The organism is Niastella populi, from assembly GCF_002078015.1.
Classification (GTDB): domain Bacteria; phylum Bacteroidota; class Bacteroidia; order Chitinophagales; family Chitinophagaceae; genus Niastella; species Niastella populi.
Window position 1 is genome coordinate 57672 of record NZ_LWBP01000056.1, and the last position, 115343, is coordinate 173014.

Annotated in this window: 70 protein-coding genes and 1 pseudogene (2 of these 71 cut by a window edge); 30 read left to right on the top strand and 41 right to left on the bottom strand. The window is 46.8% G+C overall.

Annotated elements, in window-relative coordinates; translation table 11 throughout:
* The 5 genes from A4R26_RS06930 to A4R26_RS06950 all read left to right on the top strand — a co-directional run.
* On the top strand, positions 1 to 237 hold the end of the coding sequence (locus A4R26_RS06930; protein WP_081162678.1) for a SusC/RagA family TonB-linked outer membrane protein. The gene continues 2781 nt to the left of window position 1, outside the view; 237 of the gene's 3018 nt are visible here — the last part of the coding sequence; its start codon lies beyond the left edge, outside the window; the stop codon is at positions 235 to 237.
* A gap of 11 nt (positions 238 to 248) precedes the next feature.
* A complete protein-coding gene (locus A4R26_RS06935; RefSeq protein WP_081162681.1) occupies positions 249 to 1934 on the top strand; it encodes a RagB/SusD family nutrient uptake outer membrane protein in 1686 nt (561 codons plus the stop codon).
* 563 nt (positions 1935 to 2497) lie between these two features.
* Entirely contained in the window at positions 2498 to 3799 is a 1302-nt protein-coding gene (locus A4R26_RS06940) for an NCS2 family permease (protein ID WP_081162684.1), read from the top strand.
* A 576-nt stretch (positions 3800 to 4375) separates the two neighbouring features.
* A complete protein-coding gene (locus A4R26_RS06945) occupies positions 4376 to 4657 on the top strand; it encodes a hypothetical protein (protein WP_081162688.1) in 282 nt (93 codons plus the stop codon).
* A 351-nt stretch (positions 4658 to 5008) separates the two neighbouring features.
* Complete coding sequence (locus A4R26_RS06950; protein ID WP_081162691.1) at positions 5009 to 7219, top strand: alpha-N-acetylglucosaminidase; 2211 nt, start codon at positions 5009 to 5011, stop codon at positions 7217 to 7219.
* A gap of 106 nt (positions 7220 to 7325) precedes the next feature.
* On the opposite strand, the gene A4R26_RS06955 is transcribed toward A4R26_RS06950, so the two are convergent.
* The 3 genes from A4R26_RS06955 to A4R26_RS06965 all read right to left on the bottom strand — a co-directional run bounded on the left by A4R26_RS06955 (position 7326) and on the right by A4R26_RS06965 (position 11756).
* Positions 7326 to 8306, bottom strand: coding sequence for a phosphatase PAP2 family protein (locus tag A4R26_RS06955; protein WP_165760178.1), 981 nt, complete (start codon positions 8304 to 8306; stop codon positions 7326 to 7328).
* A gap of 261 nt (positions 8307 to 8567) precedes the next feature.
* Complete coding sequence (gene uxuA, locus A4R26_RS06960) at positions 8568 to 9725, bottom strand: mannonate dehydratase (RefSeq protein ID WP_081162696.1); 1158 nt, start codon at positions 9723 to 9725, stop codon at positions 8568 to 8570.
* A 96-nt stretch (positions 9726 to 9821) separates the two neighbouring features.
* Positions 9822 to 11756 carry a sialate O-acetylesterase gene (locus A4R26_RS06965; protein WP_081162699.1) on the bottom strand — a complete coding sequence of 645 codons (1935 nt, stop codon included), beginning with the start codon at positions 11754 to 11756 and terminating at the stop codon, positions 9822 to 9824.
* Between the two features lie 578 nt (positions 11757 to 12334).
* Between A4R26_RS06965 and A4R26_RS06970 the strand changes: the two genes are divergently transcribed.
* From A4R26_RS06970 to A4R26_RS06995, 7 genes and pseudogenes are all read left to right on the top strand, one after another.
* Positions 12335 to 13375, top strand: a complete 1041-nt coding sequence (locus A4R26_RS06970) for a LacI family DNA-binding transcriptional regulator (protein WP_081162702.1) — start codon at positions 12335 to 12337, stop codon at positions 13373 to 13375.
* The gene (locus A4R26_RS06975) at positions 13372 to 13563 is read left to right on the top strand and encodes a hypothetical protein (RefSeq protein ID WP_081162705.1); all 192 of its coding nucleotides are present in this window, start codon (positions 13372 to 13374) and stop codon (positions 13561 to 13563) included. Before A4R26_RS06970 ends, A4R26_RS06975 begins: the two co-directional genes overlap by 4 nt.
* Positions 13560 to 15704, top strand: a complete 2145-nt coding sequence (locus A4R26_RS06980; RefSeq protein ID WP_081162708.1) for an alpha-glucuronidase family glycosyl hydrolase — start codon at positions 13560 to 13562, stop codon at positions 15702 to 15704. The genes A4R26_RS06975 and A4R26_RS06980 overlap by 4 nt, the downstream gene beginning before the upstream one ends.
* Positions 15705 to 15942: 238 nt before the next feature.
* On the top strand, positions 15943 to 16692 hold the full coding sequence (locus A4R26_RS06985; protein WP_081162711.1) for an SDR family NAD(P)-dependent oxidoreductase: 750 nt from the start codon (positions 15943 to 15945) through the stop codon (positions 16690 to 16692).
* 130 nt (positions 16693 to 16822) lie between these two features.
* Positions 16823 to 18355 (top strand): annotated as a pseudogene (locus A4R26_RS36205) (glycosyl hydrolase 115 family protein); the annotation flags it as partial.
* 399 nt (positions 18356 to 18754) lie between these two features.
* Positions 18755 to 19648 carry a hypothetical protein gene (locus tag A4R26_RS36210; protein ID WP_439330553.1) on the top strand — a complete coding sequence of 298 codons (894 nt, stop codon included), beginning with the start codon at positions 18755 to 18757 and terminating at the stop codon, positions 19646 to 19648.
* 124 nt (positions 19649 to 19772) lie between these two features.
* Positions 19773 to 20846 (top strand): endo-1,4-beta-xylanase, encoded by a 1074-nt coding sequence (locus A4R26_RS06995; RefSeq protein WP_081162717.1) that lies wholly within the window; start codon positions 19773 to 19775, stop codon positions 20844 to 20846.
* Between the two features lie 28 nt (positions 20847 to 20874).
* Here the strand turns inward: A4R26_RS06995 and A4R26_RS07000 are convergent, their stop codons facing one another.
* A complete protein-coding gene (locus A4R26_RS07000) occupies positions 20875 to 22023 on the bottom strand; it encodes a hypothetical protein (protein ID WP_081162720.1) in 1149 nt (382 codons plus the stop codon).
* A gap of 443 nt (positions 22024 to 22466) precedes the next feature.
* On the opposite strand from A4R26_RS07000, the gene A4R26_RS07005 reads away from it, so the two are divergent.
* Positions 22467 to 23594, top strand: a complete 1128-nt coding sequence (locus A4R26_RS07005; protein WP_081162723.1) for a redoxin family protein — start codon at positions 22467 to 22469, stop codon at positions 23592 to 23594.
* A gap of 719 nt (positions 23595 to 24313) precedes the next feature.
* A complete protein-coding gene (locus A4R26_RS07010) occupies positions 24314 to 25384 on the top strand; it encodes a T9SS type A sorting domain-containing protein (RefSeq protein WP_081162727.1) in 1071 nt (356 codons plus the stop codon).
* Between the two features lie 5 nt (positions 25385 to 25389).
* Here the strand turns inward: A4R26_RS07010 and A4R26_RS07015 are convergent, their stop codons facing one another.
* The 7 genes from A4R26_RS07015 to A4R26_RS07045 all read right to left on the bottom strand — a co-directional run bounded on the left by A4R26_RS07015 (position 25390) and on the right by A4R26_RS07045 (position 41516).
* Positions 25390 to 28224, bottom strand: a complete 2835-nt coding sequence (locus A4R26_RS07015; RefSeq protein WP_081162730.1) for an outer membrane beta-barrel protein — start codon at positions 28222 to 28224, stop codon at positions 25390 to 25392.
* A gap of 186 nt (positions 28225 to 28410) precedes the next feature.
* Positions 28411 to 32052 (bottom strand): DUF4450 domain-containing protein, encoded by a 3642-nt coding sequence (locus A4R26_RS07020; RefSeq protein ID WP_242674846.1) that lies wholly within the window; start codon positions 32050 to 32052, stop codon positions 28411 to 28413.
* A gap of 452 nt (positions 32053 to 32504) precedes the next feature.
* Complete coding sequence (locus tag A4R26_RS07025) at positions 32505 to 34667, bottom strand: hypothetical protein (protein WP_242674847.1); 2163 nt, start codon at positions 34665 to 34667, stop codon at positions 32505 to 32507.
* A gap of 129 nt (positions 34668 to 34796) precedes the next feature.
* Positions 34797 to 35228: a nuclear transport factor 2 family protein gene (locus A4R26_RS07030; protein ID WP_081162741.1), complete on the bottom strand. Its 432-nt coding sequence runs from the start codon at positions 35226 to 35228 to the stop codon at positions 34797 to 34799.
* 224 nt (positions 35229 to 35452) lie between these two features.
* Positions 35453 to 36643, bottom strand: a complete 1191-nt coding sequence (locus tag A4R26_RS07035) for an oligogalacturonate lyase family protein (RefSeq protein WP_081162744.1) — start codon at positions 36641 to 36643, stop codon at positions 35453 to 35455.
* 129 nt (positions 36644 to 36772) lie between these two features.
* Positions 36773 to 38281 (bottom strand): RagB/SusD family nutrient uptake outer membrane protein, encoded by a 1509-nt coding sequence (locus tag A4R26_RS07040; RefSeq protein WP_081162748.1) that lies wholly within the window; start codon positions 38279 to 38281, stop codon positions 36773 to 36775.
* Between the two features lie 19 nt (positions 38282 to 38300).
* Entirely contained in the window at positions 38301 to 41516 is a 3216-nt protein-coding gene (locus A4R26_RS07045; protein WP_081162751.1) for a SusC/RagA family TonB-linked outer membrane protein, read from the bottom strand.
* 616 nt (positions 41517 to 42132) lie between these two features.
* On the opposite strand from A4R26_RS07045, the gene A4R26_RS07050 reads away from it, so the two are divergent.
* The 7 genes from A4R26_RS07050 to A4R26_RS07080 are packed head-to-tail and all read left to right on the top strand — an operon-like array spanning position 42133 to position 57483.
* Entirely contained in the window at positions 42133 to 44373 is a 2241-nt protein-coding gene (locus A4R26_RS07050; protein WP_081162754.1) for a fasciclin domain-containing protein, read from the top strand.
* 22 nt (positions 44374 to 44395) lie between these two features.
* On the top strand, positions 44396 to 47686 hold the full coding sequence (locus A4R26_RS07055; RefSeq protein WP_081162756.1) for a SusC/RagA family TonB-linked outer membrane protein: 3291 nt from the start codon (positions 44396 to 44398) through the stop codon (positions 47684 to 47686).
* 59 nt (positions 47687 to 47745) lie between these two features.
* Positions 47746 to 49239 carry a RagB/SusD family nutrient uptake outer membrane protein gene (locus A4R26_RS07060; protein WP_081162759.1) on the top strand — a complete coding sequence of 498 codons (1494 nt, stop codon included), beginning with the start codon at positions 47746 to 47748 and terminating at the stop codon, positions 49237 to 49239.
* Between the two features lie 14 nt (positions 49240 to 49253).
* On the top strand, positions 49254 to 50957 hold the full coding sequence (locus tag A4R26_RS07065; RefSeq protein ID WP_081162763.1) for a fasciclin domain-containing protein: 1704 nt from the start codon (positions 49254 to 49256) through the stop codon (positions 50955 to 50957).
* Between the two features lie 50 nt (positions 50958 to 51007).
* Complete coding sequence (locus tag A4R26_RS07070; protein WP_165760179.1) at positions 51008 to 52447, top strand: fasciclin domain-containing protein; 1440 nt, start codon at positions 51008 to 51010, stop codon at positions 52445 to 52447.
* A 6-nt stretch (positions 52448 to 52453) separates the two neighbouring features.
* Positions 52454 to 55669 carry a SusC/RagA family TonB-linked outer membrane protein gene (locus tag A4R26_RS07075; protein ID WP_242674848.1) on the top strand — a complete coding sequence of 1072 codons (3216 nt, stop codon included), beginning with the start codon at positions 52454 to 52456 and terminating at the stop codon, positions 55667 to 55669.
* 17 nt (positions 55670 to 55686) lie between these two features.
* On the top strand, positions 55687 to 57483 hold the full coding sequence (locus tag A4R26_RS07080; RefSeq protein WP_207625695.1) for a RagB/SusD family nutrient uptake outer membrane protein: 1797 nt from the start codon (positions 55687 to 55689) through the stop codon (positions 57481 to 57483).
* A gap of 288 nt (positions 57484 to 57771) precedes the next feature.
* On the opposite strand, the gene A4R26_RS07085 is transcribed toward A4R26_RS07080, so the two are convergent.
* The 18 genes from A4R26_RS07085 to A4R26_RS07170 form a co-directional block, all read right to left on the bottom strand.
* Positions 57772 to 58773, bottom strand: a complete 1002-nt coding sequence (locus A4R26_RS07085; RefSeq protein WP_081162775.1) for an arabinan endo-1,5-alpha-L-arabinosidase — start codon at positions 58771 to 58773, stop codon at positions 57772 to 57774.
* A gap of 181 nt (positions 58774 to 58954) precedes the next feature.
* The gene (locus tag A4R26_RS07090) at positions 58955 to 60634 is read right to left on the bottom strand and encodes a family 43 glycosylhydrolase (protein WP_107685805.1); all 1680 of its coding nucleotides are present in this window, start codon (positions 60632 to 60634) and stop codon (positions 58955 to 58957) included.
* A gap of 32 nt (positions 60635 to 60666) precedes the next feature.
* Positions 60667 to 62643 (bottom strand): alpha-L-arabinofuranosidase family protein, encoded by a 1977-nt coding sequence (locus A4R26_RS07095; protein ID WP_081162783.1) that lies wholly within the window; start codon positions 62641 to 62643, stop codon positions 60667 to 60669.
* A gap of 98 nt (positions 62644 to 62741) precedes the next feature.
* A complete protein-coding gene (locus tag A4R26_RS07100) occupies positions 62742 to 64229 on the bottom strand; it encodes an arabinan endo-1,5-alpha-L-arabinosidase (RefSeq protein WP_081162788.1) in 1488 nt (495 codons plus the stop codon).
* Between the two features lie 192 nt (positions 64230 to 64421).
* Entirely contained in the window at positions 64422 to 65954 is a 1533-nt protein-coding gene (locus A4R26_RS07105) for a RagB/SusD family nutrient uptake outer membrane protein (protein WP_081162795.1), read from the bottom strand.
* A 125-nt stretch (positions 65955 to 66079) separates the two neighbouring features.
* On the bottom strand, positions 66080 to 69517 hold the full coding sequence (locus tag A4R26_RS07110; RefSeq protein WP_081162798.1) for a SusC/RagA family TonB-linked outer membrane protein: 3438 nt from the start codon (positions 69515 to 69517) through the stop codon (positions 66080 to 66082).
* Positions 69518 to 69689: 172 nt separating this feature from the next.
* Positions 69690 to 70784: a FecR family protein gene (locus A4R26_RS07115; RefSeq protein ID WP_081162803.1), complete on the bottom strand. Its 1095-nt coding sequence runs from the start codon at positions 70782 to 70784 to the stop codon at positions 69690 to 69692.
* A gap of 194 nt (positions 70785 to 70978) precedes the next feature.
* Positions 70979 to 71602, bottom strand: a complete 624-nt coding sequence (locus tag A4R26_RS07120; protein ID WP_081162806.1) for an RNA polymerase sigma factor — start codon at positions 71600 to 71602, stop codon at positions 70979 to 70981.
* A 363-nt stretch (positions 71603 to 71965) separates the two neighbouring features.
* Complete coding sequence (gene kduI, locus A4R26_RS07125; RefSeq protein WP_081162811.1) at positions 71966 to 72796, bottom strand: 5-dehydro-4-deoxy-D-glucuronate isomerase; 831 nt, start codon at positions 72794 to 72796, stop codon at positions 71966 to 71968.
* Between the two features lie 225 nt (positions 72797 to 73021).
* Positions 73022 to 73792 (bottom strand): SDR family oxidoreductase, encoded by a 771-nt coding sequence (locus tag A4R26_RS07130; RefSeq protein ID WP_081162820.1) that lies wholly within the window; start codon positions 73790 to 73792, stop codon positions 73022 to 73024.
* Positions 73793 to 74042: 250 nt separating this feature from the next.
* Positions 74043 to 75578, bottom strand: coding sequence for a glycoside hydrolase family 28 protein (locus tag A4R26_RS07135; protein WP_081162823.1), 1536 nt, complete (start codon positions 75576 to 75578; stop codon positions 74043 to 74045).
* 51 nt (positions 75579 to 75629) lie between these two features.
* The gene (locus A4R26_RS07140) at positions 75630 to 77888 is read right to left on the bottom strand and encodes a GH92 family glycosyl hydrolase (RefSeq protein WP_081162827.1); all 2259 of its coding nucleotides are present in this window, start codon (positions 77886 to 77888) and stop codon (positions 75630 to 75632) included.
* Between the two features lie 215 nt (positions 77889 to 78103).
* A complete protein-coding gene (locus A4R26_RS07145; protein WP_081162832.1) occupies positions 78104 to 79012 on the bottom strand; it encodes a glycerophosphodiester phosphodiesterase family protein in 909 nt (302 codons plus the stop codon).
* A gap of 6 nt (positions 79013 to 79018) precedes the next feature.
* The gene (locus tag A4R26_RS07150; protein ID WP_081162836.1) at positions 79019 to 79756 is read right to left on the bottom strand and encodes an MIP/aquaporin family protein; all 738 of its coding nucleotides are present in this window, start codon (positions 79754 to 79756) and stop codon (positions 79019 to 79021) included.
* A gap of 205 nt (positions 79757 to 79961) precedes the next feature.
* On the bottom strand, positions 79962 to 81446 hold the full coding sequence (gene glpK, locus A4R26_RS07155) for a glycerol kinase GlpK (RefSeq protein ID WP_081162840.1): 1485 nt from the start codon (positions 81444 to 81446) through the stop codon (positions 79962 to 79964).
* A gap of 80 nt (positions 81447 to 81526) precedes the next feature.
* Positions 81527 to 82198 carry a GDSL-type esterase/lipase family protein gene (locus tag A4R26_RS07160; protein ID WP_081162843.1) on the bottom strand — a complete coding sequence of 224 codons (672 nt, stop codon included), beginning with the start codon at positions 82196 to 82198 and terminating at the stop codon, positions 81527 to 81529.
* A gap of 62 nt (positions 82199 to 82260) precedes the next feature.
* The gene (locus A4R26_RS07165; RefSeq protein WP_081162847.1) at positions 82261 to 83682 is read right to left on the bottom strand and encodes a calcineurin-like phosphoesterase C-terminal domain-containing protein; all 1422 of its coding nucleotides are present in this window, start codon (positions 83680 to 83682) and stop codon (positions 82261 to 82263) included.
* Between the two features lie 310 nt (positions 83683 to 83992).
* Positions 83993 to 85534 carry a glycerol-3-phosphate dehydrogenase/oxidase gene (locus A4R26_RS07170; protein WP_242674849.1) on the bottom strand — a complete coding sequence of 514 codons (1542 nt, stop codon included), beginning with the start codon at positions 85532 to 85534 and terminating at the stop codon, positions 83993 to 83995.
* Positions 85535 to 86573: 1039 nt separating this feature from the next.
* On the opposite strand from A4R26_RS07170, the gene A4R26_RS07175 reads away from it, so the two are divergent.
* Positions 86574 to 87341 carry a DeoR/GlpR family DNA-binding transcription regulator gene (locus A4R26_RS07175; RefSeq protein WP_081162853.1) on the top strand — a complete coding sequence of 256 codons (768 nt, stop codon included), beginning with the start codon at positions 86574 to 86576 and terminating at the stop codon, positions 87339 to 87341.
* A 108-nt stretch (positions 87342 to 87449) separates the two neighbouring features.
* Here the strand turns inward: A4R26_RS07175 and A4R26_RS07180 are convergent, their stop codons facing one another.
* On the bottom strand, positions 87450 to 88010 hold the full coding sequence (locus tag A4R26_RS07180; protein ID WP_081162857.1) for an RNA polymerase sigma-70 factor: 561 nt from the start codon (positions 88008 to 88010) through the stop codon (positions 87450 to 87452).
* 145 nt (positions 88011 to 88155) lie between these two features.
* On the opposite strand from A4R26_RS07180, the gene A4R26_RS07185 reads away from it, so the two are divergent.
* The 3 genes from A4R26_RS07185 (at position 88156) to A4R26_RS07195 (ending at position 92728) form a co-directional block, all read left to right on the top strand.
* Positions 88156 to 89031 (top strand): AraC family transcriptional regulator, encoded by an 876-nt coding sequence (locus tag A4R26_RS07185; RefSeq protein WP_081162862.1) that lies wholly within the window; start codon positions 88156 to 88158, stop codon positions 89029 to 89031.
* A gap of 424 nt (positions 89032 to 89455) precedes the next feature.
* Positions 89456 to 90523: a glycosyltransferase family 4 protein gene (locus tag A4R26_RS07190; RefSeq protein ID WP_242674850.1), complete on the top strand. Its 1068-nt coding sequence runs from the start codon at positions 89456 to 89458 to the stop codon at positions 90521 to 90523.
* A 24-nt stretch (positions 90524 to 90547) separates the two neighbouring features.
* Entirely contained in the window at positions 90548 to 92728 is a 2181-nt protein-coding gene (locus A4R26_RS07195; RefSeq protein ID WP_081162866.1) for an amylo-alpha-1,6-glucosidase, read from the top strand.
* A gap of 227 nt (positions 92729 to 92955) precedes the next feature.
* On the opposite strand, the gene A4R26_RS07200 is transcribed toward A4R26_RS07195, so the two are convergent.
* From A4R26_RS07200 to A4R26_RS07210, 3 genes are all read right to left on the bottom strand, one after another.
* Positions 92956 to 94389 carry an arabinose isomerase gene (locus tag A4R26_RS07200; protein WP_081162871.1) on the bottom strand — a complete coding sequence of 478 codons (1434 nt, stop codon included), beginning with the start codon at positions 94387 to 94389 and terminating at the stop codon, positions 92956 to 92958.
* Positions 94390 to 94495: 106 nt separating this feature from the next.
* Positions 94496 to 95650: an aldose epimerase family protein gene (locus tag A4R26_RS07205; protein ID WP_081162874.1), complete on the bottom strand. Its 1155-nt coding sequence runs from the start codon at positions 95648 to 95650 to the stop codon at positions 94496 to 94498.
* Between the two features lie 164 nt (positions 95651 to 95814).
* Complete coding sequence (locus A4R26_RS07210; RefSeq protein WP_081162878.1) at positions 95815 to 97356, bottom strand: alpha-N-arabinofuranosidase; 1542 nt, start codon at positions 97354 to 97356, stop codon at positions 95815 to 95817.
* A gap of 348 nt (positions 97357 to 97704) precedes the next feature.
* Between A4R26_RS07210 and fdhD the strand changes: the two genes are divergently transcribed.
* Positions 97705 to 98535: a formate dehydrogenase accessory sulfurtransferase FdhD gene (gene fdhD, locus A4R26_RS07220; protein ID WP_081162886.1), complete on the top strand. Its 831-nt coding sequence runs from the start codon at positions 97705 to 97707 to the stop codon at positions 98533 to 98535.
* A 191-nt stretch (positions 98536 to 98726) separates the two neighbouring features.
* Positions 98727 to 100994 carry an FdhF/YdeP family oxidoreductase gene (locus A4R26_RS07225; protein WP_081162890.1) on the top strand — a complete coding sequence of 756 codons (2268 nt, stop codon included), beginning with the start codon at positions 98727 to 98729 and terminating at the stop codon, positions 100992 to 100994.
* Between the two features lie 96 nt (positions 100995 to 101090).
* Here A4R26_RS07225 and A4R26_RS07230 read toward each other — a convergent pair whose 3' ends face one another.
* Positions 101091 to 101579: a YbhB/YbcL family Raf kinase inhibitor-like protein gene (locus A4R26_RS07230; protein ID WP_081162893.1), complete on the bottom strand. Its 489-nt coding sequence runs from the start codon at positions 101577 to 101579 to the stop codon at positions 101091 to 101093.
* Between the two features lie 406 nt (positions 101580 to 101985).
* Between A4R26_RS07230 and A4R26_RS07235 the strand changes: the two genes are divergently transcribed.
* On the top strand, positions 101986 to 102711 hold the full coding sequence (locus A4R26_RS07235; protein WP_081162897.1) for a Rossmann-fold NAD(P)-binding domain-containing protein: 726 nt from the start codon (positions 101986 to 101988) through the stop codon (positions 102709 to 102711).
* Between the two features lie 92 nt (positions 102712 to 102803).
* On the opposite strand, the gene A4R26_RS07240 is transcribed toward A4R26_RS07235, so the two are convergent.
* Positions 102804 to 103193, bottom strand: a complete 390-nt coding sequence (locus A4R26_RS07240) for a hypothetical protein (RefSeq protein WP_133054576.1) — start codon at positions 103191 to 103193, stop codon at positions 102804 to 102806.
* Positions 103194 to 103688: 495 nt separating this feature from the next.
* On the opposite strand from A4R26_RS07240, the gene treS reads away from it, so the two are divergent.
* Positions 103689 to 107015, top strand: coding sequence for a maltose alpha-D-glucosyltransferase (treS, locus tag A4R26_RS07245; protein WP_081162905.1), 3327 nt, complete (start codon positions 103689 to 103691; stop codon positions 107013 to 107015).
* 682 nt (positions 107016 to 107697) lie between these two features.
* Positions 107698 to 108321, top strand: a complete 624-nt coding sequence (locus A4R26_RS07250; RefSeq protein ID WP_081162909.1) for a hypothetical protein — start codon at positions 107698 to 107700, stop codon at positions 108319 to 108321.
* Positions 108322 to 108545: 224 nt separating this feature from the next.
* Here A4R26_RS07250 and A4R26_RS07255 read toward each other — a convergent pair whose 3' ends face one another.
* From A4R26_RS07255 to A4R26_RS07280, 6 genes are all read right to left on the bottom strand, one after another.
* The gene (locus A4R26_RS07255) at positions 108546 to 109184 is read right to left on the bottom strand and encodes a 3-keto-disaccharide hydrolase (protein ID WP_081162911.1); all 639 of its coding nucleotides are present in this window, start codon (positions 109182 to 109184) and stop codon (positions 108546 to 108548) included.
* Positions 109185 to 109295: 111 nt separating this feature from the next.
* Positions 109296 to 109823 carry a hypothetical protein gene (locus A4R26_RS35380; protein WP_207625697.1) on the bottom strand — a complete coding sequence of 176 codons (528 nt, stop codon included), beginning with the start codon at positions 109821 to 109823 and terminating at the stop codon, positions 109296 to 109298.
* Positions 109824 to 109988: 165 nt separating this feature from the next.
* Complete coding sequence (locus A4R26_RS07265; RefSeq protein ID WP_081162914.1) at positions 109989 to 111239, bottom strand: tetratricopeptide repeat protein; 1251 nt, start codon at positions 111237 to 111239, stop codon at positions 109989 to 109991.
* Between the two features lies 1 nt (position 111240).
* A complete protein-coding gene (locus tag A4R26_RS07270) occupies positions 111241 to 112554 on the bottom strand; it encodes an AAA family ATPase (RefSeq protein ID WP_081162918.1) in 1314 nt (437 codons plus the stop codon).
* 128 nt (positions 112555 to 112682) lie between these two features.
* Complete coding sequence (locus tag A4R26_RS07275) at positions 112683 to 114653, bottom strand: peptide-N-glycosidase F-related protein (protein WP_165760180.1); 1971 nt, start codon at positions 114651 to 114653, stop codon at positions 112683 to 112685.
* A gap of 108 nt (positions 114654 to 114761) precedes the next feature.
* Positions 114762 to 115343, bottom strand: partial view of a hypothetical protein gene (locus A4R26_RS07280; RefSeq protein ID WP_133054578.1) — the 3' end only. 882 nt of this gene lie beyond the right edge of the window; 582 of the gene's 1464 nt are visible here — the last part of the coding sequence; the start codon falls outside the window, past its right edge — the gene reads right to left on this strand; its stop codon occupies positions 114762 to 114764.

A 115343-nucleotide genomic window follows, 5' to 3' on the forward strand; every position in this document is an offset into this window, starting at 1 on the left:
AACAACCTGAGCATTGGTTACAATTTCAATCCACAGGCACTGGGCCTCGGCAAATGGGTAAAAGGGATGAGAGCATCGCTCACCGGGCAGAACCTGTTCGTGATCACCCCTTACGACGGCTATGACCCCGAAGTAAATACCGACAGGACCATCAACGGTATTTCATCTTATGGCATCGATTACCTCAGCTATCCTAAAGCAAGGTCATTTCTCCTTGGAATCAATGTAACCTTCTAAAGCTAATTACCATGACAAAGAAAATATTTATCCCAATTATATTCAGTGCGCTTGTAGCAGGTGCCGGCTGTACAAAACTCAACGAAAAAGTACTTGACGAATCATCAGCCACCGAACTTACGCCCAAACAGGCAGCCGAAGGAGCTATAGCTCCCGTATATGCGCAGCTGCCCACCATCTTCCTGCATACAAACTACCTTGCCATCCAGGAAATATCAACCGACGAAGCCATTCTCCCCTACCGCGGCGGTACCGATTGGGGCGATAACGGTATTTACCTCGCCATGCACAGGCATGCCTATACCTCAACCGACCCCAACCTCCGCAACACCTGGAACCTGCTGGTACAGGGCGTTTCAAGATCGATCTCGGCCCTGAACTCACTGCCAACACTGAACGACCCGTCGGTAAAAACGTTTGTTGCAGAAGCAAGGGCCATGCGCGCCTATTACAATATGCTGCTGCTCGACCTGTTCGGACTGGTTTTTGTAAAAGACGAGCCCAGCGCATTATCAGCTATTTTGCGTGGTAACGAAGCAGTGGAATACATTAAAAAAGAACTGCTCGATGCCGAACCCAACCTCGAGAGCAGTGTTACAACAGGAAGAATTTCGAAAGAAGCCTGCTGGGGATTACTGGCCCGCCTGTATCTCAACAGCGCGGCCTACAGGGATATCTATGGCGCCCAGTTTACCTTTACACCAGCCGATATGGACAAGGTGATTGAGTATTGCGACAAGATCATTTCTTCGAATAAATACCAGTTCTCGCCTGAGTACTTTGCTATTTTCGATGACAACAACGACACCAACAAAGAGATCATCTTTGCAGTAGACCAACGTGCTGATCTGAACGGACACAACCGGATGGCCTACTTCTCCCTTTCAGGCGACCAGTTCCCGCTGCCCGATTATGTAGGCGCCAACGGTACCGACGGCGCAGCCATAACTTCCGATTTCTACCAGTCATGGGCACAGGCTTATGCACCGGCAGACCCAGCAGCCGACCCACGTTTCTATAAAGAAAACCTGTCAATCTATTCAAACCCTGCCGACAGCTGCGTACCCGCTGCACAGTTCTTCATTAACCGTGGGATCCTGCGCGGACAGCAATATGGCCTCATCAGAAAGAACGGCGTATTTCAGAAATGTACCAGCGGCAGCATGAAAGTAGGTCCGTTGTTTCACGACACGCGTAACAAACCTACCCAACCGGTGATCTTTACTGAACAGGTAGACTTCACTACCGCCGGCAGCGATTATCCTTCGGGCTACCGCGTATCTAAATACATGTTCAGCCGCAAATCGGTAAGCGGCCGAAATTTCGGTGAAGCGGATATCGTTATCCTGCGCCTGGCAGATGTATACCTGATGCGCGCCGAAGCGAAACTCAGAAAAAACAATGATGCAACCGGTGCGCTTGCCGATGTAAATATCGTAAGAGCTTCGCGTACCGCCCGCCAGCAACCGCCAGCGCTTACCACCATGAACCTCGACCTGCTTTTCCGCGAGCGCGGTTTTGAATTGTATTGGGAATGCCTCCGCAGAACCGATATGATCCGTTTTGGTAAGTATGAAGGTACCTGGACGGAGAAGACCGACAACAATCCAAAGAAGCGGTTGTTCCCCATTCCGCAAACAGCGATCGATGGGGCAAGTAACCTGAAGGATTACCTGATACAGAACGACAGTTATTAATGAAGTTGAAAAGTTGACATGTTAACATGTTGATAAGGGATTCTATAAATCAAGTCACCTGATTAATTCATAACCAGGCAACAAAGAGGCTGTCAAAATAGAAGACAGCCTCTTTGGTTTTATAGAGCCGTTAGCTAAACAATAATGATTCCGGAATTAATAATTTGTTTTCCCTGTTTCGTAAGCTCATGTTGACATTTACGCCTAAGTTTGTACCTACGCACACATTACAAGACCAGCGGAACCCCGGGTAGATCCCGGGGATTCCGTCTGGCACAATTCTAAAGTTGAAAAGTTGACAGGTTAACAAGTTGATAAGGGTCCTGTATTTAAGCCAACTGACAACCACATAGTCTCCGACTTTATAAGATTTTAAGGGCACCAATGATAATCAGGTAAATAATAACATACATAACGAATCCCCCGCCGGCTGGCGGGGGATTTTTGCTTTAGGCTTTGGGCTGTATTCGCTTTCGGCTTTAGCCTGTATTTCGCTTGCAGCTTGAAGCTTGTAGCTTGCAGGGGTATTTGTATTCGCTTGCCGCTTTTTCTTATCTTACCTTATGTTTTCAGCCGAACTAACCAAACACAACAGCACCTATTCAACCGAGATCATTGCAGGCATTTCATCGTTCCTGGCAACCTCCTATATCATTGTTGTTAACCCGGCGGTACTTAGCCAGGCCGGCCTGCCCTTTAGCGGGGTGCTCACCGCCACAGTGCTGGTGTCGTTCTTCAGCAGCCTTATGATGGGTTGGTATGCGAAGAACCCGGTACTGGTAGCGCCGGGCATGGGGCTCAATGCCTTTTTTACTTTTTCAGCAGTGATCGGCATGAAAGTGCCCTGGCAGGTGGCGCTGGGCGCCGTGTTCTGGAGCGGCGTGCTCTTCCTCGTACTGTCGGCCTTTAACATTCGAACCTATATCGTACGCGCCATACCCAGGCCATTACGTTATGCCATTGCCGCCGGCATTGGTTTGTTCATTACGCTTATTGGTTTCGTGAATGCCGGTTTTATTGTACATAACCCGGCCACCATAGTAGGTATTGGAAAACTGCACCCGGCCCTGCTGACGTTTTTGGCGGGTTTGCTGTTTACCGCCGTACTGGTAACCCGGCAGGTAAAAGGCGCCATTCTCATTGGCATTGTGTTCACCACGCTGGCTGCTGTGCCATTGGGCCGCTGGTGGGCAACAGGCGCCCCGCCCCTTGTTGACTGGAAAGGTTTGATAGCCGCACCGGATTTTAGCCTGGTGCTGAAGCTCGACCTGGTGAACTCGCTGCAATGGTCGGTAATACCCGTGATCTTTGCCTTTGTATTTACCGATATGTTCGATAGCCTTTCCACCCTCGTTGGTTTATCTGAAGCCGCCAACCTGCTCGATGAAAAAGGCGAGCCGCGCAATATAAAACGGGCACTCGTAACCGATGCAGTAGCCACAACGCTTGCCGGACTGGCAGGATCGAGCCCCGGCACCGCCTATATAGAATCTGCTGTTGGCATTAAAGAAGGAGGCAGAACCGGGTTAACCGCCATAACCGGCGCATTGTTATTCCTGCCTTTTTTATTTTTAGCGCCCCTGTTATCGATGGTGCCTGCTATTGCCACCGCGCCGGCTTTGGTGCTGGTAGGCGTATTTATGGTGCAACCGGTAACAAAGATCAACTGGACTCAACTCGATGAGGCCATCCCCGCCTTTCTTGCCATGGTGATCATTCCCTTTTCTTACAGTATAACACAAGGTATCATTTGGGGTTTTCTCAGCTGGACGGCCATCAAACTCATAACCGGAAAAACAAAAGACATCAGTATTGCATTATGGATCATCGATGCATTTGCGATACTAGCTTTGATACTTGGATAAGTTATAAGTTGTAAGTGGTAAGTTATAAGTTTTAAGTTTTAAGATTTTCACTGTTCAACGGGTAAAAGGGAATGAAAAAGGCAGCGAAGAATATATTTCGTTTTTGTATATCTATTACGGCAGGCATTTATCGTTAGCCTACAATACGTAATTTATACACTAACATGTATTCCCCATACTGACCAGTCTGAGCAAAAGTTTCAACCTTTTACAATCACTTAACAAAAGAACCCAATAATACTTTGACCCGGTAACATAACCCACTAAACACATAGGGTATTAAAATCAAACACCGATGTCCTGCCTGCAAACTCAACGCTTTCCCCCATGCATGCCGCCGGCATATACAATTATAAACAGCCTGTCGTACGCTGTATAATTATTGTAAGCTCATTGTTATGATATCCACGTTTCAACAGATTGGCACGCTTTTTTAATAGTAGTGGCCGTTAAACAAAACGTAGATATGTAAATAATTTGAGTTAGCTTTTAATGCAGATTATTAATAATATCATAAACGTCAATTAACACTACAGTGATCAGCGATCATTTATTTCAAACCATTAATTTATTTATATGAACACATTTACTGCACGGGTTGAATTACACAGTGCGAACCCAAATGATTACAATAATCTATATACTGAAATGCAGAAGGAGTCACTGGTTGCAGCTGGTGAAAAAGTAGAATCAGGAAATGTTGAGTTCAAAAGCAAAGACAAAATATCGATAAGAGAAGTGATCGATGCGGTGGTAAGGGCAGCATCGAAAACGGGAAAAAAGTTTTCATTTACCGTAATGAAAGATAAGAACCTCGAGAAACTGGAAAGCAGAATGCGGTACCATTTGCAGCATTGATAATATGTTTCCTGCAGAATATTTTCAATTATAATACTTGTAAAGAAAGTAACAGGGCATCGTGGGCAGGTGCCCTGTTTTTGTGTCTGTTCACTTCCCCAATGATATCAATGAGGATCTATTTTCCGATCAAAAAACATAATCCGGAATAAGCACATAATAATGTGCCAGACTGCCAGTCACTAATTTAAATAATACAAACTTTTTTTGGTAGCGTATAAACACGGTTTTTAATAACGAAACCGGTTTCGTTAAATACCTCAAATGTTTAGCTAACCCTTTTTGCCGGGAGTGAAATTGGTTATACCTTAACGGTTTCACCAAATTTGGTATGATAACCGGAAACAAGTTATGCTAAAACGTATGAAAATTGCCGGGCGTCACAGCTTTATGCTGTTGATCATGGCTACAATGCTGCCATTTACGATTGCTGCCCAACTAAATACCCAGGCTTCCAAAGCACTTATTCAACGGGTTCTTCCCAAACACGCTACCCGGTTTATTGTTGAAGCCATTGCTGCCGAAAACGGTAAAGACATATTTGAGGTGGAAAGCCGCGCCGGCAAAATTGTATTGCGCGGCAACAATGGGTTATCGGTTGCTTCAGCTTTATACCACTATCTTACCGAATATGCGCATTGCCAGATAACCTGGAACGGCACCAACCTCAACCTGCCGGCCAGTCTGCCTGTGGTAAAGGAAAAAGTTCGCAGGGCCACGCCATATACATATCGTTATTATCTTAATTACTGTACGTTCAACTATAGTATGAGCTGGTGGGACTGGGACCGCTGGCAAAAGGAAATTGACTGGATGGCCCTGCACGGGATCAATATGCCCCTGGCCATTACGGGTGAAGAGTATACCTGGTACGTGGTGTATAAAGACATGGGTTTTAGTGATGCCGAGTTGAAAGACTTCTTCAGCGGCCCGGCCTATTTCGGCTGGTTCTGGATGGGAAACCTCGATGCCTGGGGTGGTCCACTCCCACTGAGTTGGATGAAAAGCCATAAAGTATTGCAGGAAAAGATCCTGAAGCGCGAGAGAGAACTGGGTATGAAGCCGGTATTGCCGGCTTTCACTGGTCACGTACCACCGGCATTTAAAAAGAAATATCCCAACGCCAGATTAAAGGCCACCAACTGGACGAACGGATTTGCCGATACATATATCCTCGATTCGGAAGATCCGTTGTTTGCGGAGATAGGTAAAAAGTTCCTGCAAAAACAAACGCAGTTGTTCGGAACCGATCATTTGTATTCAGCAGACACCTTTAATGAGAATGAACCGCCCTCCGATGATCCTGCTTTCCTGGGGGCCCTGAGCGCCCGTGTATATGAAGGCATGAAACAGGCCGATACCGCAGCCACCTGGGTAATGCAGGGCTGGTTATTTTATAGCGATAGAAAATTCTGGAAAGCGCCGCAGATAGAAGCATTGCTGAAAGCGGTGCCGGGCGATAAAATGCTGTTGCTCGATCTGGCTGCAGAAATTGAACCGGTATGGAAACGCACGAACGCGTTTTATGATAAACCCTGGATCTGGAATATGTTGCACAATTTCGGCGGCAATGTAAACATGTTTGGCCGGATGGATGGCGTGGCCGCCGGACCTGCAGCTGCATTGAACGATAAATCGTCGGGCAAAATGTGGGGCATTGGGTTAACCATGGAAGCCATTGAACAAAACCCGGTGCTGTATGAACTAATGATGGAACACGCGTGGCAAACAGAACCCATAATATTGGATACCTGGCTACCAAAATATGTATTGAACCGCTATGCTACCAATAGCAACGACCTGGTGAATGCCTGGCAAATATTACGGCAAACGGTGTATAATGGTAAAGATATCCGCGATGGCGCCGAATCGATCGTTACCGGCCGCCCCACCTTCGATTCCACCACCGTTTGGACGCGCACCAAACTGAACTATGACCGCAAAGACTTACTACCGGCCTGGGATCTGTTCATACAAGCCGCAGGCAAAGGCATTAATACCGATGGGTTCCGGTATGATGTGGTTGATATTACCCGCCAGGTGCTGGCTAACTATGCCGGACCGTTACAAAAGAAATGGGTGACCGCTTATAAAGAAAAAGACAGCGCGGCATTTAATAAATACAGCAAGGCATTTTTACAACTGATCAGCGATATGGATGTATTGCTGGCAACCCGGAAGGATTTTATGCTGGGCCCCTGGATCGCCAGCGCCCGCAGCCATGGCACCACGCCAGCAGAAAAAGCATTGTATGAGCAGAATGCCCGTGATCTCATTACCTTATGGGGCGATGCCAACAGCCCGCTTCATGAATACTCGAACCGCCAGTGGAGCGGTTTGCTGAATGATTTCTACAAACCACGCTGGCAACAGTTCTTTGCGCTGCTGCAGCAGTCGTTACGCACCGGCAAAGAACCCGACCTTCAACAATTCGGTGATGACATTAAACAGTGGGAATGGAAATGGGTAACAACGCAAAAGGGGTTTCCTGTTGTTCCTATTGGTGATGCAGTAAAGATCTCTGTTAAAATGTATAATAAATATAGAAAGGAGCTTGAATAGTTGTTCAGTTATTCAGTTGTTCAGTTTTAACTCACGAACTGAATAACTGAATAACTCAATAACTTACGAAGCCCGCATAGCACCAACAGTGCCTCAATCTAAGACGCTAGTTAAATTTATAAACAACTCCCGGCAACCATCGGCCAAATTGGAACTGCGGAGCGAAGGAAAGCGTATTCCTGTTTTTGTTTTTACCGCTTGCAGCAGCTTGTGATTTCAGTTTGGCGTACCGGTGATAATTATTTACAACCTGGCGGCCGATAAGGTGGCCGAGAATACCGCCTATCAACACGTCAGAGGCCCAGTGTTTATTTTCTGTAATGCGGCTTAAGCCAATGATCGATGCCGCAGTATAAGCGCCGATTTTTACCACCGGCCGGTCGCTATATTCCATAGCGTATACCGTTGCGGCCGCAAATGCCAGCGTAGTATGGCCTGAAGGGAAGGATGTATACGAGTAGCTGTCGGGCCTGTTACCGTTAGCGTCTCTTTTAAACTGGTAAAACGGTCCATGCCAGGCCGGACTATTCGTATTTGTTTCCGGATCGTAATAATATGGCCGTTGACGGCCCGATAAGAATTTGGCGGCTTCAAAGATCACTGCTGAAGTGATATATGCCTGCGTGGCCAGTAAGGTGGTGGTCTTTATCTTTTCATTTTTAAACAGCCAGCCATAGGTGCCAAGGGCTGCCAGTGTATACACTTCGTAAGCCCCGCCAAAACGCGTTATATACTTACTGGTACTCACCAGCGTAGTGCTTTTTTTACGCCAGTCTACAGCGTTTTTGCTGATGGGAACATCGAGCAACAGCACACCGCCCGTTACCGCTACCACGGCCGCGGTGCGGTACCAAAGGCGTGGTTTGGCGTAAAATGGGGAAGTTACCTGTTGTTTCAGGTCATTCGCCAGTAATTTCCAGTAAATGGGAAAGGTGATCTTTGTTTTTTGATTGTAGAATTCCCGCCTGATGCTATCCCGGCTGTCTCTCTTCAGTTCAGGCGGCCGTCTGCTCAGGCTATCCATTTTTCTAAACAGCTCCTTTTGCGCCTGGGCGGTAAAAGGCAATGGCAACAGCATCAACCACATGCAAGTATATCTGAATCGACGCCTCATAACATGCAACTGGTATAAACATAGGTATTCCGATGATGCATGTAAAAATTATGCCATAGGACACCTGACTTAAAACAGAAGAATAATTAATGTTGAATGTAAAAGTAAATACAGCAACCTCCCTGTTCTTCACTTCTATATTCAATATTGGACATGCTACATTCAATATTTGGTTCTTCTACCCCCTACTTCATTTACTTAAAGCCTCCTGGCTTCATTCAAACAAAACATTAACTATAAACTCCTGACGATCCCCATCTCCAGCCCCCGCAACTCCGCCAGTCCGCGCAAACGGCCTATGGCGCTGTAGCCGGGATAGGTTGATTTCTTCAGGTCATCGAGCATCTGGTGGCCATGATCGGGCCGCATGGGCAGCGTAACCTTGCGGCGTTGCATCATCAGCACCAGTTCTTTTATTACCGCATACATATCTACATCGCCGGTAAGATGATCGGCTTCATAGAAATTGCCGCCGCCCTCTCTCTTCGTGGCGCGCAGGTGTATAAAGTGAATATGATCGCCATAACGTTGTACCATACCTGGCAGGTCGTTATCAACCCGAACGCCAAACGAACCGGTACAAAAACACAATCCATTTGCCTTCGACGGTACCGCCTGCAACAGGTCTTTTACATCCTGCTCCGTGCTCATGATCCGCGGCAGCCCCAATACCGGGTAGGGCGGGTCGTCGGGATGAATGGCCATTTGTAACCCACATTCTTCTGCAACAGGCACTACCTGCTGCAGGAAATAAAATAAGTGCGCCTTCAGCTTTTCCCCATCGATATGAGCATATGTTTTCAATGCGGCCAGCACCTGTTCTTTGGTGAACGGTACATCACTGCCGGGCAAACCCAATAAAGCATTACGGTAAAGCGTTTCCTTTTTTTGTGGTGTTATGCTGTCAAGATATGACCTCGCCGCACTCAACTCTTCTGGTGTATATTCGTTTTCTGCGCCCGGTCTTTCGAGCATAAAAACATCAAATGCAACAAAGGCCAGCCGCTCAAAGAACAAGGCCTTACTGCCATCGGGCATTTCATAATCGATATCGGTGCGAACCCAATCGAGAATGGGCATGAAATTATAGGTGACCACTTTCAGTCCGCAGGCGGCCACATTGCGCAGGCTTTGCTGATAGTTTTGAATGTATTGCTGATAGTTACCCGACTGTTTTTTTATATCCTCATGTACCGGCAAACTTTCAATAACGGTCCAGCTCATGCCGGCCGCTTCTATCATCGCCTTTCGTTTGTTGATCTCGCCGGTGGTCCACACATCACCCACCGGAATATGGTGAAGCGCCGTAACGACGCCTGTGCATCCTGCCTGCCGTATATGTTGTAAAGGAACGGGATCATTGGGCCCGAACCATCGCATGGTGTACTCCATATGATAATATTGAATGCTGAATATTGAATTTTGAATGTAGAAGTAACTGCAAGTTTTCACTTCTACATTTTACATTGGACGTTCGATATTCGATATTTATTCCTCCCATTCATCTGTCCGGAACGAACTCGCCGGCAAGCCTTCCTTATTATACAAATTCGCCCCTTCGGGATTATCGGCCCAGGCATAGCGCACGGCAACGGGCTGCGGCACCTCATCGCTCCACACCACTACCCTGTTCCCCTCAATGGCAGCCTTTGCCCATACAAATTTTTTATCGGCGCCTGCAATAGCAAAATATTTCAGCTCACCGCCGCCCTTCGCCATCAACCCACTGCCGGTGCTGGTGAACTGTAACAATATCTTATTGCCCTGCACGGTCATCGATTGGTACAACGGCCCGCTATACACTACCTTTTTATCGCCATACGCCTGCTTCTGCGCCCACAACGCCAGCCGCTTTCCTACATCTTCTTTGTTCAATGGATGTATATCGTTCCATTCACCTATATCTGTAATTACAGCCATGCCGGTGTTGGGTAATGATAACGTTTTCATTTGCGCTTCGCGTGTCATGGCCCAACTGCTTTCGCCGGGTTTGTCTTTCGTTTGCATGTAGTTAGCCAGTTGTACAAACAGGAAGGGAAAATTTCCCTGTTTCCATTGCCGGCGCCAGGTATTTATAACTGCAGGAAACAAGGTACGGTACTCCACCGGCCTTCCTGCATTACTTTCGCCCTGGTACCAGATCACGCCTTTGATGCGATAGTTCAGCATGGGGGCAATCATCGCATTGTACAATCCCGTTGGCTGGTATTGAAAAAAAGTTTGCGCCGGTAATGGCGGTGCAGTAGTTCCCAACGCAAACCGCCATTCCCCCTTAAGATCAATTGTATGGTCGTCTGCGATCAACTCGTAAGGCTTATCAGTAATAAACCCACCGCGGCCGCCGCTATTGATAACCCGAACTACTATCGTATTTTTTCCGGGTTGCAGCATGCCTGCAGGCAACTCATATCTTCTTGGCGGATATTGATATCCAATTGTTCCGGCAAAACGGCCGTTTACAAAAACCGAATCCTGGTCAACAATTCTTCCCAATAATAATTTCACCGGCTTACCGGTCATGGAAGCAGGCACCTCAATATCTTTTCTAAACCATACTACCCCATTCACTCCTTTTAATCCATGTTCATCCCAAAAACCGGGCACCGGCATTTTCGACCAGCCGCTAACGTCAACGCCTGTATCGTACCAGGGTTTCGCATCATGTAAACCTTTATCCTGTTGCCAGATGGTCTTATACCAGTTGTCACGAAACCGGCGTTCGCCATTCCGTATGCTATCCATATAGCCTTCGCGTTTGTATTTCGCCAGTACTTCAAGGTGTTTTGGAAATGCCTGCAATGCTTCAGCGGTAAGCCACGCTTCTGCAGGTGAACCGCCCACACTGGCTTTTATAAGCCCAATGGGCACTTTGTATTTTTCATACAACTCCTTTGCAAAGAAATACCCGACCGCCGTGAACTGTAAAACGGTTTTCGGATCGGCCGCCACCCAACTGCCCGATTCAAGATCTGTTCGTGCTTTTTGAAACTCAAAAGTGGTAGCTACATTAAATTGCCTGATGGCCGGGTTGGCCGACTGTGCGATCGCTTCACCATACTTTTCCTTTACCCGTTCCATGGGCAATTCCATATTAGACTGGCCCGAACAAACCCATACGTCGCCTATTAAAATATTTTTTATAAGGATCTCATTACTGCCCCTGACTTCCATATCATACGGACCGCCCGCTTTTTGTGCAGGCAGCGTAACTTTCCAGGTGCTATCGGCCCCGGTGGCAGTTGAATATGTTTTATTATTGAATCGAACACGCACTTTCTCGCCCGGGGACGCCCAGCCCCAGATGGTTAATTTCGCATCACGCTGCAATACCATATTATCACTGATAAGGCGGGGAAGTTTTACCTGGGCAACAAGGGTGCTATAAAATAGGCTTGTAATGAATAAGAAATATAAACGCATCATAGATCTATGTTACAGGTTGATAGTTCATAGTTTACAGTTCACTGTTCACAGTTCACAGTTCATAGTTCATAGTTCATAGTTCACAGTTCATAGTTCATAGTTCATAGTTCGCAGTTTACGATTCACAGTGAAATATTTGTTGCCAGTTACCGGTTACCAGGTGCCGGGGGAAGTTCCTGTTTACCGTGCAAGTCTCTTATTTTATAAATCAACCATCATTCCGGCTGTCAATAAAAGCCTGCAGCATTCTCCGACATTCTGGCCCGGTAAGCGGAACCTGGCAACCGGTAACTGTTGAATTTAAGTCATAAACCCATCTGCCTGCACCGTTAACCCAAAAAAGTCCGGCAGAAAAACAACATGGGTTGTAACTTTCTGTCGGACTTTCCGTCTTTAAAAATGGGGATATTTTTGCAGCTCCCCGCCTTAATTTCAAAATTTCTGTTCATGATGGCAAACAATTGATTAACAATCGAAGACACTAATTTAAATAGAAAAATGCATCAATGTAACCGATTACATTGTTTTTTTAAAAATAATTTTATTCTACCTTTACTATCATATATGTAAGCGATTGTATGAGTAAACCAAAAGAAGTTACGATTTACGACCTTGCCCGTAAATTAAACGTCTCCATAGCTACGGTTAGCCGGGCCTTAAAAGACGACCCTGTTGTAAGCAAAAAGACCAAGAAGAAGATCTTCGATCTGGCTGAAGAAATGGGGTATCGTTATAATCATTTTGCCCGCAACCTTCGCGAACAGCGCACCTATACTATTGGTGTCATTGTTCCCCGCCTCAACAGTTACTTCATGAGCACCGTTATTGCCGGTATTGAAAGCGTTGCCAACAATGAAGGTTATACACTTATCATCAGCCAGTCGTCGGAAGACGCCGGTAAGGAGATTGCCAGCGCCAAAACCATGTTCAATAACCGGGTTGATGGTATGTTGGTGTCCCTTGCCTATGATACCGAAGAGATTAGCCACTTCGACCAGTTCATTAAAAAGAATATACCACTTATATTTTTCGACCGTGTTTCAGATCATCCTGAATGCACCAGCGTATTGATCGATAACCGCAAAGGCGCCTATGAAGCAACCAGTCATTTAATTGCGCAGGGCTGCCGCCGTATTGTACATCTTACCGCCACGCCAAAACGCAATGTATATATCGACAGGCTGGCTGGTTATAAACAGGCCCTGGCCGATCACCAGATCCCTTTCGATGAAAAATATGTGCTCATCAATAACCTGAGCCAGGAAGCAGGCACACAGGCCGCTGCCGCCATACTGCAAATGAATCCCCTGCCCGACGCCATTTTTGCTGCGAACGATAACTGCGCCGTTGGTTGTATGCTGACCCTGAAGAAAGCGGGCATCCGCATTCCGCAGGATATGGCTTTTGCCGGTTTTAACAACGACCCGGTTTCAACAGTGATAGAACCTAACTTAACCACCATAAATTATCCCGGTTATAAAATGGGTGAAATGTCGGCTGCCAGCCTTATCAATCATTTGAATGGCGTAAACAGTATCGACACTACCAATACAATATTATTAAGGTCTGAACTGATCATACGGGCGTCTTCGCTGAAAACAAAATCGGATAGCGAATGAAAAAACAGCTTCAAGCCGAAAGCTTTAAGCTGCAAGCGATACAGGCTGAAAGCCGCACAGTTTATCCCGATGAAGTCGGGACTACAAGCAAAAAGCCGAAAGCAAATACAAAAGCTGGTAATGGAACTGTATTTCCTTTATCAACCTTATCAACTTATCAACCTATCAACTCGTCAAACTCCATATGAAAAAATGGATCGTTGTAATAATCGGCATTATGCTATTCAATTCCGTATCAGCGGAAAATGGCTATGATCTTTGGCTTCGATATAAAGTAACTGACAACGCTGTTTTGCTGCAACAATACCGCCAGCAGATAACCGGTATCAACTGTACGTGCAGTGACGGTAAGCTCCTTGCAGCACAACAGGAACTGCAACAGGGCCTCACCGGATTGCTGGGCAAAAATGTGCCATTGCAAAAGCTGGTTACCAACGGTACCGTCATGTTGGGAACGCCTGCGCAACTGCCATTTATAAAAAAGTCAGTGGGCGAGAACACGTTGACGGGTTTGGGCGATGAAGGATATCTTATTCGCAGCATCCGCCACGAGGGCAAAAATATTATTCTGATCACGGGTAATAAAGAAGCCGGTATCCTGTACGGCGCTTTTCATTTTTTACGGTTGCTGCAAATGCAACAGCCCATTGCCCAACTGAATATTTCCAGCACACCTGCAATAAAACTGCGGTTACTGAATCATTGGGACAATCTCAACCGTACTGTTGAACGGGGTTATGCCGGCGGCTCTATCTGGGACTGGCAACGCTTACCCGGCTACCGCGATCAGCGGTATTATGATTATGCACGCGCCAACGCTTCCATAGGCATCAACGGCACCGTGCTTACGAATGTGAACGCCAATGCCATGATCTTAACCGAACCATGGTTGCAGAAAGTGGCCGCGCTGGCTGCCATATTCCGTCAGTACAATATAAAAGTGTATCTCACCGCCCGCTTTAGCGCACCGGTTGAAATAGGCAACCTGAAAACCGCCGATCCCTTAAATGAAGAAGTAAGGAAATGGTGGAAAGACAAAGCAGATGAGATCTATAGCATCATTCCCGACTTTGGGGGCTTTCTTGTAAAAGCAAATTCAGAAGGGCAGCCCGGTCCGCAAAATTACCAGCGCACGCATGCCGATGGCGCCAATATGCTGGCCGATGCGGTAGCGCCCCATAACGGTATCGTAATGTGGCGTGCTTTTGTATACAGCAATGAATCACCCGAAGACCGGTTCAAACAGGCTTACAATGAATTCAAACCGCTCGATGGTCAGTTCAGAAAAAATGTATTGGTTCAGGTAAAGAACGGACCAATAGATTTTCAGCCGCGCGAACCTTTTCATCCCCTGTTCGGCGCCATGCCGCAAACACCGCTGATGATGGAGTACCAGCTTACACAGGAATACATGGGTTTTGCCACTCACCTCGTATACGAAGCCCCATTGTTTACAGAGGTACTGAACGCAGATACCCATACGAAACCCAATGGCAGTACTGTAGCGCAGATCATTGATGGAACCGCAGACGGACATTCACTTTCCGGGATGGCCGGCGTATCCAATATAGGCAGCGATATCAACTGGACGGGCCATCCTTTTGGTCAGGCCAACTGGTACACCCTCGGCCGTCTTGCCTGGAACCCGGCCCTGACGCCGGCGCAGATCGCCAATGAATGGATAAGACAAACCTTTACCAATAAAAAAGCTTTTGTTGACACCGTGCAGCAGATGATGCTGGCATCACGCGAGATCATGGTGAATTACATGACGCCCCTGGGGTTGCACCATATCATGGGATATGGACATCATTACGGTCCGGCCCCCTGGTATAACAAAGCGCCGCGTGCCGACTGGAACCCCGTGTATTTTCACAGGGCCGATTCAACCGGTATAGGGTTCAACCGAACCGCCAGCGGCAGCAATGCACTGGCGCAATACCAGCCTGCGGTTCGCCGGCAATATGAAAATATAGCAACCTGTCCCGAAGAATTGCTGTTGTGGTTTCACCATGTGCCATGGGATCATAAAATGAAATCGGGCAAAACATTGTGGGAAGAGATGTGCGAAAAGTATTACAGGGGTGTCGATTCCGTACGGTGGATGCAGCGCAGTTGGAGCAGGTTAAAGAACTATATCGATGAAGAACGGTTCAAACAAATTGAACAGTTGCTGGGCATTCAGGAGCAGGAAGCCGTATGGTGGCGCAACGCGTGTTTACTGTATTTCCAAACCTTTTCCGGTAAACCGATACCGGCGAAATACGAAAAGCCCGATCGTACATTGGAATATTATATGGAGTTGAATTTTCCTTATGCGCCACATTGAAATAACGAATAACGAATGTCAAATATTGAATGGTGAAGTGAAGACAAGCGGGAAATGAAAAATGAGGAATGAAGAATCAAAATGAGAAAGTAAATACAGCTCCTGCGGCAGGGTTTATTTCCGATTTGGCTTTTGGCTGCAAGTGTATTCTGCATTCGCTTACAGCTTATAGCTTGCAGTTGTATTTGTTCCTTTGAAAACGAAAACAAAAAAGTTAAGACCAATAAACATAGCATTAATGAACACAGTTAATCAAAAAGTAGCGATCGTAACCGGAGGTGGCTCAGGCATTGGCCTGGCTATTTCAGAAAAATTTGTACAAAACAATATCACTACGGTCATTGTAGGCCGTGATGCTGAAAAACTGCATCAGGCAAAACAAAAACTGGGCGCACTATGCGTTCCCATCGTTGCCGACCTCAGCAACCTGGATGCTATACCCGGCCTGGTGAAAGAGGTAATGACGCAATTCGGACACATCGATATCCTGGTGAACAATGCCGGCATCAATATGAAAAAGGAGTTTACCGAGGTAACCAACGAAGATTTTCAAAAAGTGATCCAAACAAACCTCACGGGCGTATTTGCATTGAGCCGGGAAGTAGTAAAGACCATGTTGCCCAATAAAAAAGGAAGTATCGTAAATATCAGCTCTATGGCGGCGCAATACGGTATTCCCAAAGTGATTGCCTATTCGGCTTCGAAAACAGCGATTGAAGGTATGACGCGGGCCATGGCAACTGAATTGTCGCCCCAGGGCATCCGGATCAATTGCATTGCACCCGGTTTTATTGCCACCGATATGACCTCCAAAGCGTTCAATGCCGATGCAGAACGAAAGAACAAAGCGCTGGGCCGTACCCCCATGGGTGTTATGGGCGCCCCGTCCGATATCGGCGATGCCGCGCTGTTCCTCGCTACCGATGCGTCGAAATATATCACCGGTGTGGTATTACCGGTTGACGGAGGAAATTCGATCGGGTTTTAAAGAACATTTCATCTTGCGTTAAACAGCAACTACATATTATCTGTGCCAGGGTTACCCCCTTGCACAGATAACTCCCCTGAAAGCCCGCCTATTGCTTACCTGCTGAACACAACGATTCTTACTAAATCATATGAAACAAACAGCCCTCATACTACTGTGCTGCCTTTGCATTACTACCCTGTTTGCCCAACAAGCCATTCATACCAACCATAAACCCGGCGCCTTTCCTATTACCGATAAAAGAACTACGCCGATCTATGTCGACGGCGCCGATCACTGGCTGGTGCAAAAAGCAGCCGCTCTATTGCAAACCGATGTAGAGAAAGTAACCGGTAAAAAACCGGCGGTTGCCAATACGCTTCCACAAAAGGCTAAAAATATTATTATCATCGGTTCGCTCGACCGGTCATCGCTCATCAAACAACTGGTTCAAACCAATAAATTACTGGCAGACAGTATCAAAGGCAAATGGGAAGCGTTTCAGGTACAGGTGATTGCTAATCCCTTGCCTGGGGTTGACAATGCCCTGGTAATTGCAGGCAGCGATAAACGGGGAACCGCTTATGGCGTTTTTGAATTGTCGAAACAGCTGGGGGTATCGCCCTGGTACTGGTGGGCCGATGTGCCGGTAAAAAAAGCTAAAGCGTGCTGGTACAATAGCGCTATCAAACTAAACCAATCACCCGGTGTAACTTATCGAGGTATATTTCTCAATGATGAAGCGCCCGCTTTATCCCGATGGAGCAAGGCCACATTCGGCGGCTTCAATCACCTGTTTTATGAAAAGGTTTTTGAATTGATGCTGCGGCTCAAAGCCAATTACCTGTGGCCTGCCATGTGGGGCAATGCATTTTATGACGATGATTCGCTGAATGCGGTAGTAGCCGATCAGTACGGTATTGTAATAGGTACCAGTCACCACGAGCCCATGATGCGTGCGCATGATGAATGGCGGCGATATGGCAAAGGAAAATGGAACTACGACTCCAATGAAGTACAGTTGAAAAAATTTTGGGAGGAAGGCATTCGCCGCAAACGTTCATATGAAAGTATTGTCACCGTAGGTATGCGGGGCGATGGCGATGAACCTATGAGCGAACAAAGCAATATCGCCCTGCTGGAAAGGATCGTTGCAGACCAGCGCAGGATCATTGCCAATGTTTCGGGAAAAGATGCCACCGCCACACCACAACTATGGGCGTTGTATAAAGAAGTGCAGGACTATTACGACAAAGGCATGCGGGTACCGGATGATATCACGTTGCTTTTGTGCGATGATAACTGGGGCAATATCCGAAAACTGCCCAAACGCAATGCCCCGGCGCGCGCCGGCGGCTATGGCATTTATTATCACTTCGATTATGTTGGCGGCCCGCGCAACTACAAATGGATCAACACCAACAATATTCCGCGCATCTGGGAACAAATGCACCTCGCGCATGAATACGGGGTCGATCGCATCTGGATCGTGAACGTAGGGGATCTTAAACCCATGGAGCTGCCCATTTCTTTTTTTCTTGATTATGCCTGGAACCCTTCGCAATACACCACCGACCGCACGCAGGAATATACCAATGAATGGGCCGCGCAACAGTTTGGCGACACCTATGCCGGAGAAATTGGTTACCTGCTTTCGAAATATACGCAATACAACAGCCGCCGCAAACCTGAGCTATTGTCGCCCGGCACCTATAGCCTCATCAATTACCAGGAAGCGGAAAAAGTGGTGCATGATTACAATGCGCTGGTACTGCTCGCTGAAAAAATAAACAAACTCTTACCCGCAGCATATAAAGATGCCTTTTACCAACTGGTATTATTCCCCATAAAAGCCAGCGCCAATCTGAATGAAATGTATGTTGCCGCAGGGAAAAATCAGTTGTATGCAAAACAGGGCCGTGCATCAACCAATGAACTTGCAGCCCGGGTGAAAGCGTTGTTCATCGCCGACTCGCTGCTCACCAAACAATATAACCAGGAACTGGCAAAAGGAAAATGGAACCATATGATGGACCAAACCCATATTGGCTATACGTACTGGCAGCAGCCACCGGTGAACGTAATGCCTGCTGTAAAAACAATCGAACCTCCTGCGCAATCCCGCCCAGCCATTGCCATTGAAGGCTCGGAGGCGGTATGGCCGAGTGAAACGGGTAAAGCCATCCTGCCTGCATTTAATAATTACCGTTCAGAAAAACATTATATCGATCTGTTTAACCAGGGCGCCTTACCATTCAACTATACCATAAAGGCCGAAACCTCGTGGTTGCAGCTTTCTTCGCTCAACGGACGCATCGATAAAGAACAACGCATCTGGTTACAGGTGAAGTGGGCCGCCGTGCCCGAAGGAAAACACCAGGCTACTGTCACCATTACTTTACCCGGTTCAAAAGAAGTAACGGTGTATGTACCGTTGGAGAAACTAACGATACCGGGGTATACCAATGTCACCCATGTTGAAGGCGACGGATATATTTCTATTGACGCCAGCCGGTATGCCAAAGCAATAACAGAAAAAGACATTAACTGGGTTTCTATTGCATATATGGGCAGAACCGGAAATGCCATAACTTTTTTCCCGCCATTCGGCCGCACTTCGGAACTCAACGCCACATCGGCACATGTTGAATATAATATGTATACTACCGGTACCGGCGCCGCAAAGGTAATGGTGTATTGCGCTCCTACCCTGCCCTTCAATGAGTCGAACGGGTTACGCTATGGCATTTCTTTCGATGATGACACCCCGCAGCTCGTCAACTTACATGCAGATAATTCAGAACGCGCCTGGGCGCAATCGGTAAGCGATAATGTTCGCATCAGTACCTCTATACATACATTACCAACGGCCGGGCACCATGTGCTGAAGATCTGGGCGGTTGACCCGGGAATTGTTATAGAGAAGATAGTTGTTGATTTTGGCGGGGTAAGAAAAAGTTATCTGGGACCGAAATAGTTCATGGTTCATGGTTCATGGTTCATGGTCCTTAGTTGTTCAATTTTAAACGCTATTATTCACAAGCTGGTGAACTTAATAACTGAACAACTGAATAACTGAATAACTATAAAAAAACATTCATATGAAAAAAGCAACTTACTCATTTATCACATTGCTGCTTTTCACACAATATACTAAAGCCCAAAACAGCGTCACAAAAGGTTTGAAAGATCATTATAAAGCATACTTCCCCATAGGCGTGGCTGTGAGCCCGCGATCGTTAACCGGTGCAGATGCAGAATTGATCATTCAACAATTCAACAGCCTTACGCCGGAAAATGCAATGAAAATGGGCCCCATACACCCTGAGGAGAACCGCTATAACTGGACGCCGGCCGATTCCATAGTAAATTTTGCCCAACGGCATGGAATGAAAGTGCGCGGTCACGCCCTGTGCTGGCACGAGCAAACGCCTGCCTGGTTATTCAAAGATGCCGCCGGTAATACCGTTACTAAAGAAGTACTGCTCAGCCGCCTGAAAGATCATATTACCACCGTTGTTAACCGGTATAAAGGAAAGATATATGCCTGGGACGTAGTGAATGAAGCGGTGGATGACGACAGCACAAGGGTATTACGCAATTCGCTCTGGCACCAGATTTGCGGCGATGAGTATATTGTAAAAGCATTTGAATATGCACATGCCGCAGATCCCAATGCGGTACTGTTTTATAACGATTATAATACTGAACGGCCCGAAAAAAGAGAACGCGTATACAAACTGCTGAAAAAACTGGTTGAAGCAAAAGTGCCGGTTCATGGCGTTGGATTACAGGCGCACTGGTCAATTTATGAACCTTCAGAAAATGAATTGCGCACAGCTATTGAAAAGTTTGCTTCGCTGGGTTTGAAAATACAATTCACCGAACTGGACATTTCCGTTTACCCCTGGGAAAAGAACCGCCGCGCTAAAACTGCAAATGATGCCGATGCGTTCACACCCAAATTGGAACAGCAACAACTGGAACAATATAAAAAGGTATTCCGCATTTTCCGCGAATATAAAAATGTGGTAACCGGAGTTACCTGCTGGGGTATCTCTGACCGGTATACCTGGCTCGATGAATACCCGGTACCGGGTAGAAAGAACTATCCTACATTGTTTGATAAAGACAGGAAGCCGAAAAAGGCGTTTGAGGCGGTGGTTGGGTTTTAGCAAATAGGCAACACGCCGACACCGGATCTTACTTAGATCTTCGGTTCATCATTTCATTAGATAAAAAGTCCAGCATATCTTCATCGAAAAAATCATTACCAGGTTCGCTATAATAATCGCGGATGCACTGCAGAACGGCTGCTTTGGTTTTTGTTCCGTGTTCGAGTTGATTAAGATCCGTTTGTAATTTTTTATTCACCTCGTAATAATGTCTTCCTTGCCGCTTTATTTCGGTGGCTGCAACATGCACGTTTGCAAACCTGAAGTCTGCCACTGCCGAAAAAGCAGGATTGAGATATAACATGTCCAGTTCCGCTTCCAGTTCTTTCACCTGATCTTTCAATAAAAGAATATAAGCATTCAATGCAGCCCCTTCCATGCTATTGAGGCTTTCATCATGATTTTTTATCCATTGCATTTCCAGTTGCAATAGTTGTATCATATCTCTGTTTTCGTATGCCACTGTTACCTTCTTCATCATTTCCTCTTTTTCTATTTTCAGGGCTTCGTCCTGCTCCATATCAGGGTGCAAAATTTTGGCTAATGCAACATAAACGCTTCGAAGACTTTTATTTTTTAATGCTTCCTTTTGTTGCTCCAACTGCTCTTTTTCCTGTTGCTTTTTTGATTTACGTTTTTCCTTTTTCCCCTTTTCTTTTTGCTCCCATTGCTTATTTAGTTCCGCTTCAATTTTTTCCCTATCCATGTTTTCCGTAAGCAACGAAGGATCGAGCCTGATTCCAAACCGGCCGTATAACATATCTGTAAAATCCTCTTTCATTGCCGCTTCCTGGCTGGAAAGTTCCTCCTCATAGGTTGTATCGCTATACTGGGAATAAAGTTCTTTTGTTGCATCATCCGGCTCTATCACGCTAAACGCATCGTCTAAAAAATCAAGCAGTATGTCATCCAGTTTTTGACTTTGAGCAGCCGACAATTTTATTTCGCTTCTTTTTTTGTGTAGCAGGTGGCAAACCCGTATTTTCAATTTACCCAACTCCAGCACATTGGGGAAAATCTCTTTCATATATAACCTATTCAACTGTTCCAGCTTATTTGTTTCGTCCAGAATTTGCTGTTGCAATTTTTCAATACGCTTAACAAGCCGGTTAAACGACTGTTGTTCTTTTGATAAAGGGATACTGCCGCTTTTAATATGAACAGGTTTTGTATGCATATGGATGTTTTTTCTGTATTATCTAAAAAATTGTTGGCGCCTGCTAAAAGAAGGAAAAGTGCATGGTGCCTCAACAACTATTTTATAAAATATTGAGATCCGGAAATGGCACAATGATCGGAAAGTTTTATGAATTGAGCCATACCGTTGCCAGGTCTGTGGCAAACATCCGAAAAATTTCGCCAGTTAATTTAAATGAAGCTTTTTATTTTTGGCGTTTGTTAAGGGAAGTTGCTAAAAATAATAAGCTTTCTTTATGATTTTCTGTGCTATGCAAGAAGGTCTTTTGATGCATTTGTTTTAGGATAAATGGTTTGTAAACGGCTTTCACTCTCCAGTTTGTTACATATTTTGATGCAATAACAACTGAGATCGATCTATGGGATACCAGCTTCCGACGGTTAAACACCCGAAAAAATCGTACCTTTTAAAAAACATCCTGTATGAAAGGGTTTTTCTTTATCCTGCTATCGGCCGCAATAGCACCTGCTGCCGCCAAATCCCAAAGCACAAACGTCGAACACCAAACACTTGCCATCGGCTCACCGGCGCCCGATTTCAAACTGCCGGGTACGGATGGTAAAACCTATACGCTCGCGTCGTTCAAAAACGCCGGTTTGCTGGTTATCATCTTCACCTGCAATCACTGCCCCACCGCACAGGCGTATGAAGACCGCATCATTCAGCTGGCAAAAGATTATACTCCTGAAAATGTGGCGGTAGTAGCCATCAGTCCGAACGACCCTAAGTCGGTGCGGTTAGATGAACTGGGCTATTCCGATATGAGCGATTCATTTGAAGAAATGAAACTACGCGCCACACAAAAGGGATATAATTTTCCCTACTTATATGATGGCGATGCGCAGGCTACCGCCAAAGCGTATGGACCAATTGCCACTCCGCATGTATTTATATTTGATAAAGCCCGCACCCTTCGCTACCAGGGCCGTATCGACAATGTTGAAAAGCCAACCAAAACACCTACCGAATTAAATACCCGCGATGCCATAGAAGCCTTATTGCAAAACAAAGCCGTGCCGGTTACCACCACCAAGGTATTCGGCTGTTCGGTTAAATGGGCCGATAAAAATTCCCTGGTAAAAAAAGGATTTGAAGAATGGGCCAAAGAACCGGTTTCGGTAATTACCATCGACGAACCGGCTTTGAAAGAATTACTGAAGAACCCTACCGATAAACTGCGGCTTATCAATATCTGGGCTACCTGGTGCGGCCCCTGCGTTACGGAGTTCCCCGATTTTGTTGCTATCAATCGCATGTACCGGCGGCGCGATTTTGAATTTATCAGCATCAGCGCCGACGACCCAGCCAAAAAAGAAAAAGTACTGAAGTTCCTGCAACAGCAACAGGCATCCAATACCAATTACCTCTTTGCTTCCGACGATAAATACAAACTCATTGAAGCCATAGATCCCAAATGGCAGGGCGCATTGCCCTATACCATCCTGGTTGAACCGGGCGGTAAGATCATCTATGGCAAACAGGGACCGATAGATGTGGCGGAGATAAAAAGAATGATCGTTGACCACAAGTTGATCGGCAGGTTTTATTAGTTACCTGGTACCGGCGCCACACCCGGGCTGCAAACGGAGCATGCCGGTTATGAAGTTGCTGTTGCCGGGATAAACTACCTGCACCTACCCAGGGAATTTTGACGTATCTCAATGCGTGTAAAATACGACCTAAAGGCAAAAATGCAGCTATAAGCTGTACGCGCCATACAGCTGGATACTTGGAGCAGATGCCTGAAAACGGCCATCTGAAGACAAAGCCAAAAGCGTATAGCGACACCTGTAAACGGCTTTCTGCCTGCGATGGGTTGTATAAACTGCCGTAGTAACCCTGATCAACTCTTAAGCATCATCGTACCCACACCTTACCACCGCCGTACCATTGCCGTAATTACAAGCATTTTCTACCGTAGTTGAACGCTGAATGTCCTTATGTAACTCCTCCTATGCTTCATATTTAAAGCGCATTTCCTAAAAAAGGGCATGCACTACAGCGTTTACCCAACACAAACATTTTCATATTCACAGAAATTTACCAGTTAACTCGTCAACTCGTCAACCAGTCAACTCTTCAACTCATCCCATTATCTCTTTTACTAACCTGTAAAACTATCCCGTCCACCCCTCTTACAGTATAACGGTATTTCACAACTGTTATTCATATTACTATATTATCCAATTCGGACTTTTGCTATTTGCTAATCCGATTTAGAAAGTTATTTTGAGGTCCATCTCATACCCTCAAAACTATATCCGTTCCTATGAAATACATTCATAGCCTGTTCTTATTTATAGCTGCCTTAACCGGCAGCCAGGTATCGGCCCAATGTACGGGCGGTTGTCCGGCCGGGGCCATTGCCCTGCCAACCTCATCGGCAACATTGGCAACCGGTTCAACCTACTGTATTTCCACCACTACCAATTTAAGTGGTAATACCTATTCCATCAACGGCACACTGGTTGTTCAGGCCGGTACCGTTACCCTTGGCAGCGTTACGCTTAACAAAACCGGCGTTATCCTGGTGAAGTTTGGCGCCAAACTCGTCATAACAGGTATACTCACCGGCAATAATACCGCACCAGTTTCTGCCATCGACAATATTATCGTTTGCAATGGCGGTTTACTCGATATTACCGGTTCCTTTTCGCAGGGGCTGATAAATATTGCCATCAATGATTTTGGTATAATGAAGGTCACCGGGGCCTGGACCTCCAGTTCAACGGCAACGAATGTGAAGATCGGTACCGGTTCGCTCATCGAGCTGTGCTCTTCCTTCAATATGAATAAGAACGGATTCTTTACTGAAACCGGCACCGGTACTTCTTACCTCGTAACTCATGGCGGTATGCAGCAAAGCGTAACCAATGGCTTTTTGTCTTCATTACAAAACGCCTCCCAAATAAGATGGACCTCCACCGCACCGGCAGCATTCGTTTCACATCCTGCCGCTTTAACCTGTAATGCCTGCGGTTCCTATGCGCTGGCGCCAACCGGCACCAACGGCACCTGTGGCTCCGCAGCCAATGCGCTTAACAATACGGTATTGATCACCCGGCCGGGCGGTACGACACCCCCGCAGGAGATCATCAATAGAACCGCCATTTATCCCAACCCGGCCAAAAACCATTTTTACCTGCAATTACCCAGGGGGCATGTATATACGGCGATATCGATCTACAACGCGTTGGGACAACAGGTACACCGTACAACAGTACAGGCAGGCCCCCCTCCTGTGCGGTACAACCTGCCTGTACAATTGCCACCGGCACTATATTTTGTGCAACTTACCGGTAGCGAAAAATCGCTGACGTTACGTTTGGCTACAAATTAAACGTTCTAAGAAGAATATCTTCTTCCACCACGTTCCCTGTTCTCACGACCAGGGAACATTCCTTTGCCAAAATTTTTGAAGTTATACATAAAGCTAACGAGGAAGAACCGTTGCAGTACGCGCGTGTAGGTATCATCAACATACGACTCGGTAGCCGTACGTATTATGCTTCTGTTCTGATTCAGGAGGTCTACACCGCTGATCCGCAATTCACCATTCTGCTTTTTAAACAGCAAACAGGAAACATAGGCATTCCACAAAGGGATCGACTGGTTAAAGCCATCTGCCCGGCCGGTATTCACATAAAAATCAAAATCGTTGTTGATCATTATCCGCTTCCAGATAGTGTAGGTAACATCTATTGAATAGTGCTGATCGAAATATTTATAGTTCTGCGCTGCATTCATGGTATACCGGGCATCGTTATAATTAAAGGAGGCAATGGCATGCAGATCGAGCTTATCCTGTAGAAAATAATTAAAGGAAATACGTTCGCCCAGCCCTTTGGTATAGTTGTACCGAACCGTATCAAGCAGCTTACTCACATCGCGGTTAAACCGCCCCGTGGTAGTTAAGTTGAGGTTTACCGGGCTGCGACGGCCGGTGGTCACTTTTTTAAGCGGAATGCCAATGGTACCCGACATATTGTAACTCTGTGCCCCATCCAGGTTCACCGGTTTTGTAAGCAACACCCCTTCATCCAGTTTGCTGGTGCTGTTCACGATCTTGTTACTTATAAAATTGGCGCCGCCGCTGATATTCAGGTACAGGAAATTGGTGAGGTTGAACGTACTGTAATTGATACGGATATCATGCGTGAACTCCTGTTTAAGATCGGGGTTACCGGTTCGAATGTTCAGGCGGTTGCTGATATCCTGAAAATCCTGTAACTGGCTGATGCCCGGGGCGCGGGTGCTGCCACGATAATTGAACCGCAGGTTTTTTCTCGGTTTTGGATTGTAATTAAATGATGCATTCGGGAAAAGATTGGTATAGGTCTGCCGCATCGTAGTTCCCTTTGTATCGGTTCCGCGAACACTTAAATTTTCCAACGAGGCAAAGTTCACCGCACCGCCAAACTGGTAATCGTACTTTTGCTTTTTTACCCTGAAATTGGTTCCCAGCCTGTTGGCCGTAAACAAATTTTCAAAGTAATTGGTAAGCGGTTTATTGATACTGTCATATTCGTTGGTAACCGGGTTACGATCGTATGTATCGCGGTCGCTGTTGCTCTTATTGATAGTATAGGCATAGTTCACTTCCCATACCATGCTTGAATCGAGCATTTCCGTAACGGAAGTACTGACGGTATTGTTAAATGAACGGGTGATCTGGTCGTTGCGCTGATCGCGGTTATCGAAACGGTATTCCACATTATTTGAATCGTAGAAATGATAGGGCGAGTAGTTGAAGCCATGTCCATTACTGTTATTCAAAGCCGTTTTCCAGCCCAGCGTGAACGTACGGCCGGGTTTGCGAAATCGGTGCCGGAATAAAAGGTCATTGTTAAAGCTTTGCCCATCGCGTTTACTATTGGAATGGCTCTCCCCTTCTATGGCTTTATAATTGAGCCTTGGGTTGGTTGCCCGGGTAACCGATGAATTATCGCTCGACGAGGAACCCTGTTGCAAATTCAAATTAGGCGTCATCAGCAGCGAGTTCATGCTGTCGATCATGTATTCCAATCTAAAACCAAACCGGTGATTGACGTTGGTATTGCGGCTGCTGGAAACAGAATTGGCATAAGCTACCGAGTCATTGGAAAATAAATTCTGCCTTGCGCTTTCGCTGTAATTGCTATTATCGGTTTGATTGACAAAATAGCTGCCGCTGAAATCCAATTTATGGCCCCATTCATCACGGAAGTTAATACCTGCGCTCCACGATCTGGTATTGCCATTTCCTGCAGCGGGCGCATTACCGCCACCGCCGCGGCCACCGCGGCCGCCACGATTACCACCGCCGCCACCCATACCGCCCATAGCGCTGATAAGATCGTTGTTGGTAAAGCCCAACCGGTTGATGTTATTGGCGCCGCCCAGGATAGAAACCTGCTGGTCGTTATTGAATGCGTTGAAAGAACCACTGGCTTCATACCGGTCGCTGGAACCGATGGATGCGCTGGTTCTGCCAAATACGCCTTTCTTGCGGTCTTTCTTGAGTTTGATATTGATGGTACGTTTGCGGCTGCCATCATCTATCTTGGTGAACTTGGCCTGGTCGCTCATATCGTCAAACACCTGCACCGCCTCTACCATTTCCGATGAAAGGTTCTTGGTGGCGAGTTTGGGGTCATTGAGGAAGAACTCTTTTCCATCAACATAGATCTTGGTGATCTCCTCCCCCTGCGAAGTGATGTTTCCTTCTTTATCAACTTCAACACCGGGTAATTTCTTAAGCAGGTCTTCTACCGTAGCATTGGGTTTTGTTTTGAATGAACTGGCCCTGAATTCGATCGTATCTTTTTTCACTGTTATCGGCGGCGCCTGCACTACTACACTGCCAAGCATGTTGGTATCGAGCGAAAGAAATACCGTATCGAGGTTGATGGTAAACTGTGTTTCGGTGATGGCAAGATCCTTTTTGAATGGATTGTAACCGGTGAAGGTTATACCAAGCACATAATTGCCTTTACCGAGGTTCCTTATTTCGAACAGTCCGGTTTTATCAACCACGGCAAAACCTACTGCAGCAGAGTCAACGGGATTGATGATAGTAACGGTAGCATCGGGTAAGGGAAGCCGGTTCATGGCATCCACCACCTTACCGCTTATTTTATTTTGAGCGGTAACAAATTGTGCTGAAAGAACAAATAGGATAAAAAGGGTAGCAATCCGCATGCAATCTCATTTTTTGTTTTACTCCAGGCGACTCCAATTGACGACATAAACACCCGGAATCGTGTACAGAATGGCGGATATTTTTGACATTTATTTTATTAGCATAAATAACCGCTGTACGTCGTGGGTTCAAAGACGGCGGGAATTTTGAAATAGTGGCACGAACATTAAAAAAATATTAGAATCTTACCTTGTGAGGGTTACAGCCATCAATCCGATCACTACATCGTTGGCTATAGAATGGAGGCTAACTGACTGAAGCTCTTTATTGTAGTTCAACGGCATATCCAGTATGGTGGCAGCGCCGCCTTCAATGGCTTTGTTGGAAAAGCCTTTTAACGACGAATACTCCTGTGGTGTTGTGTAAGTTTTTCCTGTTTTAAGCAGGAGCCTGAGCGGTCGTGGCGCATCGGTAGTGAACGCAAGGCTGTCTATAAAATAGTCCTGCTCAACAGGCCACCAGTTTTGCGGGTTTGCCAATGGCAGCGTGTCGATGCTTCCATCTTTATAATGTACGCGCAGTTCGGCATTTACCAATCTTGTTTGCATGGGGTTGGTTGAACCTGCTAATAAGTAGTATGCATGTTTAGCATGTCCTGACAATGGCACAACAGCAGAGTCAGGATAATTATCCCACTTTGATGTGAACACGATATTCTTTTCCTGGCTATCGGCAGGCGTTGCAAATGGAATATGCTGAGGCAACACCAGTTCATTATTAACGGCCGCCCTGCGTAAACCAGCATCATCGATAACCGGTTGTACCAACGGATAACACCAGTTGCCTATACCCTGCACCGGTAATTGCAAAGTGGGCGATTGCGGGCGGGGCGACAAATACGACTGCTTAAAAATATTCGTCACCTTGTCGTTGAAGAGGTTCGTGCAATTGATCTTTTCAAAATCACTACCGGCCGCTGCAACAACCTGCCAGTTCAAAACAGTTGTATCAGTATAATGGCCTTCCCCCCATTCAACTCTTACATAGTTACTGCCAGGTACAAGATAAGCAGCAGGAATACTTATGACGGCGGTCATTGCCTTTGCCGGCAATTGCATTTGCTGTACAAACGACTGCGAACCGCTATTCACTATTACTTTCGCATCAACCGCTTCTCCATTATTTCTTATGCTGAACCGGATATGCCTGTCGTTGGTTTCTCCCGTGGAAATTATTTCAACCGGTTGTTTCATTTCAAAATCGAGCGGGAACCACCACACCATTTCTCCCTGCCGTAATTGAATAAATGCGGTCTTATGCCCGGTATGGCCCTGTAATGTTGCCTGCAGCTGGCTACTGGTGAGCATGATATGCTGCAATACCTGCTGCGGATCGTAAATAGATTGAATAAAACCGGCCGGCGTAGCAGCTGTAAGCTGCGACCCAATTACCAGCACACTATCATGCCGCATGGGTTGAATGGGCGCACCTGCCCATTTTATTACGATCGTGTATTGTTTTGCTTTACCTGTTGCGATCTCAATTACCGGCTCGCCCACCGATTCATTGATACTATGCCAGCTTGCGGGCTGGCCATTCACCATTATCGATTCAATGGCATCTTTTATTGCGCGCAGGTGTAAACGCAGGTTCATGGCGCGGGGAAATACCGGTTTTACCAGATACTGATCGGCAGTTTGCGTACGTTTGAAATCGAGGGTAATATCGGGTGTTTGAATGGAAGCCATATTCCAGGTGGCAGGCCAGCCTGGCTTTATAGTAAGCGTATCATTCAATGCATTGGGCAGTATGCCAAACAATCCTTCCGTTAAGGAACGGGCAGCCATCCCAATGGGATCGGCAAAATCGCGGTACAGCTCACCGCGAATGGCATCGTAATAAGAAAGCTGTTGAAACCCGCCCGGGCTCGATGACAGGTACATGCTTTCTACCAATGCGCTTTTCCATAACCGGTAGGCATCTTCCGACCGGTTACCCTGCCAGTAAGCCAGGGCAGTATGCAGGTTCTCGGCCAGCGCCACATTGTTCAACGACCAGGTATAAGGCTGCCAGTTGGTAGTGGACAACAGGTAATGACTGCTGTCGCGTAAACCAATTGCCCGAACAGGAATGTGCGGGATCATTTTATCTACATACCGCAATGCCTGGTATGCCTTAAATCCATCGGGCAGTTTTTCATCTATCGCGTGATAGATGGTCCATAAACCGGCCGCCGGGTGTAATAGTCGTTCCCCCAACGCATCTTTGTATTCAGCATACCAACCCAGTTCAGGCATCCACAACTGGTGGTTCACGGCATCAAAGATCTTTGTTGCTTCGTGCTGGTAGGGAGTTGGGTCTTCCCCCACTATTGGCGCCAGTTGCGCCGCTACCGCATTGGCGCGGTAATTATAGGCAGAGGAATGGGTAACGCCACCGCCACTGTATTGTAAGGCATCACTGGCCCATATACAGCAATAGGCATCGTACAGCCCATCGTTATTGGCATCGTAATTTCTTTTTTCCCAGGCCAGGTGTCTTTGCAGCGTGGGCCACTGTTGTTTTATGTAGGCTGAATCACCGGTATAATAAAAATGCGTCAGCAACTGATCTATGAACACGAGGTTCATATCGTAGTGGTGCGGGCGCAGATCTCCATTGGGATTGCGGCAGATGTAACCACTACTGAACATGGAAGTGCCCATTTTTTCCAGTTGCCGTGCCAGGTGCAAAGCGGTATCGAATACAACCGGGCCTGTTTCCGGTGCAGTAACCTGCGACAATGCATAACTGCTGAAATGCGTTCTTGCCCTGTCGTGCCAGCCTAATGCGTCTGCAACGTAAGCGCCGCGCCAGGCGGGTAAACGCATGCGCCAGGCAACCGCCCCATGCATATAGGTGGGCGATTCCCATATACCATCGGCCGCAACGCTTAATGCGCCGCCCAATGTGTTTATCCATTTATCGGGCGTAACGATCTTTATGCGGCCAGCCAGTTCCTTACGGGCCGCCTCTGCTTCGATGAACGTTTGCGCCAGTTTGTTATATGCTGTGGTTATGGAATCGCCCGGTTGTATCAAAAAGTAATTTACGCCATTTGCGACAGGCATTTTTCCGGCAATGGCCGGTGTTGCCGATGAATCGCTTTGATAAAGTTGCAATGGGTTCTGCTGTTGAGCCGCATCCGTTATTTTGATAACTGATGCCGGCGGTACGACAGCTGACAGCCGCTTAAGCCCTTTGCTTATTGCTGCGGGTAATTCGTTCCTTGGTTTGTACTGAATTTCATATCGTTCATCTTCCGTCAATACCCTGCCTGTTCCATACAGTAAATGAAAACTGTTCTTATAAATGGAATAGCTATTGTCTTTGCAATAACCGGGTTGCAGGTAAAAGGAAGATTCCGGGTCGGCGCCGATATCGCCATCGCGGGAGAACTTTTTGCCCGATGCGCCACCATATACCCAGCACAATGCTACTTTGGCTGTAACATTGACGAATTGGGTCTTAATGATCATGCCTTCGGCGCCGGCCAGTGCAAGTACAATAATTTGCATGGAACCATTTCCCAGCAGCGGATCTTTTATGCTGTACAACATGGCGCCGGCGCGATAGGTGGCTTTTATATATTTTGCTTCCGTGAGCCATTTACTTTTATTGCCGGCTATCAGGCCGAACTTAAAATTGCCGCCCATGCCCGGCATGTATAAAGCAAACTCAGGCAGATCGCCTGTTTCAATTCTGAAACCGGTATTGGTGCCGTATAAAGCGCGGTTGAACCGCATGTTACCATTGACGGTAACAAAGTCGGCTCCCTGGGGAAGATAGTGAATGGAGCGTTCTCCTGAGGTTTTATGTGGTTCTGACTTTACCGCATGCAATTGCATCTTGCCGTTTGCCAATTGTGCATTAGCTACAGCAGGAATGATAATAGAAAGAAATGCAATAAAATATAGAGAGTTATGGAACATCGTTGGTATACTGGTGCATCGGTACAATTAAATAGACAACCGGCCTGTTTTAATTGCTGCTTGATGGGGAATGGTCAATGGTGAAAACGCTGCACGCAATACAGGCTAAAGCTGAAGGCCTAAGGCTGAAGGCTGAAAGCGAATTCAAATACAGCTGCAAGCAATACAGGCTAAAGCTGAAGAAGGCTGCAGGCGAATACAAATACAGCTTCAAGCTATAAGCCACAAGCTTCAAGCGAATACAAATACAGAAAATCCAAAGCTAAAAGCTTAAATCCAATACAGGCCTGCCTTTCCTTTATCAACCGTATCAACTCTATCAACCTTTCAACTCCCTCGTTACATTATCAAATCATCACATTATCACGTTAAAACATTGGCCTCAGCCCTTCCCACTTTACTTTCCAGCTTCCATCTTTTGGAAAACCGGGATTGGATTTTTTATTATTATCATAACCAGCACACATCATGGCTACGGCACTCAGCAATCCACCATTGCCGGGTAAATAAATGGTCAGCCGGTCGTCCTGGTAATTGTGGCCATTGGCGAGGTAAGTATTTGTTTGCACCGGCATAAACAATGCGTCGAGCGCCTTATCGGGCATATGTAATCGGGTAGCCGTCATGGCCATCAATGGAAAATCCCAGCCCCAGGTTGTTTCCCATTTCCATACTTTCAAAATAAGATCGTAGGTGTTTTTCATTACCGTTGTATCGAGCCGGTTGCAGGCCGGCAGCGAGCTGTAAGCGCCAAGCACGGCGGGATGGTCGGTAATGTATCTTTCGTTCGTATAACAGTCGGGTGTGCTTTCTGTAGCGAGGTAAACGCCATTTGCCTGCGGCCAGGGAGAAAGTTGTTTAATGACAGCATCCCATTTCTTTTCGCGTGGCATTCCGAGGCGCTGCCGCCATTGCTGGGCAACGGTCAAAGCCCATTGCCAGTAGGCGAGTTCATAGGTGGGGTTGAATGTTTTCACTGCATCAAAACATTCCTGCGCCGGTATCAATCCTTTACCTAAGTTATATCTTTTTCCTGCAGTGTCCCAGGTTGGAAACGAGGCCATGAATTGGGCCGTTCCAAAAACAAGGTCTTTATACTTGTTTAGAATCTTTTTGTCTTTTTTGTTGCGATACGCCAATTCCGCCATATAGATCAGATGCGGTTGCTGCCAGATGAGAAATGCACCTACCGATGAGGGCGCTTCTTCACCATCGTGATCTGTCATCTTTTGCCAGCGCAGTCCATCGAAACCCTGCCGCTTTGCCAACGCTTTTGCTTTTTTGGCCACAGTGAAATACCAGTCGAGGCTTTTTTCCATCAGCTCCGTTCTTCCCCACAATGCATAATGCACGGCATGCCACCAGTGCATTTCGAGGTGCGGTTTGCCAAACCAGCTGTTGAAGGTGAGCCCGGTTTCCTGTGGCGGATACGCTGAGGCGCATTGCACTTTGGTTATGTATTGCGACAATACGATCCTTCTTTCCAGCTCTGCTGCCCTTTTATCGGTACTGCCGGAAAGATCTATGGCGCCGCCGCTTTTCCAGAACTTATTCCATTGCCCGGCGCTGTTCGCTTTTGTTTCTGCAAAAGACGGAGCGTATTTCTGTTCCGTTGGGGTAAAGGAAAAAGAAATTTCATAATTCGCATTACCGGCAGTTGGCTGAATAATGCAATCATGCTGCCGGCGCATTTGTACTCTGGAAGCGCTGCTATAGTTGTATTGAACGAAATAGGTGGTGGTATCCAGCGTTCTGCGAATACTGCCGCCAAACATCGACGGTTTATTTATTTCCGACCTGTGCCTGGCGCTATCGCCTTCAAATATGCCTACATCTTTGAACTCGCCATTGGGGTAAGGGAAATGCAGGCGGAGCGCGATACGTTTTTCAGTCAGCAAGGGCGAGTTGATCTGTACCGCTATGGCATCCTGCTGCTGGTGTGCGTAGGTTGTTACGGTTACCGGAATATCTTCAACTGCGAACCGGCTCTCCAGTTTGCCGGTCCACATATCGAGTTGTTGATCTATGTCGCGGATATCTTCAATGGTAGCAATACTGCCGTCCTTTTTGGTGATCTCCAAACCGATATTACCCAACTGCAAACGGTGCGGGTTTTGCCTGAAGTAATCTACCGCTTTACGGCTGCGCTCGGGCTCTTTTACCTGTACGCAATAGGTGATCTTCTTTCCCTCCAGTTCATATTCCCTGAGCGTTTCTTCGCGGCGATATTTTTCGGTATTGGGGAAGCTGTGCCAGCCCCACTCGCTTTGTGTTCCGAGCGGTACGCCTTTTTGATAAAAGGCGGGAAAGCTTTGCAATCCGGTTACATCGGCGGTAAAAGCAAATTGTCCATTACCAACGGTCAATGAATTTAATGAATCGGCTTTACTGATATGCACCGTATGTCTGCGCACCAAACTTTCCCGGTCAATAGCCGGGTTTTGAGCAATGCAAATACAGCTTAAAGCCGAAAGCAAAAAGCAGAAAGCAAAAACACAGGCAGCAGCCGTAAACCGTATTGACTTTTTCATTTCTAATTTTTCATTCTTCATTTTTAATTTCCTGTCTTTACTTTCTACATTTCGAAATTGAACATGCCAACGCTTTGGGTCGGCATCCCGACAAGCAGGGCTTCGCCGGGATTCGCTATTCGATATTTCTTAAGGAATTTTCACCGCCTGGCGGGCCAGCAACTTCCATTGCCCTTTTTGCTTTTGCCATACCAGCAGGATGTTCAGTTTTACGCTGCCTGAATTACCATTGTCATTGGTAGTGGCGGCTAATGCGTGACGTACAATGGCCGCATCACCGGCTACCGTTACTGTTTGATTGGTTAGTTCTATAGTTACGAAATCAGACTTTCCGGTAACGATATTATCCACAAAGGTTGCCTTGTCTTCTACTTTGCCGCTGCTGTGGCCGTAGCTCAACTTTTCGGCGGTGATCTTTTCCAACCCTGCCTTGTCACCATCGATCATGGCTTTCTTTAAATTTTCAACGGCTGCGGCCACTGCTGCTTCGTCTTTACTTTGCGCCATAGCGCCGCTTGTTATGCCAGCTATCAAAATAACACAGATGAGTTTTTTTATCATATAGTAAGTTTAATGACCTCAAGATAGTTAAATAAAAAATTCAAATCGCAAATCACAAGATACAAGCCACGATCCACTTCTGTGATCCTTTATCGTAAATCATGAAACGGCGCCTCCCGCTGCCGGGCAAAAGAACTAAGAACTAAGAACTATGAACAAAGAACTTAAAACTGAATAACCTTATCCCCTTTTATCAACTTTTCAACTCTATAACCGCTATCAACTTAAATCTTCACCGCATACACCTGCTCTACTCCTTCAAAATTCGCCCTGAAGATGACCCACTTTCCATCGGGAGAAAAATGCACATTGGGTTCCAGTTTATAATTATGATGTTGCATGTTCACCAGTTTCTCCGATTTAAAATGGTCGCCTTCCGGCCTGAACAAATAGATCCATCGCCCGTCAGGCGCTTTGGCAACCTGGCCGGGATCGCCGCCATCACCGGCGAACAATTTTTCATCGGGTGTTGTGTTAAAATGAATGCTCCATTCATTGCGTTGCAGCTGGTACTTCTTTTCCTGCAGCGTTTTTACGTTTACCCCGGCTACGTAAAATGTACTGCCGCGGGGTTGCTGCAGATCGAACCAGATGGTTTTGCCATCGGGTGCAAACCACTCGTGACCGGCAATTTCCATATCCATGCTGCGTTTGTGCATCAGCTTTGCATTCTCTTTGCTGGCATTACGCACATCGACGGTCCATATACGGTTTACCTTGTGCCAGGGCCCTTCATGACAAAACATCAACAGGTTGGGATCGGTTGAAGAGAACTGTACATGGTTCAACCAGGCGCTGTCGGTAAACAATGGTTTTAATTGCCTGCTATCGATGTCGATAACAAACAGGGTACGGGGCAAACGGGCCTCGTAGATCTTTTGAAAGTAATCGTGCTTCGCAGGGTTCTGCCTGAAGATCTCTTTTTCTGCATCGGTACTGCGGGCGCCGGCCAGTAAAGTTTCATTGGCATTCACCGTGGTGATGTTTGCTTTGAAACCGGCAGGGAATACAAAAACCAGGCTTGTTCTTTTGGTATCGATATTGGTTACAAAAACACTGTCTTTGATCTGGTAATAAACATTATGTCCTTTTGCGCTTACGATCTCGCCGTTCATTGGCGCCCCCTGGTGCGTAAGCTGTTCTATTTTCCGGGTATTGAGGTCAACGGTATATAATTGCCGGCCGTTCGTACTATCAGTACTGTAGAAAACCATCTTATTGCCTACGAACGGATTGTTATGAAAATAAAAACTGGCGTTCCTGCCTGTTTTGTTCGATAGCCGTACAATGGTATGTTTGGTAGAAGCATCGATCCAGGTGTGGGGCATGGGCTTTTGCGAACCGGTTTCAAGTACCGGTTGTGCAGTGGCTGCAACTGATGTCAATAACAGGATTGACAAAAAATGTTTTTTCATATAGAAGCTGTTTAACAAAAAGCCCGGAAGAAAAATACAACAGTTGTAAGGTCTTCCGGACTTTCTTATCTTAATTGACCAAATGTATCAAACTACCCGATCATCATTTACAACATCCGGTAAGGTCGCTTAATATCCCAGGTTCTGTTCGTATAAGCCCGGTTTTACATCCAGTTCCGATTGTGGTATTGGATATAAGATGTAATTCTTTTGAAAAGGTTGCATCACTTTACCAACATCTTCCTGCGTGATCCAGTTTGTCATAACGGTTTCTACCAAACCGCTGCGCACAAGATCATGCCAGCGGGTTCCTTCAGCCGCAAACTCTTTTCTTCTTTCTTCCATTAATTGTGGTAACGTTATGTTTGACACGGGATCTTCCATCCCGGCACGCTTCCGTACCTGGTTAACGATGGCATCCACTTCTGCCTGCGTTCCGGTGGCGCCATGGAGAATGCATTCCGCTTTCAGCATTAAGACATCTGTGTATCGCAAGGCGATAAAATTAATAGGCCAGTCGAGCCGGTTGTTAGGCACCCTGGTAAGGTTCACATACTTTTTAAAGAACGACCGGGTTTCGGTAACACCGTTGTTCGTATACCCGGTTTGTATAGTTAAGGGCTTGCGTAATGTATCTGCGCTTTCATAAGAATTCAACAGGTTGTTCGAAATGGGCCTGATGGTTAAACCGCCCTGTGTTGCCTTGCCCTGCGACTGAAACCAGGTATCAGGCACAAGCAACCAGGGAAATGTACTGCCTACTACCGGGGTTGAACCTGTATTATACTGCACATCAAAAATCACTTCCGCATTGTTTTCTTTATCGTAGTCAAAAATGTCTGCGTATTTTGTTGCGAAAGTGTACTTCTTGCTGTTGATGATCTCATCGAGCAGGGTGAGCGCCTTGTCCCATTCGTTCAATCCCAAACCCGGTCCTTTGATATCATAGGTTGGGCCCGAACGGGTCATATACACCAGGGCCAGAATTCCTTTGGCAGCATACCTGGTAGCTCTTCCTTTATCGGCCGCTGCAGCATAAGCTTCGGGTAAACTGGCGGCAGCAAACTGCAGGTCGGAAATGATCAGGTTATACACATCGGTTACAGGGCTTCTGCCAATTTGCAATGCTTCGGCGGGAGTAACCGATCGCTCGATAACAGGCACACGGCCAAACCATCTTACCAGGTCGAAATAATAAAAAGCACGAAGGAAACGGGCTTCCGCTTCCAGCCGGGTGCGCAACCCTGCATCGGTAATAACGGCTGCGCCCTTAAGACTTAAGTTCTCCAGTAACTGGTTGGCTTTGAAAATGCCGGTATAGTTACCAGACCATGCTTCGGTTACGTACGCATTACCGGCAATCGTTTTATGAAAACTGTTGATGCCCTCCCATTCACGCACACCGCCATCCGAAACGGCGTATAAATTATCCGACCGGGTTTCCGACAGGTTCAGCATTCTGTCGGGCCATGTTCTTAACCCATTGTATGCGGCATTTACGCCCTGTATAAAATCATTCCGGCTAACATAAAAAGTTTCGGTGGCTTGCGATGAAATAGGGTTTTGATCGAGCTTTTTGTCACAGGCACTCAACAACCCAACGACAGCGATCAATGAATAACCAGCTATTTTTTTCATATAGACTCAATTATCTGAATTAAAAAGTAATGTTTACACCCAGGATCAATGATTTTGGCAAAGGCAATCCGCCATAATCGCCTGGCTCGGGAAACAGGTCATTACCACTCAGGTCAGTATTGTTTGCTTCGGGGTTCATGCCGCCTTTGTATTTATCGTGGCCAAAGAAGTTTTCAGCGGTGATATATACGCGGGCCGACTGCATTATTTTTTTTGCTTTTATTACGCGGTTGAGATCATAACCGAGGCTGATCATTCGAACGCGGATGTAATCTGATGAATACAACCAGTCGGTATTGGCGATCTGGCCGAAGGTGGAATAAGCCTTCCCTACTTTACCGGCGCCCGGGTTACCGGGTGAACGCCAGCGATCGCGGAAAAAGCCCAGCGCATTATCAACCGTACCCTGTCCTGTTCTGCCCAATGCACGGCCTAATAAAGAATAGATCGATCCCCCGCGCTGGCCCTGTACCAATACGCTAAAATCAAATCCTTTGTACCTCACGGTATTGGTCATGCCATACACGTAATCGGGATTGGGATGCGCTACGATCTGGCGGTCGTTAAGGTCAATGGTACCATCGGGCGTGAAATCTTCATATTTGGGATCACCAACGGTTTGAGGTCCGTAAGTAGCCACGTTCTTATTGATATCATCCTGGGTAAGAATGCCGGTTTGTTTAACAACGTAAATGCTGTAGAGCGGATCGCCTACACGCAAAATAGAGTGTTGCGCACCGCCAAAAGCGGTTGGTATAATGATCTGCGACTGCCCCGGTGCCAACGACAACACTTTATTGGTATTGTGGCTCAGGTTAAATGAAGTGGTCCACTGCAATGGCCCTTTTGTAATATTCCGCGAAGAAAGCTCTATCTCCCAGCCCTTGTTGCGCGTGGCTCCTAAATTATCGAGGTAGGTACTAAAACCTGTTACCCAGGGAATGGGCACGTTCAACAACAGGCCGGTACTCTTTCTTGTATAAATATCGAATGATGCATTAAGTCGGTTGTTTAACACTGTTACATCGATGCCCGCATCATAGGTTTCCGATTTTTCCCACGTAAGGTTGGGGTTGGGAAGATTTCCATTGGCCTGGCCAATAACATAAGCGCCATTGAATGAATAATTGTATGCAGATAATGCAGAAATGGTTGAGTAGTCAGGAATCTGATAGTTACCTGCTTTACCCCAGCTTGCGCGAAGTTTCAGGTCGTTGATAAAAGAAATGTTCCGCATGAAATTTTCTTCCGACACCCGCCAGCCTACCGAAGCGCTCGGGAACCAGCCCCATTTGTTATTGGCGCCAAACCGGCTCGATCCATCGCGGCGAATACTGGCAGCGAACATATATTTACCATCGAAAGCATATTGCACGCGCGCCAGGTACGACAGCAGTATGTTCCTCGTTTCAGTGGTTGTACTGGTATAGCCGTTAGCCGCATTTAACGTAATTACATCATTCCTGAACCCGCCGTTCGATCTGATCTGCTGGTTATCGAGCTTTTCTGAATTATAGGTAAAACCTGCTACAGCAGAAATATCATGCCGGTCGATGGTCTTATTATAGGAGATGGTGTTCTCGTTTACAAAGGTTTGCTTTTTATAGCCATTGAACGATCCGTTCGACTGCAGCGTGCCCTGCGCCAGCCGCGTAGCCAGGGTACTGGCCACTTTGTAAGGCGTATAGCTTTTGCTGTCGTTATCGATATTATCGAGGTTAAGCGTTGTTTTGAACGTCATGCCCGGAATGATCTGGTATTCGCCATACACGGTAGTTAGCGTACGGAAACGCCTGGTTTCACCCAGTATGTATTTCAATTTGGCATATGGGCTGTTGGTTGAAGTGCTCCACCGGTACTGGCCATTCATTCCCACATTCGGCTCCAGGCCCATGGAATCTTCCTGTACGGGGCTCATACTTAACGCCTGGTGCAGGATGTTGTCCTTTCCTTCCACACCGGGGTCGTTAATTATTGAATACGTGGGAGAGATATTCAGTCCGAACTTCAGTTTTTTGTTTGCGTTCACCTCTACGTTGGCGCGTGCCGAATAGCTGGTGAAATCGGTATTGATCACCATTCCTTCCTGCCGGGTAAAGTTGCCCGATACATAATATCGAACAAAGTCATTGCCGCCGCTGGCCGAGATCTGGTGATTTTGCATCAACCCTTTACGGAAGATCTCATCCTGCCAGTCGATCAGGCGCAAACCCGGGTAACCAGGTTGCGTCCACCGCTCGTCGGTCATATAGGTGGTGTTGTATGCATTGGCGCCCAGTTTCAATATTTGCCGCCGTTTGGTGTTATCGTCATTGGCCGTGGCGCCCTGCGCGCCATAGTCTGCCACATACCTGGCATTCACCATTTCAGTGAAACGGTCCATCCACTCCGCAGGGCTCAGCATATCGAGTTTTCTGGTACGTTCGCTATAACCAACATAACTGTTCACATCGATCTTTGCTTTACCTGTTTTACCACGTTTGGTGGTAATGAGCACCACCCCGTTGGCCGCGCGTGAACCATAAATAGCTGCGGCCGCTGCATCTTTCAAAACCTGGATGTTTTCGATATCGTTCGGATTGATGTTATCGAGCGGATTACCGTTGGCATAATTACCTGCGGTATTCGGCGAAGCGGTAGCCAGCGGAAAACCGTCAATTACATACAGCGGCTCATTACCTGCTGTTATGGAACCGGTTCCGCGCACCTGAACGCTAAAGCCTTTGCCCAGCGCACCGCTGGTTTGTTTAACGGCAACACCGGCCATCTGGCCTACGAGCGCCTGATCTACTCTCGTTACAGGCCGCTCGTCGAGTTTGCTGGCATCGAACGATGCCGTTGCTGCGGTGAGGTTCCTTTTCTTTTGCGTACCATAACCGATCACCACTACATCATCGAGCGTGTTGTTCTTTGCATCGGTGAGCTGAATGGTTATACTGGTTTGCCCGTTCAACGGAAATTCCTTCGTGCTGAAACCAACGGAAGAAACAACCAAGGTTTCCTTTCCTGTAACTACATTAATGGTAAAGGAACCATCTTCACTGGCACTGGCATTCCTTGCCGTGCCTTTTACCTGCACGGTAGCACCGGGCACTGCATTGCCTTTTTCATCAGTGATCTTTCCGGTTACAGTTACGGTTGAGGCTTCGTTTTGTGATCTTGCCTGAAAAAATGTGAAGAGAAGAAATACTGGTATTAACAAAATACCCTTTGACGGAAGTTGCACAATTCTCATATGAACTATTTAAATAGTTAACAATCGTCTGATGTGGTTAAAATTAGGATCACCCATTACAACATTCGTCCTGATCTATCCTGCCTAAATTGAATTAGCAGTTGCATAGACGGATAAACGCGAACATTTCCCTTTTTTTAGAAGCGTCAAAGCGCCTTTGGGCAAAACGCTTTTATTGCAAACCGTGATTTGGATCGCTGTCGCTTTTCATAATATAATCCATCATTCAACACCCCGCCTTCACTTGCAGCTGAGCGATTTCAAGATGGACTTCTATCCGTTAAATGTCATGTTAACATTTCCGGGAACGATTGCGTAGAATAAACATCCATACGGGATGCTTCAGGACAGTTTTAACTCGTGAAATTTTAATTTTATACCAGTTACTGCTAAATAACCAAAACGAAACTGACTTGCCATGCTGTACTTTATAACTACAGCTATCACCTCGGCCGTGATAGCTATTGCCCACGCTTTTCCTTCATTTTCATATCCGATTTCTTTTACGGGAACTCCACCAGCATTTATAACAATCGCTCATTAGCCCCTAAGCCGGGTACCTGGATGGTATTCGTCTGCATCTGGCTTTCATATATAGACTAAACAATCTCTTGCCATGGGTAAATCCTTACAACCAATTATTTTAATTGTTATTTCGTGTTTATTACTGGTCAACTGCCGTAAAAAAGAATGGGACGAATATTACGGCAGACCCGACAATTTAGAAGCTCCCATTTACCAGCAACTTGAAGCCCGTGGAAATTTTAAAAACCTGCTTGCCTGTATCGATAAAGCCGGTTACAGGAACACGTTGGGCGCTGCTGGTTACTGGACTTTTTTCGCGCCTACCGATTCTGCGTTCCAGGTGTATTTCAAAGAAAACAACCTCAGCGGAACAGATCAGCTCGACAGCGCAGCCTGTCGCAAAATAGTTACCTACTGCCTCGTGTATAACGCTTTTAAGCTGGAGCGTATTGGTGATGGGCAGGGGTCTACCGGCTGGCTGGCAAATAGCGCCTTTAAAAGACGCACAGCTTACTACACAGGCGTTTATGACGGGGCCGATACTTCAGGGCACCTTATTAAATTAATCGCCAGCAACAGAAATAACAATGGAACCACTTTTTACGTCGATGCGGATAACAACAATAAATACATCCCGTATTTTGTAACTAATTTCATGACGGCTAAAGGTCTTACCGCAGCCGATTACAACTATTTTTATCCATCCTCCACTTATACCGGTTTCAACGTCGTTGATGCTGCGGTTGTTGAAAAAGACATTGCTGCAGAAAACGGGGTGATCCATGTTGTAAACAAAGTTATCACCGCCCTGCCCAGTATCGACCAGTACCTGGCCGGCCGGCCTGAGTACACCGAGTTCAGGGCGCTTTTCGATAAATTTCTGATCCAGTATGCACTCAACGCAACCGTTACTACCAATTATAATAACGTACACGGCAGCAACGCTTCCGTTTACACGAAAGTGTTCAGCAACAGCCTGGCCTATTCGCCAAACAACGAAAACTTTTTGAAAACTCAGGATAACGACGGTCAATGGAACACCTATACAATGTTTGTTCCCACGAACACAGCGCTGCAGCATTACATCAACAACGTATTGCTTGAACACTACAATCAGGTAAGCGACCTGCCGTTAAACATCATCAACGACTTTATAAATGCACATATGTTCCAAACGGCAGTATGGCCAACCAAATTCAGCACTACCTATAATTTCCAGGGCGAAGAAGCACGCTTTGATCCGGCTTCCGATGTAGTTGACAAAAAAATACTGAGCAATGGTATTTTTTACGGTACCAGTAAGGTTCAGGAAGCGAATGTATTCAGCAGTGTGTATGGTAAAGCGTACCTCGATCCGGAATACTCTATGATGACGAGCCTGCTGAACCAGGAGCTGAAATATGTGGTTTCGAATGTAAAGCAGCAGTTTACCCTGTTCCTGGTAAGCAATAGCGTGTTGAATGCGGCCGGTTATTACGCCGACCCCACTGTCGACAACAACATCAACTATCAATGGCGCTATACGCCACCGGGCGGCGGAGCCAGTATTACCGGTTCTTCTGCCCTGGTGCGCTTGTTACGAGTACTGAACCTGCATGTAGTTCCCGGAACGGATGTAACCAATGTAACCGGTTCGGGCGTGCTGGGTTCGTACGGCGGTGAATTTATCCGCTACGAAAACCAAACCGTGTATGCAGCCGGAAACGTGGATGCAGGCAATGTGGCCAATGTAATTGCTACCAAAACGGCAAAAAATGGCACCGTACACTATATAGATCGCATTCTTGATTTCAGCGAAACGCCGGTTTCAAGGCACCTTGAGAAACTGGGCGGCACCTCTGCCGCCGGCTCAGCGTATTACAACTTTTGGCAGTATTTCAAAAACTGGTCAGGTTATAACGCTTCATCAGGTGATATAGTAAACGTGGCATCAGGAGTATTTTATACATTCTTTATTCCCAACAATGCCGCCATTGTGCAGGCGGTAAATGATGGTTTATTACCAGGTACGGGTACGGCTCCCAACAAGGTGCCCAACTTCAAACCGGTTGATCCCGCTGAAAAATTCCAGGTAGAAAAATTCATCTACTATCATATCCTGAACAAAAAATCCGTAGCAACCAACGGTATGGAAAGTGGTTCGTACGAAACACTCTTTAAAACCAACGCCGGCGACGCCACCAAGATCTTCGTGAACAACAACACAATCAATGCCATGATCTTAACAGATATGAACAATCGAATGGCGAATGTGATCCAGGGCAATAGTAATTACCTGAGTAACCGCTGTGTGTTCCACTTAACCGACAACTATTTAAAATATACCGAATAACCCACCTGTAATACCGATTGCTATGTTGAAATTTTATAAAACGATTACCTGCATACTGATGTTTGTCGTTTTGGCAGCGTTGAATACAACCGCGCAGCATGCCGGAAACGGAGAAAGTAAAGTTGTGGTAAAGGGAAAGGTGATCGATAAAAAGAAAAAAGAACCCATCCTGGGCGCCTCCGTAACGGAGGTGGATGCGGATGGAAGGATCATAAAAGGCACTTCCACCGACGTTGAAGGCAATTTTGTGCTGCGGATAACCAACCCAAAACATAAACTCGCTGTTTCGTATATAGGTTTTAAAACCACATCGCAAAGCATCGGCAGCCGTACCAATATTAACTTTCAACTGGAAGACGGCTCAAGCGATATGGGAGAAGTAATAGTAGTGGCCGGTCGCAAAACCGACAACGGTATATTGGGGGTTAGCGAGCGCAACTCCACCCTGGCTGCTTCCAAAATAAGTGCAAAGGAAATGGAAGAGATGCAGGCCGCCAGTATCGACCAGGCACTGCAGGGCCGTTTAGCCGGTGTTGATATTACCGCCAGCAGTGGCGACCCGGGTGCAGCCATGAATATCCGTATTCGGGGCGTTTCTACCATCAGCAGCAGCGGTAACCCCTTAATTGTTGTGGATGGTATGCCCATCGAAACGGAAATTCCCAGCGACTTTAACTTTGGATCTGCCGATGAACAGGGCTATGCACAATTATTGAACATTTCACCGGCCGACATTAAAGAGATCACCGTATTAAAAGATGCCGCCGCTACCGCCATGTGGGGTTCACGTGCCGCCAACGGCGTATTGCTCATTACCACCAAACGCGGTTCCGTAGGCAAACCAAGCATTACCTACACCTTCAAAGGATCGGTTTCGAAAATACCAAAAGCCATTCCGTTGTTAAATGGCAACCAGTATTCAACTTTAATTCCTGAAGGTTTTATGAACCGCATAGGGTCGCCTCTTCCCACTTCGGTACGTGAGTTCAATTACGATCCCAATGATCCTTACTGGTACAATAACTACAGCAATAATACCAACTGGATAGATGCACTAACGCAAACTGGTACATTACAGAACCATGCCCTGAGTATGGTGGGCGGTGGTGAAAAGGCCCGCTATTATGCTTCGGTTGATTATTTTAACCAAACCGGGGTTACCCTTGGAACAGGTTTCAAAAGACTGACTTCCCGCATCAATCTCGACTATAACATTTCTGAAAAGATCAAAATATTCACCAGTATTTCCTACACACACAGCGACCAGGACAGAAGTTACCTGGGCAGCAACGCCAGCAACGCCGAAAGCGGTATACGCGCGGTAGCATACGCGAAGATGCCTAACCAGAGCGTGTTTGAATATGATGAGCAGGGAAATCTTACGCCCAACTATTTCTCTCCTTTCTCAAATGTGCAGGGAACATATAGCCGCATTTATAATCCCGTGGCTATGGCAACGCAGGCAAAATACGGTGTGCTCAGCGACCGGGTGATGCCGCGTTTCCAGGTGAACTACGATATCATTAAGTCGGTGCTCAGAACCTCGTTCGATGTACAGTTCGATATCAACAATACCAAAAACAACAGCTTTCTGCCACAGATCGCTACCGGCCGTAACAGTACCGAAACCGTGGTGAACAGGGCGTACGACGGCGATATGGACCAGTTTGTTGTGAACACCAAAATACAACTGGCCTTTACGCCTCAATTCAAAAATACCGACCACAGTTTCATCAGTTCATTTACCACGTTTACACAGGATCAAAAAGTAGTTAACCAGGAATCTGTTACTTCCAACACCGCTTCTTCATTATTGGTTGACCCTTCCATTGATTCCAGAACGCAGAATTCAGACCTGTTGTCTTATTCCGGCACAACGCAAACCCGCACCATCGGCGCCGTAGCAGATGCGCAATACGGTTATAAAGACAAATACATGATCAATGCCGCATTACGAGGCGATGGCAACTCGCGGTTTGGCCCCAATTATCGCTATGGTTTGTTCCCATCCGTTTCATTTCGCTGGCGCGTTTCGGGCGAGAACTTCCTCAGCAGCGTAAAGCAGATCGACGATCTGAGCTTCCGTGCCAGTTATGGGCAAAGCGGTGTGGCCCCTAAATACGATTATACATTCTACAGTAACTATTCAACTTATAACTGGGGCTATCTCGGCCAAAGCGCAGTATATCCTGCCAGCATGGAATTGAAAAACCTGAAATGGCAAACCATCAATGGTACCAATATCGGCGCTAACCTATCTATGTTCGGCGGCCGCATACGTATAGATGCCGAGGTATACCGTAACAGAACCAAAGACCTTTATATGAACGGCCTGGCTATCGCTTCATTTACCGGTTACAGCAGTGTGAATATGAATATTGGTACTATGGACAACCAGGGCTGGGAGCTGGCACTTTGGACAACCCCCTACAAGAGCAAAGACTGGAGCGTTTCGTTCGACCTGAATGTAGCGCACAACGATAATATCATTCGTTCATTATCTGAATACTATCCCAACAGTAAAGGCGATGTTACCAGGCAGGGCGACTACCTGCGCCTGATACAACCCGATCATCCTTTCGGCTCATTCTATGGATATAAATTCAAAGGTGTTTATACCGATAGAAACGCCACCCTGGCACAGGGTACCAATGGCAAACCCATTATCGGCCCTAACGGTCAAACTATTTACATGCGCTTTAACTATCCCAATATCGACTACATCTTTCAGCCCGGCGATGCCATGTATGAAGATGTGAACAAAGACGGCAACATCAACTACATGGACGTGGTTTATCTTGGTAACAGCAATCCGAAATTAACCGGCGGCTTCGGCCCTTCCGTTACCTGGAAGAACAAGCTCAAGATCTCAACTTTCTTCAGCTTCAGATATGACTTTGATGTTATCAACCGTACCAAAATGAACACTACAAACATGTATTACTTCGATAACCAAAGCACCGCCACACTTCGCCGCTGGCGAAAGGAAGGCGATGTAACCGATATTCCACGCGCATTGATCGGCGGCGGCTACAACTGGCTGGGCAGCGACCGCTATGTTGAAGATGCTTCCTTCCTTCGCTTTCGTACCGTAACAGCCCGGTATACGGTAGATAATAAACTATTGTCGAAATTCAAAATGAAAAGCCTGAGCGCTTATATAACGGCCGAAAACCTGTTTACCATTACCAAATACACCGGCCAGGACCCCGAGGTCAGCGCCTCCGGATCTGATCCTTTTCGTTTAGCCTTCGATGACAGCATGACACCTCCCAGCAGGGTATTCACCATTGGCCTCGTGGCAGGGTTTTAAACAATGGCTTGATTGCAAGTAAGAAATAATAAAACTGATCATAAACGATTGCATTAATAATGAAGAAAATAACGACATACGCTTTTTTGCTGATGATACTGGCAGGAGCAGTATCGTGCAAAAAATGGCTTTCGCTTAAACCGCAGAACGGCCTCGTGCGGGACGATTACTGGAAAACAAAAGAACAGGTAGACGCCGCCGTTACCGGAATCTACGCTTCCATGCTGGGAAGCAACTCCGACTTGTCATTAAGCGAGTACTTTTTCATATGGGGGGAGGCAAGAACCGATATGGTTTCTCCCGGCGTAGCCACCAATGCTTCAGAATACGACATCATAAACCTGAACATCCTTCCCACCAACGCTTACTGCAGGTGGAGCTCGTTATATCAAACTATCAATTATTGCAATACGGTAATCGATCTGGCGCCTGGTGTTATGAAGAACGACAACACCTTCACACAGGCACATTTGAACAGAGCGCTGGGTGAAGCACGCACCATAAGAGCACTCATGTATTTTTACCTGGTACGCGTGTTCAGGGATGTACCGCTGAAACTGGCCGCCACCACCAGCGATGAAGATATAGCCCCAATGCCCAAAACATCGGGCGACAGTGTTTTACTGCAGGTTGTTGCCGACCTGAAAGAAGCAGAAAACCAACTGCCCACTACCTATGGAGATAAAAATACAGATAAAGGCCGGGTAACCAGATACACAGCCAACACCATCCTTGCCGATGTGTACCTTTGGTTGGATAAATACACCGAATGCGTAACCGAATGCGATAAGGTGATCAACTCCGGTAAATTCGGGCTTATCGGCGGCGACTTCGACCTGTTCAATGAGCTGCATTATAAAGGCAATTCGAACGAAGGCATTTTCGAACTGCAGTTCGACGCGCAAAAATTGAATCCGTTTTACAATATGCACCTGGCCTCTACCCGCCGCTGGGGAGCGGCATCGAACCTGATGGAAGACGTTTTCGGCGTAGACCAGGTTAACGCCATTCCCCTCGTCGACCTTCGGGGAGAAGGCAACGCCCTTCGAGCCAGTGATCTTACCATCTGGAAATATATTGGCGCCAACAGCGCAGCCAGCAGCCTTCGCTCAGCAGGACAATCGTATGCGCACTGGATATTTTACCGTTATGCCGACATTATTTTAATGAAAGCTGAAGCCGTTAACCAGTTGAACGATCCGCAACAGGCAGCCGACCTGGTAAATTTGATCAGAACCCGGGCGCACGCCTTCGACTTCAACGGCACCCCTAACCCCAATAGCCAGTCGGCGATGGAAAAGTTCATTTTACAGGAACGCCAGCGCGAATTCGCGTTTGAAGGTAAACGCTGGTTCGATGTGCTGCGCAACGCCAAACGAAATAATTATCAAAACATACAATACCTGATAGATATGGCTGTCATCAGCATACCGCAAGACAGGCAACAGGCTGCAATTAACAAGTTAAAAGACAACAACTCGCATTACATGCCAATCAATCTCTCCGAAATGCAAGCCAATAAACTACTTGAGCAAAACCCCTTTTATAAATAACTAACCTTATTACCATGAACAATAAAGACATTTTGCAGTTGCTTGTTTGCGGGTTGATGATTGCGGCACTTGCCATCTTCGGTTGCAAAAAAGTGGATTATAGCCCCGGCACCACAAGCGATGTGAACATTACAGGATACCTGGAAAAGTATTCCGACTCATTCTCCCTTTTCAAACAAATACTCGACCGTACCGAAACATCAGACTTTTTAAACGCCTATGGTGCGTACACCTGTTTCGCACCTACCAATAGCGGCGTAAAAACATGGCTTGCCAAGATAGGCGCCGCCAGCGTGGAAGCGGCCGATTTGAACAAGCTGAAAGACATGGTAAAATTTCACCTGTTAACCGATACCATTACTACCGCCTCCTTTAAAGACGGCAAACTGCCAGTACCCACTATGTTCGGACAGTTTCTGGTAACCGGTGTATCGAACGAAGGCGGCAGCTCGAGCTATACCATTAACCGCCAGTCGCTGGTAACGCAATCAAATATAAAAGTAGGGAATGGTTATATCCATCAGCTGAACAGGGTGCTGGAACCCTCTACACTAACCATTGCGCAACAACTGGAAGCCAAACCCGAGTACACGATCTTTGTGGAGGCCCTTAAAGAAACCGGGTTTTATACGTTGCTGAATACAGTAGACCCCGACACCACCAAACGCTGGATGACCGTAATGGCCGAAAGCAACACTGCCCTGGCCGACAGCGGCATTAACAACTATGCCCAATTGAAAGACCGGTACAATAATACAGGTAATGCCGCCAATACCAACGACAGTTTGCACATGTATGTTGCCTATCATATTTTGACCGGCGTAAAATTCCTGGGCGATATCATTAACGCTCCTTCTCATACCACGCTGGAGCCCCAGGAAGTGATTTCTATAGAACTCATAAACCAAAACGTAGTACTTAACCAGGTAGAATTTAATGGTGTAACTGAAACCGGCGTTACCATCAACCGGCCCGTCAGCGATAATGCCGCAACGAACGGGGTATGGCACGATGCCAAAGCACATTTTACCGTAAAGTACCGGAAACCAACAGCCGTGTTTTGGGATGTATCAACCTTCCCTGAAATTCTGAAACTGCCGGCATACTATCAAAAACAAAGCTATACCTGGCGGCGCCAAAGCGAAGCTGATGAGCCATTTAAAGAAATTACGTGGGGCTGGGGCTCACTGGCAAGCACAAATATCTTCACCTATAGCTACAGCACCACTTCCAGCTTAACAAGATATGCTGTGAACAACGATGTGAACCAGTTGCCGTTGGGTTTGCCCGCCCGGCCAACGTGGTGGGAAATGACAACACCTGCTATCATAAAAGGCAAATACAAAGTATGGATGTGTTACTCACGCAGCAAACAATCGAGCAGCTCTAATAACCTTTGCCAGGTATCGGTGAACGGCGACCTGATGCCCCGAACCATGAACTTTACCGACCTCAGGCCAAAAGGCAGCGATGCCGAACTGGAAGCGATCGGCTGGAAACAATATACTGAAGTCAGGGCTTACAATACAGATTCCAACTACGCCGGCCGGCTCGTAGGCACCTATGAGTTTAAAACAACCCAGCGCCAAACCATTCGCATAACGAACCTGACCGGTACCCAGAACAACAACTTCCTCGATATGATCCATTTTATTCCCATTGATGACAACCAGGTATGGCCGAAGTTCAAAACAGATGGCACCAAAACTTATCAATAGGAATAACGGCAGCAAAAGAACAGACAAGCATGAACTATAAAAATGACAAAATGCGTAAAAGTTTATATACAATTCTTTTTGCAGGCACGCTTGCTTCCATGGGGCCGGCCGGCTGCAAAAAGTGGGACGATCACAATGCCATTACCGACGAAGCGCTTACCAGTACACTGTTTGAACAAATAAGCGCTGATACGTCGCTCAGCCGTTTTACCGAACTGCTTTCCAAAAGCGGCTATGATAAACTGCTTTCTTCCTCAATAACATATACCGTATATGCACCCGATAATGCCGCACTGGCCAACCTCGATGCTGCTATCGTAAATGACACAACCCAATTACGCAGGTTTGTAGGCAATCATATTGGCCTCCTAACTTACCTTACCAGCGCCACATCCGCCACGCAACGGATTGCTATGGTAAACGGTAAATACCATAATATACTTGGCGCCACAATCGAAAACGCGGATATCAAACGCCCCGATCAACGGGCCAAAAACGGCGTGTTCCATATCATAAACAAAATGCTGCCGGCTCTGAACAACTGCTGGGAAGCCTTAACCACAAACAGTGCCATTCCTTCTGCACAGAAAAATTACCTGTTATCGCTATTCATGAAGATCTATGATACGTCAAATGCGGTACAAACCGGAGTAAACCCCACTACGGGCGAACCTGTGTATCAACCGGGCACTGACTCGGTTATGACCAACAGGTTCTGGCGAAGCGTATATGACTTAACGGATGAAAGCAAGCAATACACTTTTTTTGTACTTGCAGATACTGCCTGGAACTCGGAAACAGTAAAGTTCAGCCCTTACTATACATCGGCAGATTCACTATCAACTGCTTCCCTTGCCAAATGGTATGTTGTAAAGGACTTCGCTTTTGAGGGTGCTTATAACCAGGCTACCCTTCCCGATACCCTGGTATCGAAGTCGAATGTAAAAGTGCCTGTCGACAAATCGGCTATCGTGCAAACCATTACAACCAGCAACGGCGTAATATATATTATGAAGAAAATGGCGGTTCCGCCGGAAAATAAAATACAGCAGTTTGTGATCCAGGGCGAAGACTATTACGGCACCAGCATTGATAAAAGAGGGAACACGTACTTCCGCGACCGCTATAACTCACTTACACAACTCGATTTCAGGGATGTTTTGGTATATAATCACGGCGTATCTTCCTTTAGCATAAACTATCGCATTTTCAATGTGCCAAGTATGAAGTACAAAGCTTACTGGGTGGCATTGAACGATTTTCAAAGCGCTTCTTTCAACCAAAAGCTTGCAATCGATACGTCCACTTCCACTACGCTTGCGTACAAAGCTGTACCTCCCAATACTTATAGTGAGATGTATGTAGGCGACGTTACAATCGATACGTTTAGAAACATGCTTAACGTTTACCTGGTTGGAGCAGCCAGTACCTCAGCTGCAGCCAATCCACTGGTATGTGATTATATAAGGCTTGAACCGAATTTTCAATAGTGATACATGAATAAGCAACTATATATCAAAACGATGCTAAAAGTAAAATACCTATTGCCTGTTTCGCTGTTTGTTTGCGCTACCGGCATAGCAGCGGCCCAGCAAGACCCTGCCATAAAAGACGACACAAAAACCCAAGACACCATCACAATCTCCCGCGCCGTTAAAGGAGTTACAGTAACGGGTAAGATCACTGATGCCATTACGGGAAAACCCGCTCCCGGAATCAGGGTACAGGTGGGAAACTTTTCCGCAGTCATAACCGATGATAACGGCAACTTTAGCCTGCCGGTACCTTCCTACAATTCCACTTTACAGATTAGCGGTGAAGGATATGATCTCCGGTTTGTTCCCCTGCAGGGAAAAAAAGAAATAACCGTAGCCCTGCTCGATGAGTCACATGAATCAATACATGAAACTATCAATACATCCACCGGTCTGCAAATAAAGAGAAACCTTACGGCATCTGTAGCGTCGCACCATGTAAATGGTATGGCGTTGCCAACCGAAACAGCCGATGCATTGCTGCAGGGCCGCGTTGCCGGGCTGAACGTAGTACGCCGTTCAGGTTTGCAGGGTGCCGGTGCCAATTTGTTCATGCGTGGTTACAATTCGCTGTACGCAACCAACAAACCATTGATCGTGGTCGACAACCTGCTGTTTGATGCCAATGAATATGGGCAAAGCATAATCGCCAACAATTACACGAATCCGTTTTCCCTGATCGACCTGAAAGATGTAGACAACATTACCGTGTTACCCGATGCGTCTTCCATCTACGGAACCAAAGGCGCTAATGGCGCTATCATTATTACCACCTCGCGCCCAAAATCACAGGCCACCAGGATTGACTTTGCAGCCTATACAGGTATTAACCAGGCGCCGGAAGCCCTGCCGGTGATGAATGCCGCCGACTACCGGATATACCTGTCTGAACTTTTGCAAAGCCGGGGTTTAACAAGCAGCCAGATAGCAGCTCTACCCTATATGAACGATGATCCGTCGGCCGATACCTACAGCATGTACCATTTCAATACGAACTGGCAAAAAAAAGTATTTCAAAACAGCCTCGCCAACAACTACTTTCTAAAAGTGACCGGAGGTGATAACATTGCCATGTACGGTTTAAGCGTTGGCTATATGAAAAACCAGGGCATCATAAACGAAACCGATCTCAGTCGCTTTAACATGCGTTTCAATGCCGAGTTCAACTTCACCAAAAAGTTCACCGGTTTTGCCAATCTTTCGCTCACCTACAATGAGCAGAATATGAAAGACCAGGGCATGGCCGATAAAACAGCCCCGGTATTCCTGTCCCTGGTAAAATCGCCCTTCCTGCACGATCATGACGTAGACAGTAAAGGCGTTGAAAGCCCCAACCTGGCCGACACCGATCCGTTTGGAATAAGCAACCCTGCCGCCATTATTAAAAACATGAAGGCATACAACAAATATTACCGCTTTATGGGTACGGTAGGGTTCAGGTACAAACTGCCAGCTCATTTAACTGCCAGCACCATGATGGGCGTGGTATTTGATAAAATACGCGAAAATATCTTTGTGCCCTCTGTAGGTGCTGCCAAAGACACGTTAAGTAATGCAGTAGCCGATAACCGGTTGGGAACCCAGGTAAAACGCCTGTTCAGCATATATAACGATTCGCGGCTGGAATACAACCGGAACTTTACCGGGGCACATAAATTTACCGCTATGGCCGGGATCCGCTTTCAGCATAACCGGGCTGAGCAGGATTATGCCCTTGGTTTCAACTCTGCCACGGACGACCTCGTAAATGTGCAAAACGGCGTAAATGCATTGCGTCAGGTTGGCGGTGGTATCGGTGTGTGGAACTGGATCAACACCTACGTAAATGCCGAATACAATTACCACGACAAATATTTCCTGAGCTTTAATATGGCTATGGATGCATCCTCCCGTTTTGGCAAACAGGCTGCGGGGGGCATGAAACTGAGCGGTCATCCGTTTGCATTAATGCCATCCATCGGCGCAGCGTGGCTGATCTCTTCTGAAAACTTTATGGCCCATTCTCCCATCAACGTGTTAAAGCTTCGTGCTACATATGGCATTTCAGGTAACGATGATATCGGTAATTATACCAGCCGCAAAACCTATAGTTCGCAAAACCTGCTGGGCATGCAGGGACTTGTGCGCAATGGCATTGCCAACCCCGCTTTGCAATGGGAAACCGTGCATAAACTAAATGCCGGTATCGATGTGGCATTCCTTAACGAACGTGCCGGCATAACCGTAGATGTTTTCCGGTCGCGCACAACCAACATGCTGACATATGAAGAACTGGGCACCGCCACGGGTTTCAGTACCATTCTTACCAATAATGGAAGCATGAAAAACACGGGTATTGAAGTAAGCGCCAACTACCGTATTTTAAATAAAACGGCCCTCAAATGGGATCTTGGTGTAGTGGCAAGCACGTATAAGAACAGGATCGGCTCTGTACCCAATGAACAATTCATCACCAACTATGCCGGGGCCGCTATCTTAACCGCCAATGGCCAGGCCGCCAACCAGTTCTACGGATATGTAGCACAGGGAGTATACGCAACCGATGCAGATGCGGCGGCAGCCGGTTTAAAAAAGAAGAACTATGATGGCACCTATAGCTCCTTCAGCGGCGGTGATATAATATTCCTCGACAGGGACAATAATCAGATTATTGATGAGAACGACCGCCAGGTCATAGGCAATCCCAACCCCGCATTTACCGGTGGCATTTCTAACCGCATCATTTGGAAGCGACTCGAATTGAATACACTGTTCACCTTCAGCCATGGAAATGATGTATACAATTACCTCCGTTACCGGCTCGAAGCCGGAAACGGTGTAGAGAACCAGCTTACCAGCCTGAATAACAGGTGGCGCAGCAACGGGCAGGTAACCAATACGCCAAGAGCAAACTGGGGCGACCCAATGGGTAACAGCCGGTTCAGCAACCGGTGGATCGAAGATGGATCTTACTTCCGCCTGCGGAGCGTTTCACTGCAATATTACATTCCCGTTAAAAACGCCATGGTACATAACGCTACCGTATATGTCAGCGGCACCAACCTGTTCACGTTAACCAGATACAAAGGCTTTGATCCGGAATTCAGCGCCGGCTCCAGCTTATTTGTACAGGGTATCGACACCGGCCTTGACCCATTGTTCAGAAGCGTTACCGTGGGCATTCGTATTGGACTTTAATCCCAACAATAAGCAGTATGAAAAAAAATAAACTTACCATATACTCTACAATTGCAAGCATGAAGATGTTTATTATAAAGCCCATAGCAATGGCCGTTTTTGCAATTGCAGGACTGGCCTCATGTTCAAAGGTACTGGATGTAAAACCGGAAGACGAACTGGATGAAAGCGACATGTATCGAAACGTGTACGATGCCGATGCCGCTGTTATCGGGATCTATGGAAAATTTGTTGGCCTGGCCGAACGTTATGTATTGCTGAATGAACTGCGGGCCGATATGCTCGATTGCACGCTGAACGCCGATGAAAACCTGCGGCAATTAAACACCCATGCGGTCACTGCCACTAATCCCTATGCCACCCCCCGTCCGTTTTACGAAGTGATCATCAATTGCAACGATGTATTGAAGCATTTTAGCATCATGCGTGCAGAAAACAAATTGAAGGATGCCGAATACCAGCAACGCTATGCCGATGTGGCCTTCATTCGTTCGTTTTTGTACCTGCAGTTAGGCATCCATTATGGTGAAATACCTTATGTTACCGATGCGCTGTCAAATATCAACGACGTGAACGATGCATCGAAATTCCCACGCCTGCCGTTCAACACGCTGCTCGACAGTTTGATCAGTTTTACTGAAGGCGTTTCCTTCAAAGACGAATATCCGGGCGGCACCAACCTGAACGTAACGGTAGACGGCTACCCCACAGCTAAATGGTTTATCAACAAAAAACTTCTGTTGGGCGACCTTCACCTTTGGAAAGGCAACTATATACAGGCTGCCAGCTGGTACCGGCAGGTAATGGAAACCGGTACGGTAGGAACCGTTAACGGGTCGTACTATTCAATGTACAAACTGGGTTGGGACAGCAACGGCGATATTGACCATTATATTTCCTATTCCCGTGCCGGCGACGCTTCCACGCTGGTTACCACTTCGCAATGGCGCATCATGTTTGAACAGGCCATGAACACCGAAGGGTTCAGAAGAGAATGGGTTTGGGCCATTCCGTTCGACAATAAATTCAAACCGGAAAATCCTTTTGTTAAAATATTTTCGCCCATTGGCGGTAGTTACCTGGTGCAGCCGTCCCAAGAGGCTATTGATATGTGGAACAATGAACAGCAACGCCCGGCACAGGGCACGCCCGGCATTCCTTATGACGCACGCGGCCAGTTATCGTGGAAACTCATTAACGGGCAGCCCGTTGTAATGAAGTACCTGTACAACTATATTAACAACAGTACCAATTTACCTATAACTGTGCTGCAAAAAGACAGTAAATGGTTCCTGTTCCGCCAAACGCATCTGCACCTTCGTTTCGCAGAAGCAGCCAACCGCGCCGGCCGTTATCTCCTGGCCTGGGGTTTGTTTAATTCGGGTATCGGCGGAGCTTATCCTGCACCCACCAGCAACGTAACCGATTATCAAAATACTTTATGGGATGTGTATCCCTTTAATTTCGACGCCCGAAACAGCGGCAGCACCGGCGTTCCCTATTACCGGTCCGACTGGTACCGAAATATCGGCATCAGGGCAAGGGCTAACCTGGTGAATTACGAGGTGAATAGCGCCGACAGCCTCACTTCCATTGAAACCGGTCTAATAAATGAATGCGGTTTGGAAAATGGGTTTGAAGGCACCCGCTGGCCCGACCTCCTGCGTGTAGCGATGCGCCGCGACGACCCATCGTTTATCGCTGACAAAATATATAATAAACTGATCAAATCAGGTATCTCGTCTGCTTATGCCGATCAGGCCAGGGCAAAACTTATGAGAAAAGACTGGTACCTGCCTTTTGTCTGGCAATAATAAATTATCTTAAATTATCCCGTTAAAACAAAGGGCCTCCTTTCGGGGAGGCTTTTTTTAGTTGCCCAATAATACCATCTGCCGCTATTGCAGACTATCAGCATTTAATTGCAAACAGTAATGATGTGAGAATGGCGACATTTAAAATACTGCAACCTCTTATACAATACAAAAAGAAAAGAATAACAGAAATACCTGCTGAAATACAGCGAAGCATACGTAAACAATTAAGCGAAAGTAATAGGATTCGTGTAATGCCGTTTATGCATTAGATTTTGAACTTTCTCCCTATTTAACTACTGGCCAACAATTCTCATCAAACATCAATTCCTTTATAACCAGCTTCGACTTCCCATTATCCCCCGCATCATAACCATGATACACGATATAATCCTTTCCATCGAAAGTATATACTGAATTATGTCCGGCAGCCACCCAGTTAACGGTATCGCCCTGAATAACCAGTGAACCACCACCCTGCATCATAGGTATATTGTTTTTATCAACATACGGACCGGTCACTTTTTCGCTTCGTCCCACCACCACCTTATAATCGCTTTTCAGGCCGCGGCAGCAAAAATCAACCGATACGAAGAGGTAATAATATTTTCCTTTTTTGAACAGGAACGGCGCCTCGATGGCTGTATTGCCGGCTTCAGTTTTGTGCGAAGCCGACGGTTCGGGTTTTGCCGGGTCTTTTCGCCTGCTGGCAAGGTTATACCATTCTTCGGGATGGGCAACCGAAACAAGATCAGGGTTAAGTTTTACCAGCTTAAGTCCGTTCCAGAACGAACCGAACGAAAGCCAGGGCGTATTGTCATCATCGATGAACAGGTTGGGGTCTATGGCATTCCAGTCGTCGCGGTTGGGAACCGATTGAACGAGCTTTCCATGATCAACCCAACGATAATCAGGTGACGAAGGATGCAATGTTTTATTGGTGGCCACGCCAATGCATGAGGTGTTTTTGCCAAATGCCGAAACGGAATAATACAGGTAATACAAGCCGTTATGATAACTGATATCCGGCGCCCAGGTATGTCCCTTAAATACCGGCAGTTCCTTTACTACCCATTCGGCCGGTTTTGCAAATACCGGGTTCTCTTTTTTCCAGTTAACCCGGTTAACCGACGACCACACGGTTATGCCCATACCGGTGCAGAACATATAATACACACTATCCTGTTTTATCATTACGGGGTCATGCGCCGGAATGAGGTTGGTTTGGGCGGTTACTACCACCGGCAACAGGCAGGCAATGATCCCGCTGTAAATAATACGATATTTCATTAGTTATACATTTCATAAAGAAGACCCGCCAGAGCCTGCACCGGCACCTGACAGGTCTTTCTTATTAACTTATTAACTCGTCACCTGTTAACTCATCAACTCGTCAACTTATGCCTTTTCCTCTATCAACCTTATCACCTGTATCAACTTTTCAACTCTCCTTGTCAACTCGTCAGCTCCCCTACTCCACCACCAGTTTCTGCGTAATCACCTTTTCATCACTCATCACCCGCAACATATACACACCTGCAGTTTGCGGCGCGGGCACCTGTATTACGTTCGATGACAGCTGCCGGTTGGCATATACCAGTTTACCGTCACCGGCGAAGATATAGGTGGTTATATACTTTCCTGTTGCGCCTGCACTGATATGCAACAATTTTCCTTTATGCACCGGGTTGGGATAAATTCCCTTGCGGATCTCCTCCGTTACCAATGGCAGATCGTTCACCGCCTCGCGGGCGGTTGTAGTTGCTATCAACCATTTCTGGCAGTTGCAATCGGAATAATCCTGTAGCGATAGCCGGGTACCTGCCGTAGTAGATGAACCGGCCACACTTACAATTCTTGCCCCCGATGCGGGCGTAAGAATATGCGAGCCGTCGCCCAGCTTTTCAATTTTAAACTTCTGGCAGTTGTTGTTCAACCAGGCATACAGTTGCATTTGCGTGCCTGCACCGGTTCCGCAATTGATCACATCGGCGCTCAGCCCGCCGAGCGAATTGGCGATGCGGTAGTAACCATTACCAACAGGTGTAAAATTCCATTTCTGGCAACTTAAATTGTTCCAGGCGCCCTGCGCTATCCCCTGCCCCGATGCACCGGTACAACCCCAGGCATCCCAAACCATATTGCTGTTCTTATTGGTAATGCGATATAACCCGGCCGCAATCCAGTCGCGGGTAATAAAGGGCCAGCCGCCGCTGAAACCCATATTGGCAATATCCAGTTTAGGGTTTCCATTATCGTTACCATCATAATAATGCATCGAAACAAAGTTCGATCCGTTCTCGGTGAGCAGTCCGAAATGGCCGGGCCCAATATATCTGCCCGATGCGCCCAGCGCAACGGAGCCGCCGCCGTTCTTCATATCGGTACCGTTCTTGTCGGTATACGGGCCTGTTGGACTTGTTGAGCGGCCCATCACCACGTAATAACTGCTGCTGGTGCCGTTGCAACAGGTGCCGCGGTTGGCAAACAGGTAATAATAACTGCCGTTCTTTACAATGCAAGGCGCTTCCCAGTCGGCCCCATTGCCGCCGGCAACACGGGTAACAGAAGCGCCGCTCTTTACTTTACCGGTCGCTGCATCGAGCTCAACAACGCCAATACCGCCATGCCACGAACCATACGACATGTATACTTTTCCATCGGAGTTCCGGAAGATAGCGGGATCGATCGCATTGATATCGGAAGCCGCAGAAGAAGAAACCACTCTGCCCAGGTCGGTCCATACGTAAGCGGAAGAATTTTGATCTAACGTTGGCGAAGTAGCTACGCCTATGGCAGATACGGAAGAGCCAAATGTGGAGCAGGAATAATACAGGTAATACTTCCCGTTCATATAAATACAATCGGGCGCCCAGAATGTACCATTGAAACCCGGCACATAGGAGTTGATCCACGAAGGCCAGGTTCCAATGGGAAAAACCGTTTTGGATCCGGATGTCCAGTGAAACAGGTTGGTTGAATAAGCGGCATAAATGCCATTCCCTGTCGTGAACATCCAGTATTTGCTTCCATCTTTTATAAGTGTAGACGGGTCGTGTGACTGGTAAGCGCCACCAAGCGCTTTTACCTGTTCAGGTTGCATACATAACAGCATTCCCCAAACAAGGAGATAAGGTATTCTATTTTTCATATCAGGCAAGTTTTGAATGGTTAAAAAAAACGTCATTCCAACTTAACCCGCAACACGCTGAATGAATAAGGTGAATTATTGAGTTGTATTTTTTTACCCTTTATTGCAATCGTTGATTCAACAGGTGCTACGTTGGTTGGACTGTCGAATGTATTCAAAGCGGTAAGCTCCGACTGCATCACGGTCAGTTTTCCTGTGGCGGCGATCCTTTTAACGCCATCCAGCTGCAGGGTATTGACCTGTGGTTTGTCAGATGCATTCACCACTTTAATGATCAGCTCATTGGTAGCAGCATCGATACAGGCCGAAGCATAAAGGCTGTCCTGCCCCGCTACCACATCGTTGTTCAATGTAATGGGTACTACTTTGGAACCTTTGTTAAGGGAGAATAATTTCTGTACATGGTAATCGGGCGTTCCATAAGATTGCAGGTTGTTCACCCAAATAAGATCGGGCGCCCACTGCCAGCCATCGATATGTGCGAACAGCGGCGCATAAGAAGCCATTTGCACCACATCGGCGTTGCGCTCGAGGCCGGTCATAAAAGCCGCTTCTGAGATCGCGGCCAGCCACGTATTGCGGTTGCCGCCGGCGGTTTTATCTACATGCGAAGCATATTCGCCACCAAATATTTTGGAGCCGTTGCGCGGGTAGTTGTCGTATCGTCTGGCGTTCTGAAAAAAGAATTCGGGTTTGCGATAATAATGTTCGTCTATAAAGTCTGCATTCATCCTGCGCAGTTCTCCATTCAGGTAATCGAAACGTTCGCCATTGGGATCGGTGCCTGAACTGCAGATAAGTTTGATACTGGGATATTTTTCTTTGATGGCCGTTTGAAACGCTTTCAACCGTTCAATATATTGGGGACCCCAGTTCTCATTGCCTATACCCATCATCTTCAGGTTGAAGGGAGCGGGATGGCCCATCTCGGCGCGTACCTTGCCCCATTTGGTGTTTACATCGCCATTGGCAAATTCAATAAGATCGAGCGCATCCTGTATGTAAGGGTCGAGCGCCTGCATAGGCACTACTTCGGCAGAATTGAACTGGCAGGCCATACCGCAGTTAAGGATCGGCAATGGCTCGGCGCCAATATCTTCGGCCAGTTGAAAGTATTCAAAGAAACCAAGACCAAAGGTTTGGAAATAATCGGGCGCCGCGCGGTGCGGGAACTCAATATTCCATCGGTTCATGATCAACTGCCGTTCTTCAATGGGGCCTACGGTATTCTTCCAGCGATAGCGGTTCGAAAGATCGAAGCCTTCCACGATACAACCACCGGGGAAACGTAGAAAACCGGGTTTCATATCGGCCAGCAATTGTATCATGTCGGCGCGCATCCCGCCGGGGCGGTTCTTCCAGGTATCACCGGGAAACAGGGAGATCATATCGAGGTCAACGGCGCCATTGCCTTCGAACCAGATATTCATTTTCCCTTTCATCACGGTTTCGCGGGCATGAAAGCTTACCGCCGCCTTGTGCCAGTTGTCGCCGGATGCGGTCAGCGAAAGCACCGTATCGCCAATCACGTTCTTTGAAGAATCAATTAGCTCGATATGTAATTTCGTGTGTGCCTGTGGTTGACGATACATTATGGAGAAATCGTACCGTACCCCTTTTTTTATGCCCATACCGCGGAACCCTTCATTGGTCAATCCCAGATCGCCTTTTGAAACATTGTTCATGGTAACACGCAGGAAACGGGGATTGCGGGTGTTTTCTTCCGACCTGTTGATCACCAGCATTTCGCCTTCCACAAACTTTTTGCGGTTCACCGCCCAGCCCATCATTGGTTTGAAGAACTCGAACGAGCGGTTCTTTACCAGTTCGGCATAGATGCCGCCGTCTGCTCCGAGGTTGATATCTTCAAAAAATACACCCCACATGGTAGGCTGTATGGCTGCACCGGGTTGATTCGCCTTTACAATCAGTGTGTGATTTTGTTGCGAAAAAGTTTGTTTGCCAAATATAGTTATGGCCATCAGCAAAAATGCAATTCGTTGTTTCATCTATTTTAGTTCTTAGTTTTAACTTCCTGGTTATTCAGTTATTCAGTTGTTCAGTTTTCGATTCAACTTATGAACTTACTATCTCAATAATTTATAAACTACTTCTTTTTTCCCCAAATCCCCGTTCCCACGTTATTCAATCCCGTAAATACCAATGTAGTACTTTTCTTATTCTCCCAGTCACGTTCTCTTGTAACATACACTTTATCGGTGAATGTTCCATTGTTCCATTTTAATTCCAGCCAGGGTGCGCTGAACGTCCAGGCATTGGCGGCGCTGCCATTGATCTTTCCGTCGGCGTTCAGTGTAATGGTGGTTGCCACCTGCAGACCGGCGTTTACCTGTTCCGCAGCATACCCCGGAACCACGGTGTACCCCAGCACGATCTGCTCCCAATCGCCCGTGAGCTCGTTTTGCGCTATGCTGCTTTGCGCAACATTGGCATAGCGTTCGGGCGATACAACGGGCCAGCCGTCGGTGGTCCAGAATATTTTGCGTACATGCAGGTTCATATAAAATTTATCAACCGATGGCCTGCCCTGGTGCGCCATATAATACTGACCGCCTTCCTCGAAAACAGCGCAATGCGCCACCCCCTGCCAGCCGCCATGGCCCTGAAACTGGTACGGTGCTATGATCATAGGGACATTATCTTCTTCAGTGTTCAGATCCTTTCCGTTGTAATCGAGGAACGGCCCCTGTGGCGATGATGACCGTCCTACCCGTACATTGTATTTTGTTTCCAGCCAGTCGTAGGCAATGAAGAGATAGTATTTGTTCTGCGCACTGTTGTAAATGACTTCGGGCCCTTCGATGTTCCCGTTCACCACACCACCGGTAAAACCACGCTGGGCAATGCGTTTTCCCTTATCACCGCCGGTAGCGGCCAAACCGGTGCCTGCATTCAGCTTCAGCACATAAATACCATCGAAAGCCGAACCATAATACATCCAGTGCTCACCCTGTGGGGTAACCACCACCGTTGGGTCAATGGCGTTGGTTTGCACGTACGGAAAATCATTTCTCGATGTTACCACCAGCCCCTGCTCGGTCCAGGGTCCTTCCGGTGCGGTAGCGGTGGCCAGCCCGATAACGCTTAAACGCAAGGTGGGGCTCGAAAGAGAATAGTACAGGCGATACTGGTTGTTCACCTTCAATACATAGGGCGCCCACAATGATTGAAAAGGCGTACCGCCCGCCTGTGTTATAAAATTAGCGCCCATTGCAGGTAATTCACCAAAAGCCCAGCCCACAAACTGCCATTGTATAAGGTCTTTTGATCTTCTTATCTGTATGCCGGGTTTTACGGTGGTGCCATAAGCCGCATCGGTGCTGAAACAATAATAATATCCGTCGCTTTTTACCATCGATGGGTCGTGCACATTGTATGGGCCCCATTGGGTGTGGTAAGTAAAGGGCGCTATGGAAGCGTAGGTATCTGTAATGGAATTGATGTCGAAGGCCGGTGGTGGCGGCGGGGCGCCGGGATCAACGGGCTCCGGACCGGCTGTCTTTTTCTGACAACCGGCAACCACGATGAGCACCACCGCAATCAGTAATCGTATGTAACGTACCGGAATATACATGCAAACAATCAGTTAATGACAGTAAACCGTGCCGGGCAGCGGAAATTGTCACTGGCACAATTATAAATATTAATTCGTTATTGAACAAACCCGGGTAATGGCAGGTCACCCTTCAGGGGTATGCTCACCCGCAAATGTGCGAGCCATCGTGTTAAGGGTGAGCCCCCTTTGAAAGGGACCCCACCCCACACGTTAATAGCCCGCGTTCTGTTTCAGGTTTTTGTTCACGTCTATTTCCGCCTGCGGAATGGAGAAGAATTCTCTTCCCGGCACATAACTGTTGAACTCCGGGTCATGCGATTTGAGCTCTGCCAGCCTGGTGGGGTTCTGCAACCAGCCCCAGCGGCGGATATCATCGAACCGGTGCCCTTCGAGGGCAAATTCCAAAGCGCGTTCATGGGCGATGCGCTCGCGCATATTCTCTTTCGATAAACCGGCAAACTCCGCTTCCCTGTCGGGCAGGTTGGCCCGGTTGCGCACACGCTGGATCTGTTTGGCGCATTCAGCCCTGTTGTCAAGCTCGTTCTGGCATTCGGCATACATCAGCAGTACATCGGCAAAACGCATCAACCGTTCATTGATGCCCGACCGCCAGTCTTTTTCATCAGGCACATTACCACCGCCATTGCCATATTTCTTTACGCCCAGTTTACCCAGCTCGGCAGCATATACGGTTTGAAAAGATTGCCCGTACAGCGTACAGCCGGGATAATTATAATAGATCGTAGCCTTCAGGCGGGGATCGTCTTCATTGGATTTTGTTTTTTCCTTTTTGAACTCATCAACGATCCATTGGGTGGGCGCCGCATCGTTCCAGCCAAATGGCGCCGGTGCGAACGTAATGGCGCGGGCAGTGGTTTTACTCCAGTCTGCCGCCGGTGAGCTCACCCAGCCTAAGGTAATACCGCCTACGTCGCGGCTGAACTGAATTTCAAAGATGGATTCCCTGTTATTCTCATTTGCTTCTGTGAAGTTATCGCCATAATTGGCCATGAGGTCGTAACTGCCCATGTCCATCACTTCTTTGAACTTTGCTGAAGCCAGGTCATATTTTTTATTGAACAGATAGCTTTTACCAAGGAATGCCAGCGCTGCGCCTTTTGTTGCGCGGCCGAGATCGGCGCCGCTGTAGGAAGCCGGCAACAGCTTCGAAGCTTCGTCAAAATCGCTGTATACATGGTTCCATACATCTTCGGGTGATGCCTGGGCAGGAAAGTATTCCGATGAATTCTCGTAGAACTTCGTCACCAGCGGTATATTATTGAAGAAGGTAACCAGGTAATAATAATTCAGGCCACGCAGAAACAACGCTTCACCCCGCAACCGATCTTTCAACTCCTGGTCTTTAAATGGCACCTTATCTATATTACTCAACACAAAATTGGAACGGGTTACCCCACCGTAAAATGCGATCCACAACCATTGCTGCATAATGGTATTATTAAACAGCTTGAAGGAGCCGGTGTTCGATAACACGTCCCACGGGCTGGGGCTCATCATATCATCGCCGCGCAGATCGAGCGCGCACTGTGCAAATCGTAAAAAGGTGCCGTCATAGTATAATGACTGGTAAACAGCATTCACCGCCATCAATGCATCATTGTCGTTCTTCCAGAAAGTTGCGGTTGTTTGCTGATTGGGATTCGTTAGCTCGAGGTAATCTTTACCACACGACATACCGGTAACAGCCACAATGGTAGTCAGGACTATTTTTTTAATGTTCATTGCATTCAGTTTTGAAGTTCATAGTTCATAGTTCACTGTTCTTAGTTCATAGTTCACAGTTCACAGTTCTTAGTTCACTGTTTACAGTTTCTGTATTTGCGTTAGGCGTTAAGCGTTCCGCCTCCTCACAATCCCAGTTGCAGGCCAAAAAGAAATGACCTTGGATTAGGTAATCCTCCTGCTTCATTGGCGGTAAATGGCCGGTTTGGATATGATCCGTTATCGATTGCCCGGTCGAACAAACCGTTATTATTGGCAAAGTCGGGATCGAACCCTGTATAGTTTGTAAATGTTACCAGGTTTTGTGCTGTGGCGTATATTCTCAGGTTCGACAGGTGCGCCTTTTTCAGCAGATCCTGCGGAAACGTATAACCTATCTGTAATGTGGTTATGCGAAAGAAACTGCCGTTCTCGAGCCAGCGGGCAGATGCCCGGCCGTTCTTATTGGGATCGAACATCACCACGCGGGGCACATCGGTATTGGTGTTGGTGGGCGTCCAGCGGTTAAGCAGCCTGGTGCCATAGTTATCCCAGCCGGCGCCATTCTCAATACCGGCCCGGATGCTGTTGAAGATCATATTGCCCGAAACTCCTGAACCAACTACCGACAGGTCGAATTGTTTATACGATACGGCGGCATTGAACCCGTAGTACAATTTTGGAATGGCCCTGCCGAGGTACGTACGGTCGTCATCATCGATCTTTCCATCGGGCGTGCCCGTCAGTTTTCCACCGGCATCACGGCCATTGATGTCTTTGAACCTGTAGTCGCCGGGCCGGGTCAACTCCTCCTGATACCGTTTAATGGGCGACTTGGCATTTAAGGCATCTATCTCTGCCTGGTTCTGGAAAATACCGTCTATCACCCAGCCATACAACTCTCCTACTTCACGCCCCACTTCCGTTTTGGTTATGTTACCATAACCATAAATGGGATTGTTACCATAACCCAGCGCCAGCACCTTATTATTAAGGGTCGACATGTTCGCATTTATGTTATAGGTGAAATCTCCTTTTTTGTCGTTGTAGCCCAACTGGAATTCAAAACCAGAGTTCTGAATGGAAGCGCCGTTGATAAAAGGTGATTCCCCGGGGTATACGCCTGTTGAACCAGGGATCTGCACCCGCAACAGAATGTCTTTGCCGGTATTACGGTAATACTCGGCAGAGAAGGTGATCTTTCTGAAAAGCTCTATATCCAAACCGATATTCCGGCTGATCATGGTTTCCCATTTGATATCGGGCACCGGGAAAGTGGTTTGCGTGGCGCCTAAAGCCAGCTGATTGCCAAACACGGCATGTGCATAGGAATTGATAAAAGCCTGGTATTGGTAGTCGCCTATTTCCTGGTTACCCAGTTCGCCATAAGAAGCACGCAGCTTTACCTGGTTTACATAGGAAGGCAAAACGGTTTGAAGCCACTGCTCATTATGCAGCTTCCACGCCAACGCAATTGAAGGAAAATTCCCCCAACGGTTCTGCGGTGCAAACCTCGACGAACCATCACGGCGCAGTGTAGCTGTTAACAGGTATTTGTCGTCGTAGATGTAGTTCACCCGGCCGAAATAAGAACTTAGCCGGCTTTTAAATACATCACCCGTGGCCGTAATACCCGAGGTGCCATTGCTCAAAACCGGAAAATAAGGTTGGGTAAATCCTTCGGCATGAGCGAACGACCGCGATATATTGCTTTCCAAGGTCGATTGCCCGGCCAATGCGTTTATTGAATGCCGGCCAATGATCTTTTCGAAAGTGAGGGTATTTTCAATGGTACCGGTATTACCCGAACCGCGCCAGTCGTTCAGTTTGGCAATATTGTTTACATAGAACCAGCCGAGGTCGTGTATGGGCTTAAAGTTGAAATCGCGCCAGTCGGTTCTTTCATAACCCAGGCTTAATTTATATTTCAATCCTTTAAAGAATTCATACTCGCCATACGCATTACCAATAAAGCGAAAACGTTCTGTTTTGCTATCCAGCACATTGTTGAACCCTATAGCATTGGCGGTATAGGAACCATGGATGGTTTGGCTCGAGCTGCTGAACCCATCGCGGGTTGTTGAATCGTATACCGGCAGCGTGGGTATGGCATTGACGATATAACCAAGTATATTTCCGTCGTGCAGGAAGGTCATGAACCGCTGATCGATCTTTGCATAACTGAACGATTCTCCAAACTTAAAGCGGCCCTGTTTAAAATCGGTATTGATACGAAAGGAATAACGTTGATAGGATGGTCCTTTTCCGGCTACCGTTCCGGTATGATCGAAATAGTTGACGGAGATATAATATTTAGCGGCGTCCGATCCGCCCGAAATGCCTATTGTATGCTCCTGTATTTTACCTGTTTTGAAAGCTTCTTCCTGCCAGTTGGTATTTATATTCTTCACAAACAATGGCGAATTGGGATCGTTTGCCGGCTTTATCAGTTCTGCCGGCTGGGCATTGGCGCTGGCTTCGTTCACCAGTTCCTGGTATTGTTGGGTGTTGGCCACATCATATCTTTTTACGATATTCTGTACACCATAATAGCCATTGTAATCAAGTTTGAATTTGCCTGTTTTACCGCGTTTGGTAGTAATGATGATCACGCCGTTGGCAGCACGTGATCCGTAGATCGCCGCCGCCGACCCATCTTTCAACACCTGTATGGTTTCAACGTCTGAAATAACCAGGTCATTCACGGGCGCCTGTACGCCATCGATAATATACAGTGGATTATTGTTGGAGAAATTCCCTATGCCCCGTATTTTAATAGCGGGTGCAGCGCCGGGCTGTCCGCCACTGGTAACGCTTACCCCGGCCACCTGGCCCTGCATGGCTTTCAACACATCGTTTGTAGGCATCTTGTTCAGTAATTTTGCGTCAACGGTGCTGATAGAGCCGGTAAGATCTTTTTTACGTTGTGTTCCATAGCCGATTACCACCACCTCTTCCTGTTGCGTTACATTTCTTTTTAATGATACGTTGATCTCCTTTCTGCCCGAAAGCGGTACTTCTGTAAGCTCCATCTCTACCGATGAAAACACCAGCGAAACAGTACCCTCCGGTACTTCCAGTTTAAAAAATCCTTTATCATCGGTTATGGTGCCAATGGCGTTATTGCCTTTCACATACACCGATACCCCCGGAAGGGGCGTACCCGCTTCGTTGGTAACGATGCCGCTTACCGAAAAGCTGACCACCCCGGTGATGTCTTTTGAAACAATGATCACCTCTTTGTCGACCAGGCTGAACTTCAAACCTGATTCGGCAAGAGCCGTTTTCAATACGGAAGAAACAGGCGTTTCTTTTACTGAAATAGTTACCAGGAAGTCGCGTGGTAATATGTCGTTGCTGTAGGCAAACCGGTATTCGGTCACCTTTTCAATGCTTTTAAATAATTGCGGTATAGATGCATTTCTCAACGACAAGGTCACTTTCTCTTCCTGTGAAAGTCCTTTCGCCGATACATGCAGGCAACCGATAATAAGTAAAGCAGTCGTTAGTTTCATAATCCTTACAGCTTTGGCCGATGCCGTGTAAAGCAAGGTATCCACCTTTGGCGGATGAAATTTTTTCATACCTTTAGAATGTTTAAAGATGAATAATGGAAACAGGCCAATACTTCGACGTTAACCTGTTTCGGCTTTAAGCAGGGGAATGTTGCCGCATTCCCCTTTTTATTTTTGCTATCTCTTATACATTGGAAGCGCCCTGGTTAACTAGTTAACTTGTTAACTCGTCAACAAGCCATCATCTATATATAACAATATTTTGTTCACCCTCGAATCTGTAATTGAACCGCTTCGATGCCCGTAATATCTCCAGCACCTGTTCTATCTTTTCCTTTTTAAAAGTGGCGGTGAAATGGTATTGCTTTATGTCGTTCGATTCGAATTGTATGTTCACGTTGTACCACCGGTTAAGCTGAAACGCTATTTCTTCGAACGCTTCATCCTCAAAAGCCAGGTTGTTTTGTACCCAGGCCAGTTCCTTCATATTGCCATCGTCGCTTTTCTTTACGGGTTTAACCAGCACCTGTTCGGGATTAGCGGCAGCAGCTGATCTTGAAGCGCCTTCATCACCTCTCTTACTTTCCGTCCATAAAACTTTTTCATCGGGATGCAGCAGCAGTTTGCGGTTATTATCTTTTTTCAATGTCACTTCTACCAGCCCGCGTACCAGCACCGTTTCGGTTCTGCTTTCGTTATTATATGACTTTACGTTAAATGCGGTACCCAGCGCTTTTACATCCATACTGGCAGTATGCACAATAAAGGGCACGGCGGCATTATGCTGCACTTCAAAAAAGGCTTCGCCTTTCAGATATACTTCACGGGTGTTTTGGGCATATTGCTCGTTCAGGTACATTTCACTGCCTGCATTCAGGATCACCTGGGTGCCATCGGGAAACTGAAAGCTTTTCCGTTCGCCGGGCTTGCATACATATTGTATCTTAGCCGGTTGGGGTATAGATGTACGTTGTGATTTCCATATAAGATAAAAACCGATAGTGCCTATGGCCAGCAGGGCAATTGCTATGGAAGAGAACCGCCGGTACAACAATGCCGAACGGCGCGCAGGTTGTAAATCGATCACCGGGGCATTTTCACTGGTGGCCATTTTTTTCTTCAGGCCTTCCAGTTGTTCTTCAAGATCGGCCTGCGCCAGGGCCGTGAACAGTATCCGGTACTCCTGCACCGCTTCTTCTATCAGTTCTTTTTTACCGGGGTTTTCAGCAATAAAGGTTTCCCAGTAATGAACATCCTGTTCATTTCTCCTGAGACAGTAATTAATAAAAGATTCTTCTTTTAACAGGTCTTCAACCGTCCGGTACTTATGTTGCATGTCCGCTCTTTTATAAGCAGAGTGTTGTACCCTTCCGTTTTACCCGTTCTTTTTAAAATATTTTTCACAGAAGGGGAAAAGTTGACGTGTTGACTGGTTGACGTGTTGACTGGTTGGCGTGTTGACGAGTTGACGAGTTGGCAAGTTGACAGCGCCTCAACGAAGCGGTGTTCAGTTCTGTCAATTTTCCCGGTTTATAAAATAAAAGAGGCTACATATAACAGTAAAAGTGATTGTATACCGGAAACGATGGCCGGCTGCACGAGTCGTTGTTTGATCTTAAATAACGCTTCATGTATTTTATTATACACGGTTCGATGGGTGAGCCCTGTTTTTTGTGTAATTGCATCGTAGCTTAAGCCTTCATAGAACTTAAGCATAATAAGTTCGCGCTGCCTGGCCGGCAGTTCATTAACGACGGCCATCAGGTGTTTGCTCACCGCTTCGTTATCGTCTTTGATTATAAGCGTTTCTTCATAAGAGGTTTCAAAGCCTTCTTCTTCTTTTTTGCTCCAGGCCACTTCGAGGTTTACCGTTCTGCGGGCCTTCACCCAGTCGCTGGTAAGCCGGCGTAAAAAGGAGATGATGATGTAGCTGCGCACATTTTTGGCTTCCATCAGCGTTTGGCGCTTTTCCCAGAGGTACAGGAACTGTTGCTGAATAACGTCTTTAACCAGATCGCTGTCGTGGATGTTCTTCAACCCGATAAATAATAAGGTGTGATAGTATCTGGTATACAGTTCGTACAAAGCGTCTTTATCACCTTGCAGCAAACGTTCCCAACAAAGGTTGTCGGTATGAATGGCAGTCTGGATCATTATGGCAATCGTTAAGGCTGAACGCGCAACGCTTAACGCTGACTTTCGAAATTTGTACTTCCCCAAAAAATAAATCAGCTCGAAATTCGGACTTTCGCCTTCAGCGTTCGGCGTTCTGCGTTAAGCATTTCCTTTTAAATTTAAATGTATTCACCACATTTAAAAAATATTTTTCTAACTGCTTCAATAAGAAACAGTTTTCCGGTTCCCTGTTTCCCGGGCCCTTACATCAGCATGCCCGCCAAAAACCGAACTGTCATTAATTTGAATCCGCCAACCGGCAGCCGGTAACTGATTGAATATGGCAAAAAAAATGTCCCGGGTTACCGGGACAATTATAAAACTTTACTATATAAACTATTATTATCTCAACTGGTTGATGGTGCAATGGTCCATATCGCCGTAATCGAGGTTTTCACCGGCCATACCCCAAATGAAGGTGTAGTTGCTGGTACCAGCGCCTGAGTGAATGCTCCAGTTGGGAGAAATAACCGCCTGCTCGTTCTGCATCCAGATATGGCGGGTTTCCTGTGGTTCGCCCATGAAATGGCATACGCTCTGATTTTCGGGCACTTCAAAGTAGAAGTACACTTCCATCCTGCGGTCGTGCGTATGGGCCGGCATGGTATTCCAAACGCTGCCGCTTTTCAATTCCGTCATCCCCATTTGCAACTGGCATACTTCCAGTACACTGGCAACTATCAGTTTATTGATCACCCGGTGATTGGCTGTAGCCGCACTGCCCAGCTCCACCACTTCGGCGTTTGCCTTCGAGATCTTTTTGGTGGGGTAAGTATGGTGCGCCGGCGCCGCATTGATATAGAATTTCGCCGGTTGCTTACCATCGGCAGAAGTAAACTGCACGTCTTTTGTGCCCTTGCCAATATATAATGCTTCTTTGTAATCCAGCTCATAGGTTTGTCCGTCGGCGGTGATGGTACCTTTACCGCCTACGTTGATGATGCCCATTTCTCTCCTTTCGAGGAAGAATTGTGCTTTCAGTTTTTCGGGATTGGGCAGCGCCACCGCTTTTGATACGGGCATAATACCACCGGCAATATAGCGGTCGTAGTGCGACAGGGTAAACTGCGCGGTATCTGCTTCAAATATTTTGTCTATTAAAAAAGCCTTGCGCAAAGCAGCGGTATCCATTTGCTTTGCTTCATTGGGACTTATTGCTAATCGGTTATCCATAATTGTTTAATTGAGTCTTGTGTGGTCAATAGGCAGGGTACATCTATTAAAGTGCGCTATTGAGACAGAAAATCGTGAATCGTGAAAAGACCTTCTTATCCCGTGCCTCAAAATTACTTCGGCAATCTACACAGCTTACAGGTCATTTCCTCTATCAACATTATCAACTTTATCACCTTTATTAACTTTTCAACCAGTCAACTCGTCAACCAGTCAACTCGTCAACTATCTCCCCATCCATCCGCCGTCAACGGTAACTATCGTTCCCGTTACATAATCAGAAGCCGGCGATGCCAGATACACAGCCGCGCCTTTCATATCCTCGCCTTCGCCCCAACGGCCGGCAGGGATACGTGCCAGGATCGAATTCGCACGATCGGGATCATTACGCAATGCTTCGGTATTATCGGTTGAAATATAACCGGGCGCAATGGCATTCACCTGTACGCCTTTACCAGCCCATTCGTTCGAGAGGGCCATGGTCAAACGGGCAATTGCACCTTTGCTGGCTGCATAACCGGGTACGTTGATGCCACCCTGGAAGCTCAATAAAGAGGCGGTGAAGATGATCTTGCCATTTCCACGCACGATCATATCCTTACCGAACTCACGGGCTAAAATAAACTGGGCGTTGAGATTTACGTTGATCACTTCATCCCAGTACTCATCGGGATGTTCGGCTGCGGGTTTACGCATGATGGTGCCTGCGTTGCAGAATAAAATATCAACAGGCGCGTTTTCGCCTTTCACCTTATCGATGAAAGTATAAATGGCTTTGCGATCGTTGAAATCGGCCTGATAGGCTTTAAAAGAACGGCCGGTAGCCTCCACTTCCTGCTGAACTTTACTGCCGGTCAGTTCCAGACTGGCCGATACGCCAATAATGTCGGCGCCTGCTTCCGCCAGCGCAACGGCAATTGATTTACCGATGCCTCTTTTGCAACCTGTAACCAGTGCTGTTTTGCCTGCCAATGAAAATTTTGAAAGAATGCTCATAATAATTTTAGTTTAACCAGATACAATAGAAGCCTGAGAAAAATCTTCTTTCCCACGTTGCCGGGTAAGTAAACCGGGCTGCAATTTCCTGCATGAGGGGTAGACTACCAAATTTAACCGTCTCCGGTTACCAGTTTCCGGTTACCGGCACTCAATTCCGATAATGCTACCAATTGTCAGTTCTCCGGATCTTTTGTCCGGCAACAGGTGCCAACAAATTGCCATTCATCTACTTAAGTACTTATGGCAGTCATTTCCAAACCATTACAGCCTTATTTTTTTCGTAAGGGAGCTTCAGATTGCCAAGCGAGGGAGAAGGAACATCTTTCAAAACAAGAACGGGGGCAGTTTGCGCCGCCGGGATATTGAGGCCATCCACACGCAGTTGTTGTACATCATCGAAGATCACGGCCGGTCTGAAATCGGGTTGTTTATATTGCAGTTTGACATTCTTTAATTGTAAGCCGTTCACATGGCGAACGTACAGTCCCCAGCAAGGCAACTCGCCAAACATGGAGAACTCGGGATAGTCGGACGCCTTTTCGGGTACCTTTTGCAGGGAGTCGAGCGCAAAATGCGCCACCTGTTTGCTGCCGCCGCCTTCATAGGTAACACTGATATTTTCAAGGACCACGTTCTCGATCGGGTGACCGGGCAAACCGGTTATACTTGCCGGAAATACATTGTGCGGAGCAGTCACCACCGGCCCTTCCATTTCATACCCTTTATCGGGCTTGCCGGCCGGCACTTTTACCTTCACGTTAGTGATAATGATATTGCGCACTTTACCGATAGCCGCTTCGGTTTTGCGATGCCCGAGGCGAATGAAAATGGCATTGCCGGTATTGGTGGCTTTTATATTTTCAATGAAAATATCTTCCAGCGTACCGCCGTCTACCGACTCGAGCGCTATCGCCGACCGGTAGGTATCGTAAATTTTTATGTTGCTTACTTTTACCCGTTTGAAACCGCCATGCGAAGCCGTGCCGAACTTCAAAGCGCTGGCGCTCGAGCGCACCACGCAATCGCTGATCTCGATATTCTCACAAAACGTATCGGGGTTGCCCGATTTCAAACAAATGCCATCGTCATCGGCATTTACATTACAGCGGGTCACTTTTACATTGCGGCAGTCATCGATATCGATGCCATCGTTATTGTAATAGGCGGTGCTTTGCACCCGGATGCTGTCAATGACGAGGTTGGTACATTCGCGGTAAGTTTGCACCCAGCAGGCGGCGTCTTTGAACAATACACCGGTGATGGTTACCTGGTCGCAGTTTTTGAATGTAAGCAGGTGCGGACGGTTAAACTCTGCCGAGCGTTTTTGCCCCCAGGGATTTACGGTTTGCCATTGGGGATCCTGCAATGTGCCTTCGCGTAACATGCGGTCTACATCGGCCACCACTTCCCTGCCCCGCCCGTCGATAGTGCCTGTGCCGGTAATGGAAATATGATTTTGCCGGTCGGCCACGATCAGTGCCGATGCGCGCGTTGTGCCATAATCGCTGCGTTTGGTACTGCCCAGCAAATAGGCATTGGCCGATACATGCAATTCAACCCCTGACTTTATATTGATAACCCCGGTTACGAATTTACCGGCGGGAATGTATACCTGGCCTCCACCTGCAGAAGCTGCACTGTCGATGGCTTTTTGAATAGCCGCTACATTGTTTGTATTGCCGTCACCAACCGCACCGAATGTTGTTATATCGAATATTTTCTTTTGACCAAATACTGTTGTAGTAACAATCGCCAGAATCAAATACAGGCTTGCTTTTTTCATATGTATGTATTAAGTTAACCAGTTAACGAGTTAACTGGTTAACTCGTTAACTTAATAGCTTGATCTCGGTCTGTTCGCAGGCAGTTTTCCAAACTTCTTATTCGGCCGGCTTCCCATTACAATCGTCATTTTACCGCCCTGCATGATCTGCTGATGCGTAATATAGGCGTTCGGCCAGGGTTTGCCATTCAGCATTACGCGTTGAATATAGATATTCTTTGGGCTGTTCTGTTCTACTTTTAACGAAAACGTTTTCTTACCCGGCAGTTGAATGGTGGCCCCATCAAACAATGGACTGCCCAGTACATAGGCGCCGTTTGCAGGAAATACAGGATAGAAACCTAAAGAAGAGAAAATATACCAGGCCGACATTTGCCCGCAATCTTCGTTACCGCTGATACCATCGGTGGTATTGAGGTACTGATCTTTCAGAATAAACCGCACCTTCTCTGCTGTTTTCCATTGCTTGCCGGCGTAAGCATATAAATAGGTGGTGTGATGACCGGGTTCATTGCCATGCGCATACTGACCGATCATTCCTGAAATATCGGGCGGCGAATTGGGATCGAACTCTATTTTCAGTTTGAAGAAGGTATCGAGCCGGCTGTCGAATGCCGCATCGCCGCCAAGCAGTTTTATCAATCCTTCCACATCCTGCGGTACCAGCCAGGTATACTGCCAGGCATTGCCTTCGCAATAATCATCGATCCAGGGGTGACTGGTGCGGCCCGGACCGAACGATGCATTCCATTCACCCTGTTCGTTCTTTCCCCTGAAAAATTGGGTAGTACTGTCGAAATAATTGCGGTAATACAGCGCGCGTTTTGCAAACAGCGCTGCATCTTCCGTTTTGCCCATTTTCTTTGCCATCAATGCAATGCTGCCATCACTGATGCAATACTCCATGGCCTTTGCCACCGATTCCTGCACTTTGTTATGCGGAATATAACCGAGCGATTTCACATAGTTGAGGCCAAACTCATCGCGCAGCGACGTGTTCTTCACCGCTTCAAAAGCAAGAGCGGTATCAAATCCGCGGTAACCTTTTAAATACGCTTCAGCAACGATCTGTACACCGCTCATGCCGGGCATCAGGTTGGTTTCGTTACCGGCCAGGTGCCAGATAGGCAATTTACCCTGTTGTTTGTAAATATGCAACATGGTATTGATCATATCGTTCACCCGCCCGGGCTGCGTAATGGTATACAGCGGGTTCAGTGCGCGATAGGTATCCCATAATGAGAAGATCGTATAGTTATTAAAAGGTGCTTTGTACACTTTTTTATCGGCGCCGCGGTATTCGCCATTGGCATCATTGAACAGCGCAGGGTCGATCATGGTATGGTACATGGCGGTATAAAAGATCTTTTTGGCCGTTGTATCTTTTGTATCGATAACGATCCTGCTCAACTCATGTTCCCATTTGGCATCTGCATCCTTTTTTACTTTGGTAAAATCCCAGTGAGGAATTTCAGCATCGATATTGGCGAGGGCGTTTTCTGCACTTACCGGTGAAATGCCCACTTTTACCAATACCGCCCCGGCTTTATTGCCAAAACTGATAATGCCTTTGATGCCATCTCCTTTTGCCGATTGCCCTTCCAGCTTTTGCGAGTTGTCATATACTTCAAACTGCTGCATGGGCACAGATAACCTGATGGCAAAATACAACTGCTGACTGGGCGCCCAGCCTTTTGAGAAGCGGTACCCGTACAACGTGGAATCGTTTACCTTTTCAATCCGGGTTTCTATCGCTTTATCGCCGATGCCTTCCTTCAGATCTACCAGAATGCGGGCTTCACTTTGGCTGGGAAACTGATACCGATGAAAACCTACCCGGTCGGTGGCTGTCAACTGCACGAAAATATTGTAGTCGTCGAGGTGCACACTATAATAGCCGGGCCGCACCGATTCCTTTTTATGCGAAAAATGGGAAGATGGACCGGCGGTCGGCGCTTCCTGTGTTACTTTACCGGTTTTGATTGCGCCGGTAAACGGCATCATCATCACATCACCGAGATCGGGCATGCCGGTACCGCTTAAATGCGTGTGAGAAAAACCTTTAATAATGCTGTCGGTATAGTTATAACCAGAGCACCAGTCCCACCCACGGAACACATTATCGGGGCCCAGTTGAACCGCGCCAAATGGAACATTGGCGCCGAGGAATACGTGGGCATGGCCCGCCGTACCGATATAGGGGTTCACCAGATCAGTAAAAAGTTGGGAAAAAGATGCGAAATGAATTAACAGAAAACAGGAAACAGCAGCGATGCTTTTTGTAATTACACTAATCCAATTACCTTTCATGCCATTTGATTTACAACAAACAAATATAAAAACGCAAAACGCTGAAGGCCGAAGGCTTAACGTAACCTACAGGTCGATTTCAGCTACAGGATAGTGCGCAAGGTAACACTTATGTAATGTTGAGAAGCAAAAAAGGTGGGCCTCCGCCAACCGGCGAAGGCCCACCTTAAAAATTTTAACCTTCTTTAAACTTGTTAACCTGTTAACCTGTTAACCTACTTCCCTATTTCCGCAAAATAATTCGGATAATCGGTGATAATGCCATCAACGCCGGCGGCGATCAGGCTTTTCATTTTTTCCTTATCGTTCACCGTCCAGGGAACCAGCTTCATGTTCCTGCTATGGCAAAAATCGGCCATCTCTTTGGTCACCAGGTCGTACACGGGACTATAAATATGCGGCAGAAAACCAAGGCTTTTCAGGTTGCTGTCGAGGTTCCTGCCCGAGGTTAAATAACCGATCACTATCTCCGGATGGTTTTTGCGCACGTATTGCAGCGGGCGTACATCGAACGACTGAATATAGAACCGGTTGCCGATATTGCGCGGCCTCACATCTGCCAGCACCGCTTTTACCACATCGGCCGGACTGGCATTGTATTTCAAGGAATCGAACTTCGGCGAAGTTTTTAACTCGATATTGTAAATGGGTTTGGGCAGGTTGTTGGCAGTAACGTATGCTTCCACGGAATCGATCAGTTCACCCAGCAACGGCATGCTCACTTTTATTTTCTGCTGCTGCGGCCATGCGGGAAATGGTTTTGAACCTACATCGAACTTTTTGATGTCGTCATAGTTCATCTGATGCCACACGTATTTTTTGGCATCGGCCTTTGCTATTTCACCGCCATCGGCGTATAATGAGTGATTGATATTTACAAATGGATCATGAGCGATCAGCACTTTGCCATCTTTGGTAAGGTATACATCTACCTCAATGCAATTGGCGCCTGCTTCAACGCCTTTTTTCATGGCGGGAATGGTATTCTCGGGCATAAGACCACGGGTGCCACGGTGCCCTTCTTTATAAAAGACCGGATAATTTTGCGGAACCGTCAACTTCCTGGAGGCTGTGCAGGCCACCATACAAGCTGCGATCACAGATAAAACCAACATACGTTTCATTATAGTCTAATTTGATTTACTCAGCACGATGAATAATAAAGCGGCAATGGCAGCGCCAATGACGGGGCCAATTATCGGAACCCAGGCGTATTTCCAGTTGCTGCTGCCTTTATGTTTTATTGGTAAAATGGCGTGTACGATACGCGGGCCGAGGTCACGCGCCGGGTTGATGGCATAACCGGTTGTTCCGCCCAGCGAAAGCCCGATGGCCCAAACCAGGAAAGCTACAGGTATTGCGCCCAATGAACCGAGCCCTATGGGCGATCTTGGGTCTTTTATCTCTGCTTCGGTGAAATAGAAAACAACAAAGAGCAATACGAATGTGCCGATGATCTCGCTCAACAGGTTGAAAGTGGTGTTGCGGATAGCCGGTCCCGTACTGAATACGGCCAGCACGGTATCGGGGTCGCTGGTTTCGTTGAAATGATCCCTGTAGATGCACCATGCGAGGAAAGCGCCTAACATGGCGCCCACCACCTGCGCCGCTATGTACAGCGGCACTTCGCTCCATGAAAATTTTCCTGCTATGGCTAGTCCCACCGATACAGCCGGGTTCAAATGCGCGCCGCTGTATGGCCCGGCAACTACCACGCCTACAAATACGGCCAGCGCCCAACCGGTGGTGATCACCATCCAGCCGCCGGCGTTTCCTTTCGTTCCTTTTAAGATCACATTCGCCACAACCCCGGCTCCCAATAAGATCAAAAACATTGTGCCGATCAGTTCGGCGGTAAATGGTGACATACAATCGTTGGTTTAATGTTAACCTCCGTTTCTTGTGGGTTTTTGGAGGTAAATATTTTACTTGTGAACAAAAGGCAAATTAGCTAATGTGATAATTCGATAATGTGATAATGAAAATACAGGTTTAGCAGGTGCTTACGCGTGCGCTTCGGTTTTATAGGGACTGCCGAACATCGAAGCACTATCGAATTATCCCATTATCACATTATTCTTCCGCGTACGCCTTTGCCGCTTTTATCGCTTTTTGCCAGCCTTTTGTCAGTTGGGTGGCATTGGCCTCATTGGGTGAAAAACTTTTATTGAGCTTCCATTGTTTTTTGATCTCGTCGATATTCTTCCAGTATCCTACGGCCAAACCGGCGAGGTAGGCTGCGCCAATGGCAGTGGTTTCCGTTATATCCGGACGAATAACCGTTGCCTGCAATACATTGGCCTGAATTTGCAGCAAAAGGTCATTGGTGGTTGCGCCGCCATCAACACGTAATTCTTTTATGGGCGAACCGGCGTCGGCCTGCATGGCGGTGAGTACATCCATCGTTTGCAGCGCAATGCTTTCCAGCGCAGCACGGGCAATATGGGCCGAGGTAGTACCACGGGTGATGCCAACAATAGTACCGCGGGCATGCTGGTCCCAGTAGGGAGCACCGAGGCCGGCAAATGCGGGAACAAGATATACGCCACCGTTATCATCAACCTGTTTGGCCAGCGCTTCCACTTCGGAAGAATGCTGAATGATGTGTAAGCCATCGCGCAACCATTGCACAACGGCGCCGCCGATAAAGATGCTGCCTTCGAGCGCATACTGCACTTTGCCATCGATCTTCCATGCAATGGTGGTAACCAGGTTATTTTTAGAAAGAATTGGCTTTTCGCCAATGTTCATGAGCATAAAACAACCGGTGCCGTAAGTATTCTTAACCATTCCTGGTTCTGTGCACATTTGTCCGAACAGTGCAGCCTGCTGATCACCGGCTATACCGGCAATGGGTATTTGTGCGGCAAGGATCTGCGCATCTGTTTTTGCGTACACTTCACTGGAAGAACGCACTTCCGGTAACAGGGAAGCGGGCACATCCAATAATTTCAACAGCTCCTCATCCCATTTACAGGTATGAATATTGAACAGCATGGTACGGGAAGCATTGGTGATATCGGTAGCATGTACTTTACCGCCGGTGAGTTTCCAAACCAGCCAGGTATCGATGGTACCAAAGGCGAGTTTGCCTTCTTCGGCCTTTTTACGCGCGCCCTGTACGTTATCGAGGATCCAGCGGATCTTGGTGGCGGAAAAATACGCGTCGACAATAAGCCCTGTTTTTTCCTGTATGAGATTGCCGCTCTGCGCTTTCAACTGATCGCAAAAGGAAGCGGTACGGCGGTCCTGCCATACAATGGCGTTATGTATGGGTGCGCCGGTCTCTCTATCCCATACAACCGTTGTTTCACGTTGATTGGTGATGCCGATGGCGGCGATATCGGTTGCTTTCAAGCCCGCTTTGCTTACGGCTTCTACAGCTACGGCCAGTTGTGTTCCCCAGATCTCGCTGGCATCGTGTTCAACCCAACCTGGCTGGGGATATAACTGGGTAAATTCTTTTTGTGCAATGGATATTATTGATCCTGACTGATCGAAGATGATCGCCCGTGAACTCGTTGTTCCCTGATCGAACGATAAGATGTATTGTGGCATGCTGTGCGTATTATTGATCGTTAGTTATTACTTGATGCAAATGTGACTTAAGTTTCAAATGTGCTAATTAGCTAATTATTCTACAGGTACTGTTTCAGTATCTCCGCCCACACTTTATACCCTTCCGCATTCAAATGTAACCCATCATGCGTGTACCGCTTATCCAGCTTCTTCGATGCATCGAGAAAATGCGGGTGCAGATCGATCAGCGTAATGTTCTCCGCTGCGGCGATCTTCTTCAGTTCCGTATTCACAAATAAGATATGTTCATCCTTGTTATAATGATGTTTAAACTGGGTGAACTCGTTATTCACCGGTAACAAGGTATGAAAATAGATCTTCGTCTTTGGCGATTCCGCTTTTATCTGCCTGATGATACGGCGATAGTTGTTGACGATCACCGTATCGGGAAAGTTATGTTGAATATCGTTAATTCCGATGAGAATAAACACTTTGGCCGGCTTTCCTTCCGTTACTTCACCAAGGCGTTCCAACACGCCAAAGGTGATATCGCCCGAGATCCCGCGATTGCGCGCATTTTTATTCTGTAACAGTTCGGCCCAGTCGACACCCTGCGTTATGCTGTTGCCGAGGAATATGAGATCTTTTTTTGAATTGGGATATGTTTTGAATAAGCCCGTGCGCAATTTATACGCGCCCGGACGAATGGTGCTGTCGGGTTTCTTTTCCTGTGCCGTTGCTGTTGTTGCTATTAAAAGCGCTGCAAACAATCCTAATTGGCTTTTTTTCATATGTTATCCTTATTGTATTTCGTTTTCAGACGTCTTCTTACTTCATTCTCTTTATATACCAATTAAGCATTATACTCCGAAGAATAAACCTGCCCAAACCTGTCAGTCGCCACCACCTTCACCTGCTTCGCCGTGGCGGGTATAACTGCATTGAACAAATGATCTGTTTTCTTGGGCTCGGCAAAACCGCGTGGTTTGGGCAATTGCGGTCCTTCATACAGGGCTACCGCCAAAGCATCGAAACCCCGCTCCTGTTTCAGGGCATCGTGTTTAACGCCATCTACCCAGCACTCCACTTTCCAGGCCGGATCGTAGTTCCATACATTCACCTGCAGCTTTTTGGTGGCGGCATCATTGTCCTGCACGTGCATGCTCACCTGATGGCCGGCTTCTTTACCGGTCGACTGGTAATACCAGCTCAACTCAGTGCCTTTTACCGAGTATACACCATAACCCGAGGGAGTGCCGTCACCACAGATAGGGCCTGTCCACCAGGCACCGCAAACCGTGCCATGGTTATGTTCAAATATATCGTGTTTTATCACATTGCGATGGTAATGTGTATGGCCCGACATGATATGTACGTTGCGGCCTTTGAGGATGGCATACAACGCATCATTGTTCTTTACGTCGTTGTGCACCGGAATATGCAAACAAACGATCACCAGGTTGTCATGGGGCACCAATGCCAGATCTTTCTGCAGCCACTCCAGTTGTTCTTCCGAAATATACCCATCGTATTCACGGTCCTTGCCAAGATAACGTACATCGTCGAGCACTACGTAATGCACTTTACCGCGGTTGAACGAGTACCAGGTGGGACCATAATGCTGCTGAAAAGTATCGTCAGACACATTATCTCCGCCTTTGTTATAATCCATATCGTGGTTACCGATACACTGGAAAAAGGGAATACCCATTTTTTCAACGGCGGCATTATAACTGGGGAACAGGGAATGATTATCCCATACAATATCGCCAACAGTTATACCATGCAGCAGGGCACCATTGGCGGCCTGTACGAATTTTTGTACATCGGGCACCGACTCTGCCATCATGCGGTTCACATCTTTTACACTTTTTACCTGTGGATCGGCCCAGATAATGAACTGGTGATTGGTATCGTCGACTGTGAGCGGTTCCAGTTCAAAGTCGATACCCCTGCGCTTGGTAATATCCTGTACGAGGCGGTAATGGCGTGAAAGCCCTTTTTCATGATTGAACGCATAACCGGCGGGGGTAGAAACGAAAACGGCTACGGCATTGGGATGTAGTTCAAGTTCGTATTTTCCGGCTCTATCGGTTTGCACTACGGAAAAGCCATCGCTCACCACAACATCTTTGAGCCCTTTTCCTTTTGCGAGCACCGTTCCTTTTATTTTCTTTTCAAGGGGTGCGATAGTTTTTGCAGCGGATACAACTGGCGATAATGCCCATCCTGCAGTCAGCCAACCAAGCGAGGCAATGAATTTGCGTCTTTTCATTATACAGATTTAGAATACAGCTGCACGCTACAAGCCACACGCTTCAAGCCAAATACAATGCGCGGTTTGCTGTTTATAGTTAATTACTTTTTTCGGTATCAGAGACGAAGGACTTTAAAATCCGGTTGCAAGGGTTGCACTAAACATACAACACAAACGATTGCGCTGATAGTGAAACGTAAAACACCTTGGGCGCTGCCTTTATCTTTTCGCTTTAGACTTTCAGCTTCAGCTTAGCCTGTATTGCGTGCAGCTTGCAGCTGTATTTGCATTCGCTTTTGGCTTACAGCCCGGAGCTTACAGCTGCCTTCTACCTCAACACATACCCTTCAGCCAACTTTATAAACGAAGATACCTGCTCCTTTATCCAACTTTCGTCTTTCTGTAATTCTTTCGCCATAATGATGGCCACCGGTTCCGCCATGCGAATGCTTTCTTTTGCATCGAGCAACAGGGCGCGTGTTCTACGCGACAAAACATCTTCCACCGTGCGCGCCATTTCATGCTGCACCGCCCAGATCACCTGCGCTTCGTGGATCTGCAAACTTTTACTAAGCCATTCGTGCGAATGACCGTTCATCAGGGCCTTCACCTGTTTGCTGTCGCTGCCATAAAAATACAGGGGATCGCCCAGGTCGACATTTGCAATGGAACCGTGAATGGGCAAATGGCGGGTAGCCGTTTTTTTATGCGGCCATTGCAATTCTTTTTCAACGCGGTCAACCATATCTTCACCCATTTTGCGGTAGGTGGTCCATTTACCGCCGAGGATGGTGAAGAGATGCGAAGGCGTTACCATGATCTTATGGCTGCGCGAGATCTCTTTTGTTTTCTGGTTGTCTTTTTGCGGCGCGGCGAGCGGACGTAACCCTGCAAATACACTCAGCACGTCGCTTCGTTTTGGCTGCTGTACAAAATAGCGCGAGGCATTTTCCAGAATAAATGCAATTTCTTTTTCGAGCGCCTGCGGTTCAAGCGATGCTTCGCTAACCGGCGTATCGGTGGTTCCAACCACCACTTTATTATGCCAGGGCACGGCAAACAATACCCGGCCATCACTGGTAGCAGGGATCATCAGCGCATCGCCGGAGGGATAGAATTTTTTATCGAGCACCAGGTGCACGCCCTGGCTGGCAGTAATACTTTTTGTACCTGTGGGGTTATCCATTTGAAGGATCTCATCGACAAACACCCCGGTGGCGTTGATCACCGCTTTTGCTTTGCAGAAATAAGCTGTATTGGTTTCAACATCGCGTAGCTGTACACCCGAAATATGCCGGCCATCGTCTTTTGCCAGGCCGGTCACCTTCATATAGTTCAACGCAACGCCGCCCTGTTCGATGATCGTTTGCACCAGGTTGATGGCCAGGCGCGAGTCGTCGAATTGCCCGTCGTGGTACAACACACCGCCTACCAGTCCGTCGGCTTTGATGTTAGGTAATTTCTGCAGCGCTTTTGACCGGGAAATGAAAACGGAAGAACCGAGGCTCAAGCGGCCCGAGATCCAGTCGTATAATTTAAGCCCGATGGTGTATTTAAGCCGGTCCCACCAGGTGTACACAGGAATAATGAAAGTCTGGTTTTTTACGAGGTGCGGGGCATTGCGCCAAAGCAGTCCGCGTTCGATGCTGGCTTCGCGAACTAGTTGAATATCGCCCTGGGCCAGGTACCGTACGCCGCCGTGTACGAGTTTGGTGCTGCGGCTGGAAGTGCCCTTGGCAAAATCGGCCTGCTCGATCAGCAACACGCTGTATCCGCGGCTTACCGATTCAAGGGCGATGCCCAAACCGGTTGCTCCGCCGCCAATGACTATAAGATCCCATTCTTTTTGAGCGTTTAGCCTGTGAATCAAGGCATTACGACTTTGTATGCTTCCAGCTTCCATTCTGTATCGAACACTTTCGTTTTATTTCAATTTGTTTCCACAGCAATATTAACGAAACAATTTGAAACCATAAATTAAAACACTTCGAAACCTTGCAAAACCTCATTAACACTATTCTCACGGCACTTTTTCGGTGCCATATTCCGGGAAACCCACAGCTTCGGAAGCTGAACATCAGGCATTCAGTTCATTCTATTGACGCTCGCAGCATAAAGAAAGTACCAGAGCCGGCGATAAATTACCCTGATTCCGCTTTAAAAGCGCCAGGTTCCATTAAAAAGGATCGCAGGCAGCCTTGAAGGCCTTTACGATGAAAAAGGCGAATTAGGGGAATTACAGGGGCTTGCTGGAGTCATGATCCGGTGTGGGGGAAATTGTATGGGAATGCTCTCCCAGTTGTCTGATAGTTCTCTGATAGTTCTCTGATAGTTCTCTGATAGTTCTCTGATAGTTCTCTGATAGTTCTGGGTATTGCCTTGCGCACCTGAGTACCTGTAGGGTTTCCAGGCAATTCTCAGGCAATACCCAGGCCATTACTCTACCACTACCCTACCACTACCCTACCAGTTTGGTACCATTCCGGTACAATTGCGCTACATGGCTGACACATGGATTGGCTATTTATCGTTACACAAATAGCACATCTTCAATAAGTTATAAGCAAACTAAATAAAAGAAAACAGGTAAACAATTGTACATTCCATTGAAAATAAGGTCATTGCGGGGTTTTGTTCGCAAATGCTTCGCAACTTCTCTTATACGGCTCCCAGGTTTCTTCGCAAATTTGCGAAGCACTTTTGCGAAGCCGTTCCAAATATGCCCAGGCTCCGTCCCGAGAAGACCCGGAGAACGGGTTGACAGTAACAGGTTCGGGTAAAACTTAAATACCGCGATTTGCCAAAGCAGAAATTTTAATGATCTTTGACTGGTTGCAGATAACCGGTTGTAAGAAAACATGTTGGGCTTGTGTGCATCTGCCAATATTCATTTAATTTGTTTGCCAATTATGATCTCACAAACCGAACGCCATCAATTTATTCTCAATAAACTCACGAAGGAAAGCTTCGTTAACGTACTCGAACTTTGCAAGGAACTGGATGTTTCTTCCGTCACCATTCGAAAGGATCTGAAACTGCTGGAGGATAAAAATCTTTTATTTCGTACACACGGTGGCGCCACCATTAATAACCCGTATACGGTTGACCGGCCGGTAAATGAAAAGGAGAAATTGCAGTCGGGCGAAAAAATGAAGATCGGTGCTACCGCGGCTCAGCTGATTGCCGATAATGACAGCATCATCATCGCTTCGGGCACCACCGTGCTGGCACTGGCAAAGAACATGCCGCCGAAAATGAACCTTACGGTTATCACCGCCTCCTTACAGGTGGCGCAGGAACTGATAAAACACCCTGATATAGAGATCATGCAGTTGGGTGGTATTCTGCGTAAGAGCTCTTCTTCGGTAACCGGACCATACGCACAAAAAATACTCACCGATTTCTTTTGCAGTAAACTGTTTTTAGGGGTAGATGGCATCGATCTTGAATTCGGCCTCACTACTACCAGCGTAATGGAAGCGCACCTCAACCGCCAGATGATAGAGGTTTCGCAAAAAGTGATCGTGCTCTCCGACTCTACCAAATTCGGTAAACGAGGTTTCGGCCGTATTTGCGGATTAGAAGAAATAGACCAGGTGATCACCGACAGCGGCATATCGGAGCATTATGTGAACCAGATGGAGAGCAGGGGGATTGAAGTGACGATAGTTAATTAGCTTATTTGATAATGTGATAATTCGATAATGAATAGCATCCGGAATGTTTCGTATGAGCTTAGCAAATAATAATAACTACTGCTATTGAAGAATTAGCACATTAGCTAATCAGCACATCAGCACATTGATACGGTCTTTCATTATTCTTAACGCCGCTACCATATGATTCTCCACCGTATTTTTCGATAACTGCAACCTGTCTGCAATCTCTTTGTAAGAATTTCCCTCTTCCCTGCTCATGGTAAAGATGCGTTTTTTTTGCGGCGGCAGCCTGTTCAACGACGTGCGATATAATCCTTCCAGTTCTTTATGCAGTAACCGGCTGTCGGTAACAAATGAAGAAGGCGGTTCAACAGCGGCGTGGTCGAGCGAAACGATTGGCACCGCGCCCGCGCGGTGTTGTTTACGCAAATGATCTATCAGCCGGTTCCTGACCGAACGGTACAAATACGCCGATAACGACAGATCACTGTTCAGCATATCTTTCTTTTGCCACACAGCCAGCATAACGTCCATCACTATCTCTTCCGATACGTTTTTGTCGCAGATCTGCTTCAAAGTATAATTATACAGTTTATAAAAATACCTGTCGAACAGAACGCGATAGGCCTTTTCATTACCGCCACGCCATAGCTCGATGAGGCAGCTGTCTGAGGTGTTCAGATTCATATCAAATGGTTTACAATCGTTTTATCACCGTGCATGTTGACCAATAACAGGTTCCATTGTGCCCATTAAAATTATCGCTATTATTGCGCCGGCTAATTACCTGATTTGATATTTGCGTTGTACTTTTTGATATTAAATGCAGCATATGGTGAACTTTTACAAATACCTGCCGGTGAGCGAAGCTGATGAAAGCTGGGGACTGAGTGTACTAAATACCGGCTGTACCCATATTGCTGCCGGCTCACCCTACCCTTACACTTCGCACCCCGGACATCATTATTTCAACTGGGAGAAAGGACGCATACTGCACGAATACCAGGTTGTCTATATCACAAAAGGCGGCGGTATTTTTGAGTCGAAAAACGGCGGATCACAAACCATTTCTGCAGGCTCCATTATCTTTTTATTTCCTGATGAACGGCACCGCTATAAACCCGATAATCAAACAGGCTGGGATGAATTCTGGGTAGGCTTCAATGGCAACATCATTGACAATTTGCTCAGTAAAAAGTTCTTTACCCCTGCAAGCCCGGTCATCCCTGTAGGCTACCACGAACCGCTGCTGCATTTGTTTGAAGAGATCATCGACAAAACGAAAGAAGAAAAAGCCGGTTACCAGCCGCTGATCGCAGGTACGGTACTGCACCTGCTTGGTTATATTTATTCACTTTCACAACAGGAAAAATTCGGCGGACAGGATATCGATGCCATCGTGAATAAAGCGCGTTTACTATTCCGCTCCCATCTCGATAAACGCATTTCACCTGAAGATGTGGCACAGGAATTACAGATCAGTTACTCGCGGTTCAGGAAAATATTTAAAGAATATACCGGCCTCGCACCGAGACAATTTCAGATCCAGCTGAAAATACATAAAGCAAAAGAACTGCTTACCAACACCAATAAATCTGTGAAGGAGATCGCCTTTGAATTAAACTTCGAAAGCAATTTCTATTTCTCCAGATTGTTTAAGGAAAAGGTTGGTTTAACACCGGGAGCATTCAGGGGGAAAAAAATTTGATAATTCGATAATGGGATAATGAATACAGAAATACAGATTGACCATTCACCATTTATTCACCATTCACCATTTGCGATTCACCATTGACCATTGACCATTCACCAACAAGAAAAATAACAACAACGTTCTACCATTATCTGATCATCCGTTCTTCTCATTATCCCATAATCCCCATTGTCAAATTATCCCATTATCCCATTATCACATTACCACCCCCTGGCATTCGAATTGCGTAATCCTGTATAGCCTGCCAACAAGAACCTTTCAATTTGAAAGCAGTATACCAAAAACAGGAGCGCGATTATGTTGTATTTCATACGCTATAAACCGCCTGACGCATTTTTTCCTCACTCTTGCCTCACATCCCTAACTATAGCCAGCTACATGGAATTTTAAACGAATCAGTAAACAGAAAATATTGGTTATGTTGAGAATTGCGCAAATAGCTCCACTTTATGAATCGGTTCCGCCAAAATTTTATGGCGGTACAGAACGCGTAGTGGCCTATCTTACCGATGCATTGGTTAAAATGGGAAATGACGTAACATTGTTTGCTTCAGGCGACTCCATTACAAAGGCCCGCCTGGTTTCTGTTACACCAACCGCATTACGATTGAGCAATTGTGTTGATCAGATGGCCGGCCATATTCTACAATTGCAGGAGGTAATGGACCGCTCGGATGAATTTGACCTGCTTCATTTTCATACCGACTATTTACATTTCCCCGTTTCGCGATTGTGCACTAAAAAAACATTGACCACCCTGCACGGGCGGCTGGATATCCCGGAATTAAAACCCCTTTATAAAAAATTCAACGAAGTGCCGGTGATCTCCATTTCCAACGCACAACGTAAACCTTTACCTATGGCCAATTGGGCCGCTACCGTTTATCACGGGCTTCCTCTTGATCTTTATCAACCGGGAAATGGTGAAGGAGAATATGTTGTATTCCTTGGCCGGTTCTCCCCTGAAAAACGGGCCGACAGGGCCATCGAGATAGCAGGGCGCGCCGGAATAAAAATAAAGATCGCCGCCAAAGTTGATAAAGCCGACGAACGTTATTTTGAAAAAGAGATCCGCCATCTGCTCGATCAGCCGCATGTTGAATACCTGAATGAAATCGGTGAAGCGGAAAAAGGCCCCCTGCTGGCAAATGCCAAAGCATTGTTGTTCCCCATCGACTGGCCCGAACCATTCGGGATGGTGCTGATAGAAGCGATGGCCTGCGGCACACCCATCGTTGCGTACGCGCATGGATCGGTGCCCGAGATCATTGAACATGGCAAAACGGGTTTTGTTGTGAACAGTTTGGACAAAGCGGTAGAAGCCCTGCAAAACATTCATTTAATAAGCCGCGAAGAATGCCGCGCTACATTCGAAAAGCGGTTCAGCGATCTTGTAATGGGTACAAATTATATACGCCAATACGAAAGATTGTTACTAAAGCAACCACAAAGAAAATTCTATTTAACACCAGCCTATAGAAAATAGTATCCGGTACAAAAATTCCGATATATGAAAAAGCATGACACCCTGGTTAAACTCCATGATGACAAGTACTACATTCTCGCCTCTTCTTCCTATGCCGATGATCGTGTACTTACATTGAACTATGGCGATACATTTGGCATATTCGACCGCTGGGGCGATATAAAACAGTTCGGTACCTGCGTGCAGGGTATTTATCACCAGGGAACGCGCTTCCTCAGCGATATGGAACTGGAAATAAACCATTACCGGCCCATGCTGCTGAGCTCGAATATCAAGAACGAGAACGAGATGCTGTCGGTTGACCTTACCAATCCCGATATCAGCAATGAAGAAGATATAGTCATTCCCAAAGGCACCCTGCATATTTCGCGCAGCAAATTCTTACAGGATGGCGCCTGCCATGAAATGATCGTTCTGTACAATTACGGTTCTGATACTTATGAAACCGAACTGGAGATCACCTTCGATGCTGACTTCAGGGATATTTTCGAAGTACGGGGCATGGAAAGAAAACAACGCGGCAAACAACAGATCCCGGTGATCGCTGCAAAGAATAATGTAGTGCTTTCCTATAAAGGGCTCGATGACATTGAACGGCAGACCAACCTGCATTTCGATCCCACACCCGCTTTCATAAAAGAGAACAAAGTAAATTATAAAATAAAGATCGCACCGCAGAAAACGTATACCATCAACTGCACCTCGGTTTTTTCAGTTCAAACCGAACCGGTGAAGTTCGAATCGTATTCAGAAGCTTTCAACAAGATCAAAACCGGTATGGAGAAAAGCCGCGAAATGATCGCGGATATCTTTACCGACAATGAACAGTTCAATAACTGGATCAACCGGTCGAAAAACGACCTGTTATCGCTGCTGGTGCAAACACCGTACGGCAGCTATCCTTATGCGGGCGTTCCCTGGTACAATACCGTGTTTGGCCGCGACGGCACATTTACAGCGCTTGAAACATTATGGGTAGCGCCTGATATTGCCAAAGGCGTTTTGTTATACCAGGCGAACCGGCAGGCCACTGATCACAAACCACTCCAGGATGCCGAACCGGGAAAGATCTTACATGAGATCCGTTCGGGTGAAATGGCCGAAACCGCCGAAATCCCTTTTAAACTGTACTATGGCAGCATCGATACAACGCCTTTGTTTATTGTACTGGCCGGCCATTACCTGAAAAGGACCGACGACCTGGCTACCATCAAAAATATCTGGGACAATATCCTACTGGCGCTGGAATGGATCCGCTCGTTTGGCGATATGGATGGCGATGGTTTTGTTGAATACGAGCGCAAAGCGGAAAGCGGGCTCGCCAACCAGGGCTGGAAAGATTCGCATGATTCCATTTCGCATGAGAACGGCGACCTTGCCAGTTTTCCCATCGCTTTATGCGAAGTGCAGGGTTATGTATATGATGCGAAAAAAGAAGCCGCCTACATTGCCCACAGGTTAGGCCATTACGACATGGCTGAACACTTGAAAACGGAAGCGGCAGGAATGAAACAAAAATTCAACGAGGTGTTCTGGGATGAAGCATTGGGAACTTATATTCTTGCGCTGGATGGCAATAAAAAACCCTGCCGCGTGGTATCGTCGAATGTCGGTCACTTATTGTATTCAGGTATAGTGACACCGGAGCGAGCCATGAAAACCGCTCACGTTTTGATGCGCGATGATATGTTCACCGGCTGGGGCATAAGAACCCTGTCGTCGAAGGAGGCGCGGTACAACCCGATGTCGTACCATAACGGTTCGGTATGGCCGCATGATACGGCTATTGGCGCTTACGGACTGGCGCGTTACGGACTGATGCAACCTGCGCTCCGCATTATGCAGGGTTTGTTCGATGCCTCGCTGTTCATAGAACAGCAACGGCTGCCTGAATTATTCTGCGGGTTCGCCTCCCGACGGGGCGAATCACCAACGGCTTATCCGGTTGCCTGCTCGCCACAGGCATGGTCGGTAGCCGCGGTGTTCCTGTTATTACAGGCCTGCCTGCGCATTACGTTCGACGCCCATAATAAAAAGCTTGAACTCTACAAACCCATGTTGCCCGACTATATAAAACATATCCGGATCTCGAACCTGCGCTTTGCCAACGAGGTATTTGAACTCGATTTTATCAGGCATGAGCATGACCTGGGAATACAGGTGGTTAAGAAACCGGCAGGCTGGGAGATTGTGGCGATAAAATAAATTTAAAGAGGCTTTTTTGAACTAACCTCAAACAATAAAAGTCTTTAATGAAAAAATTTATTTTATTCAACTTAATATAACGGAGTCATTCAGCTACATTTTGTAAAGGTATTTTTATTGACTATGAATCAGGAGAGATATACGTTCATTAGAATACCTGAAATATATTATTATGAATTTTTCAGCGAAGGTCCCAAAGGAAAAATAAAAAAAAGTTGTCATTCCTATCAACAAACCTGTACCACCTCCATTCCCAATAACAAACCAAGTTTTCTGATCTTCGATACAATATGCCCTACCCCTACCGCGCAATGATGCGCCGGGCCGTGGCTGTTCCAGTCATTCACAAAACGGCGGGCGCCGATGGAGAATTTATACCGGCTGTTGGTATTACCGATCTCCAGGACCGGGCCAGGTACGGAGCCGGCTTCGGCAGTCAATAACATCAACTTACCATTTCCCTGCTGCACAACCGACAATAAAGTTACCGGTCCGTTCTTTACCGACATTTCAACCGAAAGCCCGCGTCCTACTTTGCCATGATACACATACAGGGGACGCACTTTGGTTTTCCCTTCTGCAATGGCTATATGGCCCGGGCCGTCGTGACCCATCAATACAACATCGTCATTAAAGTCCATGGCGTAATATTCCGTAAAGGAACCGCCGGCGCCAAAGCTGTCCATGATCTTCATGGCCTGTGCATTTTTGATCTCATACTCCCCCGCCACCGGAATTCCGCGGGCGGTAAGCAGCGAATTACCAAGTATGATAGAACTGATAGTATCTTCATTATCGGCGTTACCCGTGCCTTTATAATAGTAAGCCATAGAACCCAACTGGTACCGGTCGGTTAACCGGTCGAGCGCCACGGAAGTGCACGCGGCGCGCTGCAACTCCGCTTCGGAACAATCAGCCTGCACGTCAAATTTCGAGCGAAACAACTGCACACGGGCTTCAATCTCTTCAGGTGTTACCTCACGACGTAAGGCAGCCAGTTCATCTACTTCAATCAGTTCTATATGTCCGCCAAAGAAACGGTACTGCTGCGTGAGGTCTGAATAAATATCAAGCATGCCGCTGTAATAATGCCCCATACAGCCGAGGCGGTTATATGCCATTATGTGGGCCACTTTAGCGGCTTCTACCCATTCCATAATTTCTTGCCAGCATTCAACATCGTTGTACAACATACCGGTTACCTGGTAAAACTGTATACCGGTTCGCAGGAACACGTTCGCTATTTCTGGCACCGGGCAGGCGGAACAATATGCCAGCCATTCACCCGTCATGCGGGTACGGTCGTTCATTTTGTTGAAGGCTGTATAATCGATAGCCGCTTCAGGCGACAAGTTCAGTACGATCACCGGCACTTTAGCCTGTTGCACTACAGGCAATACCGTCGACGACAATGCATAGGTAGTAACGTAGAGAAAGATGATGTTCACTCCTTCGGTGCGGAAGCGATGGCCGGCGGCAAACGCTTTATCGGCGGTATCGACGAGACCGGCGTTTACAATGCCGGGGTGCAATGTGGCAATGCGTATATGTACTTCACCGAGGTAACCTTCAAGGCGCTCTTTCAAACCTTCGAATTGCTGCCAGTAAGTATCCAGTCCAACCCCGAACAAACCAATTTTAAATGCAGGCGTATGCTTCATATTATACAATACGAAGAATAGGGAGAGAACCACCAGTGCAGGTCTACAATAAAAAAGGTGTGGCACACTTTGAAAGTGTGCCACACCTATACGATATTGTATCAACTTACTGCAACGAAACTTTATACTTTGTAACAGTATGGTATTTTTCGCCGGGTTTCAAAATGGTAGAAGGGAACTTCGGCTTGTTCGGTGAATCGGGGAAGTGTTGTGTTTCGAGACACAACGCCGTACGGAATTTCACCGGTTTGCCGCCGCTGCTGAATGTACCATCGAGGAAGTTACCGCTATAGAACTGGATGCCAGGCTCTGTAGTGTACACTTCGAGTTTACGGCCGCTGGTAGTATCAGACAAGGTAGCCACCAGTTGCAAACTGCTGTCGGTACGGTTCAATACCCAGTTATGATCGTAGCCGCCGGGAGCAGCGCCAGGTACCGAATCTATACGGGCGCCTATGACATGCGGCGTAGTAAAATCGAATACCGTGCCTTTCACCGCTTTGATCTCACCGGTTGGAATAAGTGTTGTATCAACCGGCGTAAAATGATCGGCAGCTATTTGCAGGGTGTGATTCAAAATTGTATTCTCGGTGCTGCCCGTAAGGTTGAAATAGCTATGATTGGTTAAGTTAACCGGGGTAGCTTTATCGGTTTCGGCTGTATATTCGATGTTCAGTTCATCTGCATCCGTTAAAGTATACACTACCGTTACTTTCAGGTTTCCGGGAAAACCTTCTTCACCGTCTTTGCTCAGATAACTAAGGGTAAGTGAAGGCGTGCTGTCGGCAGCAGGGGTTGCATCCCATACCACTTTATCGAAACCTTTGTTACCGCCGTGCAGGTTATTCTTTCCGTTGTTGGCAGCCAGCGTATAGGTTTTGCCATCGAGTTTGAATTTAGCATCGCCAATGCGGTTGCCATAACGGCCAATGATAGCGCCGAAATAAGGTGGTTTCTTCAGGTACTCATCCAATGATTCCATACCTACTACCACGCTTGACCTATTTCCATTTTTATCGGGCGTAACCCATGAGGTAACGATACCGCCATAGTTGGTTATACCTGCTGTTACACCGTTCTTATTGGTAAGGGTAAACAACTGCACTTTTTTTCCATCTGTTTCACCCCAATCTTTTGAAGTTACGCCTGCTTTGATCATTGTTTCGGAATTTTCTTGTGAAGGTTGTTTGGTTTCGCCTCCGCATGCAACCATGCCGGTGATAAGGGTCAGCATGGCGGCGTGGCAAATCAATCTGTTCATGTGGTAATCCTTTAATGAGTTTTACAAATAGTTTATTTGAAAATTTGTCAAATATCCGGATAATTCTTGAAATCAGCGGTAAGCTTTAAGCGGTAAGCTGTAAGCAAATACAGGCTTTAACTTAACGTTATCGGGACAGCTCATGGCTTAAGGCTTATAGCTATTTATTTTAACTCCAGCACCACTACCGAGAACGGCGGCATCTTTACAGTGAGCGATTTTCCTTTAAGCGCAGCGCCCTGGAAGGGAGCAGGTTTTATTTTAGCAGGTGTATCGAAGCTGTTATAGTCCTGCAGTTTAGCACTTGCCAGTATACGGCCGCTTACGGTCTTTAAATTTCCACCCTGCAGATCGATCGCAATGTCCTGTGTGTTCTTTGCATCGATATTTACCAGCGAAATATGCACCAGTCCGTTCGAGTCTTTGGAAGCCGAAGCCGAAATGGCCGGTAATTTTTCCTTACCGAACACATAGTCGTTGCTTTTGATAGTTAAAGGTATGAGTTTAGCATCCTGGTGCACATTATACATTTCCATCACGTGATAAGTTGGCGTAAGGATCATCTTTTCTTCCTTCGTTAAGATAACCGCCTGCAAAACGTTGATGGTTTGCGCCAGGTTGGCCATGCGAACGCGGTCGGCATGGTTATGAAAGATATTGAGCGTGGCGCCGGCGATCATGGCATCGCGCATGGTGTTTTGCTGATACAGAAAACCGGGATTGGTACCAGGCTCCACATCGTACCAGCCACCCCACTCATCAACTACCAGGGCTACGCGTTTTTGCGGATCGTATTTATCCATGATGGCCGAATGTTTTATCACCAGCGAATCCATGAACAACGCCTGTTTCATGGTGCTGAAATACTGCTGCTCGCTGAAATCCACAGCAGGGCCTTTTTTGTTCCAGTCGATAACGGAATAGTGGTGCAATGCCAGGCCGCCGAGCATATTTCCCGGTATATTTTTCATGAGCACTTCCGTCCAGTTATAATCTCTTGAATTGGCGCCGGAAGCAATGCGGAAGATCTTTGTATCGTTCGACCAGCCGGTCATAAAGGTTGCGTATTTACGGTATACGTCGGCATAATATTCAGGTTGCATATTACCGCCGCAGCCCCAGGCTTCGTTTCCAACACCCCAGTACTTTACACTCCAGGGCTTTTCACGGCCGTTCTGGCGCCGCAGGTCCGACATAGGGCTTTTGCCTTCAAAGCTTACATATTGTACCCAGTCGATGAGCTCCTGTACGGTACCACTGCCAACATTACCCGCCAGGTAAGGTTCTGTACCGATAAGTTCGCACATATTCAGAAAATCGTGCGTACCAAAACTGTTGTCTTCCGTAACACCGCCCCACCAGGTATTGACCATCGATGGGCGTTTGTCCTTGGGACCAATACCATCTTTCCAGTGATAGGTATCGGCAAAACAACCGCCGGGCCAGCGCAGGTTGGCGATCTTTAATTTTTTCAGTGCATCTATAACATCATTGCGTACCCCATTACTGTTGGGGATCTTCGTGTTGCCCTCACCAACATAAAAACCGCCATATACACAATGGCCAAGATGTTCGGCAAAATGACCGTAGATCTGACGGCTGATAGTGGTTTTTGCAGCATCCACATTAAACGTCAGGTTGTTTTGGGCAAGCGAGCTAAAAGCGATCAGCGTTGAACTGGTAAAAAGCAAAGCAAAGCGTTTCATGTAAGAACTTTAAGATGAATGATTAATAAATGTAACAATTCGGTGGTTTATAGAAAGGCTGATTTCGGGCAGCATGATAATCGTTAATTTTTATTAAAAAAGCGGACTGGCGCCGGGGCGGAAATATTTCGTGGGAACGGCAGCAATCCTTTGTTCTTTGGCAGCGTGAAGCTAAGTAAAATCAACATATATGTCAATTACACGTTTAATTATTTTTAATAAAAAGGCAACAAGGGAACGAGGCAACCAGCCATCGAGGGGTTGCATTTTCAGCCCTCTTTTCACTACTCGTTGCCTCGATGCCTTAATGCCTCGTGCCCTGTGCAGCCCTTTTTGTAACTTTACACTATGCATTCCCCTACAGCCTATATTAAAATAAAAAAGATCAATGCCGGCGCACAAACGGAAGTGGATGACGAACTGGCCGTGGAAGAACCGCTTGAAATACAACTGGCATGGCAGGATGATGCCGGTCACCGCTCAAGCACGGTGCAAAAGAACATCTCCGTTACCATGCGAACCCCGGGGAATGATGCCGAACTGGCCGCCGGTTTTCTTTTTACCGAAGGCATTATTCAACATATTGATCAAATACAACATATACTGCCGCAGCAGCATACAACGCTGGTAACCCTGGCAAAAGGAATGGTTCCGCAACTGCAACACGCCGAACGGAACTTCTATGCTACCTCGAGCTGCGGCGTATGCGGCAAAACCGGCATCGACGCCATCAGAACTACCCCGGTTTTTACGCAACCAACCGGTGAACTGGTTGTACCTGCCACAATATTTTACGGTTTGCAAAACAGCCTTCAGCAAAAACAGGTGGTTTTTGAAAGCACCGGTGGTTTGCATGCCGCCGCCCTGTTTGATATAGCGGGAAATTGCATCCTGCTGCGCGAAGATGTTGGCCGGCACAATGCGGTGGATAAAGTGATAGGCGCCGCCTTACAAAACAGGTGGTTGCCCTTACAGCACTACATTTTGCTTTTGAGCGGAAGGGCCGGTTTCGAACTGATACAAAAAGCCGTAATGGCCGGAATTCGTGTTATAGCAGCGGTAGGCGCTCCTTCGAGCCTCGCAGTACAACTGGCAACGGAATATGATATCACTTTGATTGGTTTTTTGCGGAATGACAGGTTTAATGTTTATAGCGGGGCCGGCCGGGTTAAAGTTTAATTGCTGATTTTGAGATCTTGAGACCTTGGGATTTGTTCAAATTGAAACCTTGCGATACATCTTAAAATTGCGTAATTCCAGATGCCCGGGGTCTATTTTAACGCTGCACAGAAAGAAATCTCAAAATCCCAAATTCCCGAAATCGAAAGAACCTAAACCAGGTTCGTTTTAAAACTTTTAGTTAAAAAGTAATGAGTAACAAAAAATTAAGAATAGGAAAAATAAAGAAGTCCGCAGCCGGCCTGCCCGCCATCGTTGAAACCATTAAACAGGTAGTGGGCGAAGCAGGTGTTACGCGTGGCTGGAAGGCGCTGAACAGCATGAACAGGAAAGACGGTTTTGATTGTCCCGGCTGCGCCTGGCCCGACCCTGATGATGACCGGTCGGCATTGGGAGAATATTGTGAAAACGGTGCTAAAGCCATTGCAGAAGAAGCTACGCTTAAAAAGTTAACGCCTGCATTCTTTGCCCAACATGCCATTGAAGACCTGGCCACCCTCAGCGATTATGAAATTGGCCGTAAAGGCCGCATTGCCCAACCCATGTTCCTGCCGCAGGGCGCATCAAATTATCAACCCATATCGTGGAACGAGGCCTTTAACAAAATAGGCACAGCCCTTAACCAGCTGTCATCACCCGATGAAGCTATTTTTTATACTTCGGGAAGAACAAGCAATGAAGCCGCTTTTCTGTACCAGCTTTTTGTGCGTGAATACGGCACCAACAACCTGCCCGATTGCAGCAATATGTGTCATGAAAGCAGCGGCGTGGCATTGGGTGAATCGCTGGGCATTGGCAAAGGGTCGGTTAAACTGGAAGATTTTTATGAAGCGGAAGTGATCATCATACTCGGACAAAACCCCGGCACCAATCACCCGCGCATGCTTACCGCTTTACAAAAAGCAAAAGCAAACGGCGCCCGCATCATTGCCGTTAACCCACTGCCCGAAACCGGACTGATGGGTTTCAGCAATCCGCAACAGGTGAAGGGCCTGCTGGGAATTGACACACCACTTACCGATATTTTTCTGCCCATAGTTATCAATGGCGATATGGCGCTGCTGAAAGCCATCGGGTACCTGTTATGGCAATATGAACAACAACAACCCGGTTCCGTTTTCGACAGGGATTTTATTCGTAACCATACCGAAGGGTACGATGCGTTCATCAATGACCTTCAACAACAGGACCTGGATCATTTATCACAGGCCTGCGGTATTTCTGTAACCCAACTTACCGAAGTAGCCGAACTGTTGAAAAACAAAACCCGCATTATTGCGTGCTGGGCCATGGGTTTAACCCAACATGTAAACGCCGTTGACACTATTAAAGAGATCGTGAACCTGTTATTACTGAAAGGCAGTATAGGCAAACCCGGGGCAGGTACCTGCCCCGTACGGGGCCACAGCAATGTGCAGGGTGACCGTACGATGGGTATTTATGAAAAACCCGGTGAGCAGTTCCTGAACAATATTGCCGCCAACTTTAATTTTCAGCCGCCGCAACACCACGGGTACGATGTGGTGGAAGCCATAAAAGCCATGCATGGCGGCAGGGCATCGGTATTCATTGCCATGGGCGGAAACTTTTTATCGGCCACACCCGATACCAATTACACCGCCGCTGCCCTACGCAGGTGCACATTGACGGTACATGTTTCTACCAAGCTTAACCGAAGCCACCTCGTACACGGCGCGGAAGCATTGATACTGCCCTGCCTTGGCCGCAGCGATAAAGACATTGTGAATGGCGAAGAACAGATCGTATCGTGCGAGAATTCCATGGGTGTTATACAGTTGTCGAAAGGTGTATTGGAACCTGTATCAAACGAATTGCTGAGCGAACCCGTGATCGTATGCCGGCTGGCAAAAGCCACATTGGGCAGTCGCAGCAAGATCGATTGGGATAAATATTTACAAAATTATGATCACATCAGGAATGACATAGAAAGAACGATCGCCGGTTTTACCGATTATAACAAACGGGTACGGGAACCGGGCGGTTTTTATTTACCCAACTGCAACCGCGAAGGTTCGTTCAATACCACCAGTAAAAAAGCACATTTCAATATTGCGCCCATCACTACCATCAAACTGGAAGAGAACGAACTGCTGATGATGACCATACGCAGCCACGACCAGTTCAACACAACCATTTACGGGTTGAACGACCGCTACCGCGGTATTTATCAGGAACGGCGGGTGATACTGATGAACCGGCAGGATATGGACCGGCGGCAGCTGCAACAGGGCGATGTGGTGGATATTTACAATCACCACGGCGGCGTTGAGCGTGTAGCGCATAAATTCATTGTAGTTCCCTACCCCATTCCACCGAAATGTACGGCCACCTATTTCCCTGAGGCCAACGTGCTGGTGCCGGTGAACAGTGTAGCGAAGAAAAGCAATACGCCGGTATCGAAGGCGGTGGTGGTGACCGTGAAGAAAGTCGATGCGTAAGTCGACGCGTTTGAGAATACAGGAATGAGTTGCAGGTTACATTGGCAAATGTGATAATTATCGAATTAGCACATTAGCTAATTGCACATTAGCTAATTACCGTCTTTTATATCTTCCCATCAACTCCCCATACCCAACCACATGCCCCTGCATTGCCTTTTCCAGGTCGTTCCGGCCGGCATCAGGTTTCAACGTAAGCTGCGTATCCAATGCGTAAACTTTGAAATAATACCGGTGTACGCCATAGGGCGGACAGGGCCCGCCATACTTATTTAGCCGGAAATCATTGACGCCCTGTTCTTTAAGAGAAGTGGCCTCCTTTATGTGGGTATCAACCGGAATATTCCATGCAAGCCAGTGTACCCAGGCGCGAATGGGCGCATCAGGATCATCTACGATCAGTGCCAGGCTTTTGGCAGCCGGCGGAATATCAGAAATATCCAGCGGCGGGTTTACATTGAGGCCATCGCACGTGAACCGGGGAGGAATAAAACCGTTGGGCTCAAATTCGGTACTGCTGATATGTAGTGCCGCAATATCGCGGAAAGTTTGCCGGGCTGATGTATTGGAAGTGGTAAATTTCATGGCTATACTTTAATGATCGTTTGTTTGTAAATCGGCATTGATCAAATATATTATCCCAACAAAACTTTAACAATGACGATAATCACACATTATTGTGATTGCGGCAATAAGGAGAATGGGTAATCCTTTGCTATAAATCAATTAGCTACAACAATTTGATAAAGCATACTCAATAACTTTTCATAATTGTCCGTTATACGTATACAAGCACCACCGGCCCGAACGATCGTTGTGCCGGACATAACCATTAAACTTACCGAAAGCCCCTACGTCATACATAATAATGATTAGTGGCGGGTCTATTAACCAGTAACAACAAGGATTACAGGTTGATATACTTGCAAACCGCAGTGCAGCCGATGTATTATTGTGATGTGGTTACATTTTTCACTAAAAAATCACTGTTATGTCCAGCTATCCTTTCAACAACAGCTTCACCAGGCAATTCAGACAGGAACTACCCGTGACATTCTGTGCTGAAGAAAAACCATTTCAACAGATCGTGTTAAGCACTTATGGCCGCAGAAGCGAAGAAGAAATAAACGCTTTAGGCAAATCGCTTAACGATCAAATTCCCGATAACGCCATCATCTCCCGCCTGCTTTCAAAGCTTACCCAAAAAGACAGCAGGGACGCTGCCCGCTTAACAGCCTTTGTACAGGAAACCCACAATGAATTACGCAACCATGCCAGTTCAGAACCTTTTACTGCGCAATACTATAAACACCTTATTGAATTACTGGTTTCGTTTCAGGAACTGGTAGCCGAATACGATATGAACGGCCAGGAACTATTGCTTGGCAACCTGAACGCCTGCTATTTTAATGAAACCAGTTTTGCCGTTAGCCAGTCGGTAGACAGTGAAGAAGTGGCTACCATGCACCGCATCATTGAAGATTATTTGTACCAGGTAGGTGAATACTACCAATATTTTCATATGCTGTTGCAAAAAGAACAGGAGCAGGGGAAAGACAAGAGCCGCGTTCAGGTCATGTCGCACGTATCTTATTACCTCGATACGCTGATCACCTGCACCGAAAAAATGATCATCAATATGGAGATAACCCTCGATATGTTGCTCGAGTGGGAAACCTCACTGCAAAACCGCGAGTCGCAGGTACTGTTCAATTAGTTCACAGTTCACAGTTCACAGTTCATAGTTCATAGTTCCTTGTTCACAGTCTATAGTTCATAGTTTATAGTTCATAGTTTATAGTTCCTTATCTATGAATTGGGTTTGTAGTTCGAGAGCTGGGTTTTTCCATTCAGATTGCATTGCCTTTTCAACTCCTGTTCTATCGTTCGCGATACAACAACCATTCGCACAAGGCTTTTACTTTTCCCGGTATATTCACTGAATTCTTCTATGGTAATAACATCCCGCCTGGATTTACCATAATAATTACGCACCTGCTGCATCATTTGCCGCGCATCGGCATAACTTATTGAATTGATCTTGGAAACATCGATCGCATGAATGTGCCATTGCCTGAAAAACGGCCTGGCTTCATTGGGGAGTTTACAAAAGCAGGGAAGCGCTGCCAGCCTGATGCGTCTTTTCTGATTGATTGTTTGCCTGGCAGTAACGGATAATTTCTGTGGAACTAAGGCCATGCTGAGTTTTCGTTTAATGTCCGCCCGGCACATCACTGCCGGTCAGACGTGGGTTTTGCCAATAGCGGCTTTGGCTCACCAATCAGAATGCCTTAACAAAATGCTGAACGCTCAACGCTTAAGGCTAACCTCCGAAACAAATTCTTCCCGATTATTTTCAATCAGCCCCGAAAATCGTTCTAACCGAATTTCTTCGAACAACCCGAAATTCGGGATATAGCCTTAAGCCTTAAGCATAGTAAGCGTAATTTACAACTTTAAGGCATATACGGAGCAAAAACTAATCGACATTTGATAATAATCAAGGATGCTTTTCTCCCTTTAAAAAACAGGTGCGCCACACCTGCATTATGAGCGCCGGAAAAAGTGTGGCACATCTTAATCAATGTGTTAACAATACCCGATCTTTACCCGGTTCCGTCATAAAAAGTAATGCATTTATCCCTTCTGGCATAAAAATTATGTTCAATAAAGAATACATATAACCGGGGTATCATGGAAAAGAAAATAAAAAATACAAATCACGTCCTTAGCGATAAACTGCACTGGTATAAAGACGCCATAATTTACGAGCTGCACATAAAAGCCTTTTGCGACAGCAATGGCGATGGCATCGGCGATTTTGGCGGACTGATGCAAAAACTCGATTACCTGCAGGAACTGGGCGTGAATACGATCTGGCTCCTGCCCTTCTATCCATCGCCCCTGCGTGACGATGGCTATGATATTGCCGATTACTATAATATTAACAATACATACGGAAACATACCCCAGTTGAAAATGCTGCTCGATGAAGCCCATCAGCGCAACCTGCGGATCATTACCGAGTTGGTCATTAACCACACGTCTGACCAGCATCCCTGGTTTCAGCGGGCAAGGACCGCGCCTAAAGGGTCGCCCGAAAGAAATTATTACGTCTGGACCGACGACCCCACCCAGTACAAGGATGTGCGCATCATTTTCCAGGATTTCGAAGCCTCCAACTGGAGCTGGGACCCCGTAGCGGAACAATATTACTGGCACCGCTTTTTTCACCACCAGCCCGACCTGAACTACGACAACCCGCAGGTACAGAAGGAAGTGTTCAATATTATCGATTACTGGTGCAATATGGGCGTCGACGGTTTCCGGCTCGATGCTGTGCCGTATTTGTTCGAGCGCGAAGGCACCAATGGGGAGAACCTGCCCGAAACGCATGCCTTCCTGAAACGGTTACGCGCTCATGTCGATGAAAAATTTCCCGGCACCGTTCTACTGGCCGAAGCCAACATGTGGCCGGAAGATTCCGCCTCCTATTTCGGCGATGGCGACGAATGCCATATGAACTACCATTTCCCTGTGATGCCCCGGATGTTCATGGCCCTTCAAATGGAAGACCGTTACCCCGTCACCGACATTTTTGATCAAACACCGGCCATACCGCCCACCTGCCAGTGGGCCATCTTCCTGCGCAACCACGATGAGCTTACACTCGAAATGGTGACCGATGAAGAACGGGACTATATGTACAAAGTGTATGCAAAGGACCCCAAGGCCCGCATCAACCTCGGTATCCGGCACCGGCTGGCGCCCCTGATGGAAAATAACCGCGAAAAGATAGAACTGCTCAATTCGCTGCTGTTCTCCCTGCCCGGCACCCCGGTAATTTATTACGGCGATGAGATCGGCATGGGCGATAACTTCTACCTCGGCGATCGCGATGGCGTGCGTACGCCCATGCAATGGTCGCCCGACCGCAACGCCGGCTTCTCGAATTCGAACCCCCATCAGTTGTATTTACCGCTGATCCTCGATCCCGAATATCATTATGAATCGGTGAATGTGGAAATGCAGCGCCGCAATACCTCATCGCTTTTCTGGTTCATGAAACGCATGATCAACATGCGTAAAAAACACAAAGCTTTTGGCCGCGGCGATCTTACCTTTCTGAATGTCGACAACCCGAAAGTGCTGGCTTTTTTAAGGCGGTATGAAAATGAAACCCTGCTGATAGTAGTAAACCTGTCGAAGTTTGCGCAGGTTGCCGAAGTACCGCTGGAGGGTTATAAAGGTTTTGCCCTGATGGAACTGATGAGCAGGAACAAATTTCCGGCCGTTGGCAAAGCAGGCACCTACTTCTTTACGCTCGGTCCGCACAACTGGCTGTGGTTCTCGCTTGAAAAAACACACCCCGGGATCGACGAAAAAAAAACAATTCCGCTGCTGCAAATAAACAAGCTGCAGGATATAGTGAATAAATCGACCCGCGCAGAGCTGGAAAACGCCGTACTGCCGGCCTACCTCAAACAATGTAAATGGTTTACCGGCCGGGCACGTTCGGTGCATGGAGTGGAGATCATCAACTACATGAACATTCCATCATCGCCCGAAGCGTTGCTATTGTTGCTGGAAGTGACCTACGAAAGCGGACTACCGGAAATGTACCAGCTAATAGTAACGTTTGCACAAGACCCGGTGGCGCGAAAACTGGCAAGCAGTTTTCCGCATAGCGTTATTGCCTGGATGCATGCAGGTGAGCAGGAAGGGATCTTGTGCGACGCATTGTTCGTAACTACATTTCAGCAATGGCTTCTTCAACACCTGGCGCACAATGAAACTTTACAGGGCCGCGACAGCAACCAGCTCAGGTTCCATAACAACGGATCGCTGACCACCTATTCGGTGCAACATGAAGATATAAAGTCAAAAATATTCGAGGGTGACCGGTACAATGGTTCCATCACTTACGACAATAATTTCTTTTTGACCATTTACCGTCGGGTGGATTATTATATTAATCCCGATGCCGAAATTACCCATTTCCTGAGCGAAGAAGCAAAATATGAATATATACCCGCATTCCTGGGCGCCATAGAATGGGGCACGGAAAAAGGCATGATCACTATGGGCATGCTGCAGGTGATGATCGAGAACCACGGTAACGGGTACACCTACATGCAGGAACGGGTGTACAATTACATAGAAAGGATACTGGCCCTGAACCAGGATAATCTGCCTGCCTGGGAAGCAATGGGCAACCTTACCGAACCGGTTGGCATCGATGAATTGCCGAATGAATTGAAGGACCTGTTGGGCGGCCGCGCGGCCGACCAGGCGCGGCTGATAGGCATTCGCACCGGGCAAATGCATCTGGCGCTTGCATCAGGCACCATGGTAAAGGATTTTAAACCCGAAGAGTTTTCGCTGCACTACCAGCGCTCCCTGTTCTCAGCCATGGTATCGCTGGTACGGGAAGTTTTTCAAAACCTGAAAAGAAATTTGAACAAACTTCCGCCCGAGCTGCAATCCGAAGCGGAAGAATTACTGAAACATCGCGATGAAGTGCTGAACGTGTTCAAAAAGATCTATACTAAAAAACTAGACGTTTTAAAAATAAGGATCCATGGCTATTATACGTTAAGCCAGGTATTACTAACGGGTAAAGACATTGCCATACAGGGTTACGGCGGTGATCCGCTTCGCCCCTATAGTGAAAGAAGGCTGAAAAGATCGCCGTTGCACGATGTGGCTACCATGCTGCGCTCGTTTCATAATACCGTGTATGAAGGATTTCATCAAAACCATCATATGCTAAAAGAGAATATGGCGAAGTATGTACCTTTTATCAGGCTGTGGGCGCACTATATGGGTGGATTTTTCATGAAAGCGTATCTCGATACGGTTGCAGGAAGCAAATTTATACCGGCCGATAAACATGATTTCAGGGTGATGATACAAACATTTTTACTCGAGAAATCACTGAACGACCTGAACCATGGCCTCAGTAATGGGTATGGTTCCATAATGGTGCCGATGAGAACGATAAAGACTATAATTCGATAATTAGCTAATGTGCTAATGGAATGCATGCTGGGTGGATGCTTACGCGTTAGCTTTAGTTTTATAAAAACTGCTGAACGTCGAAGCATTAGCACTTTAGCAAATCAGCATATTGGCAAATTAATAAAAGGATGCTTACGCGTGCGTTTAAGTTTTATAAAAACTGCCGAACGATGAAGCATGAGCACATTAGCAAATCAGCACATTATCACATTAAAAAAAGAGCGATCCGACTTGCGGACCGCCCCCGTCTAACGTTGGTAGCTTGTTGGTGCTATCAGCGTTTGCTTAACCAAATTCAGGTCTTCGCGTTAAGATAACAGATGAATTCTGCTTTTTCGGACGGATAGTTTTCTGTTCCCGTTCTTGCCTCTTTACAACAATTTCGAAACAGTTTTTTCTATCCTCCTGCTTAACCGATCGCCCTTTGATTAATCTGAGATAAATTTACTAATTCAAAAAAGCGGAAACAATGACCGCCGTCACAACAAAATATTCCCGCCGTCACTTAATATTTCAATGATCCTAATCAATATCACAGTACTTATTTAATTTGTATCTGCTTAAACATCACCCAATTGTATTTTCTAATGCCCAACCGGGGCCGTAAAATTATTATTGATTGAATTGAAGTAAGAATAATTGGTAAATTACTATCAAAATCGATCCGGTTCCGGTTAGTTTTATGACAACATTCTGGACTGAAAATAGCATTCTTACCAACCAAAGCGACACTACACCCCCTGCCGAAATCTTTGATGAATTTTGTCAGGCAATTGGTTATTATTATCAGCAGAAAGGTTACAAATACACCAGAAGCCGCCCGAAAGTGAAAATAGAATCGCGCGACCTTTTTGTGGAAATAAATTTCTGGAGCTCGCGAAGCAATATGGCCGGCAGCAGTGTAGGTTTGGAGATCCTGCCGTATGTTGGCTCCAAGAAATTAAAAAAATGGATCAAAGCAAATAAGACCGGCAGGAACGAATATATCTATGGCCCAACCAAATACGATTTCCGCTATCAGAATATTTACGGCGCCACAGTAGATTTTTTTCTCGACCTCATTCTCAAGATCGATAAATACATTGCCGAACAGCTCGATATAACGGATAATAAAAAATTCATCGACAAACTACTTGCCGAAAACAGCAACGAGCTCATCACCGATAACTTTGCCTGCTATCTTGCCATGACAAATGACCCCCGTTTGTCGGAGTTCATTGAGTCGCATCCGGACGGGATTAGTGTTGAACTGGTAAATAAGTTGAAAGCACTTAGTGAAGATAATAAATTAACTCCCCGCCAATAAAGTTCACAGTTCACAGTTCATAGTTCCTAGTTCACAGTTCTTAGTTCTTAGTTCAGTTGAACCCGCTATTATTCGTGAGCTCAAATGCAAAATACAGAAAGCAGGAAGCTGCAAGCCAAAAGGAAAAAGTAAAAAACAAAATAGAGAAGCAGCAGTTAAAAGCAAAACGCTTAACACTGATTACAGCATTAAGCGTTTTACTTTGACCTTTCGACTTAGCCTGTTTAAGGCAGTATCTTTACCTTTATATTTTTATAATATACTTTGCTGTTAGGATCATGAGCCTGTAAAGCGAATGTACCACTTGAGAGTTTGCGGCTGTTCATATCGGGAGAACGCTGAACATCTTCTGGCTCGGTATATTCAACCAGTACCTTACCGTTCACTTTGGTAGTCACTTTATTTCCTTCCACGATTATTTCCTCGGTATACCACTCATTATCTTTTACATACACCTCTTTTACATCCTGCACCGCATACAAACTGCCGGTACGGCGCCAGTCGGTATGAGAATTATTTACCTGCACTTCATATCCTTTTGAAGGCCAGCCGCCCTGCTGAAAGGCAGTGTGAAAGTAGAGCCCGCTATTTGAGCCGGGTGTAGTTTTCACCTGTGCTTTAAAATGAAAATTCTTAAAATTATGGTCCCCTGCCTTCCCGTCGTAAAACAGGTGCGCTACATTTCCATGGGCAATGATCATTCCGCTATCTACTGTAAAAGACGCTGCATTGTCGCCCACCTTCCAGTTGTTAAGCGTTTTTCCATCAAACAGGGAGATCCATCCTTTTGATTTTTTTTGCGCAACAGCTACCCCACCCAGCATACAGGCTGTGATCGTTAACAGGTATGATAATTTTTTCATTCTAATCATTTGCATGAAGGTAGTTGTTTAGCAAATTATGCAAAAATGTTACCGGGTACCGGGCACCTGTATTTTCGGGATTTCGAATTCAGGTTCGGGTTCCCCGTGTTACTAACTTTTTTTATTCTCCTTAAAACGTTTGTCAACCATACCATTTTTTCTTCTATGTTTTGCAGAGTCGGCAGCAGCCTGGTTCTTTTTGAAACGCATATCGGGTGCACCATCTTTTTTTACTCTTTTTGTGGAATCGCCGGCCGGCGCCTGGTTCTTCCTGTGGCTCATGTTCTTTGCATCCTCTTTTTTCCAGCGTTTCGTAGTGTCACCGGCTGCATGGCTGCCTTTCATTTTCCCGCCGGCAGCGCCCTCTTTTTTCCAGCGTTTAGTGGTATCACCGGCTGGCGCCTGGTTCTTCCTGTAACGCATATCAGCCGTTCCATCTTTCTTCAGCTTCTTTGTGGTATCGGCAGCGGCCTTGTTCTTTTTATAACGCATGTCGGGCGTTCCATCCTTTTTAGCAGGGCCGGCGTTCTTTTTTTTGGTTTCCTTTTTAGCTATTTCCTTTTTTGCGGGGGAAGTTTGAGCGAAATTAATTCCGGTACAGGCGAATAATACACAAATAACAACTAAGACTTTCTTCATAATAGATATTGTTTCTTTAACAGGGAATCATCAAAAATAAAACCAAAAACTTGAACATAAATTGCATCAGCTGTCTATTTAAGATATCCACGTGATCTTCGTTTGATAAAAAAGGTGAGCCGCTCACCTGTCGGCGGGCGGCTCACGCTTACATATTTTTCAGTTTTACCGGTTATTACGTCTTATCATCAGGAAGTTTGCCATCCACTGGAAGGCAATAAACCCTATAAAAAAAGCATACGCAAGATTAACAGAGGCCGGAATGTTTATGTAAATTGTGTATAAAGCAATTAATCCCAGTACCGCCATTCCAATGGTATAAAGCATAATTGAGTTGTACCTCGATGGAATGAACATTACGCCGCACAAAACCATCATGGCCCCGCCGTACCCTGCTACAAATAAATAAAACGCATCTGAGGTGATAAAATACAACGCCACCCCTGCAATTAACACCAGCAGGCTTGCTGCTACAAAGTTGGAACTTAACTTTTCTTTTCTATCGAGCAGGAACCTGCCGTACGCATTGAACCGAAGCAACATGTTGCTTACGGGTTTTATAACCCAGGTTGAAAATGCAAATACTACCAGCGCAATGATAATGGGGGTAACAAAAGGCCTGAAGGAAGGGCTGCTGTCTGCGAGTTTGTTCAAAAGCTGTGTTCCAAAATAAACACCGATCACAAAACCCCACTGGTAATTGGACGGCAGATTGCTGATCCAGAATTGATATTTAAGGAACATCCTGTAGATCGGGTTACTTGCTTTCAGCGCTTCTATCATGCCTTTCTGCGCGTACTCATAATTGGGATTGTTCTTCAGCGCTTCTTTGAAATGCTTCAGTGCTTTTTTATGATCGCCTTTCTCAAGCAACCCCCAACCATAGTTAGTATGGGTATAGGCATTGTTGGGGTCCTGCCGCAATGCCCCTTCTATGGTTTGAAAAGATTCTTCTTTCCGGTTCAGCTTTATCAATACCGTGCTGCGCACGTTCAGCGCCAGCAGGTCTTCGGCATCAATCTCCAAAGCCTGGTTGGCCAGGCGCAAACTTTCTTCAAACTGCTTGCGGGCCAATTTAATGTTAGCGAACCAGGCAAAATAATCGGCGGTATATGGGTCGAGTGTGATGGATTGCTGAATACTTTTTTCGGCATCATCAAACCTGTCTTTCTGAATATCGATCCTCGATTTTATAAAATACAAATGCGCGGTATCGGGCGAAAGCCCGATCGCATCGTCAATAATGCTTTCCGCTTTTTCTACTCTATCCTGTTGCAGATTCAATTCCGCCAGCAACGACAGATAGTAAATATTGGTAGGTTCCTGTGCCAGTAATTGTCTCAGGATCTTCTCCGCTGCGTCGTATTTTTTCTGCTGAATGAGAATACCAATTTTCGAAAGACTGTACTCGATCATGTCACTTTTTTATTTTTAAATAGGATAGAATATCATCGTACAAACCGGAATCATTGGCAAACATGGCAAAATTCTTTGCGGTAGTGAACCATTCCTGTGTACTGGCTTTATGTTTTTTCACCGCATTCAGCAGGTCCTTCGTTTCAATGGGTTTGGGAACGCCATCGGTAAAAGAGGATTCCAGTTTCAATTCAATGGCAATATCGATGACGGCATCGATATCGGCGCCGGAGTAATTTTCGGTCTTTCTGGCGAGTTGCGAATAATCGATAGCATCAATTGGCTTGTTCTTCAGTTTCAATTTCAGGATCGATTCGCGGGTGGCTTCATCGGGCGGCGGCACAAAAACGATCCTGTCGAACCGGCCCGGTCTTCTGAACGCAGGGTCAAGGTTCCATGGCGTATTGGTGGCGCCAATGATGAGCACGCCTTCATTGCTTGTGTCGATGCCATCGAGCTCCTGTAAGAACTGATTGATCAAATGTCGGCCCGCAGATTGTTTCATATCGCTTCTGCTGGCGCCCAGCGCATCTATTTCATCGATGAACAGGATGCAGGGTGTATTGTAACGGGCCAGCTCGAAGATCTCATGCAGGTTCTTTTCGCTGTTCCCCACCCACATATCGAGAATATCACTCAGGCCCACGCTGATGAATCTGGCATTTACCTGTCCGGCAGTTGCTTTTGCCAGAAAGGTTTTACCGCAACCGGGCGGACCGTATAACAAAATACCGCCGCCGATCTTTTTGCCGTAGGCCTTATATAGTTCGGGATGTAATAATGGTTTTATGATCTTTAATTCGATCTCTTTTTTCACCGCATCCATACCGCCCACATCACTGAAGTTTATGGATGGCTTTTGCAAAAAGCGGCTATCATACGCATCTTCTTCCTCCGGCTCACTTTCTGTTGGCCCACCTTTAACCCGCAGTTGACTGTCGAGCTCTTCATCGTAGAAATTCGGGTCAATGCCCAATACCCTTTTATAGGTGTCGATGGCTTTGGCTACCGAGTTTTCTTTCAGTAAGCCTTTGGCATATAAAACAAGCGCCTCGATATCGGCGCGGCCGCTTTCAATAAATTCTTCGAGGATCACATTACAGGCCGAGTAGTTGCCTTTTCTGTAGAAAACTTTTGCCAACCCGATCTTTGCCTTTGTGTCATTCACAAATTTCAGCACCTGGGTATACTCTGTTTCCGCTTCCTCCAAACGGTTCAGCCCCAGCAAGGTATCGGCCAGCAGCAACCTCAGCGGCGTATTGTTGGGCGAATGCTTCAGGGCTTCCCGCAAACTATCGATGGTACTTTCGTTCATTGTTATTTGGTATTACTATCGTCTTAAATATTTACTAACGGAACGTTAAAATCACAGGCAAATGAACGCCGTTTTAGTCTCCGTTCCAATATAGGCGAAATATACAAAATAGATAATTACCAATAACTTTATTGCCCGGGAACCCGCTGTACCACTCTTATTCTTTTATTGAAAACCAGTTTACCTTTTATGAACACCTTCAGGTAATAACGTTGCGGCGGGCGGTAACCCATATCGTATTGAAAAACAGCTTCCCTGAGGTTGGCATACCGGTGCTCTTCCACCACTTCATTATTACCGCCATCGGCAACTATTTGTACAAGGGCGTCCTGCGGCTGGTTACTGAAATAATCCATTATCACTTTGCCTTTTGTCATGGTAGGGAATAAACCAACAGCGATCTCTTCGCTGGGTTTTGCCCATTGTAAACTGTCGGGCGATACCATAAATTCATAACTCACGCCATTCCCGAAATCGGATTCAAAACTTTTAAGCATCTCCCCTTTTCCATTCAATATTTTGCAGGTGCCCCTTCCGGCCCTTACAGCATACCAGAATTCGAGCCCGTTACCTGAAGTATCCACTATATCGAACCGGTAACAACCGGGTTGCAGGCTAATGGTATCCCTGTAGAGCGTATCTTTTAACAACGAACCCAGCCGGCGTTCGAAAACGGGTTTCCCGGCTGCATCGATGACGCTGTAACTATTGTCCGCCGGTTTGCTATTCGTTCTGAAATGTATAATGATCTGATTATCGTGCACCGGAACGCTTTGAAAATAGCTTACCACTTTATTATCGGCGGGGTAGTTATCTTTTCCACCATTGGGTTGTTCTATTGAGACGGCAAATTCATTCCCGCCGTTTTTACCATCGATCGCGCCTGGCAGGGTGATCTGTTCGGTTTGGCCGAAGGCCAGACTGCCTTTCCATTTGACTACCCGGGTGGGAAATCCCTTAGTACCATACCTGAACTGGCACGATGTAAGATTGGCAGCGCCATTGTTCTTAATAACGATCACCGGGTTCATACAGGCCGGGTTCTTTCGCCGGTAGATATCCGTTGTTGAAGGCACAACAACTTCTTCCAGCGAAACATCCACCTTTGAAACCGGGGCGCCATATTCTATTAGGTAAGCATAAATATTTTCTATCACATTGCGATCGCTTGTTGTATAAGGCTCCATTTGAATATCGAACACATTTTCCTGCTTTGCAACAAGCCGTTGATCGATGATCTCCGGCTGGTTCAAATAACCGGGGCACCAGTTGGCCCGATCGATTACCCAGGTACCGGCCTGCGGATATAAAGGGTTGTCACCGCATTTTTTCCAGAGATCTGTTTTACGCACCATTTTATTATTCCACCAGATCTCGCGAAAACGGCTGCAAAACTCACCGCAACCATTGCTATCCATTCCGTGCCCGGTTTGCAGAACGTACAACCGCGCCGTAGTGCTTTTTTCATTGGGTTTAAAAGTATATGGGCGCAACTCGTTCTCAATAGGCGCTGCGCTGTTCCCATATTGAAAACCGGCATTATACACTTTATGCAAAGCCAGCGGGGTTGCAACGGCCGGCCCTTTTATGAAAGAAAATTGAAGTTGAATTTTCCAACCGCGGTCTTTATTTTCTTCATAACCCGAATGGATGTATTCTATTTCAACGCTGTCGCGCAGGAGCAGGCTGAAATCGGTAAGATCGACCTGCCATTGAAAATTCCATTCTTTCGAAAACGCACCGCCGTAGGGCGTAAGCATTTGCGCAAGGGTATAATCGAGAATGGGCGCGTTTTTACCACCCTGCCGTTTCAGTACGATGCGATCTGAATAATCCCAGTCGGCACAACGCATGGAATCGGGACAGGCGAATTTCACATAGAGGGTGGCCTTTCGCAGGGGAAAATCCTTTCCGGGGAAAACAGTCCAGCGGCTATAGGGGTTTACACCTTTTGAGGGATCGGTGACTACCTGATCGTAGGAAATAACAACATGTGAAGTATCGGAAGCAAAGGAAGCAACTTCCTGTAACAATAAAATCAACAGAAAGATCGCTGTCCTTTGCCAGCCGGAAAAAAAGCTGATGCTGCGCTTATTCATATTACCCGGTTTCATAGTTTGCAAAGAAACGGGTTTTGCAGTACCGGGGTGTGAAAAATATACAAGCGGAATAATTATTGTTTGATCAAAAAGCGCCGAAGATCATCTTTAATCCTCCGGCAAAGCAAACCAGTGCCGGTATACTTTACTGATATAGGTTGCCAGCAGCAGCAGCAATATCACAGCCCCGCCAACTTCGGCATAAATGACATATTCTTCAAAATTGTACAAATTTTTATACACCCATCCATCATGATCTAACTGATATTTTTTGTACTCATAACACCATCCATACACCAGCAATGGAAACGCTGTCACTATAAACACAAATAAATTGATACAGATCCCGGTTATAGCCATTCTTCTTTTGGCCTTCCAAACAGCTAAACTGCCAAAGAAAAATAAGAGAACATAAACGATCATGAAGCTCAAAAAATGGATGGCGTCTGCCCGGGAAAAACCGAGGATCATGGCTGTAATGATCGTGAGCAATACACCAGTCAACACCGACAGCCAAAACGTACGGATAGAACTATGCCTGAAAATAAAGATCAGCAATGTAATGCCCAGGGTAACATAATAAAACACCCGCATAAAGGCATACTTGTCGTTGCCACGCCACCGGCTCTTTTTCATCATGATATGTGAAATGCTGTTGTCTATTTTGCCAAGGCGGTATTTTTTCCGGAT

Excerpts from the sequence above, each read along its gene's own strand:
- A4R26_RS06935 (WP_081162681.1), top strand. The coding sequence starts at position 249 with ATGACAAAGAAAATATTTATCCCAATTATATTCAGTGCGCTTGTAGCA.
- A4R26_RS06940 (WP_081162684.1), top strand. The coding sequence starts at position 2,498 with ATGTTTTCAGCCGAACTAACCAAACACAACAGCACCTATTCAACCGAG.
- A4R26_RS06945 (WP_081162688.1), top strand. The coding sequence starts at position 4,376 with ATGAACACATTTACTGCACGGGTTGAATTACACAGTGCGAACCCAAAT.
- A4R26_RS06950 (WP_081162691.1), top strand. The coding sequence starts at position 5,009 with ATGCTAAAACGTATGAAAATTGCCGGGCGTCACAGCTTTATGCTGTTG.
- A4R26_RS06955 (WP_165760178.1), bottom strand. The coding sequence starts at position 8,306 with ATGTGGTTGATGCTGTTGCCATTGCCTTTTACCGCCCAGGCGCAAAAG.
- uxuA (WP_081162696.1), bottom strand. The coding sequence starts at position 9,725 with ATGGAGTACACCATGCGATGGTTCGGGCCCAATGATCCCGTTCCTTTA.
- A4R26_RS06965 (WP_081162699.1), bottom strand. The coding sequence starts at position 11,756 with ATGATGCGTTTATATTTCTTATTCATTACAAGCCTATTTTATAGCACC.
- A4R26_RS06970 (WP_081162702.1), top strand. The coding sequence starts at position 12,335 with ATGAGTAAACCAAAAGAAGTTACGATTTACGACCTTGCCCGTAAATTA.
- A4R26_RS06975 (WP_081162705.1), top strand. The coding sequence starts at position 13,372 with ATGAAAAAACAGCTTCAAGCCGAAAGCTTTAAGCTGCAAGCGATACAG.
- A4R26_RS06980 (WP_081162708.1), top strand. The coding sequence starts at position 13,560 with ATGAAAAAATGGATCGTTGTAATAATCGGCATTATGCTATTCAATTCC.
- A4R26_RS06985 (WP_081162711.1), top strand. The coding sequence starts at position 15,943 with ATGAACACAGTTAATCAAAAAGTAGCGATCGTAACCGGAGGTGGCTCA.
- A4R26_RS36210 (WP_439330553.1), top strand. The coding sequence starts at position 18,755 with ATGCCTGCTGTAAAAACAATCGAACCTCCTGCGCAATCCCGCCCAGCC.
- A4R26_RS06995 (WP_081162717.1), top strand. The coding sequence starts at position 19,773 with ATGAAAAAAGCAACTTACTCATTTATCACATTGCTGCTTTTCACACAA.
- A4R26_RS07000 (WP_081162720.1), bottom strand. The coding sequence starts at position 22,023 with ATGCATACAAAACCTGTTCATATTAAAAGCGGCAGTATCCCTTTATCA.
- A4R26_RS07005 (WP_081162723.1), top strand. The coding sequence starts at position 22,467 with ATGAAAGGGTTTTTCTTTATCCTGCTATCGGCCGCAATAGCACCTGCT.
- A4R26_RS07010 (WP_081162727.1), top strand. The coding sequence starts at position 24,314 with ATGAAATACATTCATAGCCTGTTCTTATTTATAGCTGCCTTAACCGGC.
- A4R26_RS07015 (WP_081162730.1), bottom strand. The coding sequence starts at position 28,224 with ATGCGGATTGCTACCCTTTTTATCCTATTTGTTCTTTCAGCACAATTT.
- A4R26_RS07020 (WP_242674846.1), bottom strand. The coding sequence starts at position 32,052 with ATGCAATTGCATGCGGTAAAGTCAGAACCACATAAAACCTCAGGAGAA.
- A4R26_RS07025 (WP_242674847.1), bottom strand. The coding sequence starts at position 34,667 with ATGAAAAAGTCAATACGGTTTACGGCTGCTGCCTGTGTTTTTGCTTTC.
- A4R26_RS07030 (WP_081162741.1), bottom strand. The coding sequence starts at position 35,228 with ATGATAAAAAAACTCATCTGTGTTATTTTGATAGCTGGCATAACAAGC.
- A4R26_RS07035 (WP_081162744.1), bottom strand. The coding sequence starts at position 36,643 with ATGAAAAAACATTTTTTGTCAATCCTGTTATTGACATCAGTTGCAGCC.
- A4R26_RS07040 (WP_081162748.1), bottom strand. The coding sequence starts at position 38,281 with ATGAAAAAAATAGCTGGTTATTCATTGATCGCTGTCGTTGGGTTGTTG.
- A4R26_RS07045 (WP_081162751.1), bottom strand. The coding sequence starts at position 41,516 with ATGAGAATTGTGCAACTTCCGTCAAAGGGTATTTTGTTAATACCAGTA.
- A4R26_RS07050 (WP_081162754.1), top strand. The coding sequence starts at position 42,133 with ATGGGTAAATCCTTACAACCAATTATTTTAATTGTTATTTCGTGTTTA.
- A4R26_RS07055 (WP_081162756.1), top strand. The coding sequence starts at position 44,396 with ATGTTGAAATTTTATAAAACGATTACCTGCATACTGATGTTTGTCGTT.
- A4R26_RS07060 (WP_081162759.1), top strand. The coding sequence starts at position 47,746 with ATGAAGAAAATAACGACATACGCTTTTTTGCTGATGATACTGGCAGGA.
- A4R26_RS07065 (WP_081162763.1), top strand. The coding sequence starts at position 49,254 with ATGAACAATAAAGACATTTTGCAGTTGCTTGTTTGCGGGTTGATGATT.
- A4R26_RS07070 (WP_165760179.1), top strand. The coding sequence starts at position 51,008 with ATGCGTAAAAGTTTATATACAATTCTTTTTGCAGGCACGCTTGCTTCC.
- A4R26_RS07075 (WP_242674848.1), top strand. The coding sequence starts at position 52,454 with ATGAATAAGCAACTATATATCAAAACGATGCTAAAAGTAAAATACCTA.
- A4R26_RS07080 (WP_207625695.1), top strand. The coding sequence starts at position 55,687 with ATGAAAAAAAATAAACTTACCATATACTCTACAATTGCAAGCATGAAG.
- A4R26_RS07085 (WP_081162775.1), bottom strand. The coding sequence starts at position 58,773 with ATGAAATATCGTATTATTTACAGCGGGATCATTGCCTGCCTGTTGCCG.
- A4R26_RS07090 (WP_107685805.1), bottom strand. The coding sequence starts at position 60,634 with ATGAAAAATAGAATACCTTATCTCCTTGTTTGGGGAATGCTGTTATGT.
- A4R26_RS07095 (WP_081162783.1), bottom strand. The coding sequence starts at position 62,643 with ATGAAACAACGAATTGCATTTTTGCTGATGGCCATAACTATATTTGGC.
- A4R26_RS07100 (WP_081162788.1), bottom strand. The coding sequence starts at position 64,229 with ATGTATATTCCGGTACGTTACATACGATTACTGATTGCGGTGGTGCTC.
- A4R26_RS07105 (WP_081162795.1), bottom strand. The coding sequence starts at position 65,954 with ATGAACATTAAAAAAATAGTCCTGACTACCATTGTGGCTGTTACCGGT.
- A4R26_RS07110 (WP_081162798.1), bottom strand. The coding sequence starts at position 69,517 with ATGAAAAAATTTCATCCGCCAAAGGTGGATACCTTGCTTTACACGGCA.
- A4R26_RS07115 (WP_081162803.1), bottom strand. The coding sequence starts at position 70,784 with ATGCAACATAAGTACCGGACGGTTGAAGACCTGTTAAAAGAAGAATCT.
- A4R26_RS07120 (WP_081162806.1), bottom strand. The coding sequence starts at position 71,602 with ATGATCCAGACTGCCATTCATACCGACAACCTTTGTTGGGAACGTTTG.
- kduI (WP_081162811.1), bottom strand. The coding sequence starts at position 72,796 with ATGGATAACCGATTAGCAATAAGTCCCAATGAAGCAAAGCAAATGGAT.
- A4R26_RS07130 (WP_081162820.1), bottom strand. The coding sequence starts at position 73,792 with ATGAGCATTCTTTCAAAATTTTCATTGGCAGGCAAAACAGCACTGGTT.
- A4R26_RS07135 (WP_081162823.1), bottom strand. The coding sequence starts at position 75,578 with ATGAAAAAAGCAAGCCTGTATTTGATTCTGGCGATTGTTACTACAACA.
- A4R26_RS07140 (WP_081162827.1), bottom strand. The coding sequence starts at position 77,888 with ATGAAAGGTAATTGGATTAGTGTAATTACAAAAAGCATCGCTGCTGTT.
- A4R26_RS07145 (WP_081162832.1), bottom strand. The coding sequence starts at position 79,012 with ATGAAACGTATGTTGGTTTTATCTGTGATCGCAGCTTGTATGGTGGCC.
- A4R26_RS07150 (WP_081162836.1), bottom strand. The coding sequence starts at position 79,756 with ATGTCACCATTTACCGCCGAACTGATCGGCACAATGTTTTTGATCTTA.
- glpK (WP_081162840.1), bottom strand. The coding sequence starts at position 81,446 with ATGCCACAATACATCTTATCGTTCGATCAGGGAACAACGAGTTCACGG.
- A4R26_RS07160 (WP_081162843.1), bottom strand. The coding sequence starts at position 82,198 with ATGAAAAAAAGCCAATTAGGATTGTTTGCAGCGCTTTTAATAGCAACA.
- A4R26_RS07165 (WP_081162847.1), bottom strand. The coding sequence starts at position 83,682 with ATGAAAAGACGCAAATTCATTGCCTCGCTTGGTTGGCTGACTGCAGGA.
- A4R26_RS07175 (WP_081162853.1), top strand. The coding sequence starts at position 86,574 with ATGATCTCACAAACCGAACGCCATCAATTTATTCTCAATAAACTCACG.
- A4R26_RS07180 (WP_081162857.1), bottom strand. The coding sequence starts at position 88,010 with ATGAATCTGAACACCTCAGACAGCTGCCTCATCGAGCTATGGCGTGGC.
- A4R26_RS07185 (WP_081162862.1), top strand. The coding sequence starts at position 88,156 with ATGGTGAACTTTTACAAATACCTGCCGGTGAGCGAAGCTGATGAAAGC.
- A4R26_RS07190 (WP_242674850.1), top strand. The coding sequence starts at position 89,456 with ATGTTGAGAATTGCGCAAATAGCTCCACTTTATGAATCGGTTCCGCCA.
- A4R26_RS07195 (WP_081162866.1), top strand. The coding sequence starts at position 90,548 with ATGAAAAAGCATGACACCCTGGTTAAACTCCATGATGACAAGTACTAC.
- A4R26_RS07200 (WP_081162871.1), bottom strand. The coding sequence starts at position 94,389 with ATGAAGCATACGCCTGCATTTAAAATTGGTTTGTTCGGGGTTGGACTG.
- A4R26_RS07205 (WP_081162874.1), bottom strand. The coding sequence starts at position 95,650 with ATGAACAGATTGATTTGCCACGCCGCCATGCTGACCCTTATCACCGGC.
- A4R26_RS07210 (WP_081162878.1), bottom strand. The coding sequence starts at position 97,356 with ATGAAACGCTTTGCTTTGCTTTTTACCAGTTCAACGCTGATCGCTTTT.
- fdhD (WP_081162886.1), top strand. The coding sequence starts at position 97,705 with ATGCATTCCCCTACAGCCTATATTAAAATAAAAAAGATCAATGCCGGC.
- A4R26_RS07225 (WP_081162890.1), top strand. The coding sequence starts at position 98,727 with ATGAGTAACAAAAAATTAAGAATAGGAAAAATAAAGAAGTCCGCAGCC.
- A4R26_RS07230 (WP_081162893.1), bottom strand. The coding sequence starts at position 101,579 with ATGAAATTTACCACTTCCAATACATCAGCCCGGCAAACTTTCCGCGAT.
- A4R26_RS07235 (WP_081162897.1), top strand. The coding sequence starts at position 101,986 with ATGTCCAGCTATCCTTTCAACAACAGCTTCACCAGGCAATTCAGACAG.
- A4R26_RS07240 (WP_133054576.1), bottom strand. The coding sequence starts at position 103,193 with ATGGCCTTAGTTCCACAGAAATTATCCGTTACTGCCAGGCAAACAATC.
- treS (WP_081162905.1), top strand. The coding sequence starts at position 103,689 with ATGGAAAAGAAAATAAAAAATACAAATCACGTCCTTAGCGATAAACTG.
- A4R26_RS07250 (WP_081162909.1), top strand. The coding sequence starts at position 107,698 with ATGACAACATTCTGGACTGAAAATAGCATTCTTACCAACCAAAGCGAC.
- A4R26_RS07255 (WP_081162911.1), bottom strand. The coding sequence starts at position 109,184 with ATGAAAAAATTATCATACCTGTTAACGATCACAGCCTGTATGCTGGGT.
- A4R26_RS35380 (WP_207625697.1), bottom strand. The coding sequence starts at position 109,823 with ATGAAGAAAGTCTTAGTTGTTATTTGTGTATTATTCGCCTGTACCGGA.
- A4R26_RS07265 (WP_081162914.1), bottom strand. The coding sequence starts at position 111,239 with ATGATCGAGTACAGTCTTTCGAAAATTGGTATTCTCATTCAGCAGAAA.
- A4R26_RS07270 (WP_081162918.1), bottom strand. The coding sequence starts at position 112,554 with ATGAACGAAAGTACCATCGATAGTTTGCGGGAAGCCCTGAAGCATTCG.
- A4R26_RS07275 (WP_165760180.1), bottom strand. The coding sequence starts at position 114,653 with ATGAATAAGCGCAGCATCAGCTTTTTTTCCGGCTGGCAAAGGACAGCG.